The organism is Leifsonia sp. ZF2019, from assembly GCF_019924635.1.
GTDB lineage: Bacteria > Actinomycetota > Actinomycetes > Actinomycetales > Microbacteriaceae > Leifsonia.
Window position 1 is genome coordinate 1303953 of the sequence record NZ_CP065037.1, and the last position, 111521, is coordinate 1415473.

Annotated in this window: 117 protein-coding genes, 1 tRNA gene and 3 pseudogenes (2 of these 121 cut by a window edge); 84 read left to right on the forward strand and 37 right to left on the reverse strand. The window is 69.4% G+C overall.

Annotated elements, in window-relative coordinates; all coding sequences use genetic code 11:
• The 5 genes in view from IT072_RS06355 to IT072_RS06375 are tightly spaced (at most 45 nt apart) and all read left to right on the forward strand, a layout consistent with a single transcriptional unit that may run on beyond the window.
• Window positions 1-2: a 2-nt sliver of a phosphoribosyltransferase gene (locus tag IT072_RS06355; protein ID WP_223360115.1), read on the forward strand. 517 nt of this gene lie to the left of the window's left edge; just 2 of its 519 coding nucleotides fall inside the window; its start codon lies off the left edge, out of view; the stop codon is cut by the window's left edge — 2 of its three bases fall inside, at window positions 1-2.
• Window positions 3-10: 8 nt separating this feature from the next.
• Window positions 11-703 carry a uracil-DNA glycosylase gene (locus IT072_RS06360; protein WP_223360909.1) on the forward strand — a complete coding sequence of 231 codons (693 nt, stop codon included), beginning with the start codon at window positions 11-13 and terminating at the stop codon, window positions 701-703.
• 35 nt (window positions 704-738) lie between these two features.
• A complete protein-coding gene (locus IT072_RS06365) occupies window positions 739-1317 on the forward strand; it encodes a GNAT family N-acetyltransferase (RefSeq protein ID WP_223360116.1) in 579 nt (192 codons plus the stop codon).
• Between the two features lie 45 nt (window positions 1318-1362).
• Window positions 1363-1911, forward strand: coding sequence for a DUF2781 domain-containing protein (locus IT072_RS06370; protein WP_223360117.1), 549 nt, complete (start codon window positions 1363-1365; stop codon window positions 1909-1911).
• Between the two features lies 1 nt (window position 1912).
• Window positions 1913-2140: a hypothetical protein gene (locus tag IT072_RS06375; RefSeq protein WP_223360118.1), complete on the forward strand. Its 228-nt coding sequence runs from the start codon at window positions 1913-1915 to the stop codon at window positions 2138-2140.
• A gap of 223 nt (window positions 2141-2363) precedes the next feature.
• Here the strand turns inward: IT072_RS06375 and IT072_RS06380 are convergent, their stop codons facing one another.
• Genes IT072_RS06380 through IT072_RS06390 form a run of 3 tightly spaced genes read right to left on the reverse strand, consistent with a single transcriptional unit; the run spans window position 2364 to window position 4407 of the window.
• On the reverse strand, window positions 2364-3134 hold the full coding sequence (locus IT072_RS06380) for a hypothetical protein (protein WP_223360119.1): 771 nt from the start codon (window positions 3132-3134) through the stop codon (window positions 2364-2366).
• Window positions 3131-4048, reverse strand: coding sequence for an ABC transporter ATP-binding protein (locus IT072_RS06385; RefSeq protein WP_223360120.1), 918 nt, complete (start codon window positions 4046-4048; stop codon window positions 3131-3133). The genes IT072_RS06380 and IT072_RS06385 overlap by 4 nt, the downstream gene beginning before the upstream one ends.
• Entirely contained in the window at window positions 4045-4407 is a 363-nt protein-coding gene (locus tag IT072_RS06390; protein WP_223360121.1) for a GntR family transcriptional regulator, read from the reverse strand. The genes IT072_RS06385 and IT072_RS06390 overlap by 4 nt, the downstream gene beginning before the upstream one ends.
• Before the next feature lie 96 nt (window positions 4408-4503).
• Here IT072_RS06390 and IT072_RS06395 point away from each other — a divergent pair, with 96 nt between their 5' ends.
• The gene (locus IT072_RS06395) at window positions 4504-5931 is read left to right on the forward strand and encodes an amidase (RefSeq protein ID WP_223360122.1); all 1428 of its coding nucleotides are present in this window, start codon (window positions 4504-4506) and stop codon (window positions 5929-5931) included.
• A gap of 115 nt (window positions 5932-6046) precedes the next feature.
• Here IT072_RS06395 and IT072_RS06400 read toward each other — a convergent pair whose 3' ends face one another.
• Both IT072_RS06400 and IT072_RS06405 read right to left on the reverse strand, forming a co-directional pair.
• On the reverse strand, window positions 6047-6238 hold the full coding sequence (locus tag IT072_RS06400; protein ID WP_223360123.1) for a hypothetical protein: 192 nt from the start codon (window positions 6236-6238) through the stop codon (window positions 6047-6049).
• 88 nt (window positions 6239-6326) lie between these two features.
• A complete protein-coding gene (locus tag IT072_RS06405) occupies window positions 6327-6713 on the reverse strand; it encodes a DUF1844 domain-containing protein (protein WP_223360124.1) in 387 nt (128 codons plus the stop codon).
• A 266-nt stretch (window positions 6714-6979) separates the two neighbouring features.
• Here IT072_RS06405 and infC point away from each other — a divergent pair, with 266 nt between their 5' ends.
• From infC to IT072_RS06470, 14 genes are all read left to right on the forward strand, one after another.
• Window positions 6980-7636: a translation initiation factor IF-3 gene (gene infC / locus IT072_RS06410; RefSeq protein WP_223360910.1), complete on the forward strand. Its 657-nt coding sequence runs from the start codon at window positions 6980-6982 to the stop codon at window positions 7634-7636.
• Window positions 7636-7830 (forward strand): 50S ribosomal protein L35, encoded by a 195-nt coding sequence (rpmI, locus tag IT072_RS06415; RefSeq protein ID WP_021765188.1) that lies wholly within the window; start codon window positions 7636-7638, stop codon window positions 7828-7830. The genes infC and rpmI overlap by 1 nt, the downstream gene beginning before the upstream one ends.
• Before the next feature lie 32 nt (window positions 7831-7862).
• Window positions 7863-8249 carry a 50S ribosomal protein L20 gene (gene rplT / locus IT072_RS06420; RefSeq protein ID WP_223360125.1) on the forward strand — a complete coding sequence of 129 codons (387 nt, stop codon included), beginning with the start codon at window positions 7863-7865 and terminating at the stop codon, window positions 8247-8249.
• A 203-nt stretch (window positions 8250-8452) separates the two neighbouring features.
• Window positions 8453-9253 carry a TrmH family RNA methyltransferase gene (locus IT072_RS06425; RefSeq protein WP_223360126.1) on the forward strand — a complete coding sequence of 267 codons (801 nt, stop codon included), beginning with the start codon at window positions 8453-8455 and terminating at the stop codon, window positions 9251-9253.
• 52 nt (window positions 9254-9305) lie between these two features.
• Window positions 9306-10346, forward strand: coding sequence for a phenylalanine--tRNA ligase subunit alpha (gene pheS, locus IT072_RS06430; RefSeq protein ID WP_223360127.1), 1041 nt, complete (start codon window positions 9306-9308; stop codon window positions 10344-10346).
• Entirely contained in the window at window positions 10346-12889 is a 2544-nt protein-coding gene (pheT, locus tag IT072_RS06435) for a phenylalanine--tRNA ligase subunit beta (protein ID WP_223360128.1), read from the forward strand. The genes pheS and pheT overlap by 1 nt, the downstream gene beginning before the upstream one ends.
• A gap of 227 nt (window positions 12890-13116) precedes the next feature.
• Window positions 13117-14160, forward strand: a complete 1044-nt coding sequence (argC, locus tag IT072_RS06440; RefSeq protein WP_223360129.1) for an N-acetyl-gamma-glutamyl-phosphate reductase — start codon at window positions 13117-13119, stop codon at window positions 14158-14160.
• Window positions 14161-14206: 46 nt separating this feature from the next.
• Window positions 14207-15361: a bifunctional glutamate N-acetyltransferase/amino-acid acetyltransferase ArgJ gene (gene argJ / locus IT072_RS06445; protein ID WP_223360130.1), complete on the forward strand. Its 1155-nt coding sequence runs from the start codon at window positions 14207-14209 to the stop codon at window positions 15359-15361.
• Between the two features lies 1 nt (window position 15362).
• Complete coding sequence (gene argB, locus IT072_RS06450) at window positions 15363-16289, forward strand: acetylglutamate kinase (protein ID WP_223360131.1); 927 nt, start codon at window positions 15363-15365, stop codon at window positions 16287-16289.
• Complete coding sequence (locus IT072_RS06455; protein ID WP_223360132.1) at window positions 16286-17482, forward strand: acetylornithine transaminase; 1197 nt, start codon at window positions 16286-16288, stop codon at window positions 17480-17482. The genes argB and IT072_RS06455 overlap by 4 nt, the downstream gene beginning before the upstream one ends.
• 41 nt (window positions 17483-17523) lie before the next feature.
• Window positions 17524-18462, forward strand: coding sequence for an ornithine carbamoyltransferase (gene argF / locus IT072_RS06460; protein WP_223360133.1), 939 nt, complete (start codon window positions 17524-17526; stop codon window positions 18460-18462).
• Complete coding sequence (gene argH / locus IT072_RS06465; protein WP_223360134.1) at window positions 18459-19919, forward strand: argininosuccinate lyase; 1461 nt, start codon at window positions 18459-18461, stop codon at window positions 19917-19919. Before argF ends, argH begins: the two co-directional genes overlap by 4 nt.
• The gene (locus IT072_RS21255) at window positions 19919-20044 is read left to right on the forward strand and encodes a hypothetical protein (protein ID WP_263282064.1); all 126 of its coding nucleotides are present in this window, start codon (window positions 19919-19921) and stop codon (window positions 20042-20044) included. The genes argH and IT072_RS21255 overlap by 1 nt, the downstream gene beginning before the upstream one ends.
• Window positions 20045-20060: 16 nt before the next feature.
• A complete protein-coding gene (locus IT072_RS06470; RefSeq protein ID WP_223360135.1) occupies window positions 20061-20690 on the forward strand; it encodes a DNA-3-methyladenine glycosylase in 630 nt (209 codons plus the stop codon).
• Window positions 20691-20794: 104 nt separating this feature from the next.
• Here IT072_RS06470 and IT072_RS06475 read toward each other — a convergent pair whose 3' ends face one another.
• A complete protein-coding gene (locus tag IT072_RS06475) occupies window positions 20795-21391 on the reverse strand; it encodes a hypothetical protein (RefSeq protein ID WP_223360136.1) in 597 nt (198 codons plus the stop codon).
• On the reverse strand, window positions 21388-22026 hold the full coding sequence (locus tag IT072_RS06480) for a DNA-binding protein (protein WP_223360137.1): 639 nt from the start codon (window positions 22024-22026) through the stop codon (window positions 21388-21390). Before IT072_RS06480 ends, IT072_RS06475 begins: the two co-directional genes overlap by 4 nt.
• A gap of 134 nt (window positions 22027-22160) precedes the next feature.
• Between IT072_RS06480 and tyrS the strand changes: the two genes are divergently transcribed.
• From tyrS to IT072_RS06570, 18 genes are all read left to right on the forward strand, one after another.
• Window positions 22161-23462 carry a tyrosine--tRNA ligase gene (gene tyrS, locus IT072_RS06485; RefSeq protein ID WP_223360138.1) on the forward strand — a complete coding sequence of 434 codons (1302 nt, stop codon included), beginning with the start codon at window positions 22161-22163 and terminating at the stop codon, window positions 23460-23462.
• Between the two features lie 31 nt (window positions 23463-23493).
• Entirely contained in the window at window positions 23494-23652 is a 159-nt protein-coding gene (locus tag IT072_RS06490) for a hypothetical protein (protein ID WP_223360139.1), read from the forward strand.
• A complete protein-coding gene (locus IT072_RS06495) occupies window positions 23645-24436 on the forward strand; it encodes a TlyA family RNA methyltransferase (protein ID WP_223360140.1) in 792 nt (263 codons plus the stop codon). Before IT072_RS06490 ends, IT072_RS06495 begins: the two co-directional genes overlap by 8 nt.
• Before the next feature lie 133 nt (window positions 24437-24569).
• Entirely contained in the window at window positions 24570-25487 is a 918-nt protein-coding gene (locus IT072_RS06500; protein WP_223360141.1) for an NAD kinase, read from the forward strand.
• Entirely contained in the window at window positions 25480-27204 is a 1725-nt protein-coding gene (gene recN, locus IT072_RS06505; protein ID WP_223360142.1) for a DNA repair protein RecN, read from the forward strand. Before IT072_RS06500 ends, recN begins: the two co-directional genes overlap by 8 nt.
• A 44-nt stretch (window positions 27205-27248) precedes the next feature.
• Entirely contained in the window at window positions 27249-28976 is a 1728-nt protein-coding gene (locus IT072_RS06510; protein WP_223360143.1) for a CTP synthase, read from the forward strand.
• Window positions 28976-29608: an NUDIX domain-containing protein gene (locus IT072_RS06515; RefSeq protein WP_223360144.1), complete on the forward strand. Its 633-nt coding sequence runs from the start codon at window positions 28976-28978 to the stop codon at window positions 29606-29608. The genes IT072_RS06510 and IT072_RS06515 overlap by 1 nt, the downstream gene beginning before the upstream one ends.
• Entirely contained in the window at window positions 29605-30510 is a 906-nt protein-coding gene (gene xerD / locus IT072_RS06520) for a site-specific tyrosine recombinase XerD (RefSeq protein WP_223360145.1), read from the forward strand. The genes IT072_RS06515 and xerD overlap by 4 nt, the downstream gene beginning before the upstream one ends.
• A 118-nt stretch (window positions 30511-30628) precedes the next feature.
• Window positions 30629-31528 carry a ParA family protein gene (locus IT072_RS06525; RefSeq protein ID WP_223360146.1) on the forward strand — a complete coding sequence of 300 codons (900 nt, stop codon included), beginning with the start codon at window positions 30629-30631 and terminating at the stop codon, window positions 31526-31528.
• Window positions 31512-32366 carry a segregation and condensation protein A gene (locus IT072_RS06530; protein ID WP_223360147.1) on the forward strand — a complete coding sequence of 285 codons (855 nt, stop codon included), beginning with the start codon at window positions 31512-31514 and terminating at the stop codon, window positions 32364-32366. The genes IT072_RS06525 and IT072_RS06530 overlap by 17 nt, the downstream gene beginning before the upstream one ends.
• A complete protein-coding gene (gene scpB / locus IT072_RS06535; RefSeq protein WP_223360148.1) occupies window positions 32356-32976 on the forward strand; it encodes an SMC-Scp complex subunit ScpB in 621 nt (206 codons plus the stop codon). Before IT072_RS06530 ends, scpB begins: the two co-directional genes overlap by 11 nt.
• On the forward strand, window positions 32966-33730 hold the full coding sequence (locus IT072_RS06540; RefSeq protein WP_223360149.1) for a pseudouridine synthase: 765 nt from the start codon (window positions 32966-32968) through the stop codon (window positions 33728-33730). Before scpB ends, IT072_RS06540 begins: the two co-directional genes overlap by 11 nt.
• 132 nt (window positions 33731-33862) lie before the next feature.
• Window positions 33863-34951 carry a prephenate dehydrogenase gene (locus IT072_RS06545; protein WP_223360150.1) on the forward strand — a complete coding sequence of 363 codons (1089 nt, stop codon included), beginning with the start codon at window positions 33863-33865 and terminating at the stop codon, window positions 34949-34951.
• A complete protein-coding gene (gene cmk / locus IT072_RS06550) occupies window positions 34948-35631 on the forward strand; it encodes a (d)CMP kinase (protein ID WP_223360151.1) in 684 nt (227 codons plus the stop codon). The genes IT072_RS06545 and cmk overlap by 4 nt, the downstream gene beginning before the upstream one ends.
• Window positions 35624-37129, forward strand: a complete 1506-nt coding sequence (der, locus tag IT072_RS06555; RefSeq protein ID WP_223360152.1) for a ribosome biogenesis GTPase Der — start codon at window positions 35624-35626, stop codon at window positions 37127-37129. Before cmk ends, der begins: the two co-directional genes overlap by 8 nt.
• A 278-nt stretch (window positions 37130-37407) precedes the next feature.
• Complete coding sequence (locus IT072_RS06560) at window positions 37408-39756, forward strand: glycosyltransferase family 2 protein (RefSeq protein ID WP_223360153.1); 2349 nt, start codon at window positions 37408-37410, stop codon at window positions 39754-39756.
• A complete protein-coding gene (locus IT072_RS06565) occupies window positions 39756-41366 on the forward strand; it encodes a chitinase (RefSeq protein WP_223360154.1) in 1611 nt (536 codons plus the stop codon). Before IT072_RS06560 ends, IT072_RS06565 begins: the two co-directional genes overlap by 1 nt.
• A 250-nt stretch (window positions 41367-41616) precedes the next feature.
• A tRNA-Pro gene (locus tag IT072_RS06570) sits at window positions 41617-41690 on the forward strand.
• On the opposite strand, the gene IT072_RS21395 is transcribed toward IT072_RS06570, so the two are convergent.
• Entirely contained in the window at window positions 41682-42443 is a 762-nt protein-coding gene (locus IT072_RS21395; protein WP_223360155.1) for a helix-turn-helix transcriptional regulator, read from the reverse strand. The two genes, IT072_RS06570 and IT072_RS21395, sit on opposite strands and share 9 nt — an antisense overlap.
• A gap of 212 nt (window positions 42444-42655) precedes the next feature.
• Between IT072_RS21395 and IT072_RS06580 the strand changes: the two genes are divergently transcribed.
• Entirely contained in the window at window positions 42656-42823 is a 168-nt protein-coding gene (locus tag IT072_RS06580) for a hypothetical protein (protein ID WP_223360156.1), read from the forward strand.
• A 113-nt stretch (window positions 42824-42936) separates the two neighbouring features.
• The gene (locus IT072_RS06585) at window positions 42937-44796 is read left to right on the forward strand and encodes an alpha/beta fold hydrolase (RefSeq protein ID WP_223360157.1); all 1860 of its coding nucleotides are present in this window, start codon (window positions 42937-42939) and stop codon (window positions 44794-44796) included.
• On the opposite strand, the gene IT072_RS06590 is transcribed toward IT072_RS06585, so the two are convergent.
• Window positions 44774-45730, reverse strand: coding sequence for a LacI family DNA-binding transcriptional regulator (locus IT072_RS06590; protein WP_263282065.1), 957 nt, complete (start codon window positions 45728-45730; stop codon window positions 44774-44776). The two genes, IT072_RS06585 and IT072_RS06590, sit on opposite strands and share 23 nt — an antisense overlap.
• On the opposite strand from IT072_RS06590, the gene IT072_RS06595 reads away from it, so the two are divergent.
• From IT072_RS06595 to IT072_RS06610, 4 genes and pseudogenes are all read left to right on the forward strand, one after another.
• On the forward strand, window positions 45717-46892 hold the full coding sequence (locus IT072_RS06595) for an alpha/beta hydrolase (RefSeq protein WP_223360159.1): 1176 nt from the start codon (window positions 45717-45719) through the stop codon (window positions 46890-46892). The two genes, IT072_RS06590 and IT072_RS06595, sit on opposite strands and share 14 nt — an antisense overlap.
• Window positions 46889-47872 carry an alpha/beta hydrolase fold domain-containing protein gene (locus tag IT072_RS06600; RefSeq protein ID WP_223360160.1) on the forward strand — a complete coding sequence of 328 codons (984 nt, stop codon included), beginning with the start codon at window positions 46889-46891 and terminating at the stop codon, window positions 47870-47872. The genes IT072_RS06595 and IT072_RS06600 overlap by 4 nt, the downstream gene beginning before the upstream one ends.
• Window positions 47873-48022: 150 nt before the next feature.
• Window positions 48023-49201 carry an MFS transporter gene (locus IT072_RS06605; RefSeq protein ID WP_223360161.1) on the forward strand — a complete coding sequence of 393 codons (1179 nt, stop codon included), beginning with the start codon at window positions 48023-48025 and terminating at the stop codon, window positions 49199-49201.
• A 62-nt stretch (window positions 49202-49263) separates the two neighbouring features.
• Window positions 49264-50008 (forward strand): annotated as a pseudogene (locus IT072_RS06610) (glycoside hydrolase family 1 protein); the annotation flags it as partial.
• Between the two features lie 32 nt (window positions 50009-50040).
• Here IT072_RS06610 and IT072_RS06615 read toward each other — a convergent pair.
• Window positions 50041-50613 carry a TetR/AcrR family transcriptional regulator gene (locus IT072_RS06615; protein WP_223360162.1) on the reverse strand — a complete coding sequence of 191 codons (573 nt, stop codon included), beginning with the start codon at window positions 50611-50613 and terminating at the stop codon, window positions 50041-50043.
• A 57-nt stretch (window positions 50614-50670) separates the two neighbouring features.
• Here IT072_RS06615 and IT072_RS06620 point away from each other — a divergent pair, with 57 nt between their 5' ends.
• Window positions 50671-51864 (forward strand): FAD-dependent oxidoreductase, encoded by a 1194-nt coding sequence (locus IT072_RS06620; RefSeq protein ID WP_223360163.1) that lies wholly within the window; start codon window positions 50671-50673, stop codon window positions 51862-51864.
• 19 nt (window positions 51865-51883) lie between these two features.
• Here the strand turns inward: IT072_RS06620 and IT072_RS21260 are convergent, their stop codons facing one another.
• The gene (locus IT072_RS21260; RefSeq protein ID WP_263282066.1) at window positions 51884-52018 is read right to left on the reverse strand and encodes a hypothetical protein; all 135 of its coding nucleotides are present in this window, start codon (window positions 52016-52018) and stop codon (window positions 51884-51886) included.
• A 306-nt stretch (window positions 52019-52324) separates the two neighbouring features.
• On the opposite strand from IT072_RS21260, the gene IT072_RS06625 reads away from it, so the two are divergent.
• From IT072_RS06625 to IT072_RS06640, 4 genes are all read left to right on the forward strand, one after another.
• The gene (locus IT072_RS06625) at window positions 52325-52507 is read left to right on the forward strand and encodes a hypothetical protein (protein ID WP_223360164.1); all 183 of its coding nucleotides are present in this window, start codon (window positions 52325-52327) and stop codon (window positions 52505-52507) included.
• Window position 52508: 1 nt separating this feature from the next.
• Window positions 52509-52832 carry a hypothetical protein gene (locus IT072_RS06630; protein WP_223360165.1) on the forward strand — a complete coding sequence of 108 codons (324 nt, stop codon included), beginning with the start codon at window positions 52509-52511 and terminating at the stop codon, window positions 52830-52832.
• 9 nt (window positions 52833-52841) lie between these two features.
• A complete protein-coding gene (locus IT072_RS06635; RefSeq protein ID WP_223360166.1) occupies window positions 52842-53372 on the forward strand; it encodes a hypothetical protein in 531 nt (176 codons plus the stop codon).
• Between the two features lie 138 nt (window positions 53373-53510).
• Window positions 53511-54629 carry a DUF4365 domain-containing protein gene (locus IT072_RS06640; RefSeq protein WP_223360167.1) on the forward strand — a complete coding sequence of 373 codons (1119 nt, stop codon included), beginning with the start codon at window positions 53511-53513 and terminating at the stop codon, window positions 54627-54629.
• On the opposite strand, the gene IT072_RS06645 is transcribed toward IT072_RS06640, so the two are convergent.
• Window positions 54617-58129: a hypothetical protein gene (locus tag IT072_RS06645; RefSeq protein ID WP_223360168.1), complete on the reverse strand. Its 3513-nt coding sequence runs from the start codon at window positions 58127-58129 to the stop codon at window positions 54617-54619. The genes IT072_RS06640 and IT072_RS06645 overlap by 13 nt on opposite strands.
• Before the next feature lie 78 nt (window positions 58130-58207).
• On the opposite strand from IT072_RS06645, the pseudogene IT072_RS06650 reads away from it, so the two are divergent.
• Window positions 58208-59132, forward strand: a pseudogene (locus tag IT072_RS06650) (IS5 family transposase).
• 19 nt (window positions 59133-59151) lie between these two features.
• On the opposite strand, the gene IT072_RS06655 reads toward IT072_RS06650, so the two are convergent.
• From IT072_RS06655 to IT072_RS06670, 4 genes are all read right to left on the reverse strand, one after another.
• Entirely contained in the window at window positions 59152-59526 is a 375-nt protein-coding gene (locus tag IT072_RS06655) for an EXLDI protein (protein WP_223358599.1), read from the reverse strand.
• A gap of 179 nt (window positions 59527-59705) precedes the next feature.
• A complete protein-coding gene (locus IT072_RS06660) occupies window positions 59706-60050 on the reverse strand; it encodes a hypothetical protein (protein ID WP_223360169.1) in 345 nt (114 codons plus the stop codon).
• 757 nt (window positions 60051-60807) lie between these two features.
• A complete protein-coding gene (locus IT072_RS06665; protein WP_223360170.1) occupies window positions 60808-61002 on the reverse strand; it encodes a hypothetical protein in 195 nt (64 codons plus the stop codon).
• A gap of 13 nt (window positions 61003-61015) precedes the next feature.
• Window positions 61016-61399 carry a winged helix-turn-helix transcriptional regulator gene (locus IT072_RS06670; RefSeq protein ID WP_223360171.1) on the reverse strand — a complete coding sequence of 128 codons (384 nt, stop codon included), beginning with the start codon at window positions 61397-61399 and terminating at the stop codon, window positions 61016-61018.
• A 98-nt stretch (window positions 61400-61497) separates the two neighbouring features.
• On the opposite strand from IT072_RS06670, the gene IT072_RS06675 reads away from it, so the two are divergent.
• Complete coding sequence (locus IT072_RS06675) at window positions 61498-62481, forward strand: zinc-dependent alcohol dehydrogenase family protein (protein ID WP_223360172.1); 984 nt, start codon at window positions 61498-61500, stop codon at window positions 62479-62481.
• Between the two features lie 25 nt (window positions 62482-62506).
• Here IT072_RS06675 and IT072_RS06680 read toward each other — a convergent pair whose 3' ends face one another.
• Window positions 62507-62950, reverse strand: a complete 444-nt coding sequence (locus IT072_RS06680) for an SRPBCC family protein (protein WP_223360173.1) — start codon at window positions 62948-62950, stop codon at window positions 62507-62509.
• A 246-nt stretch (window positions 62951-63196) separates the two neighbouring features.
• Here IT072_RS06680 and IT072_RS06685 point away from each other — a divergent pair, with 246 nt between their 5' ends.
• The 9 genes from IT072_RS06685 (at window position 63197) to IT072_RS06725 (ending at window position 72922) form a co-directional block, all read left to right on the forward strand.
• On the forward strand, window positions 63197-63760 hold the full coding sequence (locus IT072_RS06685; protein WP_223360174.1) for a flavin reductase family protein: 564 nt from the start codon (window positions 63197-63199) through the stop codon (window positions 63758-63760).
• An 82-nt stretch (window positions 63761-63842) separates the two neighbouring features.
• Window positions 63843-64940, forward strand: coding sequence for an adenosine deaminase (gene add, locus IT072_RS06690; RefSeq protein WP_223360175.1), 1098 nt, complete (start codon window positions 63843-63845; stop codon window positions 64938-64940).
• 11 nt (window positions 64941-64951) lie between these two features.
• A complete protein-coding gene (locus tag IT072_RS06695) occupies window positions 64952-65665 on the forward strand; it encodes a GntR family transcriptional regulator (RefSeq protein ID WP_223360176.1) in 714 nt (237 codons plus the stop codon).
• Between the two features lie 144 nt (window positions 65666-65809).
• A complete protein-coding gene (locus IT072_RS06700) occupies window positions 65810-66832 on the forward strand; it encodes a BMP family ABC transporter substrate-binding protein (protein ID WP_223360177.1) in 1023 nt (340 codons plus the stop codon).
• 20 nt (window positions 66833-66852) lie between these two features.
• The gene (locus IT072_RS06705; RefSeq protein WP_223360178.1) at window positions 66853-68367 is read left to right on the forward strand and encodes an ABC transporter ATP-binding protein; all 1515 of its coding nucleotides are present in this window, start codon (window positions 66853-66855) and stop codon (window positions 68365-68367) included.
• Window positions 68360-69445, forward strand: coding sequence for an ABC transporter permease (locus tag IT072_RS06710; RefSeq protein WP_223360179.1), 1086 nt, complete (start codon window positions 68360-68362; stop codon window positions 69443-69445). Before IT072_RS06705 ends, IT072_RS06710 begins: the two co-directional genes overlap by 8 nt.
• On the forward strand, window positions 69442-70401 hold the full coding sequence (locus IT072_RS06715; protein ID WP_223360180.1) for an ABC transporter permease: 960 nt from the start codon (window positions 69442-69444) through the stop codon (window positions 70399-70401). Before IT072_RS06710 ends, IT072_RS06715 begins: the two co-directional genes overlap by 4 nt.
• Complete coding sequence (locus IT072_RS06720; RefSeq protein ID WP_223360181.1) at window positions 70398-71543, forward strand: acyl-CoA dehydrogenase family protein; 1146 nt, start codon at window positions 70398-70400, stop codon at window positions 71541-71543. The genes IT072_RS06715 and IT072_RS06720 overlap by 4 nt, the downstream gene beginning before the upstream one ends.
• A gap of 2 nt (window positions 71544-71545) precedes the next feature.
• Window positions 71546-72922: an LLM class flavin-dependent oxidoreductase gene (locus IT072_RS06725; RefSeq protein WP_223360182.1), complete on the forward strand. Its 1377-nt coding sequence runs from the start codon at window positions 71546-71548 to the stop codon at window positions 72920-72922.
• Between the two features lie 236 nt (window positions 72923-73158).
• Here the strand turns inward: IT072_RS06725 and IT072_RS06730 are convergent, their stop codons facing one another.
• The 5 genes from IT072_RS06730 to IT072_RS06750 all read right to left on the reverse strand — a co-directional run bounded on the left by IT072_RS06730 (window position 73159) and on the right by IT072_RS06750 (window position 77878).
• Window positions 73159-73761 (reverse strand): phosphatase PAP2 family protein, encoded by a 603-nt coding sequence (locus IT072_RS06730; protein ID WP_223360183.1) that lies wholly within the window; start codon window positions 73759-73761, stop codon window positions 73159-73161.
• Between the two features lie 457 nt (window positions 73762-74218).
• Window positions 74219-75001 carry a class I SAM-dependent methyltransferase gene (locus IT072_RS06735; protein ID WP_223360184.1) on the reverse strand — a complete coding sequence of 261 codons (783 nt, stop codon included), beginning with the start codon at window positions 74999-75001 and terminating at the stop codon, window positions 74219-74221.
• Window positions 75002-75015: 14 nt separating this feature from the next.
• A complete protein-coding gene (locus IT072_RS06740) occupies window positions 75016-75762 on the reverse strand; it encodes an ABC transporter ATP-binding protein (RefSeq protein ID WP_223360185.1) in 747 nt (248 codons plus the stop codon).
• A gap of 41 nt (window positions 75763-75803) precedes the next feature.
• Window positions 75804-76808 carry an ABC transporter substrate-binding protein gene (locus IT072_RS06745; protein WP_223360186.1) on the reverse strand — a complete coding sequence of 335 codons (1005 nt, stop codon included), beginning with the start codon at window positions 76806-76808 and terminating at the stop codon, window positions 75804-75806.
• Complete coding sequence (locus tag IT072_RS06750) at window positions 76805-77878, reverse strand: FecCD family ABC transporter permease (protein WP_223360187.1); 1074 nt, start codon at window positions 77876-77878, stop codon at window positions 76805-76807. The genes IT072_RS06745 and IT072_RS06750 overlap by 4 nt, the downstream gene beginning before the upstream one ends.
• A gap of 184 nt (window positions 77879-78062) precedes the next feature.
• On the opposite strand from IT072_RS06750, the gene IT072_RS06755 reads away from it, so the two are divergent.
• Window positions 78063-78962: an oxidoreductase gene (locus IT072_RS06755; protein ID WP_223360188.1), complete on the forward strand. Its 900-nt coding sequence runs from the start codon at window positions 78063-78065 to the stop codon at window positions 78960-78962.
• 94 nt (window positions 78963-79056) lie between these two features.
• On the opposite strand, the gene IT072_RS06760 is transcribed toward IT072_RS06755, so the two are convergent.
• Window positions 79057-79467: a MarR family winged helix-turn-helix transcriptional regulator gene (locus IT072_RS06760; RefSeq protein ID WP_223360189.1), complete on the reverse strand. Its 411-nt coding sequence runs from the start codon at window positions 79465-79467 to the stop codon at window positions 79057-79059.
• Window positions 79468-79519: 52 nt separating this feature from the next.
• Between IT072_RS06760 and IT072_RS06765 the strand changes: the two genes are divergently transcribed.
• The gene (locus tag IT072_RS06765) at window positions 79520-80263 is read left to right on the forward strand and encodes an alpha/beta fold hydrolase (protein WP_223360190.1); all 744 of its coding nucleotides are present in this window, start codon (window positions 79520-79522) and stop codon (window positions 80261-80263) included.
• A 454-nt stretch (window positions 80264-80717) separates the two neighbouring features.
• Here the strand turns inward: IT072_RS06765 and IT072_RS06770 are convergent, their stop codons facing one another.
• Window positions 80718-81845, reverse strand: coding sequence for an RNA polymerase sigma factor (locus tag IT072_RS06770; protein WP_223360191.1), 1128 nt, complete (start codon window positions 81843-81845; stop codon window positions 80718-80720).
• Window positions 81842-82222, reverse strand: a complete 381-nt coding sequence (locus IT072_RS06775; protein ID WP_223360192.1) for a YciI family protein — start codon at window positions 82220-82222, stop codon at window positions 81842-81844. The genes IT072_RS06770 and IT072_RS06775 overlap by 4 nt, the downstream gene beginning before the upstream one ends.
• 343 nt (window positions 82223-82565) lie before the next feature.
• Between IT072_RS06775 and IT072_RS06780 the strand changes: the two genes are divergently transcribed.
• Window positions 82566-82991, forward strand: coding sequence for a hypothetical protein (locus IT072_RS06780; RefSeq protein ID WP_223360193.1), 426 nt, complete (start codon window positions 82566-82568; stop codon window positions 82989-82991).
• Window positions 82992-83027: 36 nt separating this feature from the next.
• Here IT072_RS06780 and IT072_RS06785 read toward each other — a convergent pair whose 3' ends face one another.
• Complete coding sequence (locus tag IT072_RS06785; protein ID WP_223360194.1) at window positions 83028-83630, reverse strand: TetR/AcrR family transcriptional regulator; 603 nt, start codon at window positions 83628-83630, stop codon at window positions 83028-83030.
• A gap of 93 nt (window positions 83631-83723) precedes the next feature.
• Between IT072_RS06785 and IT072_RS06790 the strand changes: the two genes are divergently transcribed.
• Window positions 83724-85412 (forward strand): amidohydrolase, encoded by a 1689-nt coding sequence (locus IT072_RS06790; RefSeq protein ID WP_223360195.1) that lies wholly within the window; start codon window positions 83724-83726, stop codon window positions 85410-85412.
• 60 nt (window positions 85413-85472) lie between these two features.
• Window positions 85473-86861 (forward strand): APC family permease, encoded by a 1389-nt coding sequence (locus IT072_RS06795; protein ID WP_223360196.1) that lies wholly within the window; start codon window positions 85473-85475, stop codon window positions 86859-86861.
• Between the two features lie 92 nt (window positions 86862-86953).
• Here the strand turns inward: IT072_RS06795 and IT072_RS21305 are convergent.
• Window positions 86954-87556 (reverse strand): annotated as a pseudogene (locus tag IT072_RS21305) (glycerophosphodiester phosphodiesterase); the annotation flags it as partial.
• Between the two features lie 153 nt (window positions 87557-87709).
• On the opposite strand from IT072_RS21305, the gene IT072_RS06805 reads away from it, so the two are divergent.
• The 3 genes from IT072_RS06805 to IT072_RS06815 are packed head-to-tail and all read left to right on the forward strand — an operon-like array spanning window position 87710 to window position 89258.
• Entirely contained in the window at window positions 87710-88264 is a 555-nt protein-coding gene (locus tag IT072_RS06805; protein ID WP_223360197.1) for a hypothetical protein, read from the forward strand.
• A gap of 59 nt (window positions 88265-88323) precedes the next feature.
• Window positions 88324-88989 carry a hypothetical protein gene (locus IT072_RS06810; RefSeq protein ID WP_223360198.1) on the forward strand — a complete coding sequence of 222 codons (666 nt, stop codon included), beginning with the start codon at window positions 88324-88326 and terminating at the stop codon, window positions 88987-88989.
• The gene (locus IT072_RS06815) at window positions 88986-89258 is read left to right on the forward strand and encodes a hypothetical protein (RefSeq protein ID WP_223360199.1); all 273 of its coding nucleotides are present in this window, start codon (window positions 88986-88988) and stop codon (window positions 89256-89258) included. Before IT072_RS06810 ends, IT072_RS06815 begins: the two co-directional genes overlap by 4 nt.
• A 149-nt stretch (window positions 89259-89407) precedes the next feature.
• Here the strand turns inward: IT072_RS06815 and IT072_RS06820 are convergent, their stop codons facing one another.
• Window positions 89408-89860 carry an ImmA/IrrE family metallo-endopeptidase gene (locus IT072_RS06820; protein WP_223360200.1) on the reverse strand — a complete coding sequence of 151 codons (453 nt, stop codon included), beginning with the start codon at window positions 89858-89860 and terminating at the stop codon, window positions 89408-89410.
• Window positions 89857-90393, reverse strand: coding sequence for a helix-turn-helix transcriptional regulator (locus IT072_RS06825; RefSeq protein ID WP_223360201.1), 537 nt, complete (start codon window positions 90391-90393; stop codon window positions 89857-89859). Before IT072_RS06825 ends, IT072_RS06820 begins: the two co-directional genes overlap by 4 nt.
• A 122-nt stretch (window positions 90394-90515) precedes the next feature.
• On the opposite strand from IT072_RS06825, the gene IT072_RS06830 reads away from it, so the two are divergent.
• From IT072_RS06830 to IT072_RS06855, 6 genes are all read left to right on the forward strand, one after another.
• A complete protein-coding gene (locus IT072_RS06830; RefSeq protein WP_223360202.1) occupies window positions 90516-90743 on the forward strand; it encodes a helix-turn-helix domain-containing protein in 228 nt (75 codons plus the stop codon).
• A 122-nt stretch (window positions 90744-90865) separates the two neighbouring features.
• A complete protein-coding gene (locus IT072_RS06835) occupies window positions 90866-91054 on the forward strand; it encodes a hypothetical protein (protein ID WP_223360203.1) in 189 nt (62 codons plus the stop codon).
• Window positions 91051-91353 (forward strand): hypothetical protein, encoded by a 303-nt coding sequence (locus IT072_RS06840; protein ID WP_223360204.1) that lies wholly within the window; start codon window positions 91051-91053, stop codon window positions 91351-91353. Before IT072_RS06835 ends, IT072_RS06840 begins: the two co-directional genes overlap by 4 nt.
• Before the next feature lie 148 nt (window positions 91354-91501).
• A complete protein-coding gene (locus IT072_RS06845; RefSeq protein WP_223360205.1) occupies window positions 91502-92200 on the forward strand; it encodes a M15 family metallopeptidase in 699 nt (232 codons plus the stop codon).
• A gap of 115 nt (window positions 92201-92315) precedes the next feature.
• The gene (locus tag IT072_RS06850; protein WP_223360206.1) at window positions 92316-92987 is read left to right on the forward strand and encodes a M23 family metallopeptidase; all 672 of its coding nucleotides are present in this window, start codon (window positions 92316-92318) and stop codon (window positions 92985-92987) included.
• 76 nt (window positions 92988-93063) lie between these two features.
• Window positions 93064-93726 carry a M23 family metallopeptidase gene (locus IT072_RS06855; RefSeq protein ID WP_223360207.1) on the forward strand — a complete coding sequence of 221 codons (663 nt, stop codon included), beginning with the start codon at window positions 93064-93066 and terminating at the stop codon, window positions 93724-93726.
• Between the two features lie 82 nt (window positions 93727-93808).
• Here the strand turns inward: IT072_RS06855 and IT072_RS06860 are convergent, their stop codons facing one another.
• Genes IT072_RS06860 through IT072_RS06870 form a run of 3 tightly spaced genes read right to left on the reverse strand, consistent with a single transcriptional unit; the run spans window position 93809 to window position 96588 of the window.
• Window positions 93809-94678, reverse strand: a complete 870-nt coding sequence (locus IT072_RS06860; RefSeq protein WP_223360208.1) for a LysM peptidoglycan-binding domain-containing protein — start codon at window positions 94676-94678, stop codon at window positions 93809-93811.
• 58 nt (window positions 94679-94736) lie between these two features.
• Window positions 94737-95642: a serine hydrolase gene (locus IT072_RS06865; RefSeq protein WP_223360209.1), complete on the reverse strand. Its 906-nt coding sequence runs from the start codon at window positions 95640-95642 to the stop codon at window positions 94737-94739.
• Window positions 95635-96588 carry a LysR family transcriptional regulator gene (locus tag IT072_RS06870; protein ID WP_223360210.1) on the reverse strand — a complete coding sequence of 318 codons (954 nt, stop codon included), beginning with the start codon at window positions 96586-96588 and terminating at the stop codon, window positions 95635-95637. The genes IT072_RS06865 and IT072_RS06870 overlap by 8 nt, the downstream gene beginning before the upstream one ends.
• 87 nt (window positions 96589-96675) lie before the next feature.
• Between IT072_RS06870 and bla the strand changes: the two genes are divergently transcribed.
• Window positions 96676-97599: a class A beta-lactamase gene (gene bla / locus IT072_RS06875; RefSeq protein WP_223360211.1), complete on the forward strand. Its 924-nt coding sequence runs from the start codon at window positions 96676-96678 to the stop codon at window positions 97597-97599.
• 16 nt (window positions 97600-97615) lie between these two features.
• Here bla and msrA read toward each other — a convergent pair whose 3' ends face one another.
• On the reverse strand, window positions 97616-98128 hold the full coding sequence (msrA, locus tag IT072_RS06880) for a peptide-methionine (S)-S-oxide reductase MsrA (RefSeq protein WP_223360212.1): 513 nt from the start codon (window positions 98126-98128) through the stop codon (window positions 97616-97618).
• A gap of 346 nt (window positions 98129-98474) precedes the next feature.
• On the opposite strand from msrA, the gene IT072_RS06885 reads away from it, so the two are divergent.
• The 8 genes from IT072_RS06885 to IT072_RS06920 all read left to right on the forward strand — a co-directional run bounded on the left by IT072_RS06885 (window position 98475) and on the right by IT072_RS06920 (window position 104808).
• Window positions 98475-99026, forward strand: a complete 552-nt coding sequence (locus IT072_RS06885) for a PadR family transcriptional regulator (RefSeq protein WP_223360213.1) — start codon at window positions 98475-98477, stop codon at window positions 99024-99026.
• A gap of 76 nt (window positions 99027-99102) precedes the next feature.
• Window positions 99103-100791, forward strand: a complete 1689-nt coding sequence (locus IT072_RS06890; protein ID WP_223360911.1) for an ABC1 kinase family protein — start codon at window positions 99103-99105, stop codon at window positions 100789-100791.
• Window positions 100792-100906: 115 nt separating this feature from the next.
• Window positions 100907-101431, forward strand: coding sequence for a hypothetical protein (locus tag IT072_RS06895; RefSeq protein WP_223360214.1), 525 nt, complete (start codon window positions 100907-100909; stop codon window positions 101429-101431).
• Window positions 101432-101509: 78 nt separating this feature from the next.
• Complete coding sequence (locus IT072_RS06900) at window positions 101510-101956, forward strand: hypothetical protein (protein WP_223360215.1); 447 nt, start codon at window positions 101510-101512, stop codon at window positions 101954-101956.
• Window positions 101957-102103: 147 nt separating this feature from the next.
• On the forward strand, window positions 102104-102748 hold the full coding sequence (locus tag IT072_RS06905) for a hypothetical protein (protein ID WP_223360216.1): 645 nt from the start codon (window positions 102104-102106) through the stop codon (window positions 102746-102748).
• A 240-nt stretch (window positions 102749-102988) separates the two neighbouring features.
• Window positions 102989-103903 carry a phosphotransferase family protein gene (locus IT072_RS06910; RefSeq protein WP_223360217.1) on the forward strand — a complete coding sequence of 305 codons (915 nt, stop codon included), beginning with the start codon at window positions 102989-102991 and terminating at the stop codon, window positions 103901-103903.
• 85 nt (window positions 103904-103988) lie between these two features.
• Window positions 103989-104324 carry a nuclear transport factor 2 family protein gene (locus IT072_RS06915; protein WP_223360218.1) on the forward strand — a complete coding sequence of 112 codons (336 nt, stop codon included), beginning with the start codon at window positions 103989-103991 and terminating at the stop codon, window positions 104322-104324.
• A gap of 211 nt (window positions 104325-104535) precedes the next feature.
• Window positions 104536-104808: a hypothetical protein gene (locus IT072_RS06920; protein WP_223360219.1), complete on the forward strand. Its 273-nt coding sequence runs from the start codon at window positions 104536-104538 to the stop codon at window positions 104806-104808.
• Here IT072_RS06920 and IT072_RS06925 read toward each other — a convergent pair.
• The 4 genes from IT072_RS06925 to IT072_RS06940 form a co-directional block, all read right to left on the reverse strand.
• Entirely contained in the window at window positions 104766-106583 is a 1818-nt protein-coding gene (locus tag IT072_RS06925; protein WP_223360912.1) for a 2-isopropylmalate synthase, read from the reverse strand. The two genes, IT072_RS06920 and IT072_RS06925, sit on opposite strands and share 43 nt — an antisense overlap.
• A gap of 80 nt (window positions 106584-106663) precedes the next feature.
• A complete protein-coding gene (locus tag IT072_RS06930) occupies window positions 106664-108349 on the reverse strand; it encodes a DUF4434 domain-containing protein (protein ID WP_223360913.1) in 1686 nt (561 codons plus the stop codon).
• Window positions 108350-108600: 251 nt separating this feature from the next.
• Entirely contained in the window at window positions 108601-110112 is a 1512-nt protein-coding gene (locus IT072_RS06935) for a DUF4127 family protein (RefSeq protein ID WP_223360220.1), read from the reverse strand.
• A gap of 54 nt (window positions 110113-110166) precedes the next feature.
• Window positions 110167-110880: a GntR family transcriptional regulator gene (locus tag IT072_RS06940; protein WP_223360221.1), complete on the reverse strand. Its 714-nt coding sequence runs from the start codon at window positions 110878-110880 to the stop codon at window positions 110167-110169.
• A gap of 187 nt (window positions 110881-111067) precedes the next feature.
• Here IT072_RS06940 and IT072_RS06945 point away from each other — a divergent pair, with 187 nt between their 5' ends.
• A protein-coding gene (locus IT072_RS06945; protein ID WP_223360222.1) for an ABC transporter substrate-binding protein crosses the window boundary here: on the forward strand, window positions 111068-111521 show its start. It continues 833 nt past the right edge of the window; 454 of the gene's 1287 nt are visible here — the first part of the coding sequence; its start codon is at window positions 111068-111070; its stop codon lies beyond the right edge, outside the window.

Below are 111521 nucleotides of genomic sequence, written 5' to 3' on the forward strand. Positions count from 1 at the left end.
GACCACGACGATGGCGAAGACGCTCGCCGAGCTGGCCGCCGACGGTTCGATGGATCCGGGCTGGGCGAGCGCGCTCGAGCCCGTCGCCGATCGCATCGCGGCGATGGGGGACTTCCTCCGCGCCGAGGTCGCGGCCGGCCGCCCGTACCTCCCGGCCGGAGCGGATGTGCTGCGCGCGTTCCGTGCCCCGCTGGCGGATGTGCGGGTGCTCATCGTCGGCCAGGATCCGTATCCCACGCCCGGGCATCCCATCGGTCTCTCGTTCGCCGTCGAGCGGCACGTACGCCCGGTGCCGCGCAGCCTGCAGAACATCTACCGCGAACTGCGGGACGACCTGGGCGTCGTCCCTCCGGCGCACGGCGATCTCAGCGCCTGGGCGGACAACGGCGTGATGCTGCTCAACAGGGTGCTCACCGTGCGTCCCGGAGCACCCGCGTCGCACCGCGGGGCCGGCTGGGAGGCCGTCACCGAGCACGCCATCCGCAGCCTCGTCGCGCGGGGCCGCCCGTTCGTCTCCATCCTGTGGGGCAGGGACGCGGCCACGCTGAAGCCGCTGCTGGGCGGCAACCCGGTGATCGAGTCCCCGCACCCCAGCCCGCTGTCGGCCTCGCGCGGGTTCTTCGGCTCGCGTCCGTTCTCGAAAGCCAACGCGCTGCTCGAGCAGCGCGGGGAGAAGCCGGTGGACTGGACGCTCGAACCGTAACGCGCCCGCAACGTGTGCGACGTAGGCTTGTCGTCGTGCTGGAAGAGGAATACGAGACGCGTCGCGAGCTGCCGCGCCACCTGCGCAAGCGGGAGGCGCCGGAGCCCGTGTTCGAGTACACCATCCGCGAGGCCCGCGCGGAGGACATGCCCGACGTGCGCGCGATCTACAACCATTACGTCGCCAACAGCACCGTCACCTTCGACGAGGACGCGATGACGCTCCGCGAGTGGCGCAGCAAGTATGCCTACCTGCAGAAGCTCGGGATGCCGTTCATCGTCGCCGAGTCGCCCAGCGGCCAGATCCTCGGTTACGCCCTCGTCTCGCCGTGGAAGCAGAAGCGCGCCTACCGGTTCACCGTGGAGAACTCGATCTACCTCGGCGCGGCCTCCACGGGCAAGGGTCTCGGCCCGGTGCTGATGCAGGAGCTGATCGACCGGTCCAAGGCCGCCGGGCTCAAGGAGATGATCGCCGTCATCGCCGACAAAGGTGCGGAGGCGTCGATCAAGATGCACGAGAACTTCGGTTTCGAGGAGATCGGCAGGATGGGCCGCGTCGGCTTCAAGTTCGATCGCTGGCTCGGCACCGTGCTGCTGCAGAAATCGCTCAAGTAACGCGGCCTCCCGGGCTGATCCGGACGGCGGGTCTAGGCTCGCGCTGTGAGCACACTGACCCCCGGCACGGACCAGGTCGCCCTCGCCGCTGCCGCGACGCCGGCGAACCTGCCGCTGCGCAGACGCCCGATCGACATCTTCTTCCTGGTGATGTTCTCGCTGTTCGTCGTCACCTGCATCATCAGCGACGCCATCCCGACGCTCGGCATCCCGCAGACGGCGACGACGACGAACATCCTGGCGCAGTGGAACTACACGTATTCATCGCAATACGACCCGCTCTACCAGGCGGAGCCGTTGTGGCTGCGCTTCATCACGGGGACCAGCGCGTTCGTCTACTTGCCGTTCTACGTGCTGCTGATCGTGTGCCTGGTCAAGGGCTACAACTGGATCCAGCTGTTCGCCGTCATCTACGCGACCATGATCATCAGCCTGACCGCGATCCCGATCTTCGGCGTCGAGTTCTTCGGCCCGGTGGGGGAGCGGACCCCGAACCCGGTCGTGTTCCTGCTCTACAACGGCCCGTACGTGCTCGTGCCGTTGCTGCTGCTCATCCGGATGCGCAAACCGCTCCCGTTCACGAGGAGGTTCTGAGATGCCCCTGCTGGAAGACCTGACCGTCTACGAGGACGGCGACGTGTACACCGTCTACGACCACTCCTTCCTCCCCGAGGGGGAGGCGGGGAGAGGGCGCGCGCTCGGCCGGATCTCGCGCGCTGCCGACGGCACCTATGAGCCGTCCGGAGTCGGCGCGGTGTTCGAGTACATCGCTCCGGCGACCACTCTCGATGAGGCGCTGGAGGCGTTCGTCGGGTCCGCCTGACCCGGGGTGTTCCTCGGTGTTCCCTTTGTGTCCACGAGGGATGTGCCGAGCGTTCCGTCCGGCGTCGCCCCGCCTCTCTATGGTGAAGAGGACGACATCGTCGGGCGGCGCACGACACGGCGCCGGCCGAGTGAGGCCGATGAACAATCGTGGCCCGGGCGTCCCGTTGTGCGAGGCGGGAGACCCGGGCCACGTCCATGTCCGGTCCGTGGTGGAGGCGGCGTCAGCTCTTCGGGGTCGCCCGCCTCAGCACGGCGTATCCGGCGAGGCCGGCCAGAAGGGTCGGGAGCAGCAGCCAGGCCGTCACACCCAGGACCCCATTGTCGTCGAACCACGCTCCCACCGCCGGCCAGCCGTCGGTGAGAGCGATGAGGGCGAGGGCGCCGATGACGAGAAGGGTCAGCGCGGCGCCCGCTGCGATGATCCCGTACATCCGCCAGCGCATGAACAGCGAAGCGGAGAACGCGCCGACGAAGAAGAAGAACAGCATCCCGACGAAGGCGATGAACAGGCGCCCACCGTAGCCCTGGCCCTGGAAGTAGACCGAGGTGAAGATGTGCCCGCCGAGGCCCCAGCCGTTCGTCCACTCCTCGATCGATGCGAGGGTTGCGAAGCCGATCGCGTAGCCGGCTCCGAGGATCAGGAAGGTGAGCGCGGACCCCAGGGCGAAGTGACGTCGGGTGACGCTGAGACCGAGCGCGAACGGGAAGGTCGCGGCGATGACCTGGATGCCGACGACGCACATGTACACGAAGATGTAGAACGCGCCGCCGCTCCATTCCGTGCCTTCGAGGGCCGTCGCGCGCCCGGCTGGCGGGGTGGCCGCCCAGATGATCCACCAGATCAGCCAGTTCACCAGCCAGATGAAGAACATGATGATGATGGGCAGCCAGATGACGGTCCACTTGTTCACGAGGTTCAGGCGCACGACGCGCCAGATCCGCTGGCCGGAGGTCGGTGCCGCCCCGGGGGCCGCTGAAGATGCGATGGTCATGCGCTCTGCTCGAATTCTGTCTCTCGGACGTTGGTCTTGCGGACGATGAGCTGCTGGAGGGAGACCGGCGCGAGCTCGAGGCCGGCGGAGGCGGCGGCGGCCCGGTCGGAGGGGCTGAGGCCCGAGACGGTCACCGAGGCGAGGCCGCCGATCCCGTCGCGATGGAGCACGTCGTGGCGGGCGACGAACGCGTCCACCGCCGTGCGCGGGCCGACGACGGTGCTCGCGGAGCTGCGGAGCGCTTCGGCGTCCTCGTCCATCAGGATGCGGCCCTGGTCGATGACGATCACGTGTTCGAGCAGGTTGGCGACCTCGTCGATCAGGTGGGTCGAGAGGACGATGGTGCGGGGATGCTCGGCGAAGTCCTCGAGCAGGCGGTCGTAGAAGATCTGCCGCGCCACGGCGTCGAGGCCCAGGTACGGCTCGTCGAAGAACGTCAGGGGCGCCCGGGAGGCGAGACCGACGATCACGCCGACGGCCGAGAGCTGACCGCGGGAGAGCTTCTTGATCCGGCGGTTCAGCGGGAGCCGGAAATCGTCGACGAGGCTCTCCGCGAGGTCGGCGTCCCAGTTCTCGAAGAACCAGGGGGCGCTCCGGAACACGTGCTTCGGTCGGAAGTCCTCCGGGTAGCGCTGGCTCTCCTTGATGAAGCAGACGTGGGAGAGCACGTTCGCGTTCTCGGCCGGCGGCTCGCCGAAGACGCGGATCTCGCCCGAGGTGGCGAAGTCCTGGCCGGTGAGGAGCTGCATCAGCGTGGTCTTGCCCGCGCCGTTGCGGCCGAGCAGACCATGGATCAGCCCGGGCTTGATGGTGACGGAGATGTCGTCGATCGCGGTGAACGACCCGAATCTCTTGGTGAGTCCCGAGACCTGCACCGCCGGGGCGATGGAGGTCGGGGCGGGCACGACGCTCATGCGCGCACTCCTTCCGTTTCGATCATCTGGGCGAGCTGGGACGGGTCGATGCCGAGCTTGGCGGCCTCGGCGAGCAGCGGGCGGAGGTATTCGTCGCGGAACGCCTCGCGCCGTTTGGCGACGAGCCGTTCCCGAGCCCCCGTGGAGACGAACATTCCGATGCCTCGTTTCTTGTAGAGGATCCCCTCGTCGACGAGGAGGTTGACGCCTTTGCCGGCCGTGGCCGGGTTGATGCGGTAGAAGGACGCGAACTCGTTGGTGGACGGCACCTGGCCCTCGGCGGGGTAGACCCCGTCGATGATGTCGTCCTCGATCTGCTCGGCGATCTGCAGGAAGATCGGCTTGCCTTCTTCGATCATGTGAACCTCTTTGGTTCGTTACTCATGTAACTAACCAACCAGGTGGGGTCCCGTTTGTCAAGAGCGGGACGGCGGGAGCGGGATAGCCTGAGCCGTATGGCGGACCTCCATGAGCTCACGGCGCTCGCCCTCTGGCAGGAACTGCAGAGCGGACGCATCTCCCCGCGCGAGCTGGCCTCGCACTACCTGAACCGCATCGAGCGGCTGAACCCGGAGCTGGGCGCCTTCGTCACGGTCACGCGCGACCTCGCGCTCGACCGCGCCGACGAGGTCGCCGAGCGCGTGCCGAAGTCGGCACCTCTGTGGGGTCTGCCCTCCGGCGACAAGGACCTCTGGCTCCGGGCGGGGGTGCCCGCCGGCTTCGGGTCGCGGGCCTTCGCCGGCTACGTCCCCGACACCACCGACGAGATCGTCGAGACGCTCGACGCGGCGGGCGCCGTGAGCCTCGGCAAGACCAACGCGCCGGAGTTCGGGCTCCCTGCGTACACCGAGTCGCTCGCCGCGCCTCCCGCCCGCAACCCGTGGGACCCCGCGCTCGGCGCAGGCGGATCCAGCGGAGGTGCGGCGGTCGCCGTCGCCGCCGGGATGCTTCCGTTCGCGCCCGGCTCCGACGGCGGCGGCTCCGTCCGCATCCCGGCCGCGGCGTGCGGCCTCGTCGGCCTGAAGCCGACCCGCGGGCTGGTCCCCGCGGGCAGCGGCATCCCCTCGCTCGGCGGGCTGGTCGTCGACGGCCCGCTCGCCCGCACCACTGCCGACGCCGCGCTCCTCCTCGACGGCATGATCGCCCGGGTCGGCGGCCGCATCGACCACCACTACTCGCTCCGCGCCCCCTACGACGACGACGGCCCCTTCCTCGGCACCGCCGTCCGCGGCGAGGGCCGCTTCCAGCTCGGCGTGATGACCACGTCCGCCTGGGACGACGCCTACGACATCGTCGTCTCGCCGGAGGCCCGCGCCGCCCTCGATGCAGCCGTCGGGGCTTTCAGCGACATGGGGCACGGTATGGAGGAGACCGCCCTCCGCCCCGACCCGACCTATGCGCCCGCCTTCCGCACCATCTGGCAGGCAGGCGCCGCCCGGGTCCCCCTGGAGGGGGAGGCGCTCGACCTGCTGGAGCCGCTCACTTCCTGGCTCGTCCGCCGCGGCCGCGAGCTCGGCGCGCGCGAGCTGAGCGAAGCGCTGTCGGCCCTGACCGCCTACGAGCGCTCGTTCATCGCCCAGCTGTCGTCGTTCGACGCCGTGCTGACCCCCGCCCTCGCGATGACCCCGCGCCCGGTCGGGTGGTACGACGCCGAGGACGGCGAGCACAACTTCGAGCAGCAGGTGCAGTACACGCCCTTCACCTCGATGGTGAACGTCACCGGCCTTCCCGCGATCGTGCTGCCGATCGCGCAGACCGACACCGGCCTCCCGATGGGCGTGCAGCTGATCGGCCGCCCCGGCGGAGAGCGCACGCTGCTGTCGCTCGCCGCGCAGCTGGAGCGCCGCGTCGGGTGGGAGAGGCGGCGCCCGGCTGGCTGGTGACCTCAGGCGGTCAGAAGGACTCGGCCCTACTGGTGGCTCCCGGTCGCTCTGCACGGTCCCGGCGGCCGAGCACCCAGCCGAGCGTACCCGCGACCAGTAGGAGGCCCGCCAGACCTCAGAGTGCCCCGGCGATCCGCGCCGGAGTGATGAAGACCATGCCGGAGAACGTGCAGGCCGTCCCGCCGATCCCTCCCGTGCAGGTGAACGAGGCGGCGCCTTCCGGCGTGAGGAACAGGAGCGCGCCCCCGAGCAGCACTAGCACCACGGCCGCGATCACGAGCCCCCACGTTGTGATCCTCCCCGGCATGGGCTCACGTCAGCCGAGGCGTGCGGGCGGGGCAACGGCCCATGCCGCAGACACAGGTCGGCTCGATCCGGCCGGCGGCGCCGCGGCGTCAGTTGACGGGTCCGGTGTACTTCTCGCCCGGGCCCTTGCCGATCTCGTCGGGGATGGGGGAGGCCTCGCGGAAGGCCAGCTGGAGCGAGCGGAGACCGTCGCGCAGGCTGCGTGCGTGCTGGTCGCCGAGGTGCGCGGCGCTGGCGGTGACCAGGCCGGCGAGGGCGTCGATGAGCTTGCGCGCCTCGTCGAGATCGGTCTGCGCGTCGGGGTCGTCGGCGAGCCCGCACTTGACCGCAGCGGCGCTCATGAGGTGCACCGCCGTGGTGGTGATGACCTCGACCGCCGGTACGTCCGCGATGTCGCGGGTGGCGTCGGCGATGGCCTCGTCGTGGTGCTGGCTGTCGGCCTCCTGGTAGGAGAAGGACCCGGAAGTGTCGCTCACTGCATTCCTCTGTTAGAATCGTTCGGGCTCCGGGGCATCTGTCCCGGTACGAAAGTGGAGATTCCTCCCACCCGCGCTTGACCGCTTACAGGTTACCGGGTTGTTGCACTCCGCCGACGCGCTTCGGCGCGGAGGTAGTCAGGGTGCTGTACCAGGCCTGCGATTCCGTCGCAGACCGTGCTGGTGCGTGGAACCTCCTCTTTCGCCGGATCGTCTCCCGACGGTTCGCGGCTCTGTGAAGCATCGCTCGATCAGAGGAGACAAACATCAGCGATCCCCGTACGAATGACCGTATCCGCGTCCCCGAAGTTCGACTCGTCGGCCCCAGCGGAGAGCAGGTCGGTGTCGTCAAGATCGAGGTCGCCATCCGGCTCGCGCAGGAGGCGGACCTCGACCTCGTCGAGGTTGCACCGAACTCCAAGCCGCCGGTCGCGAAGATCATGGACTACGGCAAGTTCAAGTACGAGGCTGCGCAGAAGGCCAAGGAGGCCCGGCGCAACCAGGCGAACACCATCCTCAAAGAGGTGCGTTTCCGCCTCAAGATCGACAAGCACGACTACGAGACCAAGCGCAAGCGCGCCGAAGGCTTCCTGAAGGCCGGCGACAAGGTCAAGGCCATGATCCTCTTCCGCGGTCGCGAGCAGTCGCGCCCGGAGCAGGGTGTCCGCCTCCTGCAGCGCTTCGCGGAGGATGTCGCCGAGTTCGGCCAGGTGGAGTCCAACCCGACCATCGACGGCCGCAACATGGTGATGATCATCAGCCCGCTCAAGAACAAGTCCGAGGCCAAGGCTGAGGCCAACGCACAACGTGCCGCATCGAAGGCTCGCGCCCAGGGGCGCGACACCGATGAGGTTGCTGCCGCAGACGACTCTGCGCAGTCCGACGAGAGTTCGCCCGCCCAGGCGACCAACGAGGAGAAGTAATGCCCAAGCAGAAGACCCACTCCGGCGCCAAGAAGCGCTTCAAGATCACCGGCACCGGCAAGGTCATGAAGCAGCAGGCCGGCATGCGCCACAACCTCGAGGTGAAGAGCAGCGACCGCAAGCGCCGCCTCAACGCCGACCAGGTCGTGCCCGAGGTGGACGCGAAGGTCGTCCGCCGGATGCTCGGCAAGTAACCCACCCGACGTACTTTAAGGAAGTCTGACAAATGGCAAGAGTGAAGAGGGCTGTCAACGCCCACAAGAAGCGTCGGGTCATCCTCGAGCGCGCCGAGGGCTACCGCGGTCAGCGGTCGCGCCTCTACCGCAAGGCGAAGGAGCAGGTCACCCACTCCCTCGTCTACTCGTACCGTGACCGCCGCCAGCGCAAGGGCGACTTCCGCCGCCTCTGGATCCAGCGCATCAACGCGGCGAGCCGCGCCAACGGCCTGACCTACAACCGCTTCATCCAGGGCCTCGGCCTCGCGGGCATCGAGGTCGACCGTCGCATCCTCGCCGAGCTGGCCGTGACGGAGCCGGCCACCTTCGCGGCCCTCGTCGAGAGCGCCAAGAAGGCCCTCCCCGCCGACACCTCGGCACCGAAGGCCGCCGCGTAAGGCGCGCACTGCACCACGGGGAACGGCCCGGTCGACTCCGGTCGGCCGGGCCGTTCTGCGCGTGCGCGGGTGCCCGTGGTCGCTCCGGAGATCTTCCGCGGCGCGCCGCTCAGCTCGCCGTCGTTCCGGCGTTCTCCGCCTCGGCCGGGCAGATCTCCGGATCCAGCCGGGAGGGGCGAGGGGCGTGGCCCTAAGCTGGTCGCATGCTTGACAATCCGCGCTCCCCGCGCGTCCGGGCCGTGGCGAAGCTGGCGAAGCGCGCCGCGCGGTCCGAGACCGGTCTCTTCCTCCTCGAGGGCCCCCAGGCGGTCGCCGAAGCGCTCGGGTTCCGTCCGGAGCTCGTCGTCGAGCTGTATGCGACGCCCACGGCCCTCGAGCGCTACACCGACATCGCGCAGACCGCCGTGGAGGCCGGAGTCGACGTCGAGTTCGTGACGGAGCAGGTGCTCGACACCATGGCGGACACGGTCACCCCTCAGGGCTTCGTCGCCGTCTGCCGCCAGTTCCCGACGTCGGTGAAGGACATCTTCGCCGACTCCCCGACGCTCGTCGCCGTGCTGGAGGAGGTGCGCGACCCGGGCAACGCCGGCACCATCATCCGCGCTGCCGACTCCGCGGGGGCCGACGCGGTCGTCCTCACCGGGCGCACGGTCGATCTCTACAACCCGAAGGTCGTCCGCTCCACGACCGGCTCCCTGTTCCACGTGCCGGTCGCAGTGGGAGCCGACCTCGCCGACGTGGTGGGCCGTGCTCGCACCGCGGGCCTCACGGTGCTCGCCGCGGACATCAAGGGCGAGGACCTCCTCACCGCCCGCACCGACGGCCTCCTCGCCCGCCCGACGGCGTGGGTGTTCGGCAACGAAGCGCACGGTCTCGCCGACGAGCACCTCGGCCTCGTCGACCGCGCGGTGACAGTCCCGATCTACGGCAAAGCCGAGTCGATGAACCTCGCGACCGCGGCCTCCGTCTGCCTCTACGAATCGGCTTTCGCGCAGCGGTCCTGACCCCTGCTCCGCGGCCTGTGCGCGCGGTGCCCGGCGGCTAGACTTGGGAACCGTGTCTGAAACCACCGAAATCACCGAAGGATCGGTCGAAGCGGCGGTCGAGGCGGCGCTCGCTGCCATCGACGCCGCGGGCGACTCGGCCGCGCTCAAGGCCGTGCGGCACGAGCACACCGCGGAGGGCTCGCCGCTCGCCCGCCTGAACGCGAGCATCCGCTCCCTGCCGGGCGACCAGAAGGCCGCCGCGGGCAAGCTCGTCGGCGGCGCGCGCGGCCGCGTCAGCCAGGCCTTCGCCGCCAAGGAGCAGCAGATCGCCGCCCAGGAGGAGGCCGCCGCGCTGGCCGCCGAGACGGTCGACGTCACCGCGCTCCCCTCGCGCTGGACCCCGGGCGCGCGCCACCCGCTCGCACTGCTTCAGGAGCGCATCGGCGACATCTTCGTCGGCATGGGCTGGGAGGTCGCGGAGGGCCCCGAGCTGGAGAGCGAGTGGTACAACTTCGACGCGCTGAACTTCGACGCCGACCACCCGGCGCGAGCGATGCAGGACACCTTCTTCGTCGAGCCGACCGATGCGCACCTCGTGCTGCGCACCCACACCTCTCCCGTGCAGCTGCGCGCGCTCCTCGGCGACGAGCTGCCGGTCTACCGCATCGCGCCCGGGCGCGTGTTCCGCACGGACGAGTTCGACGCGACGCACCTGCCCGTCTTCACCCAGATCGAGGGCATCGCCGTCGACAAGGGCCTGACGATGGCGCACCTGCGGGGAACACTCGACCACTTCGTGAAGACACTGTTCGGCGAGGGCGCGAAGGTGCGCCTGCGGCCGAACTACTTCCCCTTCACCGAGCCGAGCGCCGAGCTCGACCTGTGGCACCCGACCTTCAAGGGCGGCGCCCGCTGGATCGAGTGGGGCGGCTGCGGCATGGTCAACCCGAACGTCCTCCGCTCCGCCGGCATCGACCCCGACGTCTACTCGGGCTTCGCCTTCGGCGTGGGCGTGGAGCGGGCACTGATGTTCCGCAACGACGTCAAAGACATGCGCGACATGGCCGAGGGCGATGTCCGGTTCTCCCAGCAGTTCGGAATGGTGGTCTGATGCGCGTCCCCCTGAGTTGGCTCGGCGAGTACGTCGACCTCGAACCCGGAACCACCGCCGACGAGGTGCACGCCGCGCTCGTGGCGGTCGGGCTGGAGGAGGAGGACGTCCACACGTTCGAGATCTCCGGCCCGGTCGTCGTCGGCGAGGTGCTCGACTTCGTCGAGGAACCGCAGAGCAACGGCAAGACCATCCGCTGGTGCCAGGTGCGCGTCGCCCCCGAGGGGCGGAGCGCGGCCGACGGCGGCGAGGACGTGCGCGGCATCGTCTGCGGCGCGAGCAACTTCCTGCGCGGGGACAAGGTCGTGGTGACCCTTCCCGGCTCGGTGCTCCCCGGTCCGTTCCCCATCGCGGCGCGCAAGACCTACGGCCACGTGTCGGACGGCATGATCGCCTCCACGCGCGAGCTGGGCCTCGGCGACGACCATGCGGGCATCCTGCGCCTGGTCACCCTCGGGCTCGACCCCGAGGTCGGCACCGACGCGATCTCGCTGCTCGGGCTCGACGACACGGCGGTGGAGGTCAACGTCACCCCGGACCGCGGCTACGCGTTCTCGATCCGCGGCATCGCCCGCGAGTACTCGCATGCCACGGGCGCCGCCTTCCGCGACCCGGCCGACGCCGTCGCCGTCGCCCCGGCCGGTGCACACGCGCACGGGTTCTCCGTCGCGATCGACGACCGTGCCCCGATCCGCGGGCGCATCGGCTCCAGCGTCTTCGTCACGCGCGTCGTGCGCGACGTCGACGGCAGCCGCCCGACGCCGCCGTGGATGGTGTCGCGGCTCACGCTCGCCGGCATCCGCTCGATCTCGCTCATCGTCGACATCACGAACTACGTGATGCTGGAGCTCGGCCAGCCGATCCACGCCTACGACCTCGACAGGATCGCCGGCGGCCTCGTCGTGCGCCGCGCGCACCCGGGCGAGACCCTCGTCACGCTGGACGAGCAGGCGCGCGCACTGCACGTCGAAGACCTCCTCATCACAGACGACTCGGGGGCCATCGGCCTCGCGGGTGTGATGGGCGGCGCCTCCACCGAGATCGGCGAGGGAACGACCAACGTGCTCATCGAGGCCGCGAATTTCGACCCCGTGTCGATCGCCCGCACCGCGCGCCGGCACAAGCTGCCGAGCGAGGCGTCCAAGCGCTTCGAGCGCGGCGTCGACCCGCGCGTGGCCGTTGCCGCCGCGGCGCGCGTGGTGCAGCTGCTCGAGCAGCTCGCCGGCGGTCACGCGGACGAACTGGGCTCGCTCTACGACGAGGCCGCCGACGCCCAGGCGATCACCCTTCCCGATGGTTACATCGCCTCCCTCATCGGCGTCGACTTCACCGACGACGAGGTGCGCGGAGCGCTCGCCGAGATCGGCGGCTCCGTCTCCGAGGGCGCCGGTGCACTGCTCGTCGTGCCGCCGAGCTGGCGCCCCGACCTGCTCGACAAGTCGGACCTGGCGGAGGAGGTCGCACGCATCGTCGGCTACGACCGCATCCCGTCGGTGCTGCCGGTCGCCCCTCCCGGGCGCGGGCTCAGCCGCGAGCAGAAGCTCCGTCGGGCGGTCGCCCAGACCCTTGCCGACAACGGCTCGACCGAGGTCCTCGCCTTCCCGTTCGTGAGCGCGGCGCAGAACGACCTGTTCGGCGCCCCGGAGGCGGGCGGCGTGCGGGCGGTCAAGCTCGCGAACGCCCTCGATGCCACCGCGCCGTTCCTGCGCACGTCCCTGCTCCCCGGTCTGATCGATGTCGCCAAGCGCAACATCGCCCGCGGGCTCGTCGATCTCTCCGTCTACGAGATCGGGACGGTCTTCCTCCCGGGGGACGCGCCGCTCGGCAGTGCGTCCCTCCCCGTCGGCGCGGCCCTGCCCGACGAGGGGACGCTGGCCGCTCTGAACGCGGGCATCCCGGCCCAGCCGCGGCACCTCGCGGGGCTGGTCGTCGGCAACCGGGTCGAGAAGCAGCCGGGACAGGACGCCGTTGCGGCGGGCCTGGCGGATGCGCTGGCGATGGTGCGGCAGGCGGCGGTCGCGGCCGGGGTGGAGGTCCGCGTCGAGCAGGCCCGCCACCAGGCGCTCCACCCGGGACGGACGGCACGCGTGGTCGCACGGGCCGGCGACGGCACGGAGACGGCCGTCGGCTACGCGGGCGAGCTGCTCCCGGCCCTGTCGGCCGAGCTCGACCTGCCGCGCGTGGTCGCGGTCTTCGAGCTCGACCTCGACGCGCTGATCGCCGTCGCCCCGGCCGATGTCGTCGCGCGTGTGATCGCCGGCTTCCCCGCGGCGACGCAGGATCTGTCCCTCGTCGTCCCCGCCGAGGTCCCGGCCGCCGAGGTCCTCGCCGCCGTGCAGACCGGTGCCGGAGCCCTCCTCGAGGACATCCGTCTGGTCGACGACTACCGCGGAGCGGGGCTGCCGGAGGGGGCGAAGAGCCTCACCTTCGCTCTGCGCTTCCGCGCGGAGGACCGCACCCTCACCGCCGCCGAGGCCAGCGAGGCCAAGCTCGCGGGAGCGGCGCTGGCCGCCGAGCGGTTCGGCGCGACCGTCCGCGAATGACCCCGTGCGGCGCCCGCCGAGTGGCGGCGGGCGCCGCACGCCCGCTAGGGTGGACGCATGCTTTCCGTCCGGTGCACCGCGAGTTCGCGTGCGGCCCTCGCCGCCCGTGCCCTGCGCCGACGCCTGCGCGACCGCCGAATCTAGGCGGCGCTCGGGCGACCCTTCGTGGGTCGACGTGGGCGTCGCCGTCGCCGAGGCCCCTGTCGTCCACTCACTAAGGAAGTAGCATGACCTTCTCGGTCGCCGTCGCCGGCGCCTCCGGATACGCGGGTGGGGAGCTCCTCCGCATCCTCGCCGACCACCCGGACTTCGAGATCCGCACCGTGACCGCCCACCAGAACGCCGGTCACCCCCTCATCGCGCACCAGCCGCACCTGCGGTCGCTGGCGCACCTCACCCTCGTGGAGTCCACGGCGGAGAACCTCGCGGGGCACGACATCGTGTTCCTCGCGCTGCCGCACGGAAAGTCCGGCGAGATCGCGGCGCAGCTGCCCGCCGAGACGCTCGTCGTCGACTGCGGTGCGGACCACCGCCTGGAGGACCCGGCCGACTGGGCGGCGTTCTACGGCGGCGAGCACTTCGGCTCGTGGGCATACGGCGTCCCCGAACTGCCCGTCGGCGCGGGCCGCCAGCGCGACCACATCATCGGCGCGAAGCGGATCGCGGCTCCCGGCTGCAACGCGTCCGCCGTCTCGCTCGCACTCGCTCCGGGCATCCAGGTGGGGCTGATCGACGACCAGGACATCGTCGCCGTCCTCGCCGTCGGGCCGTCCGGTGCGGGCAAGAGCCTCAAGACGATGTACCTCGCGAGCGAGATCCTCGGCTCGGCCAACCCGTACGCGGTCGGTGGGACGCACCGCCACATCCCGGAGATCCAGCAGAACCTCCGGAAGGCGGGCGCCGCCGAGCCGACGGTGTCGTTCACGCCGGTGCTCGTGCCGATGTCGCGTGGCATTCTCGCCACCTCGACCGCCCGGGTGAAGCCCGGCGTCACCGCCGAGCAGGTGCAGGAGGCCTGGGCGCACACCTACGCCGACGAGCCGTTCGTGCACGTGCTGCCCGCCGGAACGGTCCCGCGCACGGCCGATGTGCTCGGGTCGAACACCGTCGCGATCGGCGTGGCCCTCGACGAGGCCGCCGGCCGGGTCGTGACGGTGCTCGCGATCGACAATCTCTACAAGGGGACTGCGGGCGCCGCCATCCAGTCCGCGAACATCGCCCTCGGTCTCGACGAGACCGCCGGGCTCAGCGTGAATGGAGTAGCACCCTGATGAGCATTTGTGTCACTGCGGGCATCGTCGAGGTCGGAGCCACATCATGAGCGTCACCGCAGCATCGGGATTCAGCGCGGCAGGCGTCGTCGCCGGGCTCAAGTCCAGCGGCAAGCGCGACCTCGCGCTGGTGCGCAACCTCGGCCCGCTCACCGCGGCCGCCGCCGTCTTCACCACCAACCGCTGCAAGGCCAACCCGGTGCTGTGGAGCGAGCAGGTCATCGCCGACGGCGTCGTCTCGGCCATCGTGCTCAACTCTGGCGGCGCCAACTGCTATACCGGTTCGCAGGGCTTCCAGACCACCCACTCGACCGCGGAGGCCGTGGCCGAGCGGCTCGGCGTCTCGGCGGGCGATGTGCTCGTCTGCTCGACCGGGCTGATCGGCGACCAGCTCGATCTCGCGAAGCTCGTCGCCGGCGTGGAGTCCGCCTCGGCCGCTCTCGCGACGGATGCCGGTCTGGGCGCGGCCGAGGCGATCATGACCACGGACACCCGCCCCAAGGAGGCCGAGCACCGCGCACCCGAGGGATGGACGGTCGGCGGCATGGCGAAGGGCGCGGGGATGCTCGCCCCCGGCCTCGCCACGATGCTGGTCGTGCTCACCACCGACGCCGTGCTCGACTCCGGCCAGCTGGACCGCGCACTGCGCGCCGCGACCCGGGTCACCTTCGACCGTCTCGACTCCGACGGCTGCATGTCGACCAACGACACCGTGGCCCTGTTGGGCTCCGGCGCCAGCGGCGTCGTCCCGGACGAGGCCGCCTTCGCGCTCGCACTCACCGATGTCTGCCGCAGTCTGGCCGAGCAGCTCCAGGCGGACGCGGAGGGCGCCTCGCACGACATCGCCATCCAGGTCGTCAACGCGCACTCGGAGGACGACGCCGTCACGGTCGGCCGCGCCGTCTCCCGCAGCAATCTGTTCAAGGCCGCGATCTTCGGCAACGACCCCAACTGGGGCCGGGTGCTCGCCGCCGTCGGCACGACCGACGCGGAGTTCGACCCGTACGGAATCGACGTCGCCATCAACGGCGTCCAGGTGTGCACGGCGGGGGAGCCGGACCAGCCTCGCGACCTCGTCGACCTGCACCCGCGCGCGGTCCACGTGCTCATCGACCTCCACGCCGGCGACGAGACCGCGACCATCCTGACCAACGACCTCACGCATGACTACGTGCACGAGAACAGCGCCTACGCGAGCTGACATGACGACGAACGCAGACACCGACACCGAGGCCGTCGACGACGGGGCGGAGCAGTCCGCCGCCGCGGCGAAGGCCGCCACCCTCATCGAGTCGCTGCCGTGGCTCAAGCGGTTCCACGACCAGATCATCGTGATCAAGTTCGGCGGGAACGCCATGGTCAGCGAGGAGCTCCAGCGCACCTTCGCCGAGGACATGGTGTACCTCCGCTACGCCGGCATCCGCCCCGTGGTGGTGCACGGCGGTGGCCCGCAGATCTCGGCGATGCTCGACCGGCTCGGAATCCACTCCGAGTTCCGCGGCGGGTACCGCGTGACGACCCCGGAGGCGATGGATGTGGTCCGCATGGTGCTCACCGGGCAGATCAGCCGCGACATCGTGAGCAACATCAACAAGCACGGGCCGCTCGCCGCCGGCCTCTCGGGGGAGGACGCCGGCCTGTTCCAGGGCCGTCGCCGCGGCGCGATCGTGGACGGCGAGGAGGTCGACCTCGGTCTCGTGGGCGATGTGATCGGCGTGAACCCGGAGGCGGTGCACGCGCAGATCGCGGCCGGCCGCATCCCGGTCGTCTCGTCGATCGCGCCCGACGTGGACGACCCCGGTCAGGCCCTCAATGTGAACGCCGACGCGGCGGCCGCCGCCCTCGCCGTCGCGCTCGGAGCCGCCAAGCTCGTCATCCTGACGGACGTCGCCGGCCTCTACAGCGACTGGCCGGACCGCGACTCGCTGCTGTCGAAGATCGACGCGGACGACCTGCGGGCGCTGCTGCCGTCGCTCGAGTCGGGCATGATCCCGAAGATGGCGGCCTGCCTCGACGCGGTCGACGGCGGAGTGCCGAAGGCGGCGATCATCGACGGGCGCGTGCCGCACTCGATCCTGCTCGAGGTGTTCACGCAGTCCGGAATCGGAACGGAGGTGGTGCCCGCGTGAGCGAGCTGACTCAGGGGCAGTGGAAGGGCCGGTACGGCGATGCGATGATGCGCACGCTGGCGACGCCGAAGCTCATGCTGGAGCGCGGCGCGGGCTGCCGCGTCTGGGACATCGACGGGAACGAGTATCTCGACTTCCTCGCCGGGATCGCGGTGAACTCCCTCGGTCACGGCCACCCGGCCCTGGTGGAGGCCGTGAGCAGCCAGATCGGCTCGCTCGCCCACGTCTCCAACTACTTCTCGACACCGCCGCAGCTGGAGCTCGCCGAGCGCCTCCGCACCATCACCGGCGCCGGCGATCAGGGACGTGTGCTGTTCGGCAACTCGGGCGCCGAGGCGAATGAGGCCGCGTTCAAGCTGGCCCGCCTGAACCGCGGCCCGCACGGCAAGCGCACCCGCGTGCTCGCGCTGAACAACGCGTTCCACGGGCGCACGATGGGCTCGCTCGCCCTGACCGGCAAGCCGCCGATGCGCGAGGCGTTCGAGCCGCTGCCCGGGGGCGTCGAGCACATCGACTCCACCGTCGAAGCGCTGGAGGCGGCGATCGACGACCGCGTGGCCGCGCTCTTCGTCGAGCCGATCAAGGGCGAGGCCGGCGTGCTCGAGCTGCCGGACGGCTACCTGGCCCGGGCGCGCGAACTGACCGAGCAGCACGGGGCGCTGCTGATCCTCGACGAGATCCAGACCGGCGTCGGCCGCACGGGACGCTGGTTCGCGTACCAGCACGCGGACATCCTGCCCGACGCGGTCACCGTCGCGAAGGGCATCGCCGGAGGGGTGCCCATCGGCGCGCTCGTGACCTTCGGCTGGGCATCCGAGCTGTTCAGCCAGGGCCAGCACGGGTCCACCTTCGGCGGCAACCCGCTGGCGACCGCCGCGGGCAACGCCGTGCTCGGCGAGATCGAGCGCGCGGGGCTCGTGGAGAACGCAGCCCGCCGCGGGGAGGAGCTGCGCGCGATCATCCGCTCGTACGACTCCCCCCTCATCGACGCCGTGCGCGGGTCGGGCCTGCTGATCGGCATCGGCCTGACCGGCGGGGAGGCGCACCGCCTCTCCGACGCCGCGCTCGCCGAAGGGCTCATCATCAACGCGCCGAACGAGTCGAGCATTCGGCTCGCGCCGCCGCTGATCGTGGGCGACGCCGAGCTCGCCGAGTTCCGCGAGCGCTTCGGCCGCGCGCTCGCGGCCCTCTGACCTCCCGAGACGAACCGCCCCCTGTGGGACGAAAGGCACCGATGACCAGGCACTTCCTTCGCGACGACGACATCAGCCCTGCCGAGCAGGCCGAGATCCTGGCCCTGGCGGCCGAGCTCAAGCGCGACCGGTTCGCGCGCAAGCCGCTCGACGGCCCGCAGACCGTCGCCGTGGTCTTCGACAAGACATCGACGCGCACACGCGTCTCGTTCGCGGTCGGCATCGCCGACCTGGGTGGCAGCCCGCTCATCATCTCGAGCGCCGACAGCCAGCTCGGCGGCAAGGAGTCGATCGCCGACACCGCCCGCGTGCTGGAGCGCATGGTCGCCGCCATCGTCTGGCGCACGTTCGCCCAGGCCGGACTGGAGGAGATGGCCGCGGGGACACGCGTCCCGGTCGTCAACGCGCTGTCGGACGAGTTCCACCCCTGCCAGATCCTCGCCGACCTCCAGACGGTGCAGGAGCACAAAGGCTCGCTCGCCGGACTGACGATGAGCTACTTCGGCGACGGCGCCAACAACATGGCCCACTCGTACCTGCTCGGTGGCGCGACCGCCGGCATGCACGTGCGCATCGCCGCCCCCGCGGAGTACGCGCCGGATGCGGCCATCCTCGCCGACGCCGCCCGCATCGCGGAAACGACCGGAGGCTCCGTGCGGGTGCTCACGGACGCCGCAGCGGCCGCCGAGGGCGCCGACGTCGTCGTGACCGACACCTGGGTGTCGATGGGTCAGGAGGCCGAGAAGGCGCAGCGCCTCGCCACGTTCGGCGACTACCAGGTCGACGAGGCGATCATGGCGAAGGCCGCGCCCGACGCGGTCTTCCTGCACTGCCTGCCCGCCTACCGCGGCTACGAGGTGGCGGCGGAGGTCATCGACGGCCCGCAGTCCGTGATCTGGGACGAGGCCGAGAACCGCCTCCACGCGCAGAAGGCCCTGCTGACGTGGCTGCTTCAGAAGAACCAGGAGGAGGCCGCATGAGCCAGGACGACAACGGCACCGGCGTCGGCAAGACCGGAGAGGGCTCCCTCTGGGGCGCCCGGTTCGCCGGAGGGCCGTCGCCCGAGCTCGCACTGCTGAGCAAGTCCACCCACTTCGACTGGGCGCTCGCGGCCTACGACATCGCAGGCTCGCGTGCCCACGCCCGGGCCCTCGCGGCGGCGGGCTACCTCGACGACGCCGAGCTGGCGGGCATGCTCGACGCGCTCGACCGACTCGACGCGGACGTCGTCTCGGGAGCCTTCGCCGCACTCGAATCGGACGAGGACGTGCACGGCGCGCTGGAGCGCGGACTGATCGAGCGTGCAGGCGCCGATCTCGGCGGCAAGCTGCGCGCCGGTCGCAGCCGCAACGACCAGATCGCCACCCTCGTCCGCCTCTACCTGCGCGACCACGCCGGGGTCATCGCGGAGCGCATCATCGGTCTGATCGACGCCATCGCAGCGCAGGCGGACGCGCACCCCACGGCGATCCTGCCGGGTCGCACCCATCTCCAGCACGCGCAGCCCGTGCTGCTCGCCCACCACCTGCTCGCGCACTGCTGGCCGCTGGTCCGCGACCTCGAGCGCCTGGCCGACTGGGACAAGCGCGCGGACGTCTCGCCGTACGGAGCCGGCGCGCTGGCCGGCTCGACCCTCGGCCTGGACCCGCTCCTGGTCGCCCGCGAGCTGGGGTTCGCCGCCAGCTCCGAGAACTCGATCGACGGGACGGCGGCGCGGGATGTCGTGGCCGAGTTCGCGTTCGTCGCCGCCCAGATCGGCGTCGACCTGTCGCGCTTCGCCGAGGAGATCATCCTCTGGAACACGCGCGAGTTCGGTTTCGTCACCCTCGACGATGCCTACTCGACAGGGTCGTCGATCATGCCGCAGAAGAAGAACCCCGACATCGCAGAGCTCGCCCGTGGCAAGTCGGGCCGCCTGATCGGCAACCTGACGGGGCTGCTGACCACGCTCAAGGGCCTCCCGCTCGCCTACAACCGCGACCTGCAGGAGGACAAGGAGCCGGTGTTCGACTCGGTCCAGACCCTCGAGGTCGTGCTCCCCGCCTTCGCCGGCATGGTCGCGACCCTGCGCTTCCACACCGACCGCATGGCCGAGCTCGCGCCGCAGGGCTTCTCGCTCGCGACGGACGTCGCCGAGTGGCTGGTGAAGCAGCACGTGCCGTTCCGCACCGCGCACGAGATCACCGGGAGCCTGGTGAAGTTCGCCGAAGAGAACGGACTGGAGCTGCACGAGGTGGGCGACGATCAGCTCGCCGCGGTCTCGCCCCTGCTCACCCCGGAGGTGCGGTCGGTGCTCACGGTCGAGGGCTCGGTCGCCAGTCGCGCCGGCGCGGGCGGAACCGCGCCCGACCGCGTCGCCGAACAACTCGCGACTCTCACCGAGCGCGTCCGCACCCTCACCGGTGCGTTCGCCGCGAGCCGACGGGACCTCGTCTGATGGCCGGCCCCGACAAGACCCCGGCCAAGCGTCCCTGGCTCATCCCGCTCATCGTGGTGGTGGCGGCGGCGGTCATCGTCGTCGGCCTGATCGTCGCAGTCGCCGCGGGCGGCCGGATCTTCTGACGGCCGCCGCACCGTGATGCCGTTGCACCACCCCCGACGCGAGGCCTTCGCGACGTCGTCGCTGGAGGTGGCGCCGCGGCTCCTCGGCGCGGTGCTCCGTCACACCACCGCGCAGGGCACCGTGGGCCTCCGCATCACGGAGGTGGAGGCGTACATCGGCGATGGGCTCGACCCCGGGTCCCACGCGTTCCGCGGACGCACCAAGCGCAACGCGGTGATGTACGGGCCACCCGGCCATCTCTACGCGTACTTCACCTACGGGATGCACGTGTGCGCGAACGTCGTCTGCTCGCCCGAGGGCGAGGCCACGGCCGTACTCCTGCGCGCTGCGGAGGTGATCGAAGGGCAGTCGCTGGCGGAGGAGCGCCGCATCGGCGCCTCCCGCCGGGCCATCCCGCACCGGGACCTCGCCCGCGGCCCGGCGCGCCTGGTCGTGGCGGCGGGCATCGCGCTCGCCGACGACGGGGCCGACCTGTTCGGCGGTCGCTTCGAACTGCTGCTGCCGGACGAGCAGGCCGAGTACGCGTCCGGGCCGCGGACGGGCGTCTCCGGCCCGGGTGGAGGAGCGGCGTTCCCCTGGCGGTACTGGTTGCCGGGAGACCCGACGGTGTCGCCCTACAAGCGGCACCCGAAAGCGGACGACTGAGGTCAGGGCTCGTAGCGCTCCGCGCGCACGAGTGCTGCGCTACGGGACGACCGCTGCGCGGCGCGCAGCCGCGCTCGTCCCCGCCGGTGGCAGTCGGGGCGAGCTCAGGCCGCCACGAACCGGAACAGGCCGGCGCACACGCAGGCCCACACGATGCTCACGAGGGTGCCGATGATGAACCGTTCACGCGCCTCCGCGGCGTCCAGCTCGGTGAAGCGGCCGACGCCCTTGATCGCGACGATGATGCCCAGCGCCTCCGGGAATCCGGCCATGATCGCACCGGTGGTGGCGAAGCGTTCGAGGAAGCCGATGGTCGTGCCGCCGCGCAGCACCTCCCTGGTCGCGTCGGCTCCAGTGGTGCGGTCGTGGACGACGATGCCGCCGTGGTCGCCCGAGACGGTCGTGCTGCGCGTCGCCAGGGCGAGGACGAGCTGCGAGGCGGGGCCGCCGCCCGCGACGCTCAGGGCCAGCGTCGCGATGCCGATGAGCACGCGGAACTCGATCGGCGCCTCCTGCTGCGGAAAGGTCGCGAGGAGGAACGCGAGCGCGAGGAGGCCGGTGCCGGTATAGACCAGCGGGCGACGCGGCGTGCGCAACGTCGCGACCATGCAACCGAGGGCGCCGATCGTCAGCAGCAGGATGAGCACCCACAGCACGTGCGGGAACCAGAACGCGAGGAAGGCCGGCGGCAGTGTCGTCATTCGTCCTCCGAGTCGGCGGCGGTGGGGGAGGCGCCTGCGCGTGAGGCGTCGGCGCTCGCCAACAGCCTAGTCAGGGCGGGCACGGCCGCCAGTTCGACACGGAGGCCGGCGGCACGGGCGCGGTCGCTCACCGACTGCGGGGTGATGCCGAGGCGCGCGCCGGCCTGGGCCTGTGTGAGACCGGCCGTCACGAGGTCGTACAATTCCCAGCCCGCGGCGGAGCGGCCGTCGCGGAGGGTGAGCAGCAGATCGGTGAGGGCCTCGACATCGGCGGCGGCCTCGGGAGCCGTGAGGGAGTCCACCGCGAGGCGGGTCGGGGATCTCTTCGCCCGGCCCACGGCCGTGCGCGCGGCGACGAACGCGTCCCCGCTCGCCGCGCGCGTCTGAGCGGGCAGCGGGCTGCGCACGGCGCCGATGCCGACCCCGACGCTCCAGAGGCCGTCGCGGGTCAGCTCGAGCACGAGTGCCAGCGCAGTGGCCGGGTCCGCCGTCAGCGCCTGGAGCTCGTCGCCGGCGTTCCGGTCGACCGGCAGGGCGAGGCGCTCGCCGTGGCGTTCCTGCACGACGGTCATCGTCTCGGCGGCCAGATCGGGACCGGTGCGGCTGCCGACCTGGTCGGCGGTGATGACGAACATGCTGCCTCCTCGATCAGGACTCCAGACCTGATGGCAATGATATCAGGCTTGGGGACCTGATGGCAATCAGGTCAGGCCTTCAGGCCTGTTGTCGCGAGAGAAGGAGAGCATCCTCCCGCTGATAATCTGAGCAGATGTCCGACTCCGTGACCCTCGAATCGCAGACCATCGACCCGTCCTTCGACACCGTGTGGGACGAGCTCGTCTGGCGCGGCCTCGTCCACGTCTCCACCGACGAGGCCGCACTGAGAGAGCTCCTGGCGGGCGGACCGGTCACGTATTACTGCGGTTTCGACCCGACGGCGGCGAGTCTCCACCTCGGCCACCTCGTGCAGCTGCTGACCATGCGCCGGCTGCAGCTGGCCGGGCACAAGCCGCTCGGGCTGGTCGGTGGCTCGACCGGGCTGATCGGCGACCCGCGGCCGACCGCGGAGCGCACGCTCAACACGCGCGAGACGGTCGCCGAGTGGGTCCGCTCCCTGCAGGCGCAGGTGTCGAAGTACCTGAGCTTCGAGGGCGACAACGCCGCCCGCCTCGTCAACAACCTCGACTGGACGGCTCCGCTGTCGGCCATCGACTTCCTGCGCGAGATCGGCAAGCACTTCCGCGTCGGCACCATGCTGAAGAAGGACGCGGTCGCCGCGCGCCTGAACTCCGACGAGGGCATCTCCTACACCGAGTTCAGCTACCAGATCCTCCAGGGGCTCGACTTCCTCGAGCTGTACCGCCAGTACGGCTGCGTGCTGCAGACCGGCGGCAGCGACCAGTGGGGCAACCTGACCAGCGGGACGGAGCTGATCCGCAAGGTCGAGGGCGTGCACGTCCACGCCATCGGCACGCCGCTCATCACCAACAGCGACGGCACCAAGTTCGGCAAGAGCGAGGGCAACGCGATCTGGATCGACGCGGCTCTCACCAGCCCGTACGCGTTCTACCAGTTCTGGGTCAACACCGACGACGCCGATGTGATCGCGCGCCTCAAGGTCTTCACCTTCCTCACCCGCGACGAGATCGCCGAGTACGAGCGCGCCGTGGCGGACGAGCCGTTCCGCCGCGCGGCCCAGCTGCGGCTGGCGCGCGACGTCACCGCGCTCGTGCACGGGGTCGAGCAGACCGAGGCGGTCATCGCGGCGACCGGGGCCCTGTTCGGTCAGGGCGACCTCGCGTCGCTCGACCGCGGCACCCTGGAGTCGGCCCTGCGCGAGCTGCCGAACACCACGACGGCGCCGAGCACCACGATCGCCCAGGCGCTCGTCGACACCGGCCTCACGAAGAGCCTCGGGGAGGCGCGTCGCGCCGTCGACCAGGGTGGCGTCTACACCAACAACGCGAAGGCGGAGGACGCCGAGGCGCCGATCGGCGGGGCTGCCCTCGACGGCGGGATGGTCGTGCTGCGCCGCGGCAAGAAGACGCTCGCCGGGGTCTTCGTCGAGTAGCCGGGCCCGGACGGAGGGGTAGCCTGAACGCATGCCCGAACAGGACCGCGACCACGGAGACGACGCGCTGGTGGAGCGCCTCGAGGTGATCGAGGAGCAGCCGCTCGCCGCGCGCGCCGACGCCTACGCGCAGCTGCACGCCGAGCTCTCCGACCGGCTCGAGGGAGCCGACGTCCGCCGCGATGGCTGACCGGCTCGACGTCGCCCTGGCCGCGCGCGGGCTGGCCCGTTCGCGCACCCACGCCGCGACGCTCGTCGCGCAGGGCCTCGTGACGGTGGACGGCGTCCCCGTCGTGCGTGCGTCCGCCAAGGTCGGCGAGTCCCAGGCGATCGAGGTCGCGGGCGCCGATCACTACGTGAGCCGTGGCGCCCACAAGCTGATCGCCGCGCTCGACGCCTTCGCGGTGCCGGTGGACGGGCGGCTCGCACTCGATGCGGGCGCCTCGACCGGCGGCTTCAGCCAGGTGCTCCTGGAGCGCGGCGCCGCGCGGGTGATCGCCGTCGACGTCGGCCACGGCCAGCTCGCCCCCGAGCTGCGGCAGGAGCAGCGGCTGTCGTCGTTCGAGGGCGTCAACGTGCGCTCGCTGACGGCGGGCCAGCTCGCCGGGCTGACCGGGAGCGAGGTCCGTCCCGACCTGGTCGTCGCCGATCTCTCCTTCATCTCCCTCGGGCAGGTGCTGCCCGCGCTACGCGAGACGGCGGTGCGGGAGGCCGATTTCGTGCTCCTGGTCAAACCGCAGTTCGAGGTCGGTCGCACGGGAGTGCGCGAGGGGATCGTGCACGACGCCGGGCTGCGGGCGGACGCCCTCACCGGCGTGCTCTGGGCGGGCTTCGACCTCGGTCTCGGCACGGCCGGAGTCATCGCGTCGCCGATCGCCGGATCGCACGGCAACCGGGAGTTCCTCGTGCATCTCACGCAGCGCGGCACGAACCCGACCGGGTGGCTCGACCGGGCGCAGGAGCTCGCCCGCTGAGCCCGGAGCGCACGCGGCGCAGGGCCGGCGGAACATCCCGTGAATTCTCCACAGGTGACGCCGATCCGACCGGATCGCGCCGATTCTCCGACAGAATGGGATGACGACCACACGAGCAAGAGGAGTGACGGGTATGGGAGCAGCGACGCGATACATCCTCGTCGTCGCGCACACCGGTCGTCAGGACTCGCTCGAGGCGGGCGTGCGCGTGTGCACCCAGCTGCTGGAGGCGGGCGTGATCCCGGTGCTGAGCGCCGACGAGCGCCGCGACCTGCTGGCGGCCGAGCCCGGTCTCGACCGGATCGCCCTGCTCGGCGACGAGGTGAAGCCGAGCGAGCTCGAGCTCGTGATCGTGCTCGGCGGCGACGGGACCATCCTGCGCGCGGCCGAGCTGGTCAGAGGCTGTGCGGCTCCGCTGCTCGGGGTGAACCTGGGTCATGTCGGCTTCCTCGCCGAGAGCGAGCGCGACGACCTCGAGATCGCCGTCGCCCGGGGCCTCGCCAAGGACTACGAGGTCGAGGAGCGCATGACGCTGTCGGCCCGGGTCAAGGTGGGCGACGAGGTCGTCTACGAGAGCTGGGCGCTCAACGAGGCCACGGTCGAGAAAGCCAGCCGCGAGCGGATGCTCGAGGTCGTCATCGAGGTCGACGGCCGCCCGATGTCGAGCTTCGGCTGCGACGGCGTCGTGATGTCGACGCCGACCGGCTCCACCGCCTATTCGTTCTCCGCGGGCGGCCCCGTCGTCTGGCCCGGCGTCGCCGCCCTGCTGCTCGTGCCGCTCAGTGCGCACGCGCTCTTCTCGCGGCCGTTGGTGGTCGACGCGGAATCGTCGCTGGCGGTCGAGCTGCTCGACCGCGCCGGCGGCGCCGGGATCCTCTGGTGCGACGGGCGACGGGCGTTCGACCTCCCGAGCGGTGCGCGCGTCGTCGTCCGGCGCTCGCCCATCCCGGTGCGCCTCGCCCGGCTGCATCCCGGGCCGTTCACCGACCGGCTCGTGCACAAGTTCGATCTTCCCGTCACGGGATGGAGGGGACCAGCGGGCCGTGACTGACGTGCGTGGAGCGATCGAGGAGATCTCGATCAAAGATCTGGGCGTCATCGCGGACGCCTCCCTGCCCCTGGGGCCGGGATTCACGGCCATCACCGGCGAGACCGGTGCGGGCAAGACGATGGTGGTCTCGGCGCTCGGGCTGCTGCTCGGCTCGCGGGCAGACACGGGCGCGGTGCGGTTGGGCAGTGGTCAGGCCTGGGTCGAAGGCCGCTGGCGCGTCGCCGACGCGGGCGACGTCGTCGAGCGCGTCCGCGACGCGGGCGGCGATGTCGACGCCCTGGGCGGGGGAGAGGCGGAGCTGGTGCTGAGCCGGGCCGTCTCCGCGGAGGGCCGGTCGCGCGCCGTCGTGGGCGGCCGCAGTGCGCCGGTGAGCGTGCTGACCGAGCTGGGCGAACAGCTGGTCGTCGTGCACGGCCAGTCCGATCAGATCCGCCTGCGCTCCGCGGTCGCGCAGCGTGAGGCCGTCGACCGCTTCGCGGGGCCGGACTTCGCCGCCGCCGTCGAGGCGTATGCGCAGGTCTTCCATCGCTGGCGCGACGACCGCGCCGAGCTCGACGAGCTGATCACCGACCGCGACCGCCGCTCGCGCGAAGCGGAAGACCTGCGCGTCGCCATGTCCGAGATCGAGACCCTCGCCCCGCAGCCCGGCGAGGACGACGAGCTGGCGGAGCGCTCCGAGCGGCTGACCAATCTGGAGGAGCTGCGGCTCGCCGCGGCCGGCGCACGCGAGCTGCTCTCGGCGGAGGAGTCGGAGGGCGCCGACGCGCTCGGGCTGCTCGACAACGCCCGCCGCCAGCTGGAGCGCATGGCGCCCCACGACACCGCGCTGGGGCCGCTGGCGGAGGCGGTGGCCAACGCGAACTACCTCGTCTCCGACATCGCTGCCCAGCTGTCGACCTACCTCGACGGGCTCGACACCGACGGCGCCCGCGAGCTGGAGATCGTGCAGGAGCGGCGGTCAGAGCTCGCCGCCCTCGTGCGCAAGTACGGTCCCACCCTCGACGACGTCATCCGCACGCTCGAGACCGGCAGCCTGCGACTGCTGGAGCTCGACGGCGACGCCGACCGCATCGAGGCGCTGAGCCGGGAGGTCGAGGCCGACGAGGCGCTCGTGGCCGAGCTCGCCGCCGACCTGGGCGCGCGCCGGCGCGAGGCCGCCGAGCGTCTCTCCGCCGCGGTCTCCGACGAACTCTCCGCCCTCGCCATGCCCGACGCCCGAGTGGTCGTCGAGGTGACCGAGCGCGAGGAGTACTCCTCCACCGGGCGCGACCAGGTGTCCATCCTGCTGCAGCCGCATCCCGGCGCGGAACCTCGACCGCTCGGCAAGGGCGCCTCCGGGGGCGAGCTCTCACGCGTCATGCTCGCGATCGAAGTGGTCATCGCCGGGGCGGACCCGGTGCCGACGTTCATCTTCGACGAGATCGACGCAGGCGTGGGCGGCGCCTCCGCGATCGAGATCGGCCGGCGGCTGGCGCGGCTCGCCGAGCGCGCGCAGGTGATCGTCGTGACGCACCTGGCCCAGGTGGCGGCCTTCGCGACCAACCACCTCACGGTCGTGAAGGGCAACGACGGATCTGTCACGGCCTCCAGCGTGCGCCGCCTCGACGGCGACGAGCGCATCGCCGAGATGGCCCGTCTGCTGTCCGGCCTCCCGGACTCCGAGAGCGGCCTCGCGCACGCCAGGGAGCTCGTCGAGATGGCGGCCGCCGCGCGCTGATCCGTCGGGCGAGCGCGGCATCCCGTGCGGCGGGGACCGAGCCGATGGTGATAAGCTGCAAGCCCGTGGTGGATAAATCTGAAGCGGGCATCTCGAACGGCACTACCAAGCACATCTTCGTGACCGGTGGTGTCGTTTCTTCGTTGGGGAAGGGCCTCACGGCGGCCTCCCTGGGCAACCTTCTGACCGCGCGCGGGCTCCGCGTCGTGATGCAGAAGCTCGACCCCTATCTGAACGTCGATCCGGGGACGATGAACCCGTTCCAGCACGGCGAGGTCTTCGTGACCGACGATGGAGCCGAGACCGATCTCGACATCGGCCACTACGAGCGATTCCTCGACATCAACCTCGGCCAGTCGGCCAACGTGACCACCGGCCAGATCTACTCGAACGTGATCGCCAAGGAGCGCCGCGGCGAGTACCTCGGCGACACGGTCCAGGTCATCCCGCACATCACGGACGAGATCAAGCGCCGTATGCGCCTGCAGGCCCAGCCCGGCCCGGACGGCGAGCCCGCCCCCGACGTGATCATCACGGAGATCGGCGGCACGGTCGGCGACATCGAGTCGCAGCCGTTCATCGAGTCGGCCCGCCAGGTGCGTCACGAGCTGGGCCGCAAGAACTGCTTCTTCGTGCACGTGTCGCTCGTCCCGTTCATGAACGCATCGGGCGAGCAGAAGACCAAGCCGACCCAGCACTCGGTCGCGGCGCTCCGCTCCATCGGCATCCAGCCCGACGCCCTCGTTCTCCGCAGCGACCGCCCGGTCTCCGAGAGCAACAAGCGCAAGATCGCGCTCATGTGCGACGTCGACGAGGGCGCCGTCGTGAACGCCGTGGACGTGCCGAGCATCTACGACATCCCCACGATGCTCCACGACCAGGGCCTCGACGCCTACATCATCGACCAGCTCGGCCTCGACAAGGCGAACGACGTCGACTGGGACGGCTGGGCGCGCCTGCTCGAGGCCGTGCACGACCCGAAGCACGAGGTCGTCATCGGCCTCGTCGGCAAGTACATCGACCTCCCCGACGCCTACCTGTCGGTCACCGAGGCGCTTCGTGCGGGAGGCTTCGCGCATCAGACGAAGGTGAAGCTCAAGTGGATCCCGTCGGACGAGTGCCAGACGGCGGAGGGGGCGGCCGCGCAGCTGAGCGACGTCGACGCGATCTGCGTGCCCGGCGGTTTCGGCGTGCGCGGCATCGAGGGCAAGGTCGGGGCGCTGCGCTTCGCCCGCGAGAACGGCCTCCCCGCGCTCGGCCTCTGCCTCGGCCTGCAGTGCATGGTCATCGAGTACGCACGACACGAGGCCGGTCTGGGCGGCGCGTCGTCGTCGGAGTTCGACCCCGAGACCGAGTTCCCCGTCATCGCGACGATGGCGGAGCAGGTGGAGATCATCGCCGGCGGCGACCTGGGCGGCACCATGCGCCTCGGCCTCTACCCGGCCGCTCTCGCCGAGGGCTCCCTCGCCGCCGAGCTGTACGGCGCCACCGAGGCCAGCGAGCGCCACCGCCACCGCTACGAGGTCAACAACAACTACCGCGAGCAGATCGCCGACGCGGGCCTGTGGTTCTCGGGCACGTCGCCCGACGGACACCTGGTCGAGTACGTCGAGCTGCCGCGCGACGTGCACCCGTTCTACATCGGCACGCAGGCCCACCCGGAGCTGCGCTCGCGACCCAACCGCGCGCACCCGCTCTTCGCCGGCCTGGTCGGCGCGGCGCTCGAGCGCCAGAAGGCCAGCCTCCTCTTCGACGTCGCCGCGGAGGGCTGATGGGGGACCGTCTGCTGTCGGACGAGCCGCTCCACCCCGAGGTGGTCTCCTCCGAGAGGGTCTTCGAGGGCAAGGTCTGGGACCTGCGTCGCGACGTGTTCCGCTACAACGGCGAGGACATCACGCGCGAGTATGTGGACCACACGGGCGCTGTCGCGGTGTTCGCGCTGGACGAGCAGGACCGAGTGCTGCTGATCAGCCAGTACCGGCATCCGGTGCGTCATCGCGACTGGGAGATCCCGGCCGGCCTGCTCGACATCCGCGGCGAGGAGCCGCTGGTCGCAGCGCAGCGCGAGCTGGCGGAGGAGGCCGACCTCGTCGCCGACGAGTGGAACGTGCTGAACGACATCTTCACGAGCCCCGGCGGCAGCGACGAGGCCATCCGCATCTACCTGGCGCGCGGCGTGCGCCCGGCGGCGGAGGCCTTCGCCCGCGAGGAGGAGGAGGCGGACATCGAGACGCGGTGGCTGCCGCTGGACGAGGCGGTCGACGCCGTGCTCGCCCGCACCGTGCACAACGCCCCGCTGATCATCGCGCTGCTCGCGGCGCGCACGGCCCGCGAGAAGGGCTGGGCGACACTCGGCCCGGCGGACGCGCCCTGGCCGACCCACCCGAAGCTCGGCAGGGGATGACCGCTGCGGCGGAGGTGGACGCCTACCTGCGGCACGTGACGATCGAGCGCGGGCTCTCGGCGAACACCGTCGCCGCCTACCGGCGTGACCTCGCCGTCTACACCGGCTGGCTCGACGAGCGCGCGGTGACCGACCTGCGAGAGGTCACCGCGCCGATGGTCGCGGAGTTCGTCGGCCACCTCGGAACGCGCCCGGAGTCGCCGCTCACCGCCTCCTCTCTCGCCCGCGTGCTCTCGACGGTGCGCGGCCTCCACCGCTTCCTCCTGGAGGAGGGCCGACTGGAGCAGGACGTCGCGCACGAGGTGCGTCCCCCGAAGCTGCCGAGCCGCCTGCCGAAGGCGATCACGATCGACCAGGTGGCGGCCCTGCTGGCGGCGACGGACGGGGAGGAGGTCGCGAACCTCCGCGACAAGGCCCTCCTCGAGCTGATGTACGCGACGGGCGCACGCGTCAGCGAGGCGGTCGGCCTCAACGTGGACGACGTGATCGACGCCGACATCGTGCGCTTGACGGGCAAGGGGAGCAAGCAGCGCATCGTCCCCCTCGGCAGCTACGCGCGCGCGGCCATCGACGCGTACCTCGTGCGCGCCCGCCCGCTGCTCTCGGCGAAGGGGCGGGCGACGCCCGCGCTGTTCCTCGGGATGCGCGGGGCCCGTCTGTCGCGGCAGAACGCCTGGCTGATCATCCGGGCCGCCGCGGAGCGCGCGCAGCTGCCGGTCGAGATCTCGCCCCACACCCTCCGGCACTCCTTCGCCACCCACTTGCTGGCGGGCGGGGCCGACGTGCGCGTTGTGCAGGAGCTGCTTGGGCACTCGTCGGTGGCCACGACCCAGATCTACACGCTCGTGACGGCGGACACGCTGCGTGACGTCTACACGTCGGCGCACCCGCGGGCGCGCTGAGCCGCCCGGCCGCGCGCCCTCCCGCGAACCGCCGCCCGGCCGCCCCGCGGCACCGTTGCGCCGCGGATAGACTGTCCCCTTGAACAGACCGCCTAGGAGAGGGACGAGGAACACCCCGGTGACGCGCAACGACGAGGTCAGGACAGAGCTTCCCGGCATGGACGAGGCCTCCCTCGCCACGAAGCTCGGACCGACCGGGCGACCCGTGCGCGCGTTCCCCCAGCCGACTCCGCTCGCCCAGCACGGGCCGGCCCGCATCGTGGCGCTCTGCAATCAGAAGGGCGGCGTCGGCAAGACGACGACCTCCATCAACCTCGGCGCCACCCTCGCGGACTACGGCCGGCGCGTGCTGGCCATCGACTTCGACCCCCAGGGCGCCCTCTCGGCCGGTCTCGGCGCGCAGACGCACGACGTGACGACCATCTACGACCTGCTCCTCAATCGCAACGCCGACGTGCAGGGCGCGATCCAGACCACGAGCGTCCCCGGGCTCGACATCATCCCGGCCAACATCGACCTCTCCGCCGCCGAGGTGCACCTCGTCAACGAGGTCGCCCGCGAGCAGATCCTCGCCTCGGTGCTCCGCAAGGTCAGCGCCGACTACGACGTCATCCTCATCGACTGCCAGCCCTCGCTCGGCATCCTGACGGTCAACGCCCTCACGGCGAGCCACGGCGTGCTCATCCCGCTCGAATGCGAGTACTTCGCGCTGCGCGGAGTGGCCCTGCTCATCGAGACGATCGACAAGGTGCGCGAGCGCCTCAACCCGGCGATCGAGCTCGACGGCATCCTGGCGACCATGTACGACTCGCGCACCCTCCACTCGCGCGAGGTGCTGGAGCGCGTCGTCGACGCCTTCGGCGACCGCGTGCTGGAGACCGTCATCTCGCGCACGGTGAAGTTCCCGGACGCGTCCGTCGCCGGCACCCCGATCACCCAGTTCGCGCCCGAGCACGCCGCCGCCGAGGCCTACCGCCAGCTCGCGCGGGAACTGATCTTCCGTGGCGCCGTCGCCTGACGACGCGCCGCCGGGTGAGCCCGCGGTCGACGCCGTGGTCGTCGAGGAGACGCCGGGCACCGGCTTCCGCGTCGCCGTCGGCACCTTCGAGGGTCCGTTCGACCTCCTGCTGTCCCTGATCACCAAGCACGAGCTCGACATCACCGAGATCTCGCTGAGCCGGGTGACGGACGAGTTCATCGCCTACCTGCGCGCGCTCGAGACGGAGGACAGCCTCGACGAGGCGAGCGAGTTCCTGCTCGTGGCCGCGACCCTGCTCGACCTCAAGGTCGCCGGACTCCTCCCGCAGGGCGAGCTCGTCGACGCGGAGGACGTCGCGCTGCTCGAGGCGCGCGACCTCCTCTTCGCCCGCCTGCTGCAGTACCGCGCGTTCAAGGAGGCCTCGGCCTGGTTCGGCCGTGCGCTGGAGACCGAGAGCGCCCGCCACACCCGCACCGTGCGGCTGGAGGACAAGTTCCGCCAGCGTGACCCGGAGCTGGTCTGGACCCTCGGCCTCGACGACTTCGCGGCACTCGCGGCGCTGGCGATGACCCCGCGGGAGATCCCCGTCGTCGGGCTGGACCACCTCCACGCGCCGCTCGTGAGCATCCGGGAGCAGGCGGCGATCGTCGTCGGCCTGCTGCGCGGCGGAGACCAGCTGTCGTTCCGGCAGCTGGTCGCGGGCGCCGATCAGAAAGGCGTGGTGATCGCGCGCTTCCTGGCGGTGCTGGAGCTGTACCGGCACGCGGCCATCGCCTTCGAACAGCTGGAGCCGCTGGGCGAGCTGACCCTGCGCTGGACCGCGGAGCACTGGTCCGAGGAGAACCTGACCAACCTGGGAGCGGATTATGACGGTTGAGGATGTGACCGAGGCGACGGACACGACGGAGGTGCCGGCGCCCGTCGACGACTCCGAGATCGAGCGCGCGCTGGAAGCGATCCTCATGGTCGCCGACGAGCCGATGAGCGTCGTGACACTCGCCACGGCTGTCGGGGCGCCGGTGAAGCGCGTGCGGCAGGCGATCGACGTGCTCGTCGAGGACTTCGACGGCGCGGCACCGGGCGGCAGCATCCGGCGCGGATTCGAACTGCGCGAGGTCGGCGGCGGCTGGCGCGTCTACGTGCGCGCGGAGTACGACACGGTCGTCTCCGGCTACGTGCTGCAGCAGAACCCGACGAAGCTTTCGCAGGCGGCGCTCGAGACACTCGCCGTCATCGCGTACAAGCAGCCGATCAGCCGCGGCGCGATCGCCTCCATCCGTGCGGTCAACGTCGACTCGGTCGTGCGCACCCTCCTCGGCCGCGGGCTCATCACCGAGCTCTTCACCGACAGCGAGACCGGAGCCATCAACTACGGCACGACCGATCTGCTGCTCGCCCAGCTCGGCATCAACTCACTGGACGAGCTGCCCAAGATCTCCCCGCTGCTGGCGGACGGAGCGGAAGGATTCGACGCCGATGTCCGCTGAGGATGAGCGCGTGGACGCCCCGCAGGGCGAACGCCTGCAGAAGGTCATGGCCGCGGCCGGAGTCGCCTCCCGCCGCGTCTCCGAACAGCTGATCGTCGAGGGCCGCGTGACGGTCAACGGCCAGGTCGTGACCGAGCTCGGCCGCCGCATCGATCCGGAGCAGGACCGCGTCGCCGTCGACGGTACGGCCGTGCAGCTCGACACCAGCCGCCGGTACATCATGCTGAACAAGCCCGTCGGAGTGGTCAGCTCGATGCGCGACGAGCAGGGCCGTCCCGACCTCTCCCGATTCGCGGCGGAGTTCGACGAGCGCCTCTTCAACGTCGGCCGGCTCGACGCGGAGACCTCCGGCCTCCTCATCCTGACCAACGACGGGGAACTCGCCCACGTGCTCGCGCACCCGTCGTTCGGTGTCACCAAGACGTACATCGCGCGCGTGCGCGGCCTGGTCACCCCGCAGACGATCGCGCGGCTGACCCGCGGCGTGGAACTCGAGGACGGCCCCATCTCCGCCGACCGCGCCCGCCTGCTCCAGTCCAGCGGCGGGGGCAAGGACAGCCTCGTCGAGGTGACCCTGCACTCGGGCCGCAACCGCATCGTGCGCCGCATGATGGCGGAGGTCGGGCATCCCGTGATCGAGCTGGTGCGCCGGCAGTTCGGCCCGCTGCACCTCGGCACCCTGAAGGTGGGGGCCATGCGTGACCTCACCAAGGAGGAGCTCGGCAAGCTCCTCACCATCTCCCGCGAGGGCTGAGCCTCCGCGCGGCCCCCATGCCGATTCGGACCGAATGTCGCCTTCGGCGCCGGCGGAGTCGACATTTGGTCCAAATGTGCGGAGGGAGGAGGAGCGGCGGTGCGCGGTGTCGCCGCTGACTAAGGTGGATCCGTGAACGAAACCGCCTCCCGGCTCGCCGGTCCCGTCCGCGTCGTCGGTGCAGGGCTCCTCGGTGCTTCCGTCGGCCTCGGGCTGCGCGCCCGCGGGGTCGACGTGCTGCTCGCCGACGCCTCGCCCGCCCACCTGCGGCTGGCCGCCGACTACGGTGCCGGCCGCGCGGACGACGGGGGAGCGGAGCCGGCTCTGATCGTCGTCGCGGTGCCGCCGGACCTCGTCGCACGCGTCGTGGCGGAGGAGCTCGCCGCGCATCCCGACGCCGTCGTCACCGACGTCGCCAGCGTGAAGGTCGCTCCGCTCTCCGAGCTGGAGGAGACGGGAGCCGACCTCACACGCTACGTCGGCTCGCACCCGCTCGCCGGCCGTGAGCGCGGCGGCCCCAGCGCGGCGCGCGCCGACCTCTTCATCGGCCGCCCCTGGGTCGTCGCCGCCCGGCCGGAGAACCCGCGCGACGCGGTGAGCCTGGTGGAGGCGCTCATCCTCGACCTCGGCGCGAACCCGGTCGAGATGCCCGCCGCCGAGCACGATGCCGCCGTCGCGCTCGTCTCGCACGCGCCGCAGATCGTCTCGAGCCTGATGGCCAAGCGGCTCGCGGGCTCCACGGATGCCGCGCTCGGCCTCGCAGGCCAGGGCGTGCGCGACGTGACCCGCATCGCGGCGAGCGAGCCGGAGCTGTGGGTGCAGATCCTCGGGGCCAACGCTCCCGCGCTCGTCGAGATCCTGCGCGCCTACCGCGACGACCTCGACCGGGTGCTCGCCGCGCTCGGCGACGTGGACGCCATCGGCTCGCGCCGCACGATCGCCGAGGAGATCGCCGGCGGCAACCTCGGCGTCGCCCGTCTGCCCGGCAAGCACGGCCAGGACAAGCGCTACAGCTCGCTCATCGTGATGGTGGAGGACCGCCCGGGCGAGCTCGCGCGCCTCCTCAACGAGCTCGGCGAGCTGGACGTGAACCTGGAGGACCTGCGGCTCGAACACTCGCCGGGGGCCGCGTTCGGCCTGGCCGAGATCGCCGTGCTGCCCGAGGTGCTGACCCGCACCGTCACCGACTTGACCGAACGCGGCTGGAGGATCGCCGGATGACCGAGCTCGCACAGACCCCGATCGTCGTGGCGGTCGACGGCCCCGCGGGGAGCGGCAAATCCTCCGTCTCGAAGGCCACCGCCCGCCGGCTCGGCTGGGCGTACCTCGACACGGGAGCCGCCTACCGCGCGCTCAGCTGGTATGTGGTCCACCGCCAGGTCGACCCGACCGACGCGGACGCCGTGATCGACGCGCTGCCCGACTTCGACTACCGCATCGGCACGGACCCCGACGGTTACCATGTGTTCGTCGGCGACCACGACGTGACCGACGCCATCCGCGAGCCCGACGTCACCGCCGTCGTGAGCGCGATCGCGCGGGTGCCGGAGGTGCGCGCGTTCCTCACCGCCCTGTTCCGCGACATCGTGCGCCGCACCGACCGGCCCGGCATCGTCGTCGAAGGCCGGGACATCACCACGGTGGTCTGCCCGGACGCCCCCGTGCGTATCCTGCTCACCGCCGACGAATCCGTTAGAATTGCCAGACGTTCTGCTGAGCTGACCGGCCATTCCGCCACTCATGTCGGCGAGGCGCTGCTCCGGAGGGACGCGGCCGACTCCCGGGTCGTCGACTTCATGAACGCCGCGGACGGTGTGACCACCGTCGACTCCACCGACCTCGACTTCGACCAGACCGTGGATGCGGTCATCCAGGTCGTACAGAAAGAGACCCATGTCTGACATCGATAACGAGCCGACCGGCGCCGACGACCTCGTCGACCGGATGGCGGACCTGGACGACGGTCTCGCCGTCCAGCGCGCCGCCGCCCTGCGCAGCGGCCTCGACGACTACGAGCTCGACGAGAGCGACCTCGACATCCTCCAGACCGTCAGCGAGGACCCGGACGCGATCACGTATCTCCCGGCCCTGCCGGTGCTCGCGATCGTCGGCCGCCCGAACGTCGGTAAGTCCGCTCTCGTCAACCGCATCCTCGGCCGTCGCGAGGCCGTCGTGGAGGACACCCCCGGTGTGACCCGCGACCGCGTCTCCTACCAGGCGGAGTGGAACGGCCGCCGCTTCACGGTCGTCGACACCGGCGGCTGGGAGCCCGATGCCCGTGGCATCGACGCCTCCGTCGCCGCACAGGCCGAGGTCGCGATCGACCTGGCCGACGCGGTGCTCTTCGTCGTCGACGCCACCGTCGGCGCGACCGCGACGGACGAGCACGTCGTGCGGCTGCTGCGCAAGAGCGACAAGCCCGTCTTCCTCGGCGCGAACAAGGTCGACGATGCCCGCCAGGAGCCGTACGCGACCGAGCTGTGGTCCCTCGGCCTCGGCGAGCCGCGCCCGGTGTCGGCCCTGCACGGCCGCGGCGTCGCCGACCTGCTCGACGACATCCTGAAGGTGCTGCCGGAGGTCTCCGCGGTCGCCAAGCAGGAGGTCGGCGGCCCGCGCCGTGTCGCGATCGTCGGCCGCCCCAACGTCGGCAAGTCCTCCCTCCTGAACAAGGCGGCGGGGGAGGAGCGCGTGGTCGTCAACGAGCTCGCCGGCACCACCCGCGACCCGGTCGACGAGCAGGTCGAACTGGCAGGCAAAGTGTGGCGCTTCGTCGACACTGCCGGCATCCGACGCCGCGTGCACCTGCAGCAGGGCGCCGACTTCTACGCCTCGCTGCGCACGTCCACCGCGCTGGAGAAGGCCGAGGTCGCCGTCGTCGTCCTGGACGTCAGCGAGCCGATCAGCGAGCAGGACGTGCGCATCATCGACCTCGTGCTCGAGTCGGGTCGCGCGCTGGTGCTCGCCTTCAACAAGTGGGACCTGCTCGACGACGAGCGCCGCCGCTACCTGGAGCGCGAGATCGAGCAGGACCTCGCCCACGTCTCCTGGGCCCCGCGCGTCAACATCTCGGCCCGCACCGGCCGCCACCTCGAGAAGCTCGTCCCGGCGCTGGAGCAGGCGCTCGAGTCGTGGGACACCCGCATCCCGACCGGCAAGTTCAACGCCTTCCTCGCCGAGCTCACCGCGGCGCACCCGCACCCCGTGCGCGGAGGAAAGCAGCCCCGCATCCTGTTCGGCACGCAGGCCTCCAGCCGCCCGCCGACATTCGTGGTCTTCACCACCGGGTTCCTCGACCCGGGCTACCGGCGGTACATCATCCGCCGGCTGCGGGAGGTGTACGGCTTCGAGGGCACACCCATCGTGCTCAACATGCGCGTGCGCGAGAAGCGCCAGCGCTAGCGCCGCGCACAGCCTCGGGCGTCGAGGTTCACGTCGTTGTCGTCATTCCGCCGGAATGGTCGCAACGACGTGAACCTCGGCGCCCTTTCGCGTGCGTCAAGCGACACGCGGGGGCGGATCCTGAGAAAAATGGTTACGAGTCACCCCCAAAGCAGGGGCGACCCTGTTGGGGGTATTTGTCCCCCATCGTGTCCTCACTAATGTGGACATCCGAGAGCTAACCCGACCGCGCCGACCCGACGGTGCGGGCTCTCGTCTCAAAGGACGCATACCCGAACATGAGTTCTCCAACTTCATACACCCCTGCCCGAAAGCGCCAGCTCGGCTCCGAGAAGCGCACATCCCCGCTCCCGACGGTCCACCCGAAGCCGTCGGATCGCAAGATCACCTGGAGCCGCGTCGCCATCGTGCTGACGATCGTCTTCTGGGCGATCTACATGGTGACCACGATCATCCGGCAGTTCCTCGTGCTCGGCACGCAGGACTTCCGCTTCACCATGGAGGCGATCGGCTACGCGGTCGTCGTCACCTTCCTGACCTTCTCCGCGCTGATGTACCTCGTCGCCCGGCAGGGCGCGCTCCAGCGCTTCCAGAAGCACGTGCGCGTCCCCCGCGCCGAGCTCGACCGCCACTTCTCCGAGAACCAGCCGACCATCACCGTGCTCGTGCCCTCCTACGCGGAGGAGCCGGAGGTCGTGCGGATGACGCTGCTCTCCGCCGCGCTGCAGGAGTTCCCCTCCAAGCGGGTCGTGCTGCTGCTCGACGACAACCCCACCCCGACCGACCCGGCCGTGATCGACCGCCTCGAGGCCACGCGCGACCTCGCCCGCAGCATCAGTGACCAGCTGTCGGAGCCGCGCTTCCGCTTCACCGACGCGCTCCTGCGCTTCGAGCTGGCGGACGGCCGTGCGTTCGCCACCGAGGACGACGCGCGAGAGCTCGCCGACCACTACACCTGGGCCGCTGAGTGGCTGTTCGCCCAGGCCGACGCCCACACCATCGACGACCACGTCGACATCTTCTTCTCCGACCAGGTGCTCCGCGCCCTCGGCGACGACCTCGCCCTCACCGGGGAGGCCGTGCGCGCGGCGATCGACGAGGGCGCTGCTCTCGCGACGGAGCGCGTCGCCCAGCTCTACCGCCGCCTCACCTGGACGTTCGACGCCGAGCTCGCGGTCTTCGAGCGCAAGCAGTGGGCCTCCCTCTCGCACGAGGCCAACAAGGCGATGAACCTCAACGCGTACATCGGCCTCATGGGCGGCGTGTACCGCGCCGAGCAGACGCCGGACGGCCCCATCCTGAGCCCGGTCGCCGCCGGTCAGCGCCGCGCGGGCGACATCGAGGTCCCGGACAGCGACTTCCTGCTCACCCTCGACGCCGACTCCATCCTGCTGCGCGAATACTGCCTGCGCCTGACGTACTTCCTGCAGCAGCCGGACAACGCCCGTGTGGCCGTCACGCAGACCCCGTACTCGTCGTTCCGTGGTGCAGGCACCCGCATCGAGCGCCTCGCCGGGGCGACCACCGACATCCAGCACATCCTCCACCAGGGCAAGTCGTACTACGGCGCGACCTTCTGGGTGGGCGCGAACGCGGTCATCCGCAAGCGCGCGCTGGAGGACATCGTCGAGACCGAGTTCGTCGGCGGCTTCGAGGTGCGCCGGTACATCCAGGACCGCACCGTCATCGAGGACACCGAGTCGAGCATCGACCTCGGCACCCACGGCTGGACCCTGCAGAACTACCCCGAGCGCCTGAGCTACTCCGCGACCCCGCCGGACTTCGGTTCGCTGATCGTGCAGCGCCGCCGCTGGGCCAACGGAGGGCTGCTGATCCTTCCGAAGCTGTGGCGCCAGGTCAAGGAGCGCCGCCGCCGCGGTGAGAACGTCTCCCGCATCGAGCTGCTGCTGCGCGTCAACTACATGGCCTCCATCTGCTGGGCGAGCTTCGGTCTCGTGTTCCTGCTGGCCTACCCGTACGACGGCCGCCTGCTCAGCCCCGTGGTGCTGCTGGCCGCGATGCCGTACTTCATCAGCCAGGCCTCCGACCTGCGCTACTCCGGCTACAAGGCCACCGACATCTTCCGCATCTACGGCTTCAACCTGATCCTGCTGCCGGTCAACCTGGCCGGGGTGCTCAAGTCGATCCAGCAGTCGCTGACCGGCAAGAAGATCCCGTTCGCCCGCACGCCGAAGGTCAAGAACCGGACCGCGTCGCCGCTGCTGTATGTGATCGCGCCGCTCGCGATGGTCGCCTTCTCGCTGTTCACCCTGTGGCGCGACTGGAATGCGCAGAACTGGGGCAACGCCGCGTTCGCCGCGTTCAACGCCACCCTCGCGATCTGGGCGATCATCTCCTACATCGGCATCGGCGCGACCATCGTCGACATCTGGCTCGGCCTGACCAAGCCGCTGTACGTCGAGAAGGGCGCGAAGCGCGCCGTGGAGGCTCCCGCTCCCACGACCGAGTCGATCGACTGGCGCTCGGTGCTCTACCACGGCCACACCGGCGGACAGGTGCCGCACGTGGAGCGTGCCGCGGTCGCGACGACCGGCGCCGGCGCCGCTATCGGCGACACCGCCATCGGCGACACCGTGCTCGACGACACCGAGCGGCAGGCCGCCTGATGGCGCGCGACACGCAGGCCGCCGAGGCGGCCCAGATCGAGCGCGCCCAGGCTCCGGAGTCGACCTCCGGCCGTCGCCTCGGGTTCTGGCGGGTCGTCGGCGCGACGCTCGTCGCCGCGTTGGTCGTCACCGGCGGCGTCGTCGGCTTCCAGTGGTGGAGCGCGCGCGCCGCCGTGGACTCCAAGCCCTGGTTCGCCTCCTACGTCGACGTGACCGCCACCCCGCGGTTCGCGTTCGAGAACATGGGCGCCACGGACTCGAAGGATGCCGTGCTCTCGTTCATCGTCTCGTCGAAGCAGGACGCGTGCACCCCCTCCTGGGGCGCCGCCTACACCCTCGACGAGGCCCGTTCCTCGCTCGACCTGGACCGCCGGATCGCGCGCCTCCAGCAGCAGGGCGGCACCATCGCGGTCTCCTTCGGCGGTCTGAACAACGACGAGCTCGCCGTGAACTGCACCGACGAGGCGGCGCTCAAGAAGGCGTACGCCTCCGTCGTCGACCGCTACAAGATCGGCACCATCGACCTCGACCTCGAGGGCGACGGCCTGACCGATTCCGCGGCGACCGACCGTCGCGCGTCCGCCATCGCCGACTTGCAGAAGGAGCGTCGCGCCGCCGGCAAGAGCCTCGCCGTGTGGCTGACCCTCCCCGTCTCGCCCAGTGGCATGACCTCCGACGGCACCAATGCCATCGCCGCCATGCTCAAGGCCAAGGTCGACATCGCCGGTGTCAACGTCATGACCATGGACTTCGGCACGTCGAAGGACGCCAAGAAGTCCATGGCGCAGAACGCGGAGGCCGCCGTCACCGCCGCCCAGCGTCAGCTCGGGGTGCTGTACGACCGGGCCGACCTGCACCAGAGCGATCCCAGCCTGTGGGCGAAGATCGGCGCCACCCCCATGGTCGGCCAGAACGACGTCGAGGACGAGGTGTTCAGCCTCAAGGACGCCACCGCCTTCAACGCGTGGGCCGTCTCCGAGGGCGTCGGCCGCATGTCCATGTGGTCCGCCAACCGCGACAAGACCTGCGGCTCCAACTACGTCGACACCTCCGTCGTCTCGGACGCCTGCTCCGGTGTGGACCAGGGCAAGCAGACCTTCGCCGGTCTCCTCTCGAAGGGCTTCGACGGCCACATCTCCCTCGGCGAGTCGTCCGTCACCACCGCGGAGCCCACCAGCACCGCCGTCGCCGACGACCCCGCGACCTCCCCGTACCCCATCTGGACCCAGACCAACTCGTACCTCAAGGGGACCAAGGTCGTCTGGCACCGCAACGTGTACGTCGCCAAGTGGTGGACCAAGGGCGACGTGCCCGACAACCCCGTCCTGAACCAGTGGGAGACCCCGTGGGAGCTCGTCGGCCCCGTGCTCCCCGGTGAGACGCCCATCCCGCAGCCGACGCTGCCGGCCGGCACCTACCCGGCCTGGTCGGGCACCACCCCGTACGACAAGGGCCAGCGCGTCCTCTTCGACGGCGCCCCCTTCGAGGCCAAGTGGTGGACCCAGGGCGACAGCCCCGAGGCCGCCAGCTCGGACCCCGACTCGTCCCCCTGGACCCCGCTCACCCAGGACGAGATCGACCAGATCCTCGGCGGAACCACCGCCGGATGAGACTCGGCGGCGGGATGCAGACCCCCTGCTCGCATCCCGTCGTCGACCAGACTGGACACATCCGCTGCGGGGCGGAGGTTCCAGATGCCCGGACGCGCCGGCTTCGTCGGGAAGCCGTTCAGCGCGCGTCCGGCACCGTGTCGGCGGGGCCGTCGAGGCGCCTTCGGGTTGGTGCACGACGCACCCCCGCCGACACGCTAAGATAGTGGAGTTGCCTCGCTCGGAGCCTCGCGCCCGGGTGGGGGAGCAACGGGATGTGGCGCAGCTTGGTAGCGCACCTGACTGGGGGTCAGGGGGTCGCAGGTTCAAATCCTGTCATCCCGACAGAAAAGCCCAGGTGAGAGTACGTTTCTTTCCTGGGCTTCGTCGTTCCCGTCCGAGGGTTTGTGGGGACCTCCACGGGCTAGATTCCGTTGCGTCACGATGTCCACACGTGGGTGGGTTGCCACGCGCCGGGACACAGCCGGGACCGGTGCCCGATTTCCGGCTCGTGAGGCGGATCACCGGTGTGGTGAGGGCCGCGTCCCGCCGGAGGTTCGGAAGGGTGCCTGCCGCTGTTCTTGGGCGTCGAGGAATGCGTTGGCCTGTTCGGCGGCGGAGGCGAGGTGGCGAGTGTCGGGGTGCAGATAGCCGCGGGTGGTCTCGATGGATTTGTGGCCGAGGAGACATGGCGTATTGGCGTTTGAACGCGCGGCTGGCAGCCGATCGGCTCGACCAGCCGGATTCGCGGGCGGCGACGGCCACAGACAAATGTTGGGTGGATAGCAGGTGCTTCATATGCTCCAGTCGGGTTCGCCAGATCAGCGCGTCAGGCCCGAGTCCTAAGTGTTCGCTATGAATCCGCGTGAGTTGCGACTTCGAGAGCGGCGCGCATTTCGCAAGCTCGTCGACCGTCCAGAGATGGCGTGGTGAGTGCTCCAGTGCGCGCACTACTTCGGATGCCCGCTTCGAGAGATTCCCTATCTTGGCTCCTTCCCGGTCAGGAGTATGCACGCGTGGGAGAAAGTCTGTCGCTGATGCACGGCGGGCCTCAGCCGCTGAGATCCTGTGGAGTATGTCAGCCGCCAGGGCGACCATCCCGAGCTCGTCACCCCGCCCCCAGCTGCAACGCGAGAGCAGATGGGCGGGACGAGCGCAGGCCGTTTCGGCATGCCATCCAACGAGTGCTCCGTGTGTAGGCACGGCGCGGTCGCACTCTCATCGTCGTCGATCGCGAGGACTCGGTGTATCGCGCAGATGGGCCGAGCGCGGTGTTGTATCGAACTGTTTCGAGTCTGCAAGCTCGGACCATGACGAAGATTGTTCTGTATTACGTGGCGGCGGCGGCGTTCTTCATCGCCGCGGGAGCCAGCGCGCTCGGGGCCCAGTGGGTTCTTGCGGGTGCCTTCGCAGCAATCGGGGCCGCCTTCTTGGTCATCGCGATCCGTTCGGGTCGAAAGACGCCACCGACACAGTAGGCGGGCCAGCGCGCCGGACGCTGTCCCTGGTGAGTCTGGGGCATTGCGTCGAAAAACTTCGACTCTCACACTGATCCTCGGCGTTTCCGCCTCAACGATGAGGAGTCGATTGAATGACCACAAGTGCCCGTTCTTCCCGCAATGTTGCGCGACGGCTCATAGCCGCCACAACTGCGTTGTCCGCATTCGTGACCGTGATTGTCTCATCGCCCGCCGCGGCACATGACATCGTGTCCTCAGGGGCGGGAGAAACCGGCGAGGGCTCGTCCGTCGGTTGGGATGCAACGCTCTATATCCCCGGCGTCACGGCGGACGGGAGTAGCTGCGTTCTCATGGCCACATTGTCCGCACCGGATGGCGTGGACGCTGCGCATCCGGCGCCGGCGGTGATTCTCGGTCACGGCTACGCGCAGGATCGTTCGTCGATGACGCCGATGGCAGAGCTCCTGCAGCAGCACGGATACGTGACGCTGACATTCGACGCCCCCGGATTCGGGCAGTCCACATGCGGTGTGGGTCTCGCGGATCCGGCTGTCGATGGAATGGTGATGCGCTCTCTGGTCGACGTCCTGGGTGGCAAGCCCGGAACGGCATTTACCGATCCGGCTGCGCACACGCCGGCAGGAACCGTCGACTTCGTCATGCGAGACGACGACCCGGACTCAGCTACACACGACCCTCGTGTGGGGGTCCTGGGGGCCAGTTACGGCGGCGGCCTGGCATTCGCGGTGGCGTCGGTCGACCCACGGGTCGACACCATCATCCCCGCTGCGACGTTCAACGACCTCGAGTACTCGCTCTTTCCCCAAGCCGCCGGTCTCACCGAGGGGGTGCAAGCCCGTTCCGTGGGCGTCGCCAAGACAACCTGGGGGCTGGGGTTGGTGGCCGGCGGCCAGGTGATGTCCACGTTGCAGGGTCTCGGGATAGATCCAGGACGCGCGGTTCGATGCCATTTCGCCCGCGCAGAGACCTGCGGAGACATGATCGCGGCCGCTCTTCGCGGATTCCCGGACGAAGACTTCCGTGCCTATCTCGATCAGATATCACCGCACGCGAGCATCCCGCGCATCACCGCTCCCGTGTTGCTGATCCAGGGCGAGTTCGACACCCTGTTCACCTTCAACGAGGCCTTGGCTAGCTACCGACAACTGCAGGCGCAGGGAAACACCGTTCGCCTCGTGTGGGGGTCGCTGGGGCACAACGGTGGGTCATCGCTGGACTATGACGGTGCCTCGCCCTCGACGTCTCAGCCCATCGTCGCCCGGATCATCGGCTGGCTCGGCCACTGGCTGAAGGACGACGGATCGGACTTGGGTGAGCCGTTCACGTTCACCAAGACCTGGGAAGCGGCCCCAGAGTCGGGCACCGCATCGGACCCTGACGCTCTCGCGCGCATCACGATGTACCTGGGTGCCGCCGGCAGCCTTGCCGAAACACCCGCGACACAGACTGCGCCGAACAGAAAGCAGGCGCTGCTGGCGAATGTACTGGCACTTCCGACGAGTGTCGGCCACGTCGATGCCGCGAGCATCGACCACGAGAACGGCGTATACGCCGACTACTCGCTTCCGGGTACCCAGGCGTATTGGCAGGGAGAGGTGCTGCGTTCTCCGGTCGACGTGGTGGGAGTGCCGAGGGCCACGCTCTCGGTCTCGACGCCGTCGGAAGCGTGGCGGGCGCAACCGGGGAACATCGCTTCTCAGGTGACGCTGTACCTCAAAATCTATGACGTCGCGCCCGACGGGAGTCGCAGCGTGGTCGGTGCGGTATCGACCCCGGTTCGGGTGGACGATACGCGGAAACCGGTCGACATTGAACTGCAGGGCATCGTGCATCGCTTCGCCGCAGGACACAGGATCGGGTTCGCCATCGCCGGGGGTGACCTCAACTTCCGTGGCGGCATCACCCCGGCGCTGGTGACGATCGACGCCGGCGTCGATGGGCAAACTCTCACCCTGCCCGTCGCGGAGTGACCTCACCGATGTCGCGGGCCGCTGTCGTGCTCCGGTTGACGACAAGACGAGGGGCAAGAGTCAGGACCGACAGGGATGAGTGTTCGCCTTCGAGGAGCTGCATCAGCAGGCCGAACGCAGCACGACCCGATTCCTCGAACGGCTGCCATACGGTAGTGATGCCCAAGGCCGCCGCCAGGTCGCTCCCGTCGTAACCGGTGAGGGGGAGGGGCGCGTCCTGTTGGGCCGGGGTTGCGGCGATGGCTGCGGCAAGAGCGTCATGATTGGCTGCTATCACCGTGATCGATGGATCCTTGTGAACCTCTGCCACGACCGAGGCGACATCGTCAGCGGGCTTCACAGGAATGCTGACACATTCCAGGTGCGTCGCGATTCCATCGGCACGCAGCATGCCCGCCGACAGGTAATCCGGAGACCGTTGTTCTTCGTGGAGGAACGCGACGCGTGTATGACCCAGACCGACGAGGTGTTCGCCGAGCAGCGCCCCGCCCCGGTGGTCGTCGATGAGGACCGTCGGGATGTCGGGATGACGTTGAGTATTGTCGGGGACGTCCACCAAGACCACGGGGGGTCCGGGGAGAGCGGGCGACTCGGTGGCGTGCGGGGACAGCGGCGCTCCCATGACGATGATCCCGTCGAGATCGGTTTTCACCGGCAACGTGTCCAGAACCGGGGCGTCTTCGGCCGCCGTGGAGGGCAGGTCGTGGACGATGATGTGCGCGCCGACGGACGCGTTCGCCGCGAGGATGCCGGTGAGCCGGGTGTAGTACGACGGGTAGCTGGAAAAGGGCGCGGCGACCGCGATTCTTTGTCCGGTTGCGACCTGTGCGCCCCGGTAGCCCATCTCGACCGCGACGGCGATGATCGCCCGGCGGGTGACCTCGTTGACGCGGTGCGGGTGGTTAATGGCCAGGGACACCGTGGACACGCTCACCCCGGCCCGCTTCGCAACCTGTGTGATCGTCGCCCGCCCGCCCATTGCCGCTCCGTCCGCCGAATCAACTCTTGTATCGAAATATTTCGATTGCGCACACTGTAGTCGAGAGGACGGTGAAACTGTGTGGGAACTAACGAAGACCGATCCGTTCGTCATCGAACTCGATCGTCGCCTCGGGACCGGCGGGGTAAGGATGCCGACGGACCCGGTTGCTCGCCGCGAGCACGTACGGGAAGCGGATGCGCGCGCGACAGCGCTCATGCAGATCGACGCGCCGGACGTGGCGAGCGAGGACCACGTCGTTCCCGTGGCGGATCATCCCGCGGTGCGGGTGCGTGTGTTCTGGCCGTGGCCCGCGGCGAACCGGGACGAGGCGGTGGAGCCGCTTCCGGTCTTGGTGTACTTTTTCGGCGGATCGTTCACGATGGGCGGCATCGACTGGGCCGGATGGGACGCGGTCTACCGTGCCCGCGCCGCGGACGCAGGTGTGATCGTGGTGGCGGGGGAGTACGCGCTCGCTCCGGAGCATCGGTTTCCGGCGCAGCCCGAGCAGTGCTGGGCGGTCTTTGAGTGGGTGCACGCTCATGTCGCGGGGCTCGGCGGTGACCCCAACAGGATCGCTCTGGGTGGGGCGTCGGCGGGAGCGAACCTCGCTGCGGCGGTCGCCTTGATGAACAGGGACCGCAACAACCGCGCGGTGCGGCTCCAGATTCTGGAAGTGCCGGTGCTGGATCTGACGCTGCGCCATGTAGACCCTGGCGCGATTTCTCCCCTCCTGCCGCAACGTGTCGTCCGCCGAAGCGGCCGACAGGTCGTCCGCGACTATCTCGGACCAGACCCGGCCACTCGCCGTGATCCCTACGCGTCCCCCCTGCTCGCTGCCGACCTCGGGGGTCTCCCGCAGACCGTCATCTACACCGCCGAGAAGGACCCGCTTCGCGGCGACGGGGAGTCCTACGCGCGCGCGTTGCTCGATGCGGGAGTGCCCACGACGTGCGTGCGCTATCTGGGGCAGACCCATGGCTCCGGGGGATACCGACGGAACACGGCCGCCGCCGACCATCTGCATCGAGACGTCGTGGCTTCGCTGCGCGCGATGAGAGAACCCGCCCCGACCTACCCGCGCGCACCATCCATCACACAGGCCGCGCGCTCATGACGATGCCCACAAAGTTCGACGTGGCGATCGTACGGTGGGCCGGACGCATCGAAGAGCTCGCCGCCGACCTGCCGGACCTGTCCAGCACGGACTTCTCTGCTCGCCGTGTGGCGGAGAAGACTCTTTCCGATGAAGTGGCCCGAGAGTTCACCACTCCGGCAGCGCCCGAGGTGACCGTGTCGGCCGTCGAGATTCCCATCGCGAAAGCTGCCCCGATTCGGGCCCGACTCTATCGACCCGAGCACCTGCTCGGCAGCGCACCGACGCAGCTGTTCCTTCACGGTGGAGGCTTCGTATCCGGCACCGTCGATGAGCTGATCAATGACCGACTCCTCACGTTCCGTGCCCGAGCCGCCGATATCCAGATCCTCTCCATCGAGTACCGCCTTGCTCCCGAGCATCCGTACCCGGCGGCGGTCGACGACGTCCTCGCCGTGCTCGCCGCCCTTCGCGACAACCCGGGGTTCCTGTCCGTCGATGCGACCCGCGTGGGTGTCGGCGGTGCATCGGCGGGCGCGAGCATCGCCGCCAGCGTCGCGCTGCGCGTGCGTGCGGACGGCGGGTTCGCACTCCTCCACCAAGCCTTGGAGGTGCCCGCCCTCGCCCTGCGCCCGATGGGGGAGTCAGCCGCCCTGTACGCGCGCGGGTACGGGCTGGACGGGTACGAGCAACTGGGGGCGCTCTATCTCCCCGATCCGAGCCCGCCGGACGCCTATGCCGAGCCCGCTCTACTGACGGATCCGATGGATCTGCGGGGACTGCCCGAGACCTGGATCCAGGTAGCCGAACACGATCCGCTGCGAGACGCGGCACTGACCTTCGCGGAGGCTCTGCGACGCGCCAATGTACCCGTCACCGTCGAGGTCGGCGAGGGCCACGTTCACGGATCGCCGGGACTGACCGCCGTGTTCGAACCCGCCCGCCGCTGGCAGCGCCACCTCGCCGCTACCCTCCGCCGCGCCTACCACCCCGCTACCTGACCAAGCCAGCCACAACTCTTGGAGACGATGATGTTTTCCGCCACACCCGCACCGACACCCGCGCCTCGAGCAGCCACGGACACCTCTTCTCCGCTGCCGGACGACGCGCCTGGCGTCCCTCAACCACGTCTGTTCCTGCCGCTGTTCATCTTGGCGTGGTTCGGCGTCACCTTCGCGCTGGGCACGATCAGCGGTGCCTCCATACCCAAAGCCCTCGCCTACCTCGACGATGCCGGCAAGGCCACGAACCTGTCCGTGATCGCCGCGATCGGGGGGGTCGTCATCATCGTGACGACGCCGTTGTTCGGACGGCTCTCCGACCGGACCATGTCTCGCGCCGGGATGCGTAAGCCCTGGCTGGTCGGCGGCACCCTCGTGGCGGTCGTCGGCGTCGTCATCCTCTCCACCACACAGGGGGTGGCGTGGACGATCATCGGGTGGGTGACGGTGCAGACCGGATTCAGTGCCACCAACATGGTCATCCATGCCCTCCTCGCCGATCAGATATCGGCCCGCATCCGTGCGCGCGTCGCCGCTGCCGCGGGGGTGGCCACCGGGCTCGGGCTGATCATCGGCGCGCAGGTCATGGCGATGCTGCCCAACGACGCCCAATGGACGTGGTTCGCGGTCCCCGGGCTTGTCGGCGCGTTGCTCAGCGTGGTGATGATCTTCAGCTTCCGCGACATCGTCCGCACCGAGCGCGCTCCCCGCATGCGGTGGGCCGACGTGGTGTCCACCTACTGGCTGAACCCGCTGCGGTATCGCGACTTCTTCTGGGCGTGGGCATGCCGGTTCCTGGTAACAATGTCCATCACCGCCATCTCCACCTACCTGCTCTTCCTCATCCTCGACCGCCTGGACATCCCCATCGAGGACGCCTCTGGTGTGCAGGCGATGGCACTTCTCATCTTCAGCGTCGGCAACATCGTCACGGCGATCTTGTTCGGCTGGATCTCCGACCGCACCGGAAGACGCAAGATGATCGTTCTTGCCTCGAGTCTGTTGAGTGCAGCGGGGCTGGCGATCGCGATGATCGCCCCTGACGTCGGTGTGTTTCTCCTTGGCATCGGGATCGTCGGAGCCGCGCAGGGCGCGTACGTCTCGGTCGATGTCGCCCTGATGACCGAGGTGCTGCCCAGTTTTGCCGAGGCCGGCAAAGACCTCGGAATCGTCGCCCTGTCCTACCAGATCCCGCAACTCCTGATCCCCATTCTGGCTCTACCTCTCCTCGCTGCAGCGGGAGGCAGTTACGACCTGTTCTTCATCGCTGCGATCGTCCTGGCGATCGTCGGCGGGCTCGCTGTCATCCCTATCCGCTCGGTTCGCTGAGTCGGGTGTGCAGATGGCGACTCAACTCGGGTAGCACTGCCGTCGATGAAAGGAAAAACACCATGACCATTCCTGCGACCGGTCGATTCCCCAACGACTTTCTCTTCGGTGTGGCCACCGCCGCCTACCAGATCGAAGGTGCCGCCCACGAGGACGGCAGAAGGGACTCCATTGGGTACACCTTCGCACGACTCCTCGCAGCTATTCTCGACGGAGCCACCGGAGACGTCGCCTGCGACCACTATCACCGCTACCGGGAGGATGTCGCGCTCATGGGCGACCTCGGAGTGAACGCGTACCGGTTCTCCACCTCGTGGGCCCCGGGTGCCCCGACGGCACCACCCCCAACCCGCGAGGGATCGACTTCTACAAACGCCTGGTCGACGAACTCTTACATCGAGGCATCACGCCGTGGGGCACCCTCTACCATTGGGACCTCCCGCAGGCACTCCAAGACCGGGGCGGGTGGACCAGCCGCGATGCCGTCGACGCCTTCACCGCCTATGCCTTGACGCTGCACGACGCACTCGGCGACCGGGTAGCGCACTGGACCACACCGAACCAACCCCAGTGCTCCGCCTTCGTCGGCCATATCGCCGGCCAGCATGCCCCGGGCCATACCTCCGTCGGCGAGGGTCTCCTCGCCGCTCAACACCTTCTCCTCGCCCACGGGCGCACCGTCCGAGCGCTCGAGACCGGGACGACACCCTGCGGCTGGGCATCACCCTCAACCTGACAGTGGCCGACCCGGTCGACCCCGTCAGTACGGCCGACCTCGACGCCGCCAGACGATTCGAGGGTCAATTCGTGGCGTGATCCGTGACGCGGTCGATCGGCGGTCACGGTGCGTCCAGCACGGCCTGCAGAGCGAGGGCGAGTCCATTCGCCAACGCGTCGTCGTCGGCATCGACGAGAGGCGGCAACTGAACGACGTATCGGCTGAACGCGAAGCCCATGATCAGCGAGCTGACCATGCCCGCCCGCAGCGCGGCATCCTGTCCGCCGGGGGGAAGGAAGGGACGCACCTGGCTCTCGAAGATCGAGCGCACGCGGGCCGCGGCCTGAGGATCGTGTGCGGACGCGCGCAGCAGAATGCGCAGTGCCCGGCCCGGGTTCTCGCTGCCCCACAGCTCGATGGCGTGACGCGCGAGGGCTGCCCCGAGATCGCGCGCATCGACGGCTTCGGCGTGGGGGATGTCGATCGTCGGCGTGGTCGCTTCGACGAACAGGCGTTCCTTACTGGCGAAGTAGCGCACCACCATCGCGGGATCGATCCCGGCGTCGGTGGCGATCGCGCGGATGGTGGTTCGTTCGAAGCCATCGGCTTCGAAGCGGCCGGTGGCTGCGTGGAGGATCGCGTCGCGTGAGCGTCTGCCTTTGGCAGTGAGCGCGGGTCTGTCGTCAGTGGGCACGATCCCAAATTAGCAACAAGCGTTGACTTTTGTGTGGGTGTCTGAAATTGTCAACGCATGGTGACTTCTACTCCTCCCCAGGTCGACGTTCTGATCGTCGGCGCAGGTGCCGTCGGTCTGACCGCGGCAGTCGCTCTCCGTCGACGCGGTGTCCGCGTCCGAATCGTCGACGCCGCACCCGCGGGGGCCACGACGTCGCGGGCTGCGGTGATCCATGCCCGGACCCTGGAGGTCCTCGACGAGATCGGGGTCGCCGCGCGGATCCGCGACGAGGGCGTGGTCGTGCCGGACTTCACTGTCCGCGAGCGTGCGAGGACGCTGGCGCACATCGATTTCCGCGGCCTCCGCACGCCGTACCCGTTCACTCTGATGCTGTCCCAGGCACGCACCGAGGAGATCCTCGATGCCGCGCTCATCGACCTCGGCTGCCGAGTGGAGAGAGATGTCGAGTTCGTCTCGTTCGCCGCCCCGGGGCCGGGGGAGCGCGCGCTGCTCCGTCATCGCGACGGAGCCCTCGAGACGGTCGCCGCTCGATTCGTGATCGGCGCTGACGGGCTGAGAAGCCGCGTCCGCCAAGAGCGGGCCATCGCCTTCGACGGGGACGAGTATGAGGCATCCTTCGTCTTGGCGGATGTCTCGCTGAGCTGGCCGCTCCCGGCTGCGGAGGTTCAACTGTTCTTCGGGGAGCGCGGCCTCGTCGTCATCGCACCCCTCCCGGGTGGGCGGCACCGCATCGTCGCCACGATGGACGACGCCCCGGCGCAGCCGACGGTTGCCGACGTACAGCGCATCCTCGACGACCGCGGACCGGGTGAAGCCGTCGTCCACTCCGTCGCCTGGAGCTCACGTTTCCGTGTGGCGCACCGGCTCGCGGCGAGGTTTCGGGACGGGAACGTCTTCCTCGCCGGTGATGCCGCCCATGTGCACAGCCCCGCGGGCGGCCAGGGGATGAATCTCGGAATTCAGGACGCCGTGGCTCTTGCCGCGCTGCTCGCCGATGTCCTTGTAGGCAGCCGCTCCGACGAAGACCTCGCCGACTACGAGCGCACGCGACGAGCCGCGGCGCGGCGCGTGATCGCACTGACCGACCGAATGACAAGGCTCGCAACTCTCCGCAGCCCGATCCTTCGATCGATTCGCAACGCCGTGATCGGCGTACTTCTGCGCTCGCCCCGCCGTCGGAGCGCCCTCGCGCGACGAATCGCCCAGCTCGATGGGCCCGTCGAGGTCACTCCGCCTCGACGGGGGTGAACGTCCCAGCCCGCCGCGCTCACGAGAGCGCACTCGAGAGCGCCGGGAGGCCGAGGCCGATCACATCGAACGCCCAGTGCCCGAGAATGAGCGCACCGAGCGTGACGCAGCGGGCTTGCATGACGCCGGCACTGATCGAGCGGCGCAGCCTCATGGAGAAATCGGCGTAGGAGGCACCTCAAGAGATCCCCGGAGCCCTCCGCGAGCGCGACCAGGAGGGGATCAGATTCATGGAAACTATGCATCTCGTGACGCGCTTTGCATGATCTTGTGCCCGGAGTTACGCGGAAATCGGTCTCGCGGGAGCCATCTGGACGCCTGGGGGTCAAGGGGTCGCAGGTTCAAATCCTGTCAGCCTGCCGATCTGCAGGCCATCACAACCTGCTTCCCGACAGCGGATCATCAACTTCTTCTAGATCCCAGTTACGAACCAGAGCGGAGCGGGGCTGAGGACACGAGCGTGCCGGGGCCGGACCCGGTGAATACGGCGACTTTCAAGATTTTGCAGAATTACGTCAAGGTCAATCTCGTTCGCCCCGTAGGCGCACCACATATGTGGCACGCAGCCATGCAGAGCAAGGCTTGCGAACTGACCGTCCTCGGACAGCACTACTGGAAGCTCGTCAAGCAGGGGTTGATCTGAGATGGAGGACCAGACCAAAGGGCTAAGGGCCGCGCTAGAGAGCGATGAGCTCTTGGAGGAGTTGGCGGCCATCGAGCACGAACGGTGGTCTCACTGGCAGCGCTACCTCCATGATCAGTGCACACCTGGACCGGATGGCTCTCTGATCATTCCGGCGAACCAAGCGCGGCGATGGTCGACGCAGATGAACACGCCGTACAACCAACTATTCGACGACGAACGCGAGAGCGATCGCGAACAGGTTCGCCGCTACCTTCCGATCATCGCAAGAACGCTAGGTGAAGCTACCACCGACTGCGACGAGCAGCCCGATACAGCGGAGTAGGGAGCACCAATGGCCAGTGGCTTTAAAATCAACAAACAGGGCATCCGGCAGATGACCCGGGAGATCGAACGTGAATTCGCCAAGAACCCCGTTCGCGTTCCACTTCAGGCCGACTCCACTGGAGTTCATCTGCCGCCTGCGACGACGGTCAACAACTACAACGGCCCGGTAGTTACGATTACCGGAGACCATGCGCAGGTCGCATGGAACAATCATGATGTCACTCAGTCGCGGGAGACAAGCGAGCAAGTCGCCCCAGGGTATGAGGAACTGGCCGACATTGTGACTCGGCTCTTGGCGAGCCTCCCCTCACTCACCCTCGACCTCGACGACGACACGGAAGCGTTGGCCACCAGCGAGACGATCTTGCGTGAGGTGGTGAAGACGGAACCTGACAGAGGCATTGTGAAGCGAGGCGTCACTATGCTCAAGGGGCTGTTGGCGCCCGTCTCGTCAGGCGTCAGCAAGGCGGTCACTCAGGAGTCTGCTGATCTGGCTCGGCAGATGATTGAGTCATTGGGAAACGCGCTTCCGTCGTGAGCCACGCAGATCAGCAGAATCCGCCAGTTCTCGACCACCCATGCCTCTAGCGAGCAGCCGTACACTGCTGTGCCCGGTGGCTTGTGGTGACGTCGTTAGGCAGTGGACATCGTTGGCAGGTGCATGAGCATGGTGGGGATGGGAGAGCACGACGAACTCGAGAACCGATACATGCCAAGGTTCGAGACGTTGCTCAGCGAGAGCGGAGTCGTGGTCGAGTACCGGCGGGACCGCGCCGGTATCGATACAGGGCTGCATCTGTTCGCGCGTGAAGAGAAGCCCACGAGGCAGGGTGGAGAACGGCCGTACTGGCGTGCGCTCGCCGGCCGGGTGTGGTTTCAGCTCAAGGGCGTCCACGCAGCGACGATGTCCGCAGATGAGTTCCATGCAGCCGAGCGCGTCACGGTGAAGGTGGGGGTCAAGCATCTCAGATTCTGGTTCGCCGCACCGGAACCGGTCTACTTGATCGTGTACGTGGAGTCGGTCGATGCATTCGTTGGCGTCGATGTCCGTGAGCTAGTTGAGCGAGAGTGGGGCCCAACGTTCTACGCTTCCATGCGCGATCGCAGCGGCGAGGTCACCGCCCATGTACCAACTGCATCGGTCATGAACTCCGAGCGCATCGCATCGCTGGTGAACCATCGCAGCATGCGTATCGACGGGCCGGCATTCCGTGGGCGCCCGCTTGGACACCGCATGGACCCGCTCAGATCGGTCCTCGCGTACCCCTCGGAGGAGCGTTGGATAGAGATGGTGACCCGTCTCCTGCAAGTCCACGATTTCCGCGAGGCGTCACGGCACCAGGTCGGTGAGCTGACGGTCCTTCACGGCGTTATCGCGCAAACGCTGCTATGGCAGTCGCCTGCCTTTGCGGAGTATGGCTATCGGTATCTGGGGGAGGTGCGTGACGAGCCTGCACCCGAACAAGTCTTCGGCGATGTGCGCGTCATTCTCGACGGAGCCAGAGACCGGACCACCTTCTCCGCCGAGGAAGTAGCGGCCGTGTCCGAACTTATCGACGCGGCTGCTACAAACGAGGAATCCGTTGTGCTGTTTTTCCGTGGCCGTGGCCGTGACCTCAGCGGCACGGGCGGACTATGGCGCAGCACGGCTCGTGGGTCGATGGCGAACGGTTGGAGCAGAATGTGGCACCAGCTTGGGCTTGAAGCGCTGAGCTTTCTCGTACTCACCGCCACCCTTGTATACCTTGAGTTCGCGCCGGACCTCGACTGGGATAACGCAAACTATATGGACTGATCGAGGGTTCCGGCGTTGGCAGAGCCAAGATGAACAGCAGGAGCTAGAGAAAGGTCAGTCAGGGCTTGCCAAAGACCCGCCTCGATGGCTGCTGCGGTGGGTCCTTGATCGACTACGTCGAGCAGTTCCCCAGCGAGTGTCAGAGCCGTGGGCTCTTGCAGTTCCGATTCGACTTGCGCGACCAACGTGCTCAGGGCGGCCCCGAGGACCGGCCCCACGGAATCTGGCAGTTGTGCGACCGCGGTCTGGGTCGCGATTGCCACTTGGGCGAGCTCGTCGGCAGTTGGCGCTGGTACCGTGGCCGGCCATTCGGCTGGCCGTCGTCGATGCAGGGCCAACGACCATGACGCGCGGGCTACCGACGCGGTTAGCTCACGGACCTTCTCGGTGGCGGTGTCTGCCGCCTGCGCCAGTCTGAGTCCGGCAGCCGTGAGGTGCTGTTCGAGAGATTCACCCGCTAGTGGAAGAACGGGGTGCTCACCGTGATGCGCCATGATTACCGCTAGCGGAAGTGGGCGAACGCCGTCGACCGCGAGCGCCCATACGTTGCAGTCGAGAGCGTGACGCGCCTCAGCGTCGATGTTGGCCAAGGCATCAACTGTTTCATCCCAGTCCTGTAGCCCCGCTGTCACCAACCATCCGGTCTGATCGATGCTGCTGGGGAAGGGTGTGGGATCCGACACCGTGCGAAGAACGGCTTCGGGAACGGCGGCTTCGATCACGGACAACACCGCGCGTTGTTGCTGCTGGGCTGCGATTGCCGAGGATGCCGTGATCGCATCGACTGTGGTGTGGTCGCCGAATCGGACTGAGCGCCAGGCGTCGGGGTCGTTTGCGGCGCTGATCGCGGCCCGCGCCAGCCGTTCGAGTTCACTGCCGAGTGCATCGGGGACCGGTTGATCGAGGCCGAAGTATGTCGGTGTCAGCGATCGCGCATGTTCGACCTTGGCGGCCGCATCTCGAAGCGACATCGCCACCGCGACGCGATTATCGTTCGTCCTGAGATTGCTCAGCGCCTGCGCGGCGGCCCCGTGCGCTTGCGACACCGGGTCGTTCTGTCGTTGAGCATCGTCCTCGCTGGCGTGGGAGGTGGCTCTTTCCTTCGATCCGTCCTTCGGTTTGGAGGCTAGTTCGCCGGCTCGCTCGCTTGCAGCTTGCACACGCTCGGCCCAAGCTTGTGCCTGGTGAGACGGGTCGTTGGCCCGTAGCCGGAAGGCGCCCTCGCTTGCAAGATCGACGAGTGCCTGGGCAATCTGCGACTGTTCGAGGAGCAGGGCTGTCCATGTGGGTGCCGCCGACAGCATCCGGACGGCTCCCTGGAAGCCGACATTACGTCGGACTCCAGCACGCTCTTTGAAGACCTCACGTGCCATGTGTTTGAAGCCGGGCTCAAACCCTCCGGCCCTGTAACGCCGTCCTGACGGTGTGATTGTGATGACCTCGACGTGACTTGCTTCTGGGCACGCGAACGCCAACTGCCGCGCCAACGTGACGACGAAGTCGTTGAGGGCATCGCTGCTGCTTGAGGATGGGGCGTCCCAGGTCATGCCGGGCGACTGCTCCTGAACATCAAGACCATGCATGACCGTCACGGACGGATTAACCTCCATCTGCATGGTTAACGCGACGGCCGAAGGCTCGGCTCGCGCGATCGCCAGGGCACGGCTCTCCACCGTTCCGAAGGTAGCGTCTCGGTTCTCGGCGGAGACGAATGGGCTCAGCGCATCGATCAGACGCGCCCAAGCGTCGGCTTGCGTGGCGTTGGTCGGCTCGTCAAACTCCTGGAATACCGCGCCAGCCTCCGATGCGCTGAGCGGCACGGTTCCGGCCAGGGCCTCCAAGAGACGGACGGCCTCGACGAGAGTCCCTGTAATGAGCAAGCGCACGACGAGGGCAGAATCGAGCTGCGTGGTAATGGCTTCCAACACTGGCGAACTACGCGGCGGCAGCGCTCGCGCGATCCGGATCATCTGCGTAGCTGCTCGATCGAACGTTGGTGAGCCGATCGGGTCGAGGGCCGTGTCCTGGTTGCGAATTCCATAGACGAATGGAGCTATCAGCGTCGGCGAGACCCCAGGAGGGGCGAGGCGTCGAATGATCGGAAGACAGGTGGTGGCGTACGCGACGTTGTCCGCCCGCTCGGCTCCTTCGAGGAGTTCGGCCACCCCCGAGGAGGCGGTACCCGGCGCGTGGAGATGACCTGCAACGGCGCCGGCAACAGCGACGACGGTCTCCGGGAAGCGTTCGGCGGAGCGACGCAGCAACCAGCCCGCTTCGTCGGCGGGGAGCAGCCGAGCTATAACGCTTAGGGTGTCGCCGAGCGCAGGGGGTGGGGCGTCGTGAAGCAGAGCGGTCAGGGTCTGCGAACGAAGTTCGTGGAGTCCTGTCCAGATGTCACCGTGGTCGAGAACGACATGTTCGTTTTTCAGCGTCGCCAGGGCGTCGCCTACCGCGCTGTTGCTTCCAGCGACGGCGGCAAGCGCCTCTCCGAGCATTCGGGCGGTCAACGACAATCCAACTGCGTGAGCTGCGAGAACGAGGCGAGCGGCCTCTCGCTGAATCTCTCGTCCAGGAGTCGCCAGCTCGGCGGCTTGTGAGGCAAGGACCTGTTCCAGGTGCTTGCCTTCGCGCAGCAAGGAGAGGAACTCCATGAGCAGACCGTCACTGCGCGCGAGAGCTTCTGTGGTGGCCATCTTCGTCCTAAGCTCCGCGCGCTCGACACGCTCGGCAATCAGCTCAGCGGTGGGGCGGTCGAGCAATGGCCTGATGACACGGGTGCTGCCGTTCAATAGACGGGGGCTGAAGTCCTCTTCGCGTGCCGCACCGATGACGAAGATATGGGGAACCTCGCGCAGGGCGGCAACAGCATCCGGCCACGCGCTCGTGGAAGGGCGGCCGAGGTTGTCCGCTGCGACGACGACCGGAGAGGTCGCAGTAGCACGAAGCAACTCGACGTGTCGGACCAGCAGCCGGGCGTCCTCGTCCGTAGCCACGCGGGCGACACGAACGACGCGAGCGCCCAGGATCACGTCGCGGCTTGCGCGCCAGAGGAGCACCGATTTGCCCGAACCGGACGGGCCGACGATGACGGTGTACTCGCCTTCTTGAGCTGCCTGTGTGATCTGATCCATCTCGTCGGCCCTGATCACATCCAGGCCCTGTGCGATGTGGATAGGCGCCCCGTCCACGCCCAGATAGAACCGGCTGGCGGATGTCACCCTTGTGGTCGAGTAATCCGCGGGGCGGCACACGCCTGCGGACACCGCAGCGTCCAAGCCGGTCACGTCGACTGCTGACTGGACCACATGCAGCGCGGTGTCAACGTCGCCGAGCGTTAGCGTTCGAGCCTGATCGAGGCCTAGATGACGTTGGTCTGCACTCGCAATCCCGAAGGCTTCGTACAGCGCGCCAACGGTGAATGACGCAACGGATGGATGAACACCCTGTCTATCGCTGAGGAGCGCTTCGGTCTGTTCGCGTAGGTTCCACGGCAACGACACGAGGTGGACACGTCCCAGTGCAGTGGTTGCGTCTGTTCGGGTCAGGCCCCGGGCGACAAGAGCGTCGACTAGGGCGTGTTGCTAAACGCATTTGGGTGCGTTGGGGTGAGTCTTGGACCCGTGTCGCGTGATGTGATCTCGGATGAGGCGTGGGCGGTGATCGGTCCGTTGTTCCCATCGGTGAAGTCGACGGGTCGGCCGCCGGTGGATCGGCGTACGGTGGTCGAGGCGACGGCGTGGCGGTTCCGGACCGGGGCGCCGTGGAGGGATGTGCCGGAGCGGTTCGGGAACTGGAACACGATCTACAAGAACTTCAACCGGTGGTCCGGGCAGGGTGTGTGGGCGCGGGTGTTGGAGAAGACGCAGTCGCTCGCGCAGCGGTCCGGAGATTTGGACTGGGTCGCGTCGATCGATTCCACGATCGTGCGCGTGCACCAGCACGGAGCGACCCTGCCACGCGCCACGGGGGGCTACATCGAACTACAAGAAGTTTGGTGACGAGCCGCCCGATCACGCGATCGGTCGCTCCCGCGGCGGTCTGACGACCAAGAGCCACCTCGTCTGCGACGGGAAGGGCCGCGCGCTGGCGTTCGTTCTCACGTCAGGGCAGACGGCGGATACGAGCATGCTGACCGCGACGCTCAGCGAGATCCGCGTCCCCGGTGCCCGCGGCAGACCACGCTCACTCCCGGACCGAGTGCTCGCGGACAAGGGCTACCCTTCGAAGGCGAACCGGGCTTGGTTGCGGGAACGAGGGATCGCCGCGACGATCCCCGAGCGCGACGATCAGATCACGCACCGACGCAAGCGGCGCGGGCGGCCGATCGACTTCGGTGAGCAGCAGCGGGCCCGCTATCGCGGCCGCAACGTCGTCGAGCGGTGCTTCAACAAGCTCAAGCAATGGCGCGGGATCGCGATGCGCTCAGACAAGACCGCCCGCAACTACTATGCCGGGCTCTGCCTCGCCGCCACCCTCCACTGGGTAGGGACGCTCACGACCTGACGAGCGCGAGGTCGGACCTTCAGATGTCGAGGTCCTCGACGTCGGGGACCGTGAGCGCTGTCATCGTGGCTTGGACCAGCTCTGGCGGTAACTCGTTCGCCATCGCCGCAGTATCGGGGAAGACCGACAGAGATCGTTGACCTGACCGCCACCAGTCTTCCGACCACGTCCTTGGGTTGTTCCATACGGGGGCGTCCTCGTGTGGTGAGATGAAGAGTCGCCAGTTCGGACCCTCGCGCTGGTAGACCGCGATCTGTCCTCCGGAGGTCGCATACACGCGGTAGGTGATCGAGCGCGAACCGTCCTGACTCTCGAACCGCAAGAGCTGACGCCCCGTAAAACGCTTCACCGTGATCACCGGGCCATCGCTGACGTCGACTTCGACTTCGCCCATCTTCTCCGCTCCTCGCTCCTGCTCTCGTGCTGCGACGAACAACCGCAGGCCTGAAGCCACTGCGGCAGAGAGCCCCCCGGCAAGTTCCGCCGCCCGGTCGAATAGCGCCGCATCGTCAGCAGACACATACACGTTCCGAGTAGCCATGCGCATAAGTATGCGCACATCTTGGAGCCGAGTCAACCGGCCATCTCGATCGCACGACGCTCTTTAGCAACACGGCCTAGGGCGATGCACCGCTCAGGCTGTGCGGCAAGTGGTTCGTCCCATCCGGTGAACTGCAGGCCTGAACCGAGGCTGCCATCGGTGACGATAACGATCGGGCCGGTCGTCGCATTCATAGCGTGCAGGATCGCGTCGCGGATTCTGGAAGTCTCTAGCTGTCCCGCTCCAGCGCTGACCTCCTTCACCTGCACCAAAGTCTCGTCGCCTGTAGCTGTGCGACAGTCGAGGTCCTCGAAGCCTTCGGGAACTAGCGTGGTGAACGGCAGGACGCCTGCACGAGACATCACAAGCACGTGCACCGAGACAGCAAGTTGCCAAGTGACGCCTGCGACGTTGCGCGAGCCGTGTCTCAGCTTCCCCCATAGCTCTTCGCGGGCGTCGCTGTCCGCAGGGTGTGGCGGCGTCGGAGCGTTGGCATCTCGTGGCGTGGTCGGGCCTCGTCTACGTGGCCTCTTTCGACCCCTGCCAGACGAACCCATGGTGCTTCCCTCGCGAAGGCCTACTCCGGTCGATCGAGCGCGGGTTGCGCTCGACCCATAGAACGACGATAGCGAGGGTGACCGACATCGCAGGCGTCTGCGGCCCGGAGAAGCGCTGGAGAGTGCTGCCTCCTTGACCGGATCAAGTAGCCGCTGGTCGCGCGATGCGCTCGTCAGGAGAAGCCGGCGTGTGGGGTGCCTCAGGAGAGTCCTTCTGCCTCCTTGGCGAGGGGGACCAAAAGGGGACCAGAAACATGCAAACCATGCATCACGTGACGTGTTCTGCATGATCTGAGGCCCGGAATCACGCGGAATCCGGCCTGACTGATGCCGACTGGACGCCTGGGGGTCAAGGGGTCGCAGGTTCAAATCCTGTCAGCCCGACGTCACGACAAGAAGAGAGGGCCGGAGAGTTCGCGATGCGAACCTCCGGCCCTCTCTTCTTGTCGTGACTCGCTGCGGACTTCCCGGGTCCCCGCCGCGCGGGGCCCCGGGCGCCGTCAAACGCGAAGCGTGCGGGCGGCGTTTGGGGGAGCGGTGGGGTGCAGCCCGACGTCAGGGCCGTTTGCGTAACTATTTACGAAACCGCCCGAAAGAGAATCGCCCCGGAGAAATCTCCGGGGCGATTCTCTTTCTGGCGGCCCGTATCTGGGTTGTAGTGCTCGCGGTCGCATCGTCGTACCTTGGGGTCCTTCGGTTCGCTTCGAGTAGCGTTGGCGATGAACGAGCTGATCTTGCGCATGTTGAACGCCGCAACGATGAGCGTGATCATGAACGCACCGCCGTCAGCCGGCCGACGGCGAGCGGCCGATATCGTCCGCCTCCGCCGGCTCCCGGAACTCGGTGACCTCGGAACCGTGCTCCGCAGCCCAAGCGTTGAGCGCCTCGATCGGTGACTGCAGACTGCGGCCGAGCTCGGTCAGCTGGTACGTCACCGTGCGCGCGCTGGCAGCGTGGCGCTCGACCAGCCCGTTCTGCTGCAGGTGCCGCAGCGTCTGAGTCAGCACCTTCCGCGAGACGCCGCCGATGAGGGTTACCAGCTCCGCGTGTCGAAGAGGCCTCGGGATCAAACCCTGGATGACGAGGACGGACCACTTGTCGGAGAGGAGTTCGAGCGTGAGGCGGGCGGGGCAGTCCGCGAGGAAGACGTTCCCTGGTCGATCGAGCACCGTCCAAAGGTACCTCGGGGTAACGCATCGTTTCCTACCGTGGAGATCGAGTCGTCGTCGCACTGCTCGGCGTTATCGAACCACTCACGGGAGAAACCATGTCACGCGTCGTCGTCTTCGATCGCTTCGGCGGTCCAGAGGTCCTTCGGGTCGTCGATGAGGAGCCTGCCGCCCCGAGATCCGGCGAGGTCCGGATCCAGATCGAGGCGGCAGCCGTCAACCCCATCGACATCCTGAGTCGCTCCGGCACTTCGCCCGCGCATGTCGCCCTGCCGCACGCCCGCCTCGGCGTCGAAGCCACAGGGGTGGTGGAGGCTGTCGGCCCCGAGACGTCGGGATTCCATGTCGGGGATCCGGTGATCGTGACCGCCATCCCGGACTTCGTCGCCCGTGGCAGCTACGCCGACCGCCTCACGGTGCCCTCGAGTGTCCTGATCCTCCGCCCTCCGCAGCTGACCGTTCCGCAGGCCGCCGCGAGTTGGGTGGCGTTCTCGACGGCGTACGGCGCCCTGGTCGGTGCGGCCGGGACGCGGCCCGGAGACCGTGTGGTCGTCTCCGGCGCCTCCGGTGCCGTCGGCCGGGCGGCGATCCAGGTCGCCCGACTCGTCGGCGCGGTCCCGATCGCGCTCACACGCAGGCGGAACGGCGTAGCACCCCTGGAAACGGCCGGCGCCGCAGCGGTGGTTGTGACGGATGCGGGGAATCCCGCCGATGCGATCCGGGCGGCGACGGACGGTGAGGGCGCCGACATCGTGCTCGACCTGGTCCGCGGGCCGGGGCAGGCCGACCTGATCGAAGCCACCCGCCGGGGCGGGGTCGTCGTCGCGGCCGGTTTCCTGGATCCACGGCCGACGCCGCCGTCCCGACGCGACGATGTGACGCTGGTCGGGTATCGGGGCTTCGAGACGCTGGCCGACAAGGAGGCGGTCGATCGTATGGCCGCGTTCTTCGTGGCCGGGGTCGAGAAGCAGGCGCTCCTCCCTCGCATCGATCGCGAGTTCCCGCTCGCTGAGGCGGTTGAAGCGCACCGCCACTACGAGAGCGGGCGGAATCGAGGCGGCAAGGTCGTGCTCCGCCCGTGAGCGGACGGGCGACGTGGCGGCCGCGTCACGGGGTCGCGTCGTCCAGGCGGGTCGCACCCGGGAGCCGCAGCGCGGCGAGCCGTCCCAGTTGCCCGGTGAGCTCGGCGGCGTAGGCGTCCGCCTGGCCGGCGGGCACCTTCCAGAGCACGCTCTGCACGCGCGAGCCGCCGTCGGTGGGGGAGACGAAGAACTCGAGCTCCGACCCGGGGAAGACGATCTGGCTCTCCTGCACGGCGTCCCAGGCGATGAGCAGCCGCCTCGGGATGACGACGTCGAGGATGTGCCCGGCGCCGCTCCTCCCGTCGCGCACGATCTGCAGCGATCCGCCGGGCCGGAGGGAGACCTCGGCGCGGTCGGCGAACCAGCGGGCGAGGAGGGAGGGCTTCGTCAGTGCGTCGAACACCATCGCGGGCGCGGCCGTCACGGTCGTCTCCGCCTTCACCTCGGCCAGGTCGTCGCTCGCGAGCATGTCGTCACCTCCGACGCGACGGCGGGAGTCGAACCCGCAACGCCCCTGGTCTGCTGCCGAGGCCCGGGACCGCCCGGATCGCCGCGATGCGACCACGTTAGGAGGAGCCGATCGCGAGGACCAGGGAACGTTGCGAAAGATGAACCGGCGTAAAGCGGCGTAACGCGGACGTGCGCTCCGGGCGCGAGGGGGCGCAGGATGGGCGCCACCTGTCGCGTTCCCAGAGCACCTGTCGGAGGAGTGTCCATGACCGATCTGCGAGCCGCCGAATCCGCCGTTGCCGACGAGCAGCAGGCCGGCCGCTTCCCGCTCGGCCTCACCGCCGACGAGTTCAAGCTGGCGTTCCGCAATCATGCCGCGGGCGTCGCCGTCATCACGGCCGACGCGGGCGAGGGGCCGGTCGGCCTCACGGCTACGAGTGTCTTCTCGGTGAGCGCGGAGCCGCCGCTGCTGGTGTTCTCGATCTCGGCGCACTCCTCGTCCGCTCCGACCGTGCTCCGGGCGGAGAACGTGGTGGTCCACCTGCTGGCGGAGGACCAGCTCGACCTGGCGCAGCTGTGCGCCACGAGCGGGGTCGACCGGTTCGCCGACACGAGCATCTGGACGCGTCTGGTCACGGGCGAGCCCTACTTCCCGGCAGCGCATGCGTGGATCCGCGGCCGCGTGGTCGACACGATGAGCGCGGGCAAGTCCACCATCGTGGCGGTGCACGCGCTGCAGTCGCACGTGCGCGAGGAGGTGGCGGCGCCGCTGGTCTACCACAACCGCACGTGGCACAGCCTCGGCGAGGCGTCCCGGGTTCCCGTCTGACACGGGCCGGCCCCAACTTGTCAACAAGCCGCGGCGACGAATAGAGTCGGCGGGCCACCCGCCGAAAGGACCGCCCTCGCCCATGCCCGCCGACGCCGTCGCTTCCACCCTGCCCGCAACACCCCCCGCCGTCGAGCCGGCCCGACGGATCGACGAGACCTGGATCCGTGCCCTCCCGAAGACGGAGACGCACGTGCACCTCGAGGGCAACTTCGAACTGGTGGATCTGCTGGACCTCGCCAAGGCCGCAGGCGAACCGCTGCCCGGCCCCGCGGCCACCCTTTTCGATGTGTCGACGCACGATGCGAGCGACGGCTCCGGCGACCTCGCCGACTTCCTTCGTTTTCTGGACTGGGAGTGCGGGCTCGTCCGCACTGCCGACCAGGCCGCACGGCACGCCTACACGTTCGCCGCCCGCCAGACCGCCTCCGGCATCGGCTACACGGACGCCATCATCAACCCGACGCACTGGGGAGCCTGGGCAGGACGCATCCCCGAACTCTTCGACGCCCTGGCGGCCGGACTCGAGGAGGCGGAGCAGGACGGCCTGGCCGAGGTGCAGCTCTGCTACTCGCTGCTGCGTCAGCAGTCGGCGTCCGAAGCCCGCGAGGTCGTCGAGTGGCTACGCGACGCACGTCCCCGCCGCGTGGTCGCCCTGTCGATCGATGGGGACGAGCGGTCGGCGGGACGTGTCAGTGGCCGGTTCGCCGAGGCGTTCACCCTGGCGCAGGAGGCCGGATTCCGGCGGACGGTGCACGCCGGGGAGTCGAGCGGACCCGAGGGCGTGTGGGACGCCATCCAGCTGCTCCACGCTGAGCGCATCGACCACGGGGTGCGGGCCGTGGAGGACCCGGAGCTGCTGCGCTTCCTCGCCGACACGCAGATCCCGCTGGGGGTGTGTCCCCGGTCGAACGTCGTGCTGGGGATCTACGACGACTGGCGGGACCACCCGCTCGTCGTACTGCGCGACGCCGGCGTCAACGTGACCATCAACACCGACGACCCGGCCCCGCTCGGCACCACGCTCGAGGCCGACTGGGCAGTGTGCGCGGAGACCTTCGGACTCGGCCAGGACGACCTCGTCGGCTTCGCCCGGGCCTCCATCGCGGCGAGCTTCGCCGACGATGCCACGAAGGCTCGGCTCGAGGCGGGCCTTCGTCCGTCGGCGCTCAGCCGCTAGATTCGAAGACTGTGACCGACCGCAGCCTCCACAACCAGCTCCTGCGCGAGGTCAGGGAGGCGGCGGCGGCCAACGCACCCCTCCCCGGCGAGCTCGAGCTGACCGCACGGCTCGGCTGCACGCGCCAGCAGTTGCGCAACGCCCTGGCGGAGCTGGAACGGCAGGGGATCCTCCGACGGAGGCAGGGCGCGCCGACCACCGTCGACCAGGTCGGTCTGCGCATGAGCGTGCGGCTGGAGGACCAGTTCGAGCACACGGTGCTGCTCTCGCGCATGGGCTACGAGGCCGAGGTCGAGATCCTGCGATCGGAGGTGGAGCCGCTCCCCGCGTCGATCGCCGCGCTGCTCGACGCGGAGCCCGGCAGCCCGGCCCTCCGCAGCGTCAAGCGCTGGCGTGCCGACGGCCGCCCCGCGATGCTCGCGTCCGGCTACCTGCTGCTGCCCGACGCCGCCCCGCGGGAGCTCGACGACTCCGTGTTCACCGCCGTCACGCAGGTGTGGAACGAGTCCCTGGTCTGGGAGGTGGCGACGCCGGGTGCGGCGGCTCTCGACGCCGAGCAGGCCGCGCTGCTGGAGAGGCCGGCGGGCACGCCGGTGATGACGTTCGAGCTCATCGGTGTTTCCGTGAGCGGACGCCGGCTGTTCTACGCGTTCGAGCACCATCTGCCGGAGGTCGTCCGCTATTCGTTCGCCCGCACGGTTCGCCCGCCGTGGGACGGCCTCTGAGCATCTGATCCGCCGCTCGCGGCGGAGTGTGGCGTTTTGTTTCGGCTCGCATCGCGCCGAACGCGTGGGCTGGGCAAACTTATCGACAAGTTGTGCACCCACATTCCGCGACTGCCCCCTCACACCCGACGAAAGGCGCCCGCCATGAAGCTGCGCTCCCTCCTCACCCCGCTGCTCGCCGTTCCCATCGTCGCCGTGCTGGCCGCCTGCTCCTCCGGGGCCACGGCCGGCGGGGAAGCGACCTCCGCCCACGAGCTGAAGGTCGCCGTCGTGCTCGGTGGCCTGGCCAACGACGGCGGATTCAACCAGTACGCGGCCGACGCCGCACACGCCCTCGAGAAGAAGGGCGAGATCAAGGCCCAGATCCGCGAGTCCGTGACCAGCTCCTCCGATGCGGAGGCCGCGTTCCGCCAGTACGCCTCTCAGGGCTACGACCTCATCATCGGCTGGGGCCTCGACTTCGCCAACTCGGTGTTCACCGTCGCGAAGGAGCAGCCGAAGGCCCACTTCGTCGCCACCGGCTCCGTCGACATCCTGAAGAAGGCCACCGCGAACGTCGAGACCTGGACCTACGCGAGCGACCAGCAGGGCTACCTGACCGGCTGGGTGGCGGGCAAGTCCGGTCTTTCGCCGATCGGCGTCGTCGACGGCCAGCTGGCGCCGTTCAACGAGACCACGTACAAGGCGCTGACCGTCGGTCTCAAGGCCGCCAACCCGTCGGCGACCGAGCTCAAGCCGATCTTCACCGGCAGCTGGGAGGACCCGGCGCTCGCGAACCAGGCGGCGAAGGCGCAGATCGCGGCCGGCGCGAAGCTGATCGTCACCGGCGCCGAGGGGTACACCCCCGGCGTGCTCTCCGCGGCCAAGGCGGCAGGGATCGCCACCCTCGGCGCCTCGAGCACCTCGTCCTCGGACGCGAAGCAGGTCAACATCGGCCTGGTGAAGCTGGACTTCACGCCCACCCTCGAGGAGATCGTCGGTCACCTCGACAAGGGTGACTTCGGCAAGCACTCCTACACGTCGACGATCGCCAACAAGGGCCTGATCCTCGCCGACATCAACCAGGTGGATGCCGCGCCCCAGCTGCCGAAGGACATCGCAGCGCAGGTCGACGAGCTCGCCAAGAAGCTCGCCAGCGGCGAACTGACCATCCCGTCGGTCGGCTGATCGGACCGGACCGGATCCCGATGTCGTCCGCACTCGCGCTCCTGGGCGCCTCCAAATCGTTCGGAGGCGCCCAGGTGCTGCACGATGTCGAGCTGCGCCTCGAGGCGGGCAGCGTCCACGCGCTGGTGGGGGAGAACGGTGCGGGCAAGTCGACCGCCCTGAAGATCCTGGCCGGCCTCGAACGGCCGACGGCAGGCACGGTCGCCGTCGGCGGACAGCCGGTAGCCTTCACCGTCCGCCAGGACGCGATCGACCGCGGCATCGGCCTGGTCGCGCAGCAGCTCAGCCTCATCCCGGAGCTGACCCTGGCCGAGAACCTCATTCTTGGCCAGCCGGAACGCATCGCCCGCCGCGGTCGCGCGGCCCGGCTGCTGCGGGAGGCGGCGGAACAGGCTGGCCTGGCCGTCCGCCCCGACGTGCGCGTACGCGTGCTCGGCCTTGCGCAGCGTCAGCTCGGTGAGCTGGCCATCGCGCTGGCACAGGGGGCGCGCATCCTGCTGCTCGACGAGCCGACCTCCGCTCTCGGGCCGTTCGAGACCGCCGCCCTGTTCGGTCGGGTGCGCGCGCTGGCCGCGAGCGGGCACTCCGTCCTGCTCATCACGCACCGGCTGGACGAGGTCCGGCAGGTCGCCGACGACGTGACGGTCCTCTCGCACGGCCGGGTGACCCTCGCAGCGCGTGTCACCGAGGTCACCGACGACGAACTGGTGCGGGCGATGGTCGGGTCGGTCCCCGCCGTCCCGCGGCGCGTCCACGAGCTGGGAGGGGAGACCCGGCTGCGGCTGGAGGGAGTCTCGGCCCAGGGCGCGGGCGCCCGGATCGACGGCATCGACCTGGATGTCCGCGGTGGTGAGATCGTGGGCGTGCTGGGTGTCGCCGGCAACGGCCAGACCGCCCTCGCGGAAGCGGCTGCCGGCGTCCTGGCCCTGGCCTCCGGCACGGTCGTCGTCGATGGCGCGTCGGTCGGCGGCCGTCCGGAGAAGGCCGCGGAGGCCGGGCTGGCCTATGTCCCGGAGGCACGCGAGCAGGCCGTGCTGCCGGATGCGCCGCTCACCCGGTCGGCCGTCCTGCGCACCCTGGGCAACGGCCGCCGGTTCCTCCGCCGCGGGTTGATCGACTGGAAGGCGGCGCGGTCGTTCACCTCGGCGCTGCTCGAGCGCCACGATGTGCGGCCCGCCGATCCGGAACTGCCCGCCCGCGCGCTGTCGGGCGGCAACCAGCAGAAGCTCCTGGTCGGTCGCGAACTCGACGGCGGCCCGGCCGTAGCCGTGCTGCACGGCCCGACCCAAGGGCTCGACCTGCACGCGGGCGCGGTCATCCGCGGCGAGATCCGCTCGGCGGCCGTGGCGGGCGCCGCCGTCCTGCTGGTCAGCGCGGACACGGACGAGATCCGCGAGCTGGCCGACACCATCCTGATCCTCTCGAAGGGACGCATCGTGGACCGGTTCGAGGCCGCCGAGTTCGACAGCACCCGCGTCGGCCGTGCGATGGCCGGACTCACCGGCCCTGCCGCGGACGGAGTGCACGATGAGTGACATGCTGGCGTTCGCGCGCCGTCGTCGCGGCTACCTGATCGCGCTCCTGTACGTGGTCGCGGGGTTCGCGGTCGTGCTCGCCCTGGTCGCGTCCACCGGCGGGGATCTGGGCGTGGCCTTGAACGGCTGGTTCACGGGTGCGTTCGGCGACGGTTACAACCTCACCCAGACCCTCGCCGACGCGACCCCGCTCGCCCTCGTCGCGATCGGAGTCTCGGTCGCCCTTCGTGCCGACGTGATCACGATCGGCGCCGAGGGTCAGGCGATCGTCGGCGCCGTCTTCTCGACCGCGCTGGCCCTCCTGCTCGGACCGTCGGCCAGTCCTGTCGTCGCGCTTCCGCTCGGCGCGCTCGCGGGCGTGGTCGGGGGTGTGCTGTGGGCGCTCCCCGCCGCCGTCGCGAAACTGCGCTGGGGCGTCACCGAGATCCTGTTCACCCTGCTGGCCAACTACCTCGCCGTCTCGCTCCTGACGTATCTGTTGCGGACGGTCCTGCGCGACCCGGCGACCAACGCCAGCCCGCAGAGCCCGCCCCTCCCCGTCCCGTCGCAGTTGCCGATGCTGCCGGTCGCCGGCCGCATCCACGTCGGCATCGTGCTCGTCGCGGTGCTGCTGGTCGCGCTGTGGTGGTGGTCGCGGACACGCCAGGCCTTCGTTCTCGACGTCTACGGCTCCCGACCGCTCCTGGCCGCCCGTCTCGGGCTCACGCCCCGACGAGCCGTGTTCACCGCCATGATCGTCTCCGGCGCCACGGCGGGCCTGGCCGGCTGGATGCAGGTGGCGGGAGTGACCCAGCGTCTCGAGCCCGACGTCTCCAGCGGCATCGGGTTCGCCGGCCTGGCGGTGGCCGTCCTCGGCCGGGGCAATCCGATCGGCATCGCGCTGGCGGCCGTGGTCTACGCCTCGCTCGGGACGGGGGCGGCCGGCGTGCAGATCGTCACCGGCACCGTCCCCACCGCCATCGGCACCGTGACCCAGGGCATCCTGCTGCTCACCGCGGCGCTGGCCCTCGCTGCCGTCACGATCACCGGGCGGGAGCGCGCCGACTCCGTCGCCGCCAAGGCGGAGGTCGCCGCATGAGCCCGGTCGACTTCTGGACCGTCGTCCTTTCGGGCGCCCTCGCACTGTGCGCGCCGATCGTCATCGCAGGACTCGGCGAGATCTTCCTCGAACGCACCGGCGGTTTCAATGTCGGAATCGAGGGGATGATGCTGCTCGGCGCCGTCTTCGGCGTCCTCGGCTCCCACCTGGGAGGCGTGTGGACGGGGGTGCTCGCGGGCATCCTGGCCGGTCTCGTCCTCGGGCTGCTCATGGGAGTCGCCTCCGCGCTGGCCAAGGCGGACATCATCATCGTCGGTATCGCGATCGGTCTGCTCGGCACCGGACTCAGCGTCTTTCTCTACCAGGCGCTCAACCCGGCCGGTCACACCAACCAGACGGTGCAGACGCAGCCGCCGTTGCACCTGCCGCTCATCGAGTCCATCCCCGTGATCGGTCCGGGCCTGGCCGGAGCGGGCGTCTTCTTCTACTTGTCGCTCGTGCTCGTGGTGCTGTCCTGGCTGGTCCTCGACCACACCCGCTTCGGCCTGCGCCTCCGCGCGGTCGGCGACGACGAGGCCGTCGCGCGAACCCGCGGCATCGCCCCCGTCCGCTTCCGCGTGGTCGCCGCGATCATCGCCGGAGGATTCGCCGGGCTTGCGGGAGCGACCGTTCCCCTCGCCGAGATCGGCACCTTCTCGCCGGGCATGACCGGAGGCACGGGCTTCATCGCCCTCGCCGTGGTCATCATCGGCCGGCGGACGCCGGCCGGCCTGATCGTGGGCGCGCTGCTCTTCTCGTTCTTCAACAGCCTGGCGCTGCTGGCGCAGACCCAGAGCCTCGGTCTGCCCGTCGAACTCTTCCAGGCCCTGCCGTACCTCGCGACGCTCTTCGTGCTCTGCGTGGTCTCCCGCCGAATCTGGCGGCGGTCGCGCGCATCGCGCTCCGTCGCGTCCCCTCTGCCCTCCCCTGCACCCGAACCCGAAGGAGTCCGATGACCGCCCCCACCAGCCTGCACGACCTTCCGCCCCGGGAGAGGGAGCTGCTCGACGCGGTCGCCGAGCTAGCCACCGGTTTCGAGGCGGAGGCGGCCGGGTACGACGACCGCGCCGAGATCGCGGTCGCCAACCTGACCGCACTGCACCACGCCGGGCTCGACGCCGCCGTGCTGCCGGAGCACCTCGGAGGAACGGGCCTCAGCTACCAGGCCTTCGGCGAGGCGGTCCGCCTGCTCGCCGCCGCCGATCCGTCGACTGCCACCATCGTGACCATGCACACCGGCGCAGCGGTCGGGCTCGCCGAGCTGACCCGCGAGCGCCAGGGGAGCTTCTTCGCCGACGAGCTGCTGGGCGGGAAGCGCTTCGCCAACGCGCTCTCGGAGCCCACCAGCGGCAACCGATTCCTGAACCCCCAACAGGAGGCGCGCCCGGCCGACGGCGGCTGGCTGCTCGCGGGGACCAAGCGGTTCGTCTCGGGCAGCGAGATCGCCGACTACCTGCTCGTCAACGCGCTCGTCGACGGCGTCCCCACCTTCTTCGCCGTCATTCCCGACGAGACCGTGACGATCATCCCGATCTGGGACACGCTCGGCCTGCGCGCGACGCGCAGCCAGCTGCTGTCCTTCGACGACACGCTGCTGCGGGAGGAATTCCGCGGCCGCTCGCCGCAGCCCGGCGACTTCGCGGCCGTCCCGGCGGGCCTGCCGGCGATCTCGCTGGGCATCGCCGACGCCGCCCTGGGGGCGCTCGTCGACCACGCGCGCAACCGCGCCATCCTGGGCAAGCCGCTGTCCCATCAGCAGTGGATCCAGCACGAGGTCGCCGACGCGCAGTCGAGACTCGAGGCGGTGCACGCCTTCTTCCAGCGCACGCTCGCCGAAGCGGACGCCGGCCGGCCGGAGTTCTTCTCCAACCTGTCGCGCGCCAAGTACCTCGCCAACAAGGTCGCGGTCGAGGTCGCCCAGCTCGGGGTCCGCGTGGGCGGGGCATCGGGATATTTGAAGCAGTCGCCGATCCAGCGACACCTCCGCAACGCGCAGGCCGGCCAGCTGATGGCCTACTCCACCGAGGTGCTCGCCACCGAGATCGGCAAAGAGGTCCTCGGCGTGGTCGAGACCGTCGAGAACGAGGAGGTGGCCTGAGCATGGCCGACCGGCAGCGCATGATCTTCAACGCCTTCAACATCTTCTCCGTCTCGCACCACGACCAGGGGATGTGGGCGTGGCCGGGAAGCGAACAGCTGCGGTACAACGACGTCCACTACTGGGCTGATGTCGCCAAGCTGCTGGAACGCGGTCGCTTCGACACCCTGTTCTTCGCCGACGTGCTGGCGCCGTACGAGACCTTCGAGGGCTCGCGGGAGCGGGCGGTGTACAGCGGGATGCAGTTCCCCATCAACGACCCGGGCGAGCTCATCCCGGCGCTCGCGTACGCCACGGAGAACCTGGGTTTCGTGCTGACCCAGAACATCCTCCAGGAACCGCCGTACGCGTTCGCGCGCAAGATGTCGACGCTGGACCATCTCACCCGCGGCCGGATCGCGTGGAACATTGTGACCACCTTCCTGCCCGGGGCGGGCCGCAACCTCGGCTTCGGCGGTCTGCCCGAGCACGAGGACCGGTACGCGCGGGCCGACGACTACATCGACGTCGTGTACAAGCTCTGGGAGGCGTCGTGGGAGGACGACGCCGTCGTCCGCGACACGGCGCGCCAGCAGTATTCCGACCCCGCCAAGATCCACGAGATCAATCACGTGGGTCCGTTCTACGACGTGGTGGGGCCGCACCTGACCGAGCCGTCGCCGCAGCGCACGCCGTTCCTCATCCAGGCCGGGGTCTCGCCGCGCGGCCGCGACTTCGCCGGGCGCAACGCCGAGGGACTGTTCATCAACGCGCTCAGCCCGCAGGAGGCCGAGCCGGTGGTCCGGGATGTGCGCGCGGCGGCCGTGCGCCACGGTCGCCGTGCCGACGACGTGAAGCTGTTCGGCATCCTCGGCTTCGTCGTGGGCAGCACAGAGGAGGAGGCGCGGCGGCTGCACGAGGAGATCACCGACTTCCAGAGCATCGACGCCAACCTCGCCAAGCAGAGCGTCTTCCTCGGCTACGACTTCAGCCAGCTCGATCCGAAGGAGCCCATCGGCGAGATCGCGAAGCGGCCGGAAGGCCAGGAGGGCATTGTCGGCAAGCTGATCGCGATGTCACCGAACCCCCGGTACACGATCGGCGAGCTGGTCCGCTGGTTCGGCAACCTCCGGGTCGTGGGCACGCCGGAGCAGATCGCCGACCACGTCGAGGCCTGGAACGACGCCGGCGTCGACGGCATGAACGTGCAGTACGTGGTCTCGCCCGGTTCGTTCGAGGACTTCGTCGACCATGTGACTCCCGTGCTGCAGAAGCGCGGGCTGATGCAGTCGGAGTACCGCGAGGGCACCCTGCGCGAGAAGGTGTTCGGCAAGGGGCCTTTCCTCCCTGACGAGCACCGGGCCCGCGGGTTCCGTCGCGCCGCCTTCGGCGATGGGTAAGTCGTACGAATCGACGGTCGGGGCGGAGTGTCGCCCGCTTCGGCCGCCAGAATCTGCCGAGCTCGGTCGGCCGTCATAGCGGTCGATGAATTGTTTGAGAAGAGATAGACAAGGTCGACGTCAAACGCGCAGCGTGCAGGCGGCGTTCGGGGGAGCGGTGGGGTGCAGCCCGTGGCGACGTGCGTTGCAGCCGGAGCGCGAAGCGGCTCGGCGACGCTCGGGGACTCAGGGGCGAATCAGTTGCGGGGGCAGACCCGCGTGCGCGCAATCGCGACCGTGAGGATGAGCAGTGTCGGCACAATGAGCCCCCAGATCGCGCCGGCCGCGACGTCATGAAGATAGTGCACTCCCTCGAGCAGGCGTCCGGCCGCAACTGCGAGCGCAAGTGCCCCTGCGGTGGTCGCCCACAGTAGCCGCCCGCCCACGATGGCGATGGCACATGTCGCGGCGAATGCCAGCGTCGCATGGTTGGAAGGGAAGGAATAGTCCGCGGTGTCGCATGCCCCCGCGGAAGGCCATCGCGTGCACGGTCGCTCCTGCGCGAACAGAGCCTTGCCCGCCTCACTGCCGAGGTACGCGAGCACCACTGCCGTGCCTCCCGCAATCACGAGGGCGCGGCGTTCCGGCGTCCGCCACCACGCGTGCAGCAGCACTGCCGCCGCGAATGCCGCGAGGGCGACGAGGAGTCCGTCCGCGAGGAACTCCACTCCGGGGACTGCGAAGCCGGCGGATGCGGCCGCCCGCGTGACGATGACGCTCAGACTTTGGCTCGGGAACGGAGCGACGAGCGCGATGACTGCGGCCAGCGCGACGACGACGAGCGGAGCGATAGCTCGCAAGGACGGGACGGGGCTGGCCGTCGGTGAAGAGGATTCGCTATATGTCACCTCTGCGAGGCTATTGGGCGCACGGTCGGGGTAAATCGGCGCAGCGGACGACGCGCGTCACTCGCTAGGAGGATCCTCCTGCACCCCGTCCTTGACTCGGCTCGGCGAGCGCGGCCGAAACAAGGAGACGCATGTCTGTCGTGCCCGCTCACGTCGTCCTGGTGGATGAGGATGCGCTCGAAGAGCGTCTGCTGATCTCGCGGAGCGTGGCCCGGACCTTCTCTGGGAAAGCGTTCCGTCAACCGCGAGGTCGGGCAGGTCGGACTCCGTGAAGGTGCGCCCGCCGAGCCGGATGGTGAGCTGCACGTCGAGGGGGCACTGCGCTGCCTGCTGCACGGAGAGGGCGCCGCCGAGGGTGGTGCGCAGCCGCAGTTCACCTCCCGAACGGCGCCCAACTCCCCACGCCCCCTCAGCGGATCCCGGAGACGATGTAGTCGTCGAGGTACTGCCATGCGGTTCCGGCCTCGGTGAAGCCGGCGCAGCGGAGTGCCTCGATGTGGAAGCCGAGAGTGACCTTGGGCGGTGGGGTGTCCAGAGGGCCGCCCCAGGCGATTTCGCGCGCCCGCATCGCTTCCGCGTAGTCGGGGTCGGCGCCGAGGGCGGCCCACCATTGGTCCCAGGTTTCCGTGCCGGAGGAGAAGGCGGCCTTCTGCTGCAGTTCGTCGTCGCGCGAGGAGAGGGCGTGCAGCGTCGGCGCGGAGACCGCGTCGAATGCGAGGTGGTCGCCGTTGAGGAAGACCCCCTGCGGGCGGAGCATTCCGGCGAGCTCGAAGTACACGCGAACGAGCGTCTCCGGTCGCAGCCAGTGCAGCGCGGTGGTGCTGACGATCGCGTCGAAAGGCTCGGCCAGAACGGGAGCCGCCGTCCAGCCGGGGTCGTCCAGATCCGTTTCGAGGATCTCCACGCGGTCGTCCCCGGCGTGCGCGTTGGCTGCGATCGCGAGGAGGGCGGGATCCTTGTCGGCCATCACCACTCTCGCGTGCGGGATCTCGTCGAGCAGGGCTCGTCCGAGCGAGCCGGGTCCGGACGCGAGATCCAGGATGCGTGGGCGGGTGGTGTCGCGGGAGAGATCGGAGACGATGCGGGCCATGGCGGCGAACCGGAGGTCGCGGTGGCGAATGTAGGCGGTCTGCTGCGCGTCCCAGCGTTTCAGGTAGTCGATCGCGGTCGTGGTGGTCGAGGTGAATGTCATGGTGAGGTTCTCCTTCATGAGAGCGATGGGTCGGAGGGGGCCGGGGCCTCCGGCAGGCGGAAGGTGAGGTGCGCCCGGTCCGCGGCGTCGGTGTGCACTGCGGACCGGACCCGGTAGACCGGGTCGAGCAGCGCAGGCACGAGCACGGTGCGCGGGGATCCCGAGGCGACGACCTCGCCCTCGGAGAGCAGCACCAGGCGGTCGCACGTGCGCGCGGCGAGCTCGAGGTCGTGCAGCACGATCACCACGGTCGGAGCGATCCTGCGCAGCAGCGCCATCAGCTCGAGCTGGTGTCGGATGTCGAGGTGGTTGGTCGGCTCGTCGAGCAAGGCATGGGGTGCTCCGTGCACGATGGCGCGGGCGATCTGCACGCGCTGCCGCTCCCCTCCGGACAGCCTCGCGACCGGGTCATGGGCCTGGTCGTGGAGGCCGACGATGTCGAGGGCGCGCTCGATCCGGGGCTCGAAGGCGCGGCTTTGCGCGCGCCACGAGCCGTGGTGTGCGATCCCGCCCAGCGACACTTCGTCGCTGACCCGGAGGGCGGGATCCGACTCCAGCAGCTGCCCGACGAACACCGTGCGCCGAGCGATCCAGCGCCGGGAGGCCGTCGCGATGTCGACACCGTCGATGAGGACGGAGCCGGCGTGGGGACGATGCGCGCCGATCAGGGACCGGAGCAACGTGGACTTGCCACTGCCGTTGGGGCCGACCACGCCGACCACCTCGCCGTCCTCCACCGTGAGATCGATGTCGTGGAGCACGGATCTCCCCGCTCGGCGGACGGCGAGACCATGGGCCGTGATCAATCCAGCGTCTTCAGCTGCTCGACGAGCACGGACGGCCCCTTGGCGCTCAGGACCGTCGGCGGATCCGTGTACGGGAACGGGAGGGTGAGGACCCGATGCTCCTTCACCGCCGTGAGGCCCTGCACACCGGGCACCGATTGGAACGCGGTGACGGCCGCCTTGTCGTCGTCGCCGCTGTACAGCAGGACGATCGTCTTCGGATCCTTTGCGATGATGTCTTCCAGACTCGCGTCGAACACGCGCTCGGTCGATGCGGCGTAGACGTTGGTGAGCCCTGCGGCCTCGAAGACGGGGGTGACCATGCTCGGCCCGCCGTACGGGGAGACGACGCCGCCGGACGAGACGTAGAGGGCGGCGGCGGTCCCCGCCTCGGACGCCGGGGCTTTCAGTTGCGCCTGGGAGCCGGCGATGGCCTGATCGGCGAGATCGCTTGCGCCGAGCGCCGTGCCGAGGGCCTTCAGCTCGCTCCAGACGCGATCGAACGACGCGCGCTGGGTGTACTCGGCGGGTGGGTCGTCGCAGTACGCCGTGGGGGAGAAGACCGGGATGCCGAGGCTCGCGAGTGAGGCGCGGTCGACGGCGTTCTCCGGCGCGATCACCAGGTCGGGCTCGGCCCCGATGATGCTTTCCTGCGACACGATCGAGCCTCCCGTGGGGCCCGTCTCGGTGCTGAGCGGAGTGATCGCGTCGATCGCGTCGATCGTGCTCTTCTCGTAGAGACCGCGCGCCGGCGCGGCGGTCACGGCGACGACGCGGTCGACGGCCTGGAGCGCCTCGAGGTTCGCGAGCTCGTCATTGTTGATCATCACGATGCGTTTCGGCTTCGCCGGGATCGTGACCTCGGTGCCGCAGTTCTCGATCGTGACGGGGAAGCCCCCGGAGGCGGGGGAGGCATCGGAGTTCGGCGCCTGGGCGGCGCAGCCGAGGAGCGCGCCGCCCAGGCCGGCGCCGAGCAGCGCTCCGGCGGCCAGACGAGTGACGAGGGGACGGTGGGTTTTCATGCGGGCCTTTCTGCGGGTGAGCGGGGGCGGGACGTGGCGGCGGAACGCGGTCGGTCGTTTCCGCCGCGTGCGAGGAGAGTGAGCAGAACGGGGGCGCCGATCACGCCCGTGATCACCCCGACGGGGATCTCGTGCGGGGCGAGGAGCGTGCGCGCACCCGTGTCGGCGGCGACGAGGAGGATCGCGCCGATGAGCGCGGACGCCGGGAGGAGCCGGCGATGCCGAGCCCCCACCAGGGCGCGGCCCAGGTGCGGCACGACCAGGCCGATGAATCCGACGCCGCCGACGCCCGCGACGATGACGCCGACCACGGCGGAGGTGCCGGCGAGGATCGCGAAGCGGGAGCGCTTCGGGTCGAGCCCCGCCGCGATCGCGGAGTCGTCGCCCGAGGCGAGGGCGTCGATCCGACCGCTGATCAGGACGAGACCGGCCAGCCCGAGGGCCACCGCGATGGCGACGGCGACGATCATCGTCGGCTGCACGGCGGCGAGCGAGCCCAGCAGCCAGAACATCACGGATCGCGCGGCCTCGGGCGAATCGGACAGGAAAAGGAGCAGGCTCGTGACAGCGCTGAGGGCGTAGCCTACGGCGAGCCCCGCGAGCACGATCCGATGAGGACCCCGCGCACGTCCGGCGCCGGCGAGCGCGAGCACGAGGGCGACAGTCAGCACTGCGCCGACCAGCGCGGCTCCGGAGACGGCGAGGGCCGTTCCCGAGCCGACGACGAGCACGATGATGGCGACCCCCGCCGAGGCGCCGGAGTTCAGCCCCAGCAGGTAGGGGTCGGCGAGCGAGTTGCGCACGAGCGCTTGCAGCACGGCGCCCGCGAATGCCAGCCCGGCGCCGGCAACCGCCGCCATGAGGATCCGGGGCAGCCGCGCGGACCAGACGACCTGCGCCGCGACGTCGCCGCTCGTGTCGCCGCCGAGGAGGCCGCGGGCGATGGCGGACAGCACCGCTCCCGGGGACAGCGGCACCGCGCCCGTCCCGAGCGAGAGCACGAGTGTCACCAGGAGGGCGGCGGACAGGGAGAGGAAGACAACGAGTGCTCTTCGCGGGATGGGGACCAAGGGCACCTCTTTCAACGCCCTCAGCCTAGATGAGAATAGTTCTCAATAACAAATGCGTCGGGACCGCACGTCGAGCGCCGCACGGTCGTGTACCTCGCGGCCGGGACTGCTCGGGTGGAGACGGCGGCGCCCGATACCCTGGGAGGAGAGCGCACCCGTGGGAGGACTCGGAATGGCGACACCGATGCAGACGCGACCCGTGCCCACGGTCGCCGTCGTGGGGCCCGGCGCGATCGGTACGACGGTCGCCGCAGCGCTGTACGAACGCGGCATCACGCCCGGACTGTATGGTCGGACCGCGCGGACGGGTCTCGAACTCGTCGCGCCGGACGCGCGTATCGCCGTGCCGGGGCCGGTGGTCACGGACGCGGCCGAGGTGGGCGGCCCGGCCGACATCGTTTTCCTCGCGGTCAAGGCCACGCAGATCGAGTCGGCGGCGCCGTGGTTGCGGGCGCTGTGCGGGCCGGAGACCGTGGTCTGCGTCCTGCAGAACGGGGTGGAGCAGATCGCGATGGTCTCACCGCACGTGCCTCAGGGGGCGGCCATCGTGCCCGCCGTGGTGTGGTTCCCCGCGCAGGCGCACCCCGATGGCACGGTGGTTCTGCGCGGCGACGCCCGGTTGACCCTCCCGCGCGCGACTGCGGCCGAGCGGGTCATTGCCGTGCTGCACGGCTCGCGCTGCAGCACGGAGATCGCGGACGACTTCCTCTCCATCGCCTGGCGCAAGCTGCTCCAGAACGCGGCCGCCGGACTGATGGCGCTGACGGGGCGACGGGCCGGGATGTACACCCGGCCCGATATCGCCGACCTGACCCTCGCCTACCTCCGCGAATGCCTGTCCGTTGCTCGCGCCGAGGGTGCGCGACTCGATGACGGCGTGCCCGCCGAGATCCTCGCCGGCTTCCGATCGTTCCCCGCCGACATGAGCACGTCGATCCTCACCGATCGCGAGGCGTCCCGCCCGCTCGAATGGGAGATCCGCAACGGGGTCGTCTCCCGTCTGGGTCGTGCCCACGACATCCCGACGCCGATCGGCGACGTGATCACCGCTCTCCTCGCTGCGACCAGCGACGGCCCGGGCTGACCCGTCGCCGCCGGAACGAGGACGACAGGACCAGCGACATATGTGCGCTCCCTGAGGCGCGCGGTCAGGGGTGCACGGGGCGGGAGGGCGGCCCTCAGTCTCCGACCAAGGCGGTGAGCGTCGTGGCGAGGAGGGCGCGCTCCGGCTCGTCTAGCGGAGCGAACAGGGTCTCGAGCACGCGGGCGGCGATGCGGTGCCCTTCTTCGAGGGCGGTTCGGCCGGCCTCCGTCAGGGTGTAGTCGAGGCGGCGTCCGTGCCCGGGGGCGCGCTCGATCAATCCGCGAGCCTCCATCCTGCCGGCGAGTGTGCCGAAGGCCTGGTCGCTCTGAAAGGTCGCCATCGCCAGCGCGTGCCCGGAGGCTCCGGGCAGATGTTCGATCGCGCGGAGCGCATCCCACTGCACGAGCGTCACCCCGGCATCGCGAAGGGCGCTGTCCATGGTCCGGTGGTTGCGGTACTGCGCCTGCTTGATCGCCCGGCCGAGCAGTTCGAGATCCGTCGTCATCGTGCTACCTTATCAACACGCGTATATAAACATATTTAGATAGGAGCAGCAGATGGTCGCCTCCGAGCCCACGACCCGCACCGCACTCGTCCTCCATGGTGGGGGCGGACCCCGGACGATCGCCCCGATCGCCGAGCATCTCTCTGGGGCCATGCGCGTCATCGCCCCGACGCACCCGGGCTGGGAGGGTACGCCCCGACCTGGGCGGATCGACTCCGTCTCCGCGCTGGCGACGCACTACCTGGACCAGCTGCGCGAGCGGGGCGAACACGATGTCGTGCTCGTCGGATCCTCCCTCGGCGGGTGGATCGCGCTGGAGATGGCCCTGCACGCCGCCGCGGACGCGCGCTACGCGGGTGTCGTGGGGGCGGTGGTCGACATCGACGGCGTCGGTGCGGTCGTCGACGGCGAGCCGATCGCCGACTTCTTCGCGCTCGACGCCCGGGGCCTCGCCCAGGCGGCATGGCATGATCCCGACCGCGGCTACATCGACCCGGCCACCCTCACCGAGGAGCAGCGCGCCCTGCAGCGGTCGAACGGGCAGGCCATGGCCGCCGTCGCAGGCACCGCGATGAGCGACCCGACGCTCCTCGCGCGGCTGGGGGCGATCGCGGTCCCGACCCTCGTCGTTCACGGCGCCAGCGACCGGATCGTCACCCCGGCCTACGGTCGGTCCGTCGCGGATGCCATCCCGGGCGCCGCGTTCGCCGAGGTCGCGGCGGCCGGCCACCTGCCCCACCTCGAGGCTCCCCAGGCGACGTGGTCCGTCATCGACCCGTTCCTCGCGGCCATCTGATCACGATCGCGTCGCGGTGCAGTCCTGCGTGAGAGGCTGCGCTGAACCGCGCGAGCAATCTCTTGCGCCTGGCACACTGGATAAGTATCAGCAAAAACGAAGGGCGGGAGATTGGTGACTGTCGACGCTGACCGGGTCGATCCCCGCGACATGTCCTGGGAGGATTCTCACCCGGCATATCGTGTGTATTTTCACGATCTCGGCGGCGCGTCCGATGAGTGGCGACTGTCGGGTGTCAGCTCGGTCCAGGAAGCAATCGAGTGGGCTGACGACCATGCCGCAGGTCGGACCTTTGTGCTGTACGTCGAGGTGGCTCAGGGTGCCCCGGGGCTCGTCCGGCTGTCCGGGGTCGACCCGAACGCAGCGTAGCCACGCGTGGTGAGAGGACCCATCATCGGCGGAGCTCCCTGACCAGAGTGCGATCCGCGGACGTACGCGTTGGCCGAGACGCGCTTCATGCCCCAGACGCGTCCTCTTCCAGTGCTGCCCGAAGTCGCCGGGCTGGTTCGAACGAGGTGGGGATGTCACGGAGGGCAGCGAGCCCGGCCGCCACGCCGTCGAGACGCGCGGTCACTGCGGCGAGCGAGACGCGCGCGCCAAGCGTGGGAGACACCTCCACAAGTGCCGCCGTCAATGCTCGGACCGCCGGCCAATCGGTCTCCACGCCGAAGTACCGCGCAACATGCGCGGACTGGATCGCGGCTTCGAGTTGGAAGCGGCGGCCGGCCAGCGGCGCCGCCTGCGCTAGCTCATGCGCACGCCTCAGATACGCCTCGCCCTCCGCAATCAGGCCCGCATCCCACAGCCCCGGATCCTGCGCATCGAGCGGGACGAACACCCCGTCGAGCTCACGAGCGGCTGCCCGCGACGACGAGAGTGCGATCAGCGCCGCCAGCCCGAACGCTTCCGGCTCGTCGCCGAGCAGCGCGGCCAGGGTCACCGCCAGGTAGAGCGCCTCTCCGGCAAGTGACGTCTCGCTCGTGCTGTCCCAGTCGATCGCGAAGGCGCCGTAGATCGCCTCCAGCACGGCGGGAAGCCGCTCGCCCAGCTGGTCGCGCGACGGCACGGTGAAGGGGATGCCCGCATCGCGGATGCGTCGCTTCGCCCGCACGAGCCGCTGGGCCATTGCCGACGACGGCACAGCGAAAGCCCGCGCGATCTGCGCAGCGTCCAGCCCGAGGACGGTCTGCAGCATGAGCGGCGTGCGGATGCCGACGTCGATCGCGGGATGCGCGCACACGAACAGCAGTTGGAGGCGCTTGTCCGGGATGGCGTCGAGGTCGGGGAAGGCTGCGTCGATGTCGATCACGCCGTCTCCTTCCTCCAATGGTGCGGACGTGCGGCGGGCCGCCGAGGTGAACACGTCGCGCTGGCGGTTGCGGGCGACGGTGAGGAGCCAGCCTTCCGGGTTGTCGGGGATGCCGCGGTGGGGCCACGTGGTCAGGGCGCGCTCGAAGGCGTCGGCCAGGGCGTCCTCGGCGAGGGCGAGGTCGCGGGTCGGGGCTGCGAGGATCGCGACCAGCCGGCCGTAGGATGCGCGGGCGGTGCGTTCGGCGACCTCCCGCGCATCCGCAGCGGTCATGGGGCGGAGACCCACTCGCCGTCGACGACGTACGTCGCGGTCGGGCGCACCTCGACGGGGCCCCACGCGGCGGACGGCGCCTGCTTCGCCCAGTCGAGGGCCGCATCCAGGTCGGGGACGTCGATGACGACCGTACCGCCGAGCTGCTCCTTGGTGTCGGCGAACGGGCCGTCCTGGATCTGCGGGCCCGCCTCGGTCACGCGCAACGTCGTCGTTGCGGACGACGGCTGCAGCACCTCGGCCGAGCGGAGCACACCCGCGGCGTGGAGATCTCGCGCGTACTTCGCGAAAGCGGCCATGCCCTCCGCGAGAGCGGCCTCGTCGAGTTCGCCGCTCGCGGCCATCTCGGGGTAGTGCATCAGGATCGTGTAGCGCATGGGTCGTGCCCTTCCGGATCGTTCGATGATGACACTGGGATGACGATCGAGCCAGGGGCGGATCGACACAGTTCCCGAAAAACGCAGGGCGATCGCAACCCTATGGTTAGGGCAAAGATGCAGATACTTATGTTCCGCGCTAAAGATCTGTATGTTTACATAGCAGCTATGGAGGAGATGCAGCCGGTGGCCCGTGGCTAGCGAACTACAGCAATTCCACGGGGCTCGGGAGCATCAGGACGATCAACTCCTTCGGGCCGGTCGGCAGCACGTCCTACATTGCCGGCCCCTATCTCGACTCCCGCATCGTGGGACTCTACAACGCCGCAAACAACGACTGGTGATGACGACGTCCAAGAAGTGCGCACTGAGCCGCCGGGGCTTCCGCGGGATCCTTTCCGCGGGAGCCCTGCTCTCCGCTCTCCTGCTCGGAGGCTGCACGGCGGCCGGTGAGTATCCCGCGGCCACCCGCCTCACGGGGGACGGCGACGATGCCCCCAGGAAGGACCTCGCGGATGAGAGACCCCTCGAATTGACGCGCTACGAGGTGGTGTCGGATACCGAGGTCAGGGTCTACTTCGTCGCCGGGATACCGGACTGCTACGGCACCCGCGCGGTTGTTTCCGAGACTTCAACCACGATCGCCGTCACTGTGATGGAAGGTGTCATCCCCGGTGCGCCTGACGAATGTGAGCTCGTCGCTCGTCAAGCCAGCTTGCTTGTCCGTACGTCGCGCTCCATCGGGGGCCGCACCATCGTGGCGGGGTGACCGGATCGCTCTGGGGGCGCGGGTGTCCGCGGTGGCTCACACCCGCGTCCCCGCCCCCAGCCCTTCCGCTGCCGCGACCATCGCGGCCTCCGCAGACTCCACCGTGATCAGGCTGTTCCCGGCGACGATGTGCAGCCCGTACGCATCCTCCAGCGCCACGAGGTTCATCGCCAGAACGGCCACGTCCAGCCGCGGCGCGAACACCCCCACGGCCACCCCGCGCTCCAGGATCCCCGTGTACGTCGCCAGCTGGCGGAGGTACATCCGCTCGACCAGTTCGTCGTGCAGTCGTGACGTGCCGGCCAGCACATCGAACTCGTACAGCAGCCGCATCAGGGCGTCGTCGGGGCCGCTCGGCAGCCCCTCCCGGATCGCCGCGGCGAGCTGCAGCTGTGGTTCCGCGATCCCACGGACCACCTCGTCCCGGTGGTCGCAGAACCGTTCCAGGCCGGCGCGGTGCGCCTCCACGAGCAGGGCGTCGAGGTCCTCGTAGTAGTACAGGATCGCGCCGCGGGTCAGCCCCGCCTTCTCCGCGACGTCCGCCAGCGACAGCGACCGGAGGCCGTGCTCGCCGACGGCGGTGAGCGCCGCCTCGACGAGGTCGGCGCGGCGTTCATCCTGCTTGCGGGGGCGGGCCATCAGTTGACACTAGCCGATCGGCGTGAGACGCTTTCGGAATTCTTTGACACTGGCGTCAAAGAATTATCCAGTTCACCGCCGAGAGGGATTCCCGTGACCGACCTGCTCCTCACCAACGCGTCCGTCCGCACGTTCGACGACGCCCAGCCCCGGGCGCAGGCCGTCGGGATCACCGGCGGACGGATCAGTTACGTCGGCACCATCGCGGACGCCCCGGAGGCCCGGGAGACCCGTGACCTGGGCGGCGCCTCCCTCACGCCCGGCATCATCGACAGCCACAACCACCTCCTGCTCGGCTTCGACCAGGATGCGGTCAGCCTGGAGGGCGCCGATACCCTCGAGGAGGTGCGCCGCCGCATCCGGGAGCTCGCCGAGCGCCGCCCAGACCTCGACTGGATCTGCGCCGAGAACGCCGTCTACTCGATCGTCAGCGGCCGCCGCCCGGACGCCGACGACCTCGCCGGTCTCACCGACCGCCCGATCTTCGTCACCACGTACGACCAGCACTCGGTCTGGCTCGACGAGAAGGCGATGCAGGTGCTCGGGATCGCCGACGGCGGCGACATCCCGTGGGGGAGGCCGGAACGACGCGCCGACGGCAGCCCCACCGGCGGGGTCACCGACTTCTACACGAGCGCCATGACGAGCGGGGGTCTCACCGGGCTGCAGCGCGACATCCCGATGTACTCGCCCGAACGGCGGTACCGCAAGCTCGTCGGCAGTCTCGAGCTCGCGACCGCCAGCGGCATCACCACCGTGGTGGAGCCGCAGGTGCCGCTCGCCGAGATCGACCTGATGTTCCGGGCGCGGGCGGAGGGACGGCTCAGCTCCCGTGTCATCACGGCGCTGTTCCACCCGATCGACGCCGACGCCGCCTTCCGCCGAGACCTGCGCGACGCCGTCGACTCCGCCCCGCTGGACGACCGCCTGCGCTTCGGGCCGGTCAAGCTGTACGCCGACGACGTGATCGAGCCGCACACGGCGTGGATGCTCGACGACTACGCCGACCAGCCCGGCCATCGGGGGCACCCGAGCGCGCCGGTCGGGGAGCTCACCCGCATCGTCACCGAGCTCGACCGCCTCGGCTTCCAGACGCACACCCACGCGACCGGTGACGGCGGCATCCGCCTGGCGCTGGATGCGATCGAGCACGCTGCCCGCACCAACGGCACCTCTGACCGCCGCCACGGCATCGTGCACGTCGAATGCCTGCACCCCGACGACCTGCCGCGCTTCGCCGCCCTCGGCATCACCGCCGCGATGCAGCCGCGGCACTGCTCGCCCGACCTCGTCGCCGGAACCTGGATGGAGAACGTCGGCGAGCAGCGCTGGGACCGCGCCTGGCGCATCCGCTCGCTCATGGCCTCCGGCGCGCACGTCGCGCTGTCGAGCGACTGGCAGGTGGGGGAGATGGACCCGCTGGTCGGCTTCTACTCCGCCCTCACCCGCGCCGGCCTCGACGGCCGCGACTCCTGGACCCCCGGCGAACGCCTCACCCTCGACGACACCCTCCGCGGCTACACGCGCGAGGGGGCCTGGGCGTGGCACGCCGACTGCGACCTCGGCGTCATCCGCGTCGGCGCGAAAGCCGACCTCGTCGCGTGGTCGGACGACCTCTACACCCACGAGGCCGACCCGGCCGGCCTGCTCGACCAGCGGGCCGACCTGACCATCGTCGGCGGCGAGATCGTGCACGACGCATCCACCGCTCCTTCCGCGCCCACCACCCACGGCGGCCTGGCGCACTGTTCGGCGCACGCGGACTCCGTGCCCGCGCACTGACCCGCGCCGATCGCATCGCGCACCCCACCCCTCCCTCCCACCGTCGCGAAGGAATCCCCCATGTCCCAGCTCGACCCGGCCATCGCGCCGTCCCGGACCGCGGAAGCGCCGCACGCCCCGGGCGCCACCGGCCTCCGCCGCACCCTCAAGCTCCGCCACATCGTCTTCCTCGGCCTCGCCTACATGGCGCCGCTCGCGGTCTTCGACACGTTCGGGATCGTCGCGGACGTCACCCACGGGCACGTCCCGCTCGCCTACCTCGTCGTCCTCGTCGCCGTGCTCATCACGGCGCTCAGCTACTCCCGCATGGTGAAGGTCTTCCCGATGGCGGGCTCGGCCTACACCTACACGCGGGAGGCGATCAACCCGCATCTCGGGTTCCTGGTCGGCTGGGCGGCGACGCTCGACTACCTCCTGCTGCCGATGATCAACGCCCTGCTGTCGGCGATCTACATGTCGGCGGCGTTCCCCGCCGTGCCGTCGTGGGTGTGGATCCTGTCGACCATCGTCATCTGCACCGTGCTGAACCTGATCGGGGTGCAGATCGCGGCGAAGGTGAACGTGATCCTCGTCGTCATCCAGGTCGTGGTCGCGGTGGCGTTCGTGGGGCTCACGATCACGAACATCGTGGACGGCGCGAACGGCGCGGCCTTCTCGACGACGCCGTTCTTCTCGCCCGGGCTGGACATGCCCGCCATCGGTGCCGGCGCGGCCATCCTCGCCCTCTCGTTCCTCGGGTTCGACGCCGTCAGCACCCTCGCGGAGGAGGCGGAGAAGCCGCGCCGCGACATCCCGCGCGCCATCCTGATCATCGTCGGCGTCGCCGGAGTCTTCTTCGTGAGCGTCACCTACGTGATGCAGGTGCTCTTCCCGGACGTCGCGACGGTCGGCAACATCGTGGGAGCCTCGCCCGAGATCGCGAAGTACATCGGGGGAGCGGCGTTCCAGGCCGTCTTCATCGGCGGCTACATGGTGGCCGTGCTCGGCTGCGGCATTACCCAGCAGATGAGCGCCGCTCGTCTGCTCTACGCGATGGGCCGCGACGGCGCGCTCCCCACGCGGTTCTTCGGCTCCCTCAATCGTGCAGGGGTCCCGGCTGCGAACGTGCTCCTCATCGCTGCGCTCGCCTGCTCGGCCGTCTTCCTCGACCTCAGCCGCGCCGCCTCCCTCATCAACTTCGGCGCGTTCGTCGCGTTCATCTTCGTGAACCTCTCGGTGATCTTCACCTACGTCCGCTTCGTGAAGGAGCGCGGCTGGCGCAGCGCCCTCGGCTACATCGTCATCCCCGGGCTGGGCGTCGCCATCAACGTCGCCCTCTTCTTCAGCCTGGAGCCGAGCGCGATGATCGTCGGCGGGGTCTGGGTCGCGATCGGGCTGGCGTACCTGCTGTGGCGCACCCGCTTCTTCCGGGTGAGCCCGCCGCCGCTGCGGGGGCCGGTGGAGCTGTAGGGCACGGAACAGCGACAGGGTACACAGGTCTTCAGTCCGCAGGATGCGTTGTGGGCGGCATACCAGCTCACGAGCGCGCTCGTCTGGTCTGTGATCACTCCGTCGACGCCGATGCACGCCGCGGCCGACCAGTCCGGCTCCGTGTTCCTGGTCCAGAAGAAGACCGTCGGGCCCGCTTCACGTGCGGTGTGCATCAGTGCGGCGGTCGGAAGCGTCGACGGATTGATGCCGAGGTGGCCATGCGCCTTTCGCATCCTGGATGTGAGCGCTGATCGTCGCGCCGCTGAGACGCATCCGCGGCATCCCAGGGTCGACGGTGCGCACGAGTGCCAGGACGTCCGGCAGAACGACTGCGACACGGTCCGGCCCGCGACCCCGGACGAATGCAGGAGGTCGGTGACGGTCTGCACGCCGTCCCGGCTCCACGAGTCCTTGTACTCGAGCACCATGCGCGCGTCGGATGTGCGCATCTCGTCGGCGACCCCCTGGAGCGTCGGGAGGTCGGGGTACCTCGCGCGGAACTGCGCGAGGGAGATGCTCCCGATCGCATCGTGTCGCACCACGGGGATTCCGTCGTTCGTGAGGGAGATGTCGATCTCGAAGTACGCGGCGCCGTTCGCCTCCGCGTTGGCGATGCCGCCGAGAGTGTTGTCGCCGAAGCCGTCATCGCCGTCGTTGTCGCGGTGCGCGATCACGGATCCGGTGTCTCCCGGACCGGGCGCGCGGTCGGCGGGGATTCACTCCAGCACGGCGCTGCCGTATCGAATATAAGCATTTTCAGCTGAGTATCTCGAAGGTAGGATTATGAGCATCCAATCCAGGATGAACTTTCAATGGAGAAAGGATCGATGATGAAGAAGACAGTACGTGGACTGGCGGCCTCGCTGGGTGGGGCCGCCTTGGTCGCCTCGCTACTCACGGGGGGTGCGGCAACCGCGGCCGAACCAGACTCCGGTGCCCCTTACGGTGCTGTAATCGCCGATCCGGCTGGGCTTTCGGGTCCTCTCTACCTCGCGGGTGAGGACGGCAGCGCAACCCTGGTCGGAAGTGACGGAACAATCGGGGCCGCGGGACGAACGAGCCGTGCCGGATGCAGTTGGACGAACATGGCCGTTCCCGCGGGCGGCGCGTGGTACACGTCGGTGGACGGATGTTCTCTCATCGGCGCAACCGCTACCGCAACACACGCCTACAAATATCAGGTGGACGCAAATTCCAAAGGAAACCCATGTGTTCAGGGGCGCGGCTACAAGAAGGTCGGCACCTCGTGGTCGGCGAATTATGAAGCCATCGGATGCGGGAAGTCCGGCTCGAAGAACATCACGATTGGTAACGTCATCACTGTTTCCAAGGTGAAGGCGCAATCCATCGGTGCGACCGGGACGGCCCTCGTCTTCCAGTGAGAGAACATCGGAGCGGCTCGAGGCGAGCGCGGACTTTCACCGGGCTCGCCTCGAGCATCGTGGTCGCCGCTGTCACGCTGACTGGTTGCTCATCGGAGACCGCTCGTGGGCGTCTTGAGCTCCATGAGATTCCAGCCGTTTCCGCCCAGCTTCATTGTGACGAAAGCCAGGTGCTCAAGGCGGACATGGCCTTCCATGACGACATGCGCGGCTTCAACTGCTTCTATTCCGACAAGCAGACCGTCCTGTTACGGGCATATGAGCACAGCGCGTCGCTCGATCAGATCCTGCCGGATCTGGCCGCGACCATCAGTGCCGAGAATCAGATCGTCATCGGTAAGAATTGGTACGCTACCGGATCCCCGGCGAAACTGCGCGAGCTCGCGCGCAACGTGAACGCATCCCCGCCAGAATCGATCCTGACCGCGCGCGCCTCGCCACCTCTGAGTCCACAGCACGAGGCTCTGGGGATGTGCGGTGCGTACGTGACCAGCGCCATTTACACCTATGTGTTCGAACCCGCCCAACTCTCTTCGATCACCCAGGGAAGCGACGATGCCTACCCGGGCATTCAGGACATCGTCCAGAGTGTTGGTGCTGGATTGAAGGCCGAGGATGTCTCAGAAGACACCTTTGATTCGAGGGTCACTGACCACGCAAACACGGTGCGGGAATTCTGCGCGAGGATATACGGGCAGACACGGGAATCGGGAGTGGACGAATGAGTCAGCACACTCCGAAGCGCACGCTTCGGTCGGGGATAATCATCACAGCCGTTGGTGCAGTGGTCCTCATTCTCAGTGGTGACATCGTCCCCGACATGATCATCTTCAATGAACCGTCCGGACAAGCTCTGCTCGGAGTCATCAGCATTGTGGCCAGCACGATCCGTTTCGTTGCTATCCCGTTCGGGTGTGCGCTCATCGCGGCCGGGTTGATAATGCGATACATGCGCTACCTTCACGACCACCCTTTCGCAAATATCGACGAGTAGTACGTCCGCTTGGCGAGGCGGCATGGATGGCGCAGCGACCTCGACTACCTCGTCGTCCCCGCGCTGGGCTCTGCCACAGCGTCGCCATTTCTCCGTCGCCATCCGCACATGATGATGTCTGAGTGGTGGTACAGTGCGGGCTGCATCGCTCAGGAGATCCGGCGCGCCAGTTCGTCGCTGAAGCGGCCGTGCGGATGCGTGCTGTACGTGCGCTCGCCCAGCCGTTGGAGACAGTGCCGGCGGTAGTGCACGATCAGACCGGGCACGACGCACAGCTCCTCCGCGAGGAACTCGACATCGTCGCTGACCTGCTCGGCCGCCGCGTAGGCGACCGGATCGATCAGAAGCTCAGCGGCGTAGGTGTCGGCGATCCGCTCGTTCTGGTCGCTGTCGGAGCGGTGCCCGTAGTAGGCGTGGCCGAGCTCGTGCGCGATCGTGCACCGGCGCTCGAACGGCGTGAGTGTCAGGTCGAAGTAGATGCGGTCCTCGTCGGGGGAGTAGTAGCCGAGGTCTCCGTCCGGGAGGTATGCGCCGTGCAGCCGCACACCCAGGCCCGCCGCGATCCCCACCAGCAAGCGCATCTCGTCCCCCGTGCCTGTCACTCCGCGTGTGGCTGATCCGCTTTCCGCGTTCCCCGCTTCGCAGCGAGGGCCACACCTTTCTTCGTCGGGAGTTCGTAGCTGACCTCGAACTCCTCGTAGACGTGGTCATCAGTATGGCGGGATGCTCCGACACCGGAGTCGGCGAACGGGTTCGCGGCATTCCGTGCGGGCGCACCGGAGCGTGCCCGCACGAGTGCTCGGCGGGTCAGTTCCTCGAGCAGCTCGAGGTCGGAGACCGCGCTGAGATCGGGGCGTGCGGACGGGAGGTCGTCGTCTGCCGCGGCGGCCTGGAATTCGGCGCCGGCCGCGTGTTCCGGTGCCGCGTCACGGTCGCGCGCATCCTGGGCCTGCGTGTTCCGGGCCAGCGCGTCGCCGAAGAAACGCTCGACCTTGTACTCGGCTTTGCGGGCGACCCCGTTCGCCTCCCAGTTCGTCACCGTGCGCGTCGACACCCCCAGCCGGGTCGCCAGCTCCTCCTGTGTCAGGTGGAGGCTTTCCCGGGCGTCGCGAAGCTCGTTCCATGTGATCACCATGCAGTAATTCTGGCAACAGTCGGCAATTTGCGCAAGCAATTCTGGCGACAACTGCGTATGTCTTGAAACTTTTTCGATGACAAACTTGCTGAATTACGCAATAGTTGCATAAACTTGTTCACATGAACACGACGAGACGGCTCAACGGAACCGCACTCCGCGTCCTGCGGCAGACGCTCGGGATCAGCGCTCGCGACCTCGCCGTCCGGGTCGGCATCGACCCGAGCTTCCTCTCCCGTCTCGAGCACGGCGCCCGGCAGCCGTCCGCTCCGGTCCTCAGACGGCTGGCGACAGGACTCGGCGTGCCGATCGAGGCGATCTCGTATCCGGTCGCCCCGCCCTCCGCATAACCGACCCCGCCAGCCCCGACGACCCGTACCCGACCAAGGCGGTGTTCGTCGCGCCCCGCATCCGGCCCGACCGGTTCGAACAGGCCCGACCGGCCCCGACCTCACCGAAAGAAGGACACCCCATGTTCGACCTCGAAGAGCCTCCGTGGCCGTCACGCCTCGACGACGCGCTCGCCGTTATCGCGGAGCTCGAGCTCGAGCTCGAGCCCGACTTCGACCTCCGGCCCGACCCGGAGCCCCTCCACTGCTTCGAGTGCGAGACCGACATCCGTCCCGACGACTGGGACGAGCACGAGTGCGGGATCCCATGAGCCGCCACGCGAGCGGCGGCGGGATCGGCTCGCCTCACCAACGGGTCCTCCGCACCGTCGTGCAAGCCGCGGTCGCCGCCGTGCCGACGGCCGTCGCCATCATCGGCGTCGTCGCCGACCAGTGGCCCGCCGAATGGCTCGTCGCGACCGCGGGGATCGCCGTGGCCCTGCAAGGACTCCTGGCCCGGATCATGGCGATCCCCGGCGTGGACGCCTGGCTGACCGGCCTCGGGCTGGGCGCGGCGCCCAAAGGGTGTGCGCCGGCCGAACCGGCGGGGGAGGACCCCACGGCCGAGTAGACGGCCACCACAGACTTCGGACGACCGACCGAGGACCGCCTGTCGAACAGGCAGGTCACACGAGAAAACGAGAAAGAAGGTAGGGATGCCGACCGGACCATGGGGCGACCCGACGTGGACCAATGGGAACATCACGCCCCTAGGCGCGATGACGAAGATCACTCGCGACGGTGTCGCCTACGGCGGCCCTGGGCATGGCGTGGACGGGGTCTACCTGGAGCCCGGCTGCGCCGTAGCGATCAACGCCATGCTCGACGCGTACGCGGCACAGCATGGCGGGGCGATCCTGCCGCTCAACGAGGGATACCGGAACTACGCAGGGCAGGTGCAGTACTGGGAGGCGAGCAATCACAACCCCGCTCTCGCCGCGCCCCCGGGCACCTCGAATCACGGATGGGGCGAAGCGGTGGACATCGGGGTAGCCCTCGGTTCTCCGCAGCGCGCGTGGCTGCTCGCCAACGGCCCCACCTACGGGTTCTACGCCCTCAGCGACACAGACCCCGTCCACTTCAACTACAGCGGCAGCTACACGCCGACCACCCCAACCGTCCCCGCACAGGACGAGAAAGAGCAGGACATGTACATCCGACGCAACTCCACCGGCGAGATCGCCGTCTTCGGTTCCGACTACCGCAGTGCGGTGGGAGGCGCCGCGGGCCGGCACATCTTCGCCTCCCAGACCGAGTACAACGGCTGGCGGAGCGTGATCTCCACCTACAACGCCCAGATCGATGCGCAGGGACTGGACCCGCGCGGCAAGAAGTTCCTCCCGCCGGCGGTGCTCACGAGCGTGATGGGTGTCGACGACACGGGCTGGACGATCGTCTGCGGACTCTACGGCGTCTGACCGGAACCCCGGGGACCCAGGCCTGCTGACCGAAACAGCAGAAGCGGGTCTCCGGTTCCACAGCGCGTCCGCGGCACGCAGCGGCTGCGCAACGCGCTCTACCAGAAAGGAAAGCATGAGACTCATCGAACCGCTCGCCCCGCCCGGGCGATACGACTCCGCCGACCCGTTCGGCAACTATGGCGGCCGATCGTATCCCCATACCGGGAGCGACTGGAACGGCGTGCCCGCGGGCACGGCCGCGATGGCGATCGGTACCGGCGTGGTGGTGAACAAGCAGTGGCACGCCGGCAACGGCAACACCGTCACGGTGAAGCTGCCCGATGGCCACTACTACGCCTACCTGCACCTGAACGCGGAGGCGCCGGTGGCGGTCGGGCAGACCGTCACCATCGGCCAGACCATCGGGTACGTCGGCGACACCGGCACCAACAGTCACGGCGCCCACCTGCACATCACGGTGAGCGACTCGCCGTCGGCATACCAGGGCCTGGGCAACAAGATCGACCCGTGGGCGTTCATCCAGGACCACATCAACGGAACCGACCCGGTCACCCCGGGTCAGACACAGGAGGAAGACATGGGACAGCTCGTCAAGCACCCGAACGGCTCGGTGGCGTTCGCCGCCACGGACGGCACCTTCACGGTGCTCACGTCGATGGACGAGGTGAACGCCCTCGTCGCGACGGGTGCGGCGCCGTCGACCATCAACTCGCTCCCGGACGGCTTCATCTGGAACCTCCGGCTCCAGGTCGCCCAGAAGCGCAAGACGCAGAACGAGATCTGAGACCGGTGACACGGCGTCGCAGCCCTGGCGACCGAAACGCCAGGGCTGCGCGCCCCGCACAGAAAGGAGGGAGCCGATGAGGCTCATCGATCCGCTCCCCGGCCGTTACGACGCATCCGACCCGTTCGGGACGCTCCGCCCGCAGACCGGGCTGCGCCACCTCGGGAGCGACTGGATCGTGCCGAGCGGCACGCCCGTCCCCGCGATCGGATCCGGCACCGTCACGAGCCGGGGGTCCACATCGTACAACGGAGCCTTCGTGACCGTCCGACTCCCGGACGGCCATCATTACGCGTACATCCACCTGCTCGACGTCCTCGTCGGCGTGGGCGACACCGTCACCATCGGGCAGATCATCGCCCGCAGCGGGCAGTCGGGGTCGAACGCGAACATCCCCGGACTGGGTGGCCCGCACCTCCACATCACCGTCAGTGGATCCGCCGCGGCGGCCGACGGAGTGGGGCCCCTGATCGACCCCTGGCAGTTCATCCAGGACCACATCGACGGAACCGACCCGGTTCCACCCGCAGAAAACGAGGAAGACATGTCCTACAGCATCGTTCCCAGCACGGACGGCACCATCTACCTGTGCTCGCTCGTCACCAACAAGAAGGTCGGCATCGGCAGCCCGGCGCATGTCAGCCTGCTGCAGCGCTACAAGAAGAACAACTCGAACGACACCATGCTCCCGATCGAGATCGACACCGTCCAGAACTACATCGCCGCGATCAAGCCGTAGGCGACCGGACGAGGGAAGGACGTCGGAGCCCCGCCCCTGCTGACCGAAACAGCAGGGGCGGGGCCTCCTGCATGATAGGGCGCTACAGGCTGTCCGGGTCCAGGTTCAGCTGCGTGCCTGCCAGCACATACTTCTGGTCCGGGCCCGAGGGGAGGTCCGGGTTGAGCCAGTAGAGGTCGGTCAGCTGGATGCCGAAGCGGGCCGCGATGCCGGCGGGGGCGTCGCCGCTGTCGACGAGGTAGGTGCGCGGAGCGCCGGAGGCGGTCGTGGCGGTCACCGTGCCGTTCGCGCCGGGGGTCGCTCCACCGTCGACCGGGTGCACGTTCGACGCACGCACGGGCACCGACCAGTGCACCGAGTTCACCGCGAGCACCTTGTTCGGGCCGAGCTCGACGGGCACGCCGTCGAACGACGGGGCGGACGAGTACGTGACGAGAGCCGCGAGGTACGAGGGCTTCCCGCCGATCACGGTGGAGGAGGCCGCGGCCGTGCCGGTGGTCGGTCCGCCCAGCTGGAAGTCGCCGACGCCGTGGTCGGTGAGGCCGTCGCCGACCCGGGGCGCGGTCTCCAGGAAGGTCACCGACACCGGGACCGGCACCGTGGAGGTGAAGCCGGAGTACTGCGTGTCGTAGGTGTTGTCGCCGTTCGACACGACCCGGTAGTGGTAGTGGATGCTGCCCTTGGGGGAGGCGACATCGCCCTCGGCCACCACAGTCCCGGACGGCACGGGCGTCAGAGTGGGCGCGATCACCGGAGCGGGAGCGGGCGAGGAGCCGATCCCGGAGCGTACCGGCGTGCCCGTGGGAGCGGGGGTCGGGCTCGTCGTGCGAGTGTGCGCGGGCGTGGGGTGAGGCTTCTGCGCGAAGAGAGCGCAGCCCGACAGCAGCAGGAGCGTCGCCGCCGCGCCCACGATGGCCGCGACCGTACGGCGCAGGATCCCCCCGGTGGACATGTTCCCCCCCTCTGCTCGGCCGCCGCCTCGCGGCCCTCGTCTCGTGCAGCCTAGACGATCACCCGCCCGCCTCGCGGACCCGCTCGTGCATCCGCCGGGCCGCCGCCCCCAGGGCCGCCTCGGCGGCCGGTTGGGCGGACGCGGGGACCTCCGACGTGCTCAGTGCGACGATGGCGAAGCGTGAGCCGTCGGTGTGCTCGGCGACACCCGCCTCGTGCCGCAGGTTGAGCAGGGTTCCCGTCTTCGATGACCAGGCGGTGTCGTCGGTGACGATGTCGGGGGCGAGGCGGTGGCGCACGAGGTTGGCGCCCAGGTGTTCGCGCAGGCGGGCGGCGGCCTCCGGATGCACCCCGCGTTCGAGCCAGATCACGGTGAGGAGGTCGGTGAACGCGCGAGCCGTCCCCGTGTTGGTGCGCGCGATGTCCAGCTGGCGGATGGGGTGGCCGCGGGCGGGAGCGCTCCCGCGAATGGCGAGGGTGTGCGCGAGATGCGCCTCCTCCGGGGCGAACCGCTCGAGCGGGGTGTCGGAGAGGTCGGCGAAGGGGTGCCGCACCTCGATGCCGTGGACACCCAGCCGGTCCAGGTCGGCCATCACCTCGTCGGGCGAGACGAGGGCGAGGAGAGCGTCGGCGGCACCGTTGTCGCTGATGGTGAGGGCGAGCGAGACGAGGTCGTCGATGGCGATGCGGGAGGGATACCGGAAGCGGGTCGTCCCCGGCAGCCCGGCGGAAGGATCGCCCGCAGGCACAGGGATGGGCGTCGCGCCGTCGAGGCGGCCGTCGGCGACGCGGGTGAGCACGGCGAGGGCGATCGGGAGCTTGGCGAGGGAGGCGGACGGGGTCGCCACGTCGCCGTCGATGTCGAGTTCGCGGCCGGAGTCCAGGTCGCGCACGACGATGGAGGCCCGCAGGCCGGCCTCCGCCAGGTCGGTGCGGACCGCATCGAGGAAGCGGGCGTCACGCACCGCGGGCCTCCCCCGGGGAGAGGGCGCGCGCCGCGAGCGTTTCCGCGGCAGGCTCCCGGTCGGCGCGGGCACGGGCGCCCAGGGCGGAGACGAGCTCGTCCGCCACCGCGTGCAACACCGTCGCGACGTCGTTCTCGCTGTCGCCGACGAGCGTGTATCCGCGGGCGACCCGGAGGCCGGAGAACGAGCGCCAGTGCAGGTCCAGCTCGCGCGCCTCCGCCTCCGTGCACAGGAGCAGGTCGCCGTCGGCGAGCACCGATGCGAGGGACGAGGTGGTCGAGGCATCGACGGGAAGCTGCGCGGGCAGCACCCCGACGGCGAACGCGGCCCGCAGGAGAGCGTCCCGGATGTGGGGCACGTCGTCCTCCGGGCCGAAGCGGAGGCGTGCGCCGGCGTCGTCGTCGCGGCGCCGCCCGGTGCGGCCGGGGCGGAGCTCGTCCAGTCGCAGCCGCGTCCCCGAGGAACGGCGCCCGGCGACGCCGAGCTCGGCGACCCAGGACGCGGTGTCCGCGGCAACGCTCGCGATCGCCAGGCGGACCCCGCGCGTCGCCGCGAGCTCGGTTCGACGTGCGGGGGTCTCGGCGCGGAACTCGAGGCGCAGCCCGGCAGCGCGCCCCGCGGCTTCGGCGACGGCGAGCTCCCGGATCGCGCAACCGACGGGCACAGCGACGGTCACCGGGCGCAACCGGGCGCGATCGGCGTCGAGCTCCAGCTCGTCCGCGAGCCGGACCAGGCGTCGTGCGGAGGGGAGGAGGTCACGGGCGAACGGCGTGAGCGCCGCACTGCGGGCCGTCCGCTCGAGCAGTGCGCCGCCGAGGTGCGACTCGAGGGCGAGGATGCGCCGGCTGGCGACCGACTGCGCCACCTCGAGGGCGGCGGCGGCGCGGGTCACGCTCCCGCGGTCGCCGATCTCGACGAGCACGCGGCACGCGGCGATGAGGTCCATCCGTCCACCCTAGGCTCATGCCGATCCGGCATCGATCGGAGCGATCCGGTCTTCGACAGGATCGACAGGCCGGGCAAGGCTGCCGTCATGGACATTCGCAAACGAATTCTCACCGTCGCGGGCGGCGTCGCCGTCACCCTGGCCGTCGCCGTCTCGGGATGCGCGGCCTCCTCCCTCGCTCCGGCGCCGTCGGCAGCAGCGGCGCAGACCACCCCCGCGGTCTCCGGCGCCGCGACGCAGCGGGCCTTCGCCGATCTCGAACGCACGCACGACGCGACACTCGGCGTCACCGCGATCGATACGGGGAACGGTCGCACGGTCGCCTACCGCGGCGGGGAGCGCTTCCCGTTCGCATCGTCGAACAAGACCTTCATCGCAGCGGCGACCCTCCAGCACGCCACGGACGCCGACCTCGACACGGTCGTCCACTACACGAGCGCCGACCTGCTCGCCTACGCGCCGATCACCAGCCGATTCGTCGACACGGGGATGACCGTCCGCGAGCTGATCGACGCCATGCTGCGGTTCAGCGACAACACGGCGGCCAACCTCCTCGTCACGCGTCTCGGCGGACCGGACGCCGTCGAGGACTGGCTGCGCGGCATCGGCGATCGCACGACCAACGTCGACCGTGTCGAGCCCGACCTCAACGAGGCCCTGCCGGGCGACGCCCGCGACACGACGACCCCCGCGCAGTTCGCGGCGAACCTGCGGGCCGTGATCCTGGGCTCGACCCTCGAGACGAAGGACCGCACCCTCCTGCGCAACACGATGCTCGACTGCACGACGGGTGACGGCACCATCCGCGCAGGTGTCGATCCCGCGTGGCCGGTGGCCGACAAGACGGGAACGGGGGAGTACGGCGTGCGCGACGACATCGCGGTCGTCTACCCGGCAGGGCGTGCGCCGATCATCGTGGTCACGCTGACGCGCAAAGCGACCGCGGATGCGACGCCCGACGACGCGCTGCTGGCCGCCGCGACGAAGACGGCTGTCGCAGCGCTCCGCTGAGCGAGCCGGCCAGAGGTCAGCCGGCCGCGCCGACCTCGTCCGTCAGCACCCAGTCCGGGCGTACGTAATGGCAGGTGTACCCGCCGGGGTGCTTGCGGAGGTAGTCCTGGTGCTCCTCCTCGGCATCCCAGAACGTGCCGGCGGGCTCGACCTCGGTGACGACCTTGCCCGGCCAACGGCCCGAGGCGTCGACCTCGGCGATGGTCTCGTGGGCGATCCGCTCCTGCTCCGGGGTCAGGTACAGGATAACGGAGCGGTAGCTGCGGCCGATGTCGTTGCCCTGGCGGTCGCGGGTCGTCGGGTCGTGCACCTGGAAGAAGAACTCGAGGAGGTCGCGGTAGGTGATGACCGATGGGTCGAACTCGATCTCGACCGCCTCGGCGTGGTCGCCGTGGTTGCGGTAGGTCGCGTTCGGGGTGTCGCCGCCGGCGTAGCCGACCCGGGTGGCGAGCACGCCGGGCATGTCCCGGATGAGCTCCTGCAGCCCCCAGAAGCAGCCACCGGCGAGGATCGCGCGCTCCGTGGTCATCAGGCACCGGCCTTCTCGGAGCGCGGGACGCTCCGGGAATCGCTGTCGAACGGCTGCTCGGTCGCGGCCTCCTGATCCGTCGTGTTCACGGGCATCTCGTGCGTCCTCTCTGCATCGTTTCGCGCACCCGCAACGGTACTGCGCGCGGCTGTGCGGAGCCAGGGGTACGCATGACGGAGCGGCCCCCGCCAGATTTGGATCGAATGCGGGGTTACGTCGCTTCTTTCGCCACATTTGGTCCAAATCGGTGCCAGCGGAGGGGCGGACTCACAGGGAGTGGGCAGGTCACGGCACGACTGAACGATATATCGTTGAGTATCGTTACCGATTCTTCGGAGGTGGCACCATGAGTGGTTCGTTCCCCGCCGGCGGCTTCGGCCCCGGCATGACGGCAGACGGCATCTGGCAGGCGATGGAGCAGCTGCGCTCCACGTTCGAGAAGCGCGTCGGCACCCGGATGGGCCGTGGCGACGTGCGTGCCGCGGTGCTCGCGCTGCTCGCCGAGAAGCCCATGCACGGGTACCAGATCATCCGCGAGATCGAGGAGCGCAGCGGCGGCAGCTGGAAGCCCAGCGCCGGCTCGGTCTACCCGACCCTCCAGCTGCTGGCCGACGAGGGCCTGCTGACAGCGGAGGAGTCCAACGGCCGCAAGACCTACGCGCTGACCGAGGCCGGGCGCGCCGAGGCCGAGGAGGCCGGAGCGGCGCCGTGGGAGGCCGCGGGTCCCGGTTCGGGAGGCTCCGGCGACGCGTTCGGCGCGCTGCCGAAGGCCGGGATCGAGCTGGCCCAGGCTGCGGCACAGGTGCGCCGGACGGGCACGCCGGAGCAGATCCAGCAGGCGACGACGGTGCTCGACGAGGCACGCCGTCGGCTCTACTCGATCCTCGCTCAGGACTGACGGGGTGACGTCCGTCCCTCCCGCGACCGAGGGAGCTGCGGAGGCGGCAGGTGCGGCCTCCGCCGCGGGGCAGGGCGTGGCGCCGACGGCGGCGGGTGCCACCCGGCGCCGCTACCGCCGCATCCTGCGCTTCGCCGGCTGGAACCTGGCGGTCACCTGGTGGTACGAACTGTTCCTGCCGCGCATCGGACTGGCGCGGGTCGCAGAGCGCACCCGCTCGAAACGCATGCGCCGGTTCGCGCAGCGGTTCCACGTGCTGGCCGTCGAACTCGGCGGCTTGATGATCAAGGTCGGCCAGTTCATGTCCTCTCGCCTGGACGTGCTGCCGCCCGAGATCACGGCCGAGCTCGAGGGGCTGCAGGACGAGGTGCCCCCGGTGCCGTTCGCGGAGATCCGAGCCCTCGCGGAGGCCGAGCTGGGCGTCCCGCTCGCGCGCGCCTTCGCGGCGGTCGATGAGACCCCCGTCGCCGCCGCCTCGCTCGGGCAGGCGCACCGTGCCCGCCTGTCGGCGGCGGATGCGGAGGAGACCGGGCTCGAGGCGGTCGTCATCAAGGTGCAGCGGCCGGGGATCGGAGCGATCGTCGACATCGACCTCGCCGCCCTGCGTCGGGTCGGACGCTGGCTCAGCCACGTGCGGCTCGTCTCCGACCGGGTCGACGCCCCTGAGCTGGTCGAGGAGTTCGCCCGCACCAGCCTGGAGGAGATCGACTACCTGCACGAGGCCGCGAGTGCGGAACGGTTCGCGGAGGACTTCGCCGGCGACGACCGCGTCGCTGCACCCTCCGTGGTCTGGGAGCGGACCACGCGCCGGGTCCTGACGCTTCAGGACGTGACGGCGATCAAGATCACCGACGCGGCCGCACTGCGCGGAGCCGGAATCGACCCGGTCGAGGTCGCCCCCGTGTTCGCGGCCGTGATGTTCGATCAGCTGTTCGCCAACGGGTTCTTCCACGCCGATCCGCACCCGGGCAACATCTTCGTCACGCCGGGGGAGGGCGACGCATCGACAGGCGGCCGCCCATGGCGTCTGACCTTCATCGACTTCGGGATGATGGGAGAGGTGCCGACCACGCTGCGCACCGGCCTCCGCAGACTCCTGATCGCTGCGGCCTCCCGCGACGGCACGGGCCTGGTCGACGCCATGCGCGACATCGGGGTGCTGCTCCCGTCTGCCGACACCGCGCAGCTCGAGCAGGCCATGACCCAGCTGTTCGCGCGCTTCGGAGGCATGGGCTTCGCCGAGCTGCGGGAGGTGGACCCGCGCGAGTTCCGCGACTTCGCCCGCCAGTTCGGCGACGTCGTGCGTTCGCTGCCGTTCCAGTTGCCGGAGAACTTCCTGCTGATCGTGCGTGCCATGTCGCTCACCTCCGGCGTCTGCAGCGCCCTCGACCCCGGCTTCAACCTGTGGGACTCGGTCGAACCGTACGCCGGTCAGCTGCTCCGCGACGAGCAGGGCAACGTCGTCCAGGACTTCGCCACAGAAGCGCTCAGCATCGCCGGCGTCGCCTGGCGCCTCCCGAAACGCATCGACGCCGTGCTCGACCGGGTGGAGGAGGGCAGCATCGCCGTCACCTCCCCGCGTCTCGAACGCCACGTCGAACGGCTGGAACGCACCATCCGCCGCCTGGTCGGCGCCGTCGTCTTCGCGGGCGTGCTCGCATCGGGCGCACTCGTGCGGTCGCAGGACGAAGTGCTCAGCACCGTGCTGATGATCGGCTCCGTGGTGCCGCTGGCGTTCGCGGTGTTCGCGGGGCGGCGGCGGTAAGGGGTCCGCGCCTCCACGCATCCCGGAACCGGTGCGCACCCCATCCCCATGCCGCCTCCCCGGTGCTTGACTGTGGCCGCCATCAGAAGGACACACCCACGCAAGGAGGCGGACGATGGACGAGACAGCACACACGGCGATCGGGATGACCGAGGGGATGCGGGCGGCGAGAGCCGAGACACGGCGGATCATCGAGGGCAACAAGGGCGATTTCGTGGCCGAACAGCGGGAGGTGCTGCTGCGGTTGCACGAGGCGGATCTGATCACGGCCGACGAGGTCGACACCCTCGTGCAGCTGTACCGGCACGTCATCGAGGCGAGCCACGACAAAGGGGATGTGGCGCGCTCGTACTTCGACGCGCGCGGCATCCACGACCGGATGGCGGCGAACGTCGGGACCTCGCCGGTCGCGCTCGTCGTCGCGGGCGCGACCCTGGGCGCCTTCGATGTCGAACCCGACCCGGATGGCGGAGCGCCGACCGTGGTGGTCTACAAGGTGAGCTACGGGGGAGCGCTCGCCGGGATCGGGGCCGGCCTCGGCGCCCTGCTCGGCGGACCGGCGGGCGGCGTGCTCGGCGGTCAGATCGGCGGCTTCATCGGCGGGATCATCGACGACAAGAAGGGCGACAAGAAGAAGTAGGGTCCCGGAGACGGACGGCGCGGCACGACGCCGGACCCCGCATCCGCTGGGCCGGCGCGTGCCGCTATCGTGTGTGGCATGGAGCCGGACACCGCCCCCACCCCTGCAACACCGCCCCGCGCCCTGCGCGTCGCCCTGGCCGTCGTCGGCTGGTTCAACCTCGTCTCCGCCCTCATCGGCATGATCGGCCTCACCGCGTTCGGCGGCATGGGCATCCCGCTCGAATGGATCGAGGGCACCCTTTTCGACTCCTACTTCTGGCCCGGCATCATCCTGGGCGTGGTGGTCGGGGGCTCGCAGGCGCTCGCACTCGTCGCGACCCACCTCCGCTACCGGCTCGCCTGGGGCCTCCACGCCGCGGCCGGGCTCGTCATGCTCAGCTGGATCTTCATCGAGATCGCCCTCATGCTCGTCTGGTCGCCGCTGCACGGTGTGTACTTCGCCACGGGGCTGGTGCAGACGGTGCTGGCGGTGCTCGCACTGGGCGCGTGGCCGCGGCCATTCCTGGGAAGGGCGGGCGTGTAGCCGACGAGCGCTCGCCCGTCCAAGCTCCACGTGTGGAACGCAGATAAATTTGCGGTTTATGCTCTGAAGACTCTGTCTACTTGCATTTTAGTTTTGGTATGGTGCGATCAGAACGGAGACAACGAAGTCCCCGTCGAGAGGATCACCATGAAACTCAGAACAATGTCGACCGGAATTGTCGGCTTGGTAGCCTCATTGGCACTTGCCGCACTACCTGTAGTTCCGTCTCAGGCGAGTGAGGACCCGACGATCGCGTCGTCGAGAGCATTCTTGGCGAGCTATGGAGTCGACGCGCGTACGCAGAACACCCTGATCGAGACGTATCTGAGCGGTGGCACGTGGGACTCGATGTCAAGTGCCGCGCAGCCACGCTCTGTCGTCAGCTACTCGGCCGCCGACGGCGACTACACGGTCAATACCTACGACGACGGATCGATCGCCGTGAGCCGGATAGAGAGCGTGTCCGAAAGGTCGCTCGGTCGCGGTATTTCAGGCTGTACGGCAAGCGGCATGACTCGGAGTAATTGCAAGATCGACATGTGGGTCGGGTTGGTCTCGCTGTCGTTCTACGCGTCGTACAACCTCGGCAACAACACCGTCACGAATGTCTACGGCGCAGGCTGGTCGATCGGCGGTGCCTGCGGTGCCAACCTGGTGTACTTGGGCCGACCTGCCACGAACATCGGCAGGATGGACGTCAGCGCGCAGATGTGCGGAATTCCGTACAGCACGACATTCTGGCTCCAGCTGACGGTCAGGAGCGGTTCGGCTTCAGTGAGTTGGTCACCGTGATGATTCGGCACTTGATCAAGAAGGGAACAAGACAATGGGACCTGTCTTCTGGTGGAATGTCTGGAACGGCGTCGGGATCCTCGCTCTGGTCGGTGTCGTCGCAGCGGTGACGGTCTGGGTGCAGCGGCGGAATCGTCGGACGTAGCGCGCCGCGATCAAGCGAAACGGTGCCTGGCGACGAATTGGGCCCCGCATCGCACGGAGCATCGCGCAAGTGTCCGTCCTCGGTAGGGTGGCCGGATGGCAGTGACGAGCGACCGGATCCGGTGGACTGAAGCCCCGCCCGAGCTGACGTCTGCGGTCGGACGGGTGCTCGGTGCACCGGTGACCGAGGCCGTGGACCAGTCGGGCGGGTTCTCGGGAGGTCTGGCTGCGCGGGTCGGCACAGCGGAGGGGCGACGGGCGTTCGTCAAGGCGGCGCCGGCGGCCTTGGGAGGAACCGCCGATCTCTACCGTCGCGAAGCGGAGGTGCTGCGCAGACTTCCGGACAGTGTTCCCGCTCCCGCGCTCCTCGACACGATCGAGGCCGGAGACTGGTTCGGGATCGTGACCGCGGAGATCGACGGGCGCCACCCGACTTCGCCTCCCGCGGACGCCGAGCTGCGGTCCGTGCTCGACGCACTCGATCGCTTCCCGGACGTGCGCGGGCTCGGGCTGCCGCGCCTCGACGACGAGCTCCGCTTCGGAGCGTGGCCCGTGCTGCTCACGGAGCACGCCGACGCGCTCACCGCGATCGAGCAGCGTTGTGGTGAGCGCCTGGCGGCGCTCGCGTCGGACGCAGGCCCGCACTTCGCCGGCGACCGGCTCGTGCACCTCGATGGCAGGGCGGACAATGTGCTGCTCGACCATGCCGACCGGGTCTGGTTCGTCGACTGGGCGTGGGCGTGCAGCGGGGCGCCCTGGGTGGACGGGCTGGCGATTCTGCTCGACGCTCGGCTGAACGGAGCGACCGGTGCCGATGAACTGCTGCGCCATCGGGTCTTCGACGGTGTGCCGGAGGCTGCGATCGACGCGACGCTCGCCGGGCTCGCCGGCGAGTTCCGGCTGAGTTCGCTGCAGCAGCCGCCGCCGCGGATGCCCGCGTTGCGCGGGTTCCAGGCCGCGGAGTCGCGTGCAGCGCTCGCGTGGTTGGTCGAGCGCGGCGTCGTCGACTGAGAACAGGGCGGCGGGTGCCCGACCGCCACGCGGTCGCGGCCGCTACGATCGTGGCGGCGCCTCCATCGACGCACGAAGGAGCATCATGACCGACGAGCAGCTTCCCGCCCCGATCGCGGAGTTCGTCCGCGCGACCAACGCCGGCGACTCCGACGCCTTCGTCGCCGCGTTCACGGACGACGCCGAACTGATCGACTGGGGGCGCACCTTCCACGGGCGGGATGGTGTGCGGTCATGGGACCGGACCGACAACATCGGCGTCCACAGCCGCTTCGAGGTGGTCGGCTGGCGATGGGAGGCGGCGGACACCGTGATCGTCGACCTGACCGTGACGGGCGACGGCTACAACGGCACCGGGCCGATGACGTTCGAGCTCCGCGACGGATTGATCGGGAGCCTCGTGATCGCGCCGACCGACTGACGGTCGCCGGCCGGCCACCCCCTGTGGCCGGCCGGCATGGATGCCGGTCCCGCCGATCGACGAGGCGGGGAATCCGGCACCGGCACCTGCTGTCTCCTCTGACGACCGCATGATGCACCCGCCGGGATGCGGTCGGCAAGCGGCAACTGCCTAGTTAATGCATATAAAAGGTCACTCGACTCACGGCAGTCACGCGACGCATCATCCCGGTATGAGCGACGCAGACATCACGGCCGCCACGACGCTCGGTCCGGGGCATTCGCCAGGCGGCATCCCCCTCAAAGTCCACCTCGGCGAGGCGGAGTACGCGGCGCTGGTGCGCATCGCGCAGCATCGTCACGCGACAGCCGCGCAGCTGGTCGAGCAGCTCGTCCTCCACGCCCTCACCCGCACCGCCGTCCCGCCTCCGGCCGACTCGCAGCCGAAGCGCAAGCACACCACCTACGAGGAGGCGACCAGCGGGTATCGGCCGGACGCCGTGTAGGGCCGGCGCGCCGCGCTCTGCGCCGCCGCGCCCGCGAGTGCCGCGAGGCTCGCCGTCAGCACGGACCGATCGCGGCCCGCGGCCCAACGGGTGCCGGAGGCGTCGCGGTACTCGATCAGGGTGAGGGCCTGGCTGTCGGCGCCGGAACCGATGCTCGTCTGGTGCAGGCCCAGCACTTCGACCGGCAGGCCGTGCGCGGAGAGCGCGGCGGTCAGTGCTTCGACGGGGCCGACCTGTTCGGCCGAATGGGTGTGGTCGCGGCCGTCGATGCGCACGGTGACCGTGGTGCGGGTCGCGCCGTCCGCTTCGGAGGTCGTGTAGTCGACGAGGCGCACGGGCGTGTCGCCGCCGGGCAGGTAGGCCTCCTCGAACAGCGTCCATAAGCGCTCGGCCGTGGCTTCGTCCCCGGTCGCGTCGGTGTGGCGCTGCACGTGGCGGGCGAAGTCGATCTGCAGGCGGCGGGGGAGCTCGACCCCGTAGACGGACTCGAGCAGGTAGGCGATGCCGCCCTTGCCGGACTGGGAGTTGACGCGGATGACGGCGTCGTAGCCGCGGCCGAGATCGGCCGGGTCGACGGGCAGGTAGGGGACCCGCCACTCGAGCTCGGACTCGGGACGGCCCTCCGCGGCCGCGCGTGCCCGATGCTCGGCGAAGCCCTTGCGGATCGCGTCCTGATGCGTGCCGCTGAAGGCGGTGTGCACGAGGTCGCCGACGTACGGGTGGCGGGGGTGCACCTCGATGCGGTTGGCGTGCTCCACCGTGCGGCGGATCTCGTCGATGTCGGAGAAGTCGATCATCGGGTCGACGCCCTGCGCATGGAGGTTGAGGGCCAGCGTGGCGAGGTCGACGTTGCCCGTGCGCTCACCGTTGCCGAACAGGCAGCCCTCGACGCGCTGGGCGCCCGCGAGCACGGCGAGCTCGGCGCACGCGATGCCGGTGCCGCGATCGTTGTGCGGGTGCACCGAGAGGATGACCCCGTCGCGCCGGGCGAGGTTCTTGTGCATGTACTCGATCTGGTCCGCATACACGTTGGGGGTCGCGATCTCGACGGTCGCCGGGAGGTCGAGGATGACGGGGCGGTCGGGCGACGCCTCCCACAGGGCGGTCATCGCGTCGCAGACCTCGAGGGCGAAGTCGGGCTCGGTCAGGTTGAAGACCTCGGGGGAGAACTCGAAGCGCACGTCCGGGAGGCCGGTGGAGAGCTCCAGGACGTCGCGGCCACCGGCGAGGATCAGCTCGGTGAGCGCCGCTCGGTCGTGCCCGAGCACCACCTCCCGCCACGTGGGCGCGGTGGCCGTGTAGAGGTGGATGACGACCGGGTTGCGCAGCCCGCGCACCGACTCGACGGTGCGCTCGATCAGGTCGCGGCGTGCGGCGGTGAAGACGACGATCGTCACGTCCTCCGGCGCCAGGTCCGTCTCGGCGAGCAGCCGGACGAAGTCGAAGTCCGTCTGGGAGGCGGAAGGGTATCCGACCTCGATCTCCTTGTAGCCCATCGCGAGCATGAGCTCGAAGAAGCGGCGTTTGCGCGCCGGGTCCATCGGCTCCGCGAGCGCCTGGTTGCCATCCCGCAGGTCGACCGGCACCCACAGCGGCGCACGCGTGATGCGGTTGGCCGGCCAGTCGTGCTCGGCGAGCGGCACCTCCACCCGGGAGAAGACGTCGCGGTATCGGTGCGAGGGCATCTGCGAGCCGCGCTGGCGGTTCCAGGCGGGCGCGTCGGCCGGGACGGGCCCGGCGGGAGGGGACAGGCGGGGGAAGGCGGTGCTGGTCACGCTGGTCACGCTGCTGACGCTACCACACTCCTCAGACAAGCAGACAAGCAATCCCGACGGCGAGGTTCACGTCGTTGCTGCTATTCCAGAGGAATGAGCGCAACAACGTGAACCTCGGCGGGCGAGAGACCCCGGACGGTGGCCTCGTCGACGAACGACCAGGCACTGCTGGCCGGTGTCACCGTGAAGCGCACGTAGCGGCCCGACCCCGACAATCCGTAGGCGGCGTAGGTGTACCGCTGGTCCGCGTCGCTGACGTTCGGCGCTGGGAGGGTGGTCAGCGGTGTGAAGGTCGATCCCGTCGTCGAGACCGACACCTGGATGCTCGACGGCAGGAAGATGTACAGCGACTTCGTCTGCAGCCACGAGGTGCCCACCTGGGTGATGGTCTTCGTCGCGCCGAGATCGATCGTGAAGCTGTAGGGGCTCCCGGTGTTGCGACCCTGCCACGCGGCGTCGGCGTAGCTCGTGGAGGCGGTCACGCCGTTCGTGAGCTCGGTCCCGCCGGTGTCGGGGTAGCTCGCGTCGGCGGCGACGGAGGCGGTGTAGCCCTTGCCGGACGACACGAGCGGGTTGGCGGCGGGTGCGGCGGACGTGGTGGCACTCGCCGCCGAGCTCTGAGCCGACGTGTTGCCGGCGGCGTCGAAGGCGGCGAGCGTGTAGCTGTAGGTCGTCGACGGTGCGAGTCCCGCGTCGGTGAAGGTCGTGCCCGCGCCCTGGATCACCTTGACCAGCGCGCCGCCGCGGTACAGCCGGTAGCCGGCGATCCCGATGTTGTCGGTGGAGGCCGACCAGCTCAGGTTCACCGAGGTCACTCCTCCGGCGCTCGCGGCGAGCGAGCTCGGGACCGTGGGCGCCGACGTCTCGACCGAGCCGGTCGACAGGTAGTTGCGGTACGTGGTGTCGTACACCGCGGGGACCACGAGCGGGCTCTGGTAGTGGTCGTAGGAGAATGACAGTGTCTTGCTCACGTAGGGCGCCACGGCGTTGAGGTCGGCGACGAGCTGGCTGATCGACATCGGCGTGAAGTCCGGGTTGAACGTCTCGCTGTCTGCCCACAGCTGCGTGGCCGGGCGCGCGCTCGTGATCGCGCTCTTCGTTGCGGCGAACCACGTCGCCAGCTGCGCGGTGGTGGCGTGACCGGCTCCGACCCCGTCCTGCAGGGCGATCACGTCGATCGGGGCCGAGGCGAGGATGCTCGACCACATCGTCGTCCACTGGCTGCTGGTCTGGCCTCCCGCAGTGTTGAAGAACGGGCTGATGATGACGGGCTTGCCCGGGGTGAGCGCGTGGAGGTGGTTGGCGATCGTCGTGTAGAACGTCGACATGGCGCTCCAGGACGCGCTCGAGGTGAAGTTCCAGTTGTCGACCTCGAACGGCAGGTACCACCCGGCGAAGGACGTGTGCGTCCCGTATTTCGCGTACAGGTCGTCGGCGAGCGCGTTGGCCTTCGTCGCCTCGGCGTTCAGCCAGGTCGTGGAGTTGGCGTAGGTGTTCCACCAGTCGTCGTTCGTCTGGAGCCCGAGGTACTCCGAGACCCCGGCGCTGTCGGCGGCGGTGAGCACGCGCGAGACCACGTCCGTCGACGTGTTCTGCGTGTAACCGCTGAGGCCGCTCGGGTAGATGGTCGTCGACGCCTTGGTGTCGGCGGTCCACTGGATGACCTGGCTGGTGATGCAGGCGTTGGTGAGGGTGGTGAACTCGGACGCGAGCTGGGTCGACGTCCAGCCGTCCACCAGGGCCGGCTGGATGAAGCTGCCGTCGATGCGGGGGGGTGGTGGTGCAGGTGGGTGCGGCGGACGCCGCGGTCGCGGGGACGGCCAGCGCGGCGGCGAGGGCCGCTCCGGCGATCAGGGCAGCGAGGCGGTGCGAGGTGCGATGACTCATGCCTACTCCTTCGATGGGTGGTGCGATGCCGGCGACGGTGCCGATCGCGTTAATGGTGTACACCACTTGCGAAGGTTAAAGCAATGAAATCCCTTAAACGACGGGAGGAGGTGCGGAATGGATCAGACCATTACCGCGCATTCACCTCCACGCCGATCTCGAAGCTCCTGTGCCACGGGAGCGTCACCGCGTCGAGGCTCCACGACTCGTCCGCGGGCAGGATGCGTTCGAGGTAGGCGCGCAGCTCGCGTGTGATGCGGGCGATGGCGGCCGCCTCCGCGACCGGGTCGACGGGGCCGATGCTGCCGCCGAACTCGGCGCCGTGCATCGCGAGCCGGGTGCCGCTCTGGTAGGCGCGATCGTCCAGGATGCGCGTGAGCAGCGCAGCGCGCAGCGCGGCCTCGTCGGCGGTGCCGAGGGCGCGTCCGGCCCAGAGCGCGGTCGCCTGGGCCACGGCGCCCCCGATCGAGTTGCCCGCAGTGTTCCAGCCGCCGTAGGAGGCCAGCCGCAGGAGCAGGCCCTCATCCGCGAGTCGGTCGACCAGCTCGGGATCGCCGCCGTTGCTGAAGCGCACATCGGCGAGGGCGACGATCGCACCCGTGTCGAGGGCGGCGCGCACGGCCTCGACCGTCGCCTCGGTCGCAACGGCGTCGGAGGCGGGTCGGCTGCCGAAGAAGTCGCCGCGGGCCGGGTCGGGGGCGTGCGCGACCACGACCATGTCGGCGTGCTCACCGTCCTCGGCGACGCGTCCGCCGGATGCGACGATCTGCCGTGTCAGACTGTCGATCAGCGGGGCGTTCTCGAAGTTCGGGACCCGGGCCAGGCCGTCGGCCTCGCCGCACGCGATCCGCCAGACCGGCACGCCGACGCCGGAGGCGAGGGCCCGTGCCACCAGCACCGCGCCGACCTCGTCGGCTCCGGGGTACATGAGCACGTCGCGGCCGCGGGGGAGGGCGCGCGCCCAGTGGCGCAGCCACACCTGCTCCGCCGAGCCCGCCGAGTACGGCGCGGTGTCGTCCGCCGTCACCGTCAGCGTCTCCACGATGCCCTCCTCGTGCAGGGCCAGCGCGGCGAGGTTGATGGCGTGGTTGCGCAGGCGACGGCGTTCGAAGTCGCTGCGGACGTCGTCGGGGACGGCGGTGGCCGGTGTCCCCGCGGCGGCCTCCCCTCCGGTGACGTCCGCCTCCAGCTCGTGGTGGAGCGCGGCGCCGAGAGCGTGCAGCTCGCGGCCGTACCGGCTCCAGTACTCCGGCTCCTCGACGGCGGAGTACGAGTCGCTGGCGCGCATGATCAGCGACGCCGCCGTGATCCGCAGCTCCGGAGCGATGGTCGCGATCTCGCGCAGGAGGTCCAGCCGTTGCAGGGCGGCCGTCGTCGAGTCGGTTGTGATGCGGGCGGGGATGATGCCGCCGTGCACGAGCGTGTCGACGCACACCACCAGGCGGTCGGCCTGCTCGGGGCCGGCGGTCGTGGCGAGGTCGCGCAGCCAGCCGTGGAGCGCGCGCACGTCGGCGGGCGTGCGGAAGTCGGGCATCGCCTCCTCGGGCGGAAGCAGCAGCTCGGCTCCGGCGATCGCCGCGACCTGGCGCGGGAGGTCGACGTTGACCGGACGTTCATCGAGGGGGACGAGGGCGATGCGCATGGGACTCCTCTGATCGGCGCAGGCGAGGGCGGCAGCTGGCGGGGTGGGCGACGGTCAGCGTGAGCGGTGGATCTGGAGCTCGTAGTGGTACCGATCCCCCCGGTACGTCGACTCGGCGTACTCGACCGCGCGGTCCTGCGCGTCGAAAGAGATACGGGACACATAGAACGCGGGAGAGAATGCGGGCGCGTTCAGGAGCGCGGCCTCCTCGGGCTCGAGCACGCTCGCGCGGATGCTCTGCTCGGCCCACTCGATCCGCATCCCGTACTCGGTCTCGAGGATGCGGTACAGCGACTCGCCGCCGACGTTGTCGATCAGCCCGGGGAAGAGCTTCGGATTGAGGTAGGAGTCCTCCAGTGCCATCGGCTCGCCGTCGGCGGTGCGCGCGCGGCGGATGTGGAAGACGTCGTCGGAGGGGCTCACCCGCAGCTTGGCGCCCAGCCGTGCGCCTGCGGCGATGGTCTCCGTGACGAGCACCGACGATCCGGGCTCCAGTCCGCGGGCCCGCATGTCCTCGCTGAAGGAGGTCAGCTCGACCGACTTGGTGATGCGCGGCGCGGCCACGAAGGTGCCCGCTCCCTGCACGCGGTAGACGAGGCCCTCGTGCTCGAGCCGGTCGAGGGCGCGGCGGACCGTCAGCCGGCTGACGTCGAACTCGGTCGCGAGGTCGCGCTCGGTCGGCAGCTTCGAGTGCGGCTCCAGTCCCTGGTCGATGACGTCGACGAGGTGCTGGCGCAGACGCTCGGACTTGGTGTGCTGCTCCGCCATGGTTCTCCTCCGCGGATCGGGTGTGGGACGGTGAGGGCGATTGGTGACAACCATTTTATGGAGAAGTGCACCACAGAGTGCAAGTACGCCGCGATTCTTGAGATTTTGTTGACACTGCTCGACGAAATGGAGTACACCAATTGACAAGCACCTCCATTCCGCAACCCTCACACCCGTAAGGACCCCCATGGAATCCAGGAAGATCGGACGGCGCACCGTACTGCGCACCGTCGCGCTGGCCAGTGTCGCCGCCGCCGCCGTCGCCCTCACCGGCTGCTCCGGAGCCTCCCCCTCCGGCCCCACCACCATCACGTTCTCGTACCTCTGGGGCGGCGAGGAGGCGAAAGCCCTCGAGAAGGTCATCGCCGACTTCAACGCGAGCCAGTCCGAGATCAAGGTCGTCGGAGTCTCCAGCCCTGACGCGCAGAAGCAGCTCACGTCGATGTCGTCGAGCAACGGCAGCTTCGACATCTCCGACAACTTCGGCAACACCGTCGGCTCGTGGGCGTCGAAGGGAATCCTCGCCCCGCTCGACGACTACCTCAAGACCGAGAAGGTTGACCTCGGCGACTTCGCCCCGGCCTCCCTCGACCAGATGAAGTACGAGGGAAAGACCTACGCGCTCCCGATCGCGGTGCACA

Bases quoted from the DNA above. Each gene is read 5' to 3' on its own strand.
- IT072_RS06360 (WP_223360909.1), top strand. From the start codon at position 11: ATGGCGAAGACGCTCGCCGAGCTGGCCGCCGACGGTTCGATGGATCCG.
- IT072_RS06375 (WP_223360118.1), top strand. From the start codon at position 1,913: ATGCCCCTGCTGGAAGACCTGACCGTCTACGAGGACGGCGACGTGTAC.
- IT072_RS06380 (WP_223360119.1), bottom strand. From the start codon at position 3,134: ATGACCATCGCATCTTCAGCGGCCCCCGGGGCGGCACCGACCTCCGGC.
- IT072_RS06385 (WP_223360120.1), bottom strand. From the start codon at position 4,048: ATGAGCGTCGTGCCCGCCCCGACCTCCATCGCCCCGGCGGTGCAGGTC.
- IT072_RS06390 (WP_223360121.1), bottom strand. From the start codon at position 4,407: ATGATCGAAGAAGGCAAGCCGATCTTCCTGCAGATCGCCGAGCAGATC.
- IT072_RS06395 (WP_223360122.1), top strand. From the start codon at position 4,504: ATGGCGGACCTCCATGAGCTCACGGCGCTCGCCCTCTGGCAGGAACTG.
- IT072_RS06400 (WP_223360123.1), bottom strand. From the start codon at position 6,238: ATGCCGGGGAGGATCACAACGTGGGGGCTCGTGATCGCGGCCGTGGTG.
- rpmI (WP_021765188.1), top strand. From the start codon at position 7,636: ATGCCCAAGCAGAAGACCCACTCCGGCGCCAAGAAGCGCTTCAAGATC.
- rplT (WP_223360125.1), top strand. From the start codon at position 7,863: ATGGCAAGAGTGAAGAGGGCTGTCAACGCCCACAAGAAGCGTCGGGTC.
- IT072_RS06425 (WP_223360126.1), top strand. From the start codon at position 8,453: ATGCTTGACAATCCGCGCTCCCCGCGCGTCCGGGCCGTGGCGAAGCTG.
- pheT (WP_223360128.1), top strand. From the start codon at position 10,346: ATGCGCGTCCCCCTGAGTTGGCTCGGCGAGTACGTCGACCTCGAACCC.
- argC (WP_223360129.1), top strand. From the start codon at position 13,117: ATGACCTTCTCGGTCGCCGTCGCCGGCGCCTCCGGATACGCGGGTGGG.
- argJ (WP_223360130.1), top strand. From the start codon at position 14,207: ATGAGCGTCACCGCAGCATCGGGATTCAGCGCGGCAGGCGTCGTCGCC.
- argB (WP_223360131.1), top strand. From the start codon at position 15,363: ATGACGACGAACGCAGACACCGACACCGAGGCCGTCGACGACGGGGCG.
- argF (WP_223360133.1), top strand. From the start codon at position 17,524: ATGACCAGGCACTTCCTTCGCGACGACGACATCAGCCCTGCCGAGCAG.
- argH (WP_223360134.1), top strand. From the start codon at position 18,459: ATGAGCCAGGACGACAACGGCACCGGCGTCGGCAAGACCGGAGAGGGC.
- IT072_RS21255 (WP_263282064.1), top strand. From the start codon at position 19,919: ATGGCCGGCCCCGACAAGACCCCGGCCAAGCGTCCCTGGCTCATCCCG.
- IT072_RS06470 (WP_223360135.1), top strand. From the start codon at position 20,061: ATGCCGTTGCACCACCCCCGACGCGAGGCCTTCGCGACGTCGTCGCTG.
- IT072_RS06475 (WP_223360136.1), bottom strand. From the start codon at position 21,391: ATGACGACACTGCCGCCGGCCTTCCTCGCGTTCTGGTTCCCGCACGTG.
- IT072_RS06480 (WP_223360137.1), bottom strand. From the start codon at position 22,026: ATGTTCGTCATCACCGCCGACCAGGTCGGCAGCCGCACCGGTCCCGAT.
- tyrS (WP_223360138.1), top strand. From the start codon at position 22,161: ATGTCCGACTCCGTGACCCTCGAATCGCAGACCATCGACCCGTCCTTC.
- IT072_RS06490 (WP_223360139.1), top strand. From the start codon at position 23,494: ATGCCCGAACAGGACCGCGACCACGGAGACGACGCGCTGGTGGAGCGC.
- IT072_RS06495 (WP_223360140.1), top strand. From the start codon at position 23,645: ATGGCTGACCGGCTCGACGTCGCCCTGGCCGCGCGCGGGCTGGCCCGT.
- IT072_RS06500 (WP_223360141.1), top strand. From the start codon at position 24,570: ATGGGAGCAGCGACGCGATACATCCTCGTCGTCGCGCACACCGGTCGT.
- IT072_RS06510 (WP_223360143.1), top strand. From the start codon at position 27,249: ATGGTGATAAGCTGCAAGCCCGTGGTGGATAAATCTGAAGCGGGCATC.
- IT072_RS06515 (WP_223360144.1), top strand. From the start codon at position 28,976: ATGGGGGACCGTCTGCTGTCGGACGAGCCGCTCCACCCCGAGGTGGTC.
- xerD (WP_223360145.1), top strand. From the start codon at position 29,605: ATGACCGCTGCGGCGGAGGTGGACGCCTACCTGCGGCACGTGACGATC.
- scpB (WP_223360148.1), top strand. From the start codon at position 32,356: ATGACGGTTGAGGATGTGACCGAGGCGACGGACACGACGGAGGTGCCG.
- IT072_RS06540 (WP_223360149.1), top strand. From the start codon at position 32,966: ATGTCCGCTGAGGATGAGCGCGTGGACGCCCCGCAGGGCGAACGCCTG.
- cmk (WP_223360151.1), top strand. From the start codon at position 34,948: ATGACCGAGCTCGCACAGACCCCGATCGTCGTGGCGGTCGACGGCCCC.
- der (WP_223360152.1), top strand. From the start codon at position 35,624: ATGTCTGACATCGATAACGAGCCGACCGGCGCCGACGACCTCGTCGAC.
- IT072_RS06560 (WP_223360153.1), top strand. From the start codon at position 37,408: ATGAGTTCTCCAACTTCATACACCCCTGCCCGAAAGCGCCAGCTCGGC.
- IT072_RS06565 (WP_223360154.1), top strand. From the start codon at position 39,756: ATGGCGCGCGACACGCAGGCCGCCGAGGCGGCCCAGATCGAGCGCGCC.
- IT072_RS21395 (WP_223360155.1), bottom strand. From the start codon at position 42,443: ATGGTCGCCCTGGCGGCTGACATACTCCACAGGATCTCAGCGGCTGAG.
- IT072_RS06580 (WP_223360156.1), top strand. From the start codon at position 42,656: ATGACGAAGATTGTTCTGTATTACGTGGCGGCGGCGGCGTTCTTCATC.
- IT072_RS06585 (WP_223360157.1), top strand. From the start codon at position 42,937: ATGACCACAAGTGCCCGTTCTTCCCGCAATGTTGCGCGACGGCTCATA.
- IT072_RS06600 (WP_223360160.1), top strand. From the start codon at position 46,889: ATGACGATGCCCACAAAGTTCGACGTGGCGATCGTACGGTGGGCCGGA.
- IT072_RS06620 (WP_223360163.1), top strand. From the start codon at position 50,671: ATGGTGACTTCTACTCCTCCCCAGGTCGACGTTCTGATCGTCGGCGCA.
- IT072_RS21260 (WP_263282066.1), bottom strand. From the start codon at position 52,018: ATGAGGCTGCGCCGCTCGATCAGTGCCGGCGTCATGCAAGCCCGCTGC.
- IT072_RS06630 (WP_223360165.1), top strand. From the start codon at position 52,509: ATGGAGGACCAGACCAAAGGGCTAAGGGCCGCGCTAGAGAGCGATGAG.
- IT072_RS06635 (WP_223360166.1), top strand. From the start codon at position 52,842: ATGGCCAGTGGCTTTAAAATCAACAAACAGGGCATCCGGCAGATGACC.
- IT072_RS06640 (WP_223360167.1), top strand. From the start codon at position 53,511: ATGGGAGAGCACGACGAACTCGAGAACCGATACATGCCAAGGTTCGAG.
- IT072_RS06655 (WP_223358599.1), bottom strand. From the start codon at position 59,526: ATGGGCGAAGTCGAAGTCGACGTCAGCGATGGCCCGGTGATCACGGTG.
- IT072_RS06665 (WP_223360170.1), bottom strand. From the start codon at position 61,002: ATGATCACGCTCATCGTTGCGGCGTTCAACATGCGCAAGATCAGCTCG.
- IT072_RS06675 (WP_223360172.1), top strand. From the start codon at position 61,498: ATGTCACGCGTCGTCGTCTTCGATCGCTTCGGCGGTCCAGAGGTCCTT.
- IT072_RS06680 (WP_223360173.1), bottom strand. From the start codon at position 62,950: ATGCTCGCGAGCGACGACCTGGCCGAGGTGAAGGCGGAGACGACCGTG.
- IT072_RS06685 (WP_223360174.1), top strand. From the start codon at position 63,197: ATGACCGATCTGCGAGCCGCCGAATCCGCCGTTGCCGACGAGCAGCAG.
- add (WP_223360175.1), top strand. From the start codon at position 63,843: ATGCCCGCCGACGCCGTCGCTTCCACCCTGCCCGCAACACCCCCCGCC.
- IT072_RS06700 (WP_223360177.1), top strand. From the start codon at position 65,810: ATGAAGCTGCGCTCCCTCCTCACCCCGCTGCTCGCCGTTCCCATCGTC.
- IT072_RS06705 (WP_223360178.1), top strand. From the start codon at position 66,853: ATGTCGTCCGCACTCGCGCTCCTGGGCGCCTCCAAATCGTTCGGAGGC.
- IT072_RS06710 (WP_223360179.1), top strand. From the start codon at position 68,360: ATGAGTGACATGCTGGCGTTCGCGCGCCGTCGTCGCGGCTACCTGATC.
- IT072_RS06715 (WP_223360180.1), top strand. From the start codon at position 69,442: ATGAGCCCGGTCGACTTCTGGACCGTCGTCCTTTCGGGCGCCCTCGCA.
- IT072_RS06720 (WP_223360181.1), top strand. From the start codon at position 70,398: ATGACCGCCCCCACCAGCCTGCACGACCTTCCGCCCCGGGAGAGGGAG.
- IT072_RS06725 (WP_223360182.1), top strand. From the start codon at position 71,546: ATGGCCGACCGGCAGCGCATGATCTTCAACGCCTTCAACATCTTCTCC.
- IT072_RS06735 (WP_223360184.1), bottom strand. From the start codon at position 75,001: ATGACATTCACCTCGACCACCACGACCGCGATCGACTACCTGAAACGC.
- IT072_RS06745 (WP_223360186.1), bottom strand. From the start codon at position 76,808: ATGAAAACCCACCGTCCCCTCGTCACTCGTCTGGCCGCCGGAGCGCTG.
- IT072_RS06755 (WP_223360188.1), top strand. From the start codon at position 78,063: ATGCAGACGCGACCCGTGCCCACGGTCGCCGTCGTGGGGCCCGGCGCG.
- IT072_RS06760 (WP_223360189.1), bottom strand. From the start codon at position 79,467: ATGACGACGGATCTCGAACTGCTCGGCCGGGCGATCAAGCAGGCGCAG.
- IT072_RS06765 (WP_223360190.1), top strand. From the start codon at position 79,520: ATGGTCGCCTCCGAGCCCACGACCCGCACCGCACTCGTCCTCCATGGT.
- IT072_RS06770 (WP_223360191.1), bottom strand. From the start codon at position 81,845: ATGACCGCTGCGGATGCGCGGGAGGTCGCCGAACGCACCGCCCGCGCA.
- IT072_RS06775 (WP_223360192.1), bottom strand. From the start codon at position 82,222: ATGCGCTACACGATCCTGATGCACTACCCCGAGATGGCCGCGAGCGGC.
- IT072_RS06780 (WP_223360193.1), top strand. From the start codon at position 82,566: ATGACGACGTCCAAGAAGTGCGCACTGAGCCGCCGGGGCTTCCGCGGG.
- IT072_RS06785 (WP_223360194.1), bottom strand. From the start codon at position 83,630: ATGGCCCGCCCCCGCAAGCAGGATGAACGCCGCGCCGACCTCGTCGAG.
- IT072_RS06795 (WP_223360196.1), top strand. From the start codon at position 85,473: ATGTCCCAGCTCGACCCGGCCATCGCGCCGTCCCGGACCGCGGAAGCG.
- IT072_RS06805 (WP_223360197.1), top strand. From the start codon at position 87,710: ATGATGAAGAAGACAGTACGTGGACTGGCGGCCTCGCTGGGTGGGGCC.
- IT072_RS06815 (WP_223360199.1), top strand. From the start codon at position 88,986: ATGAGTCAGCACACTCCGAAGCGCACGCTTCGGTCGGGGATAATCATC.
- IT072_RS06825 (WP_223360201.1), bottom strand. From the start codon at position 90,393: ATGGTGATCACATGGAACGAGCTTCGCGACGCCCGGGAAAGCCTCCAC.
- IT072_RS06830 (WP_223360202.1), top strand. From the start codon at position 90,516: ATGAACACGACGAGACGGCTCAACGGAACCGCACTCCGCGTCCTGCGG.
- IT072_RS06835 (WP_223360203.1), top strand. From the start codon at position 90,866: ATGTTCGACCTCGAAGAGCCTCCGTGGCCGTCACGCCTCGACGACGCG.
- IT072_RS06840 (WP_223360204.1), top strand. From the start codon at position 91,051: ATGAGCCGCCACGCGAGCGGCGGCGGGATCGGCTCGCCTCACCAACGG.
- IT072_RS06845 (WP_223360205.1), top strand. From the start codon at position 91,502: ATGACGAAGATCACTCGCGACGGTGTCGCCTACGGCGGCCCTGGGCAT.
- IT072_RS06850 (WP_223360206.1), top strand. From the start codon at position 92,316: ATGAGACTCATCGAACCGCTCGCCCCGCCCGGGCGATACGACTCCGCC.
- IT072_RS06855 (WP_223360207.1), top strand. From the start codon at position 93,064: ATGAGGCTCATCGATCCGCTCCCCGGCCGTTACGACGCATCCGACCCG.
- IT072_RS06860 (WP_223360208.1), bottom strand. From the start codon at position 94,678: ATGTCCACCGGGGGGATCCTGCGCCGTACGGTCGCGGCCATCGTGGGC.
- IT072_RS06870 (WP_223360210.1), bottom strand. From the start codon at position 96,588: ATGGACCTCATCGCCGCGTGCCGCGTGCTCGTCGAGATCGGCGACCGC.
- bla (WP_223360211.1), top strand. From the start codon at position 96,676: ATGGACATTCGCAAACGAATTCTCACCGTCGCGGGCGGCGTCGCCGTC.
- msrA (WP_223360212.1), bottom strand. From the start codon at position 98,128: ATGACCACGGAGCGCGCGATCCTCGCCGGTGGCTGCTTCTGGGGGCTG.
- IT072_RS06885 (WP_223360213.1), top strand. From the start codon at position 98,475: ATGAGTGGTTCGTTCCCCGCCGGCGGCTTCGGCCCCGGCATGACGGCA.
- IT072_RS06895 (WP_223360214.1), top strand. From the start codon at position 100,907: ATGGACGAGACAGCACACACGGCGATCGGGATGACCGAGGGGATGCGG.
- IT072_RS06900 (WP_223360215.1), top strand. From the start codon at position 101,510: ATGGAGCCGGACACCGCCCCCACCCCTGCAACACCGCCCCGCGCCCTG.
- IT072_RS06905 (WP_223360216.1), top strand. From the start codon at position 102,104: ATGAAACTCAGAACAATGTCGACCGGAATTGTCGGCTTGGTAGCCTCA.
- IT072_RS06910 (WP_223360217.1), top strand. From the start codon at position 102,989: ATGGCAGTGACGAGCGACCGGATCCGGTGGACTGAAGCCCCGCCCGAG.
- IT072_RS06915 (WP_223360218.1), top strand. From the start codon at position 103,989: ATGACCGACGAGCAGCTTCCCGCCCCGATCGCGGAGTTCGTCCGCGCG.
- IT072_RS06920 (WP_223360219.1), top strand. From the start codon at position 104,536: ATGAGCGACGCAGACATCACGGCCGCCACGACGCTCGGTCCGGGGCAT.
- IT072_RS06935 (WP_223360220.1), bottom strand. From the start codon at position 110,112: ATGCGCATCGCCCTCGTCCCCCTCGATGAACGTCCGGTCAACGTCGAC.
- IT072_RS06940 (WP_223360221.1), bottom strand. From the start codon at position 110,880: ATGGCGGAGCAGCACACCAAGTCCGAGCGTCTGCGCCAGCACCTCGTC.